This window comes from Pseudomonas sp. Irchel 3H7 (genome assembly GCF_900187605.1).
In the GTDB taxonomy this organism is placed as follows: domain Bacteria; phylum Pseudomonadota; class Gammaproteobacteria; order Pseudomonadales; family Pseudomonadaceae; genus Aquipseudomonas.
Window position 1 is genome coordinate 115,344 of the sequence record NZ_FYEA01000011.1, and the last position, 114,150, is coordinate 229,493.

Annotated in this window: 107 protein-coding genes, 2 tRNA genes and 1 riboswitch (2 of these 110 running past the window's edge); of the genes, 52 read left to right on the forward strand and 57 right to left on the reverse strand. The window is 59.0% G+C overall.

Annotated elements, in window-relative coordinates; genetic code table 11:
- Window positions 1-639 carry the 3' portion of a hypothetical protein gene (locus CKW38_RS21190; RefSeq protein WP_095113786.1) on the forward strand. Its footprint begins 78 nt before the window's first position, so 639 of the gene's 717 nt are visible here — the last part of the coding sequence; the start codon falls outside the window, past its left edge; it ends in the stop codon at window positions 637-639.
- A gap of 241 nt (window positions 640-880) precedes the next feature.
- On the opposite strand, the gene CKW38_RS21195 is transcribed toward CKW38_RS21190, so the two are convergent.
- The 5 genes from CKW38_RS21195 to dapA all read right to left on the reverse strand — a co-directional run bounded on the left by CKW38_RS21195 (window position 881) and on the right by dapA (window position 4,575).
- Window positions 881-970 (reverse strand) — tRNA-Ser (locus CKW38_RS21195).
- Between the two features lie 83 nt (window positions 971-1,053).
- Entirely contained in the window at window positions 1,054-1,767 is a 714-nt protein-coding gene (purC, locus tag CKW38_RS21200) for a phosphoribosylaminoimidazolesuccinocarboxamide synthase (protein ID WP_007911389.1), read from the reverse strand.
- Window positions 1,768-1,795: 28 nt separating this feature from the next.
- A complete protein-coding gene (locus CKW38_RS21205; RefSeq protein ID WP_007911390.1) occupies window positions 1,796-2,557 on the reverse strand; it encodes an MBL fold metallo-hydrolase in 762 nt (253 codons plus the stop codon).
- A gap of 6 nt (window positions 2,558-2,563) precedes the next feature.
- Window positions 2,564-3,679, reverse strand: a complete 1,116-nt coding sequence (gene bamC, locus CKW38_RS21210; RefSeq protein ID WP_095113787.1) for an outer membrane protein assembly factor BamC — start codon at window positions 3,677-3,679, stop codon at window positions 2,564-2,566.
- Window positions 3,680-3,696: 17 nt separating this feature from the next.
- Window positions 3,697-4,575 (reverse strand): 4-hydroxy-tetrahydrodipicolinate synthase, encoded by an 879-nt coding sequence (gene dapA, locus CKW38_RS21215; RefSeq protein ID WP_007911392.1) that lies wholly within the window; start codon window positions 4,573-4,575, stop codon window positions 3,697-3,699.
- Between the two features lie 328 nt (window positions 4,576-4,903).
- Here dapA and CKW38_RS21225 point away from each other — a divergent pair, with 328 nt between their 5' ends.
- Together CKW38_RS21225 and CKW38_RS21230 are read left to right on the forward strand one after the other, a co-directional pair.
- The gene (locus CKW38_RS21225; RefSeq protein ID WP_007911394.1) at window positions 4,904-5,464 is read left to right on the forward strand and encodes a glycine cleavage system protein R; all 561 of its coding nucleotides are present in this window, start codon (window positions 4,904-4,906) and stop codon (window positions 5,462-5,464) included.
- A 10-nt stretch (window positions 5,465-5,474) separates the two neighbouring features.
- On the forward strand, window positions 5,475-5,948 hold the full coding sequence (locus CKW38_RS21230; protein ID WP_007911395.1) for a peroxiredoxin: 474 nt from the start codon (window positions 5,475-5,477) through the stop codon (window positions 5,946-5,948).
- A gap of 138 nt (window positions 5,949-6,086) precedes the next feature.
- Here CKW38_RS21230 and CKW38_RS21235 read toward each other — a convergent pair whose 3' ends face one another.
- Entirely contained in the window at window positions 6,087-7,157 is a 1,071-nt protein-coding gene (locus CKW38_RS21235) for an AI-2E family transporter (protein ID WP_034153151.1), read from the reverse strand.
- 30 nt (window positions 7,158-7,187) lie between these two features.
- Window positions 7,188-7,427 (reverse strand): sulfurtransferase TusA family protein, encoded by a 240-nt coding sequence (locus CKW38_RS21240; protein ID WP_007911399.1) that lies wholly within the window; start codon window positions 7,425-7,427, stop codon window positions 7,188-7,190.
- 98 nt (window positions 7,428-7,525) lie between these two features.
- Between CKW38_RS21240 and CKW38_RS21245 the strand changes: the two genes are divergently transcribed.
- A complete protein-coding gene (locus tag CKW38_RS21245; RefSeq protein WP_016984698.1) occupies window positions 7,526-8,959 on the forward strand; it encodes a M48 family metalloprotease in 1,434 nt (477 codons plus the stop codon).
- A gap of 81 nt (window positions 8,960-9,040) precedes the next feature.
- Here CKW38_RS21245 and CKW38_RS21250 read toward each other — a convergent pair whose 3' ends face one another.
- From CKW38_RS21250 to rpoE, 4 genes are all read right to left on the reverse strand, one after another.
- Window positions 9,041-10,474: a DegQ family serine endoprotease gene (locus CKW38_RS21250; protein WP_007911403.1), complete on the reverse strand. Its 1,434-nt coding sequence runs from the start codon at window positions 10,472-10,474 to the stop codon at window positions 9,041-9,043.
- Window positions 10,475-10,684: 210 nt separating this feature from the next.
- A complete protein-coding gene (locus CKW38_RS21255) occupies window positions 10,685-11,650 on the reverse strand; it encodes a MucB/RseB C-terminal domain-containing protein (RefSeq protein ID WP_007911407.1) in 966 nt (321 codons plus the stop codon).
- Window positions 11,651-11,658: 8 nt separating this feature from the next.
- Window positions 11,659-12,246 carry a sigma-E factor negative regulatory protein gene (locus CKW38_RS21260; protein ID WP_007911408.1) on the reverse strand — a complete coding sequence of 196 codons (588 nt, stop codon included), beginning with the start codon at window positions 12,244-12,246 and terminating at the stop codon, window positions 11,659-11,661.
- Window positions 12,247-12,276: 30 nt separating this feature from the next.
- Entirely contained in the window at window positions 12,277-12,858 is a 582-nt protein-coding gene (rpoE, locus tag CKW38_RS21265) for an RNA polymerase sigma factor RpoE (protein ID WP_003172477.1), read from the reverse strand.
- Between the two features lie 557 nt (window positions 12,859-13,415).
- Between rpoE and nadB the strand changes: the two genes are divergently transcribed.
- Window positions 13,416-15,032, forward strand: a complete 1,617-nt coding sequence (nadB, locus tag CKW38_RS21270; protein ID WP_095113788.1) for an L-aspartate oxidase — start codon at window positions 13,416-13,418, stop codon at window positions 15,030-15,032.
- On the opposite strand, the gene CKW38_RS21275 is transcribed toward nadB, so the two are convergent.
- Entirely contained in the window at window positions 15,001-15,453 is a 453-nt protein-coding gene (locus CKW38_RS21275; protein WP_095113789.1) for a protein YgfX, read from the reverse strand. The two genes, nadB and CKW38_RS21275, sit on opposite strands and share 32 nt — an antisense overlap.
- Window positions 15,437-15,691: a succinate dehydrogenase assembly factor 2 gene (locus CKW38_RS21280; protein ID WP_007911418.1), complete on the reverse strand. Its 255-nt coding sequence runs from the start codon at window positions 15,689-15,691 to the stop codon at window positions 15,437-15,439. Before CKW38_RS21280 ends, CKW38_RS21275 begins: the two co-directional genes overlap by 17 nt.
- A gap of 150 nt (window positions 15,692-15,841) precedes the next feature.
- On the opposite strand from CKW38_RS21280, the gene CKW38_RS21285 reads away from it, so the two are divergent.
- Complete coding sequence (locus CKW38_RS21285; RefSeq protein ID WP_095113790.1) at window positions 15,842-16,783, forward strand: folate-binding protein YgfZ; 942 nt, start codon at window positions 15,842-15,844, stop codon at window positions 16,781-16,783.
- 35 nt (window positions 16,784-16,818) lie between these two features.
- A complete protein-coding gene (locus CKW38_RS21290; RefSeq protein ID WP_007911420.1) occupies window positions 16,819-17,640 on the forward strand; it encodes an HDOD domain-containing protein in 822 nt (273 codons plus the stop codon).
- A gap of 106 nt (window positions 17,641-17,746) precedes the next feature.
- On the opposite strand, the gene CKW38_RS21295 is transcribed toward CKW38_RS21290, so the two are convergent.
- The gene (locus tag CKW38_RS21295; protein ID WP_007911421.1) at window positions 17,747-19,132 is read right to left on the reverse strand and encodes a sensor histidine kinase; all 1,386 of its coding nucleotides are present in this window, start codon (window positions 19,130-19,132) and stop codon (window positions 17,747-17,749) included.
- Entirely contained in the window at window positions 19,125-19,796 is a 672-nt protein-coding gene (locus CKW38_RS21300) for a response regulator (RefSeq protein WP_007911422.1), read from the reverse strand. The genes CKW38_RS21295 and CKW38_RS21300 overlap by 8 nt, the downstream gene beginning before the upstream one ends.
- Window positions 19,797-20,032: 236 nt before the next feature.
- Between CKW38_RS21300 and CKW38_RS21305 the strand changes: the two genes are divergently transcribed.
- The 5 genes from CKW38_RS21305 to CKW38_RS21325 are packed head-to-tail and all read left to right on the forward strand — an operon-like array spanning window position 20,033 to window position 25,414.
- Window positions 20,033-21,325, forward strand: a complete 1,293-nt coding sequence (locus CKW38_RS21305; protein WP_007911430.1) for an OprD family porin — start codon at window positions 20,033-20,035, stop codon at window positions 21,323-21,325.
- Between the two features lie 53 nt (window positions 21,326-21,378).
- On the forward strand, window positions 21,379-22,356 hold the full coding sequence (locus tag CKW38_RS21310; RefSeq protein ID WP_007911432.1) for a tripartite tricarboxylate transporter substrate binding protein: 978 nt from the start codon (window positions 21,379-21,381) through the stop codon (window positions 22,354-22,356).
- 56 nt (window positions 22,357-22,412) lie between these two features.
- Window positions 22,413-22,871 (forward strand): tripartite tricarboxylate transporter TctB family protein, encoded by a 459-nt coding sequence (locus CKW38_RS21315; protein WP_007911434.1) that lies wholly within the window; start codon window positions 22,413-22,415, stop codon window positions 22,869-22,871.
- A gap of 1 nt (window position 22,872) precedes the next feature.
- Window positions 22,873-24,387 carry a tripartite tricarboxylate transporter permease gene (locus CKW38_RS21320; protein WP_007911435.1) on the forward strand — a complete coding sequence of 505 codons (1,515 nt, stop codon included), beginning with the start codon at window positions 22,873-22,875 and terminating at the stop codon, window positions 24,385-24,387.
- Complete coding sequence (locus CKW38_RS21325) at window positions 24,380-25,414, forward strand: AbrB family transcriptional regulator (RefSeq protein ID WP_095113791.1); 1,035 nt, start codon at window positions 24,380-24,382, stop codon at window positions 25,412-25,414. Before CKW38_RS21320 ends, CKW38_RS21325 begins: the two co-directional genes overlap by 8 nt.
- Window positions 25,415-25,539: 125 nt before the next feature.
- Here the strand turns inward: CKW38_RS21325 and ung are convergent, their stop codons facing one another.
- Complete coding sequence (gene ung / locus CKW38_RS21330) at window positions 25,540-26,232, reverse strand: uracil-DNA glycosylase (RefSeq protein WP_007911441.1); 693 nt, start codon at window positions 26,230-26,232, stop codon at window positions 25,540-25,542.
- Window positions 26,233-26,364: 132 nt separating this feature from the next.
- On the opposite strand from ung, the gene CKW38_RS21335 reads away from it, so the two are divergent.
- A complete protein-coding gene (locus CKW38_RS21335; RefSeq protein ID WP_095113792.1) occupies window positions 26,365-27,477 on the forward strand; it encodes an enoyl-CoA hydratase/isomerase family protein in 1,113 nt (370 codons plus the stop codon).
- Between the two features lie 68 nt (window positions 27,478-27,545).
- Here the strand turns inward: CKW38_RS21335 and CKW38_RS30540 are convergent, their stop codons facing one another.
- The 3 genes from CKW38_RS30540 to CKW38_RS21350 are packed head-to-tail and all read right to left on the reverse strand — an operon-like array spanning window position 27,546 to window position 35,192.
- Entirely contained in the window at window positions 27,546-33,089 is a 5,544-nt protein-coding gene (locus tag CKW38_RS30540) for a calcium-binding protein (RefSeq protein ID WP_095113793.1), read from the reverse strand.
- 2 nt (window positions 33,090-33,091) lie between these two features.
- Complete coding sequence (locus CKW38_RS21345) at window positions 33,092-33,946, reverse strand: hypothetical protein (protein WP_095113794.1); 855 nt, start codon at window positions 33,944-33,946, stop codon at window positions 33,092-33,094.
- A 1-nt stretch (window position 33,947) separates the two neighbouring features.
- Window positions 33,948-35,192, reverse strand: coding sequence for a glycosyltransferase family 4 protein (locus CKW38_RS21350; RefSeq protein ID WP_095113795.1), 1,245 nt, complete (start codon window positions 35,190-35,192; stop codon window positions 33,948-33,950).
- Between the two features lie 389 nt (window positions 35,193-35,581).
- Between CKW38_RS21350 and CKW38_RS21355 the strand changes: the two genes are divergently transcribed.
- Entirely contained in the window at window positions 35,582-40,873 is a 5,292-nt protein-coding gene (locus CKW38_RS21355) for an SET domain-containing protein-lysine N-methyltransferase (protein WP_095113868.1), read from the forward strand.
- 132 nt (window positions 40,874-41,005) lie between these two features.
- Here CKW38_RS21355 and CKW38_RS21360 read toward each other — a convergent pair whose 3' ends face one another.
- Window positions 41,006-41,413: a hypothetical protein gene (locus tag CKW38_RS21360; protein WP_007911452.1), complete on the reverse strand. Its 408-nt coding sequence runs from the start codon at window positions 41,411-41,413 to the stop codon at window positions 41,006-41,008.
- A gap of 180 nt (window positions 41,414-41,593) precedes the next feature.
- On the reverse strand, window positions 41,594-41,857 hold the full coding sequence (locus CKW38_RS21365) for a hypothetical protein (protein WP_007911455.1): 264 nt from the start codon (window positions 41,855-41,857) through the stop codon (window positions 41,594-41,596).
- Window positions 41,858-42,140: 283 nt separating this feature from the next.
- A riboswitch (guanidine-I (ykkC/yxkD leader) is annotated at window positions 42,141-42,241 on the forward strand.
- A 63-nt stretch (window positions 42,242-42,304) separates the two neighbouring features.
- On the opposite strand from CKW38_RS21365, the gene CKW38_RS21370 reads away from it, so the two are divergent.
- The 13 genes from CKW38_RS21370 to CKW38_RS21430 all read left to right on the forward strand — a co-directional run bounded on the left by CKW38_RS21370 (window position 42,305) and on the right by CKW38_RS21430 (window position 56,959).
- The gene (locus CKW38_RS21370; RefSeq protein WP_007911457.1) at window positions 42,305-43,372 is read left to right on the forward strand and encodes a putative urea ABC transporter substrate-binding protein; all 1,068 of its coding nucleotides are present in this window, start codon (window positions 42,305-42,307) and stop codon (window positions 43,370-43,372) included.
- 18 nt (window positions 43,373-43,390) lie between these two features.
- Window positions 43,391-44,206 carry an ABC transporter permease gene (locus tag CKW38_RS21375; RefSeq protein ID WP_095113796.1) on the forward strand — a complete coding sequence of 272 codons (816 nt, stop codon included), beginning with the start codon at window positions 43,391-43,393 and terminating at the stop codon, window positions 44,204-44,206.
- Window positions 44,203-44,991: an ABC transporter ATP-binding protein gene (locus tag CKW38_RS21380; protein WP_007911461.1), complete on the forward strand. Its 789-nt coding sequence runs from the start codon at window positions 44,203-44,205 to the stop codon at window positions 44,989-44,991. Before CKW38_RS21375 ends, CKW38_RS21380 begins: the two co-directional genes overlap by 4 nt.
- Window positions 44,992-45,016: 25 nt before the next feature.
- Window positions 45,017-45,742: an urea amidolyase associated protein UAAP1 gene (locus tag CKW38_RS21385; protein WP_095113797.1), complete on the forward strand. Its 726-nt coding sequence runs from the start codon at window positions 45,017-45,019 to the stop codon at window positions 45,740-45,742.
- 11 nt (window positions 45,743-45,753) lie between these two features.
- Complete coding sequence (locus CKW38_RS21390) at window positions 45,754-46,395, forward strand: urea amidolyase associated protein UAAP2 (protein WP_095113798.1); 642 nt, start codon at window positions 45,754-45,756, stop codon at window positions 46,393-46,395.
- Window positions 46,396-46,673: 278 nt separating this feature from the next.
- A complete protein-coding gene (uca, locus tag CKW38_RS21395; protein WP_095113799.1) occupies window positions 46,674-50,306 on the forward strand; it encodes an urea carboxylase in 3,633 nt (1,210 codons plus the stop codon).
- Between the two features lie 24 nt (window positions 50,307-50,330).
- Window positions 50,331-52,103: an allophanate hydrolase gene (atzF, locus tag CKW38_RS21400; protein WP_095113800.1), complete on the forward strand. Its 1,773-nt coding sequence runs from the start codon at window positions 50,331-50,333 to the stop codon at window positions 52,101-52,103.
- A gap of 486 nt (window positions 52,104-52,589) precedes the next feature.
- Window positions 52,590-54,077: a sensor domain-containing diguanylate cyclase gene (locus tag CKW38_RS21405; RefSeq protein ID WP_095113801.1), complete on the forward strand. Its 1,488-nt coding sequence runs from the start codon at window positions 52,590-52,592 to the stop codon at window positions 54,075-54,077.
- Window positions 54,070-54,300 (forward strand): cysteine-rich CWC family protein, encoded by a 231-nt coding sequence (locus CKW38_RS21410; RefSeq protein WP_007911468.1) that lies wholly within the window; start codon window positions 54,070-54,072, stop codon window positions 54,298-54,300. The genes CKW38_RS21405 and CKW38_RS21410 overlap by 8 nt, the downstream gene beginning before the upstream one ends.
- Before the next feature lie 33 nt (window positions 54,301-54,333).
- Window positions 54,334-55,026 (forward strand): pseudouridine synthase, encoded by a 693-nt coding sequence (locus CKW38_RS21415; protein WP_095113802.1) that lies wholly within the window; start codon window positions 54,334-54,336, stop codon window positions 55,024-55,026.
- Between the two features lie 316 nt (window positions 55,027-55,342).
- The gene (locus CKW38_RS21420) at window positions 55,343-56,227 is read left to right on the forward strand and encodes an alpha/beta fold hydrolase (protein ID WP_007911470.1); all 885 of its coding nucleotides are present in this window, start codon (window positions 55,343-55,345) and stop codon (window positions 56,225-56,227) included.
- A gap of 158 nt (window positions 56,228-56,385) precedes the next feature.
- Window positions 56,386-56,459, forward strand: a tRNA-Gly gene (locus CKW38_RS21425).
- A gap of 254 nt (window positions 56,460-56,713) precedes the next feature.
- Window positions 56,714-56,959, forward strand: a complete 246-nt coding sequence (locus CKW38_RS21430; protein ID WP_007911471.1) for a hypothetical protein — start codon at window positions 56,714-56,716, stop codon at window positions 56,957-56,959.
- Here the strand turns inward: CKW38_RS21430 and CKW38_RS21435 are convergent.
- Window positions 56,915-57,433, reverse strand: coding sequence for a BRCT domain-containing protein (locus tag CKW38_RS21435; RefSeq protein ID WP_095113803.1), 519 nt, complete (start codon window positions 57,431-57,433; stop codon window positions 56,915-56,917). The two genes, CKW38_RS21430 and CKW38_RS21435, sit on opposite strands and share 45 nt — an antisense overlap.
- A gap of 366 nt (window positions 57,434-57,799) precedes the next feature.
- Between CKW38_RS21435 and CKW38_RS21440 the strand changes: the two genes are divergently transcribed.
- The 4 genes from CKW38_RS21440 (at window position 57,800) to CKW38_RS21455 (ending at window position 60,154) form a co-directional block, all read left to right on the forward strand.
- Window positions 57,800-57,979 carry a type II toxin-antitoxin system HicA family toxin gene (locus tag CKW38_RS21440; protein WP_007911472.1) on the forward strand — a complete coding sequence of 60 codons (180 nt, stop codon included), beginning with the start codon at window positions 57,800-57,802 and terminating at the stop codon, window positions 57,977-57,979.
- Window positions 57,980-58,015: 36 nt separating this feature from the next.
- Window positions 58,016-58,423 carry a type II toxin-antitoxin system HicB family antitoxin gene (locus CKW38_RS21445; RefSeq protein WP_007911473.1) on the forward strand — a complete coding sequence of 136 codons (408 nt, stop codon included), beginning with the start codon at window positions 58,016-58,018 and terminating at the stop codon, window positions 58,421-58,423.
- Window positions 58,424-58,566: 143 nt separating this feature from the next.
- Window positions 58,567-58,884, forward strand: coding sequence for a helix-turn-helix domain-containing protein (locus CKW38_RS21450; RefSeq protein WP_007911474.1), 318 nt, complete (start codon window positions 58,567-58,569; stop codon window positions 58,882-58,884).
- A complete protein-coding gene (locus tag CKW38_RS21455) occupies window positions 58,877-60,154 on the forward strand; it encodes a type II toxin-antitoxin system HipA family toxin (RefSeq protein ID WP_095113804.1) in 1,278 nt (425 codons plus the stop codon). The genes CKW38_RS21450 and CKW38_RS21455 overlap by 8 nt, the downstream gene beginning before the upstream one ends.
- A 58-nt stretch (window positions 60,155-60,212) precedes the next feature.
- Here the strand turns inward: CKW38_RS21455 and CKW38_RS21460 are convergent, their stop codons facing one another.
- Window positions 60,213-60,575, reverse strand: coding sequence for a DUF6124 family protein (locus CKW38_RS21460; protein WP_038358298.1), 363 nt, complete (start codon window positions 60,573-60,575; stop codon window positions 60,213-60,215).
- Window positions 60,576-61,147: 572 nt separating this feature from the next.
- On the opposite strand from CKW38_RS21460, the gene CKW38_RS21465 reads away from it, so the two are divergent.
- Entirely contained in the window at window positions 61,148-61,876 is a 729-nt protein-coding gene (locus tag CKW38_RS21465; protein ID WP_095113805.1) for a bifunctional 2-polyprenyl-6-hydroxyphenol methylase/3-demethylubiquinol 3-O-methyltransferase UbiG, read from the forward strand.
- Between the two features lie 160 nt (window positions 61,877-62,036).
- Here CKW38_RS21465 and tam read toward each other — a convergent pair whose 3' ends face one another.
- Window positions 62,037-62,807, reverse strand: a complete 771-nt coding sequence (tam, locus tag CKW38_RS21470) for a trans-aconitate 2-methyltransferase (RefSeq protein ID WP_095113806.1) — start codon at window positions 62,805-62,807, stop codon at window positions 62,037-62,039.
- 377 nt (window positions 62,808-63,184) lie between these two features.
- Here tam and CKW38_RS21475 point away from each other — a divergent pair, with 377 nt between their 5' ends.
- The 3 genes from CKW38_RS21475 to CKW38_RS21485 all read left to right on the forward strand — a co-directional run bounded on the left by CKW38_RS21475 (window position 63,185) and on the right by CKW38_RS21485 (window position 64,885).
- A complete protein-coding gene (locus tag CKW38_RS21475) occupies window positions 63,185-63,688 on the forward strand; it encodes an inclusion body family protein (protein WP_007911481.1) in 504 nt (167 codons plus the stop codon).
- Window positions 63,689-63,813: 125 nt separating this feature from the next.
- Complete coding sequence (locus tag CKW38_RS21480) at window positions 63,814-64,353, forward strand: AidA/PixA family protein (protein WP_095113807.1); 540 nt, start codon at window positions 63,814-63,816, stop codon at window positions 64,351-64,353.
- Between the two features lie 121 nt (window positions 64,354-64,474).
- Entirely contained in the window at window positions 64,475-64,885 is a 411-nt protein-coding gene (locus CKW38_RS21485; protein WP_095113808.1) for a low affinity iron permease family protein, read from the forward strand.
- Window positions 64,886-64,971: 86 nt separating this feature from the next.
- On the opposite strand, the gene CKW38_RS21490 is transcribed toward CKW38_RS21485, so the two are convergent.
- From CKW38_RS21490 to CKW38_RS21525, 8 genes are all read right to left on the reverse strand, one after another.
- A complete protein-coding gene (locus CKW38_RS21490) occupies window positions 64,972-65,475 on the reverse strand; it encodes a DUF4142 domain-containing protein (RefSeq protein WP_007911484.1) in 504 nt (167 codons plus the stop codon).
- 76 nt (window positions 65,476-65,551) lie between these two features.
- Window positions 65,552-65,707 carry a KGG domain-containing protein gene (locus CKW38_RS21495; RefSeq protein WP_007911485.1) on the reverse strand — a complete coding sequence of 52 codons (156 nt, stop codon included), beginning with the start codon at window positions 65,705-65,707 and terminating at the stop codon, window positions 65,552-65,554.
- Between the two features lie 116 nt (window positions 65,708-65,823).
- The gene (locus tag CKW38_RS21500) at window positions 65,824-67,173 is read right to left on the reverse strand and encodes a bifunctional diguanylate cyclase/phosphodiesterase (protein WP_095113809.1); all 1,350 of its coding nucleotides are present in this window, start codon (window positions 67,171-67,173) and stop codon (window positions 65,824-65,826) included.
- Window positions 67,174-67,252: 79 nt separating this feature from the next.
- The gene (locus CKW38_RS21505) at window positions 67,253-67,891 is read right to left on the reverse strand and encodes a LysE family translocator (RefSeq protein ID WP_095113810.1); all 639 of its coding nucleotides are present in this window, start codon (window positions 67,889-67,891) and stop codon (window positions 67,253-67,255) included.
- 60 nt (window positions 67,892-67,951) lie between these two features.
- Complete coding sequence (fos, locus tag CKW38_RS21510; protein WP_095113811.1) at window positions 67,952-68,368, reverse strand: fosfomycin resistance glutathione transferase; 417 nt, start codon at window positions 68,366-68,368, stop codon at window positions 67,952-67,954.
- A gap of 4 nt (window positions 68,369-68,372) precedes the next feature.
- Entirely contained in the window at window positions 68,373-69,101 is a 729-nt protein-coding gene (locus tag CKW38_RS21515; protein WP_095113812.1) for a hypothetical protein, read from the reverse strand.
- Window positions 69,102-69,130: 29 nt separating this feature from the next.
- Window positions 69,131-69,859 carry a hypothetical protein gene (locus CKW38_RS21520; RefSeq protein WP_095113813.1) on the reverse strand — a complete coding sequence of 243 codons (729 nt, stop codon included), beginning with the start codon at window positions 69,857-69,859 and terminating at the stop codon, window positions 69,131-69,133.
- Between the two features lie 26 nt (window positions 69,860-69,885).
- Window positions 69,886-70,797, reverse strand: coding sequence for a LysR substrate-binding domain-containing protein (locus tag CKW38_RS21525; protein ID WP_176472357.1), 912 nt, complete (start codon window positions 70,795-70,797; stop codon window positions 69,886-69,888).
- A gap of 78 nt (window positions 70,798-70,875) precedes the next feature.
- Between CKW38_RS21525 and CKW38_RS21530 the strand changes: the two genes are divergently transcribed.
- The gene (locus tag CKW38_RS21530; RefSeq protein ID WP_095113814.1) at window positions 70,876-71,364 is read left to right on the forward strand and encodes a DMT family transporter; all 489 of its coding nucleotides are present in this window, start codon (window positions 70,876-70,878) and stop codon (window positions 71,362-71,364) included.
- A 167-nt stretch (window positions 71,365-71,531) separates the two neighbouring features.
- Here CKW38_RS21530 and CKW38_RS21535 read toward each other — a convergent pair whose 3' ends face one another.
- A complete protein-coding gene (locus tag CKW38_RS21535; protein WP_095113815.1) occupies window positions 71,532-72,860 on the reverse strand; it encodes a hypothetical protein in 1,329 nt (442 codons plus the stop codon).
- Window positions 72,861-73,079: 219 nt separating this feature from the next.
- On the opposite strand from CKW38_RS21535, the gene CKW38_RS21540 reads away from it, so the two are divergent.
- A complete protein-coding gene (locus tag CKW38_RS21540) occupies window positions 73,080-73,685 on the forward strand; it encodes a hypothetical protein (protein ID WP_007911502.1) in 606 nt (201 codons plus the stop codon).
- Window positions 73,686-73,700: 15 nt separating this feature from the next.
- On the opposite strand, the gene yiaY is transcribed toward CKW38_RS21540, so the two are convergent.
- Window positions 73,701-74,849 (reverse strand): L-threonine dehydrogenase, encoded by a 1,149-nt coding sequence (yiaY, locus tag CKW38_RS21545; protein ID WP_095113816.1) that lies wholly within the window; start codon window positions 74,847-74,849, stop codon window positions 73,701-73,703.
- Between the two features lie 156 nt (window positions 74,850-75,005).
- On the opposite strand from yiaY, the gene CKW38_RS21550 reads away from it, so the two are divergent.
- A complete protein-coding gene (locus CKW38_RS21550; RefSeq protein WP_095113817.1) occupies window positions 75,006-76,025 on the forward strand; it encodes a DUF4917 family protein in 1,020 nt (339 codons plus the stop codon).
- Window positions 76,026-76,126: 101 nt separating this feature from the next.
- On the opposite strand, the gene CKW38_RS21555 is transcribed toward CKW38_RS21550, so the two are convergent.
- On the reverse strand, window positions 76,127-76,669 hold the full coding sequence (locus tag CKW38_RS21555) for a helix-turn-helix domain-containing protein (RefSeq protein ID WP_007911509.1): 543 nt from the start codon (window positions 76,667-76,669) through the stop codon (window positions 76,127-76,129).
- 106 nt (window positions 76,670-76,775) lie between these two features.
- Here CKW38_RS21555 and CKW38_RS21560 point away from each other — a divergent pair, with 106 nt between their 5' ends.
- Window positions 76,776-77,558: an aldolase gene (locus tag CKW38_RS21560; protein WP_007911518.1), complete on the forward strand. Its 783-nt coding sequence runs from the start codon at window positions 76,776-76,778 to the stop codon at window positions 77,556-77,558.
- Window positions 77,559-77,580: 22 nt separating this feature from the next.
- Window positions 77,581-78,462 carry a dihydrodipicolinate synthase family protein gene (locus CKW38_RS21565; protein WP_095113818.1) on the forward strand — a complete coding sequence of 294 codons (882 nt, stop codon included), beginning with the start codon at window positions 77,581-77,583 and terminating at the stop codon, window positions 78,460-78,462.
- 129 nt (window positions 78,463-78,591) lie between these two features.
- Here the strand turns inward: CKW38_RS21565 and CKW38_RS21570 are convergent, their stop codons facing one another.
- The 3 genes from CKW38_RS21570 to CKW38_RS21580 form a co-directional block, all read right to left on the reverse strand.
- Window positions 78,592-78,936, reverse strand: a complete 345-nt coding sequence (locus CKW38_RS21570) for a YegP family protein (RefSeq protein WP_095113819.1) — start codon at window positions 78,934-78,936, stop codon at window positions 78,592-78,594.
- A gap of 192 nt (window positions 78,937-79,128) precedes the next feature.
- Complete coding sequence (locus tag CKW38_RS21575) at window positions 79,129-79,434, reverse strand: ribbon-helix-helix domain-containing protein (RefSeq protein ID WP_007916314.1); 306 nt, start codon at window positions 79,432-79,434, stop codon at window positions 79,129-79,131.
- Between the two features lie 13 nt (window positions 79,435-79,447).
- The gene (locus CKW38_RS21580; protein ID WP_007916312.1) at window positions 79,448-80,029 is read right to left on the reverse strand and encodes a DJ-1/PfpI family protein; all 582 of its coding nucleotides are present in this window, start codon (window positions 80,027-80,029) and stop codon (window positions 79,448-79,450) included.
- A 269-nt stretch (window positions 80,030-80,298) separates the two neighbouring features.
- On the opposite strand from CKW38_RS21580, the gene CKW38_RS21585 reads away from it, so the two are divergent.
- Window positions 80,299-81,189, forward strand: a complete 891-nt coding sequence (locus CKW38_RS21585; RefSeq protein WP_095113820.1) for a DMT family transporter — start codon at window positions 80,299-80,301, stop codon at window positions 81,187-81,189.
- A gap of 24 nt (window positions 81,190-81,213) precedes the next feature.
- Here CKW38_RS21585 and CKW38_RS21590 read toward each other — a convergent pair whose 3' ends face one another.
- The 4 genes from CKW38_RS21590 to CKW38_RS21605 all read right to left on the reverse strand — a co-directional run bounded on the left by CKW38_RS21590 (window position 81,214) and on the right by CKW38_RS21605 (window position 84,789).
- The gene (locus CKW38_RS21590; RefSeq protein ID WP_095113821.1) at window positions 81,214-82,431 is read right to left on the reverse strand and encodes an SAM-dependent methyltransferase; all 1,218 of its coding nucleotides are present in this window, start codon (window positions 82,429-82,431) and stop codon (window positions 81,214-81,216) included.
- Between the two features lie 329 nt (window positions 82,432-82,760).
- The gene (locus CKW38_RS21595) at window positions 82,761-83,378 is read right to left on the reverse strand and encodes a TPM domain-containing protein (protein ID WP_095113822.1); all 618 of its coding nucleotides are present in this window, start codon (window positions 83,376-83,378) and stop codon (window positions 82,761-82,763) included.
- A 33-nt stretch (window positions 83,379-83,411) separates the two neighbouring features.
- Window positions 83,412-84,167, reverse strand: coding sequence for a YgcG family protein (locus CKW38_RS21600; protein WP_095113823.1), 756 nt, complete (start codon window positions 84,165-84,167; stop codon window positions 83,412-83,414).
- Window positions 84,168-84,180: 13 nt separating this feature from the next.
- Window positions 84,181-84,789 carry a LemA family protein gene (locus tag CKW38_RS21605; RefSeq protein ID WP_007916301.1) on the reverse strand — a complete coding sequence of 203 codons (609 nt, stop codon included), beginning with the start codon at window positions 84,787-84,789 and terminating at the stop codon, window positions 84,181-84,183.
- A 261-nt stretch (window positions 84,790-85,050) separates the two neighbouring features.
- Here CKW38_RS21605 and bglX point away from each other — a divergent pair, with 261 nt between their 5' ends.
- Window positions 85,051-87,342, forward strand: a complete 2,292-nt coding sequence (gene bglX / locus CKW38_RS21610; protein ID WP_095113824.1) for a beta-glucosidase BglX — start codon at window positions 85,051-85,053, stop codon at window positions 87,340-87,342.
- 132 nt (window positions 87,343-87,474) lie between these two features.
- Here the strand turns inward: bglX and CKW38_RS21620 are convergent, their stop codons facing one another.
- From CKW38_RS21620 to CKW38_RS21640, 5 genes are all read right to left on the reverse strand, one after another.
- The gene (locus CKW38_RS21620; RefSeq protein WP_095113825.1) at window positions 87,475-88,632 is read right to left on the reverse strand and encodes a phosphatidylserine/phosphatidylglycerophosphate/cardiolipin synthase family protein; all 1,158 of its coding nucleotides are present in this window, start codon (window positions 88,630-88,632) and stop codon (window positions 87,475-87,477) included.
- A gap of 1 nt (window position 88,633) precedes the next feature.
- Window positions 88,634-89,224, reverse strand: a complete 591-nt coding sequence (locus CKW38_RS21625; RefSeq protein WP_095113826.1) for a YceI family protein — start codon at window positions 89,222-89,224, stop codon at window positions 88,634-88,636.
- Window positions 89,225-89,443: 219 nt separating this feature from the next.
- Complete coding sequence (locus CKW38_RS21630) at window positions 89,444-89,740, reverse strand: amidase (protein WP_095113827.1); 297 nt, start codon at window positions 89,738-89,740, stop codon at window positions 89,444-89,446.
- A complete protein-coding gene (locus CKW38_RS21635; protein ID WP_095113828.1) occupies window positions 89,737-90,810 on the reverse strand; it encodes a serine hydrolase in 1,074 nt (357 codons plus the stop codon). The genes CKW38_RS21630 and CKW38_RS21635 overlap by 4 nt, the downstream gene beginning before the upstream one ends.
- 166 nt (window positions 90,811-90,976) lie before the next feature.
- Window positions 90,977-91,855, reverse strand: a complete 879-nt coding sequence (locus tag CKW38_RS21640; RefSeq protein ID WP_095113829.1) for an acyl-CoA dehydrogenase family protein — start codon at window positions 91,853-91,855, stop codon at window positions 90,977-90,979.
- Between the two features lie 153 nt (window positions 91,856-92,008).
- On the opposite strand from CKW38_RS21640, the gene olsB reads away from it, so the two are divergent.
- Both olsB and CKW38_RS21650 read left to right on the forward strand, forming a co-directional pair.
- On the forward strand, window positions 92,009-92,764 hold the full coding sequence (gene olsB / locus CKW38_RS21645) for an L-ornithine N(alpha)-acyltransferase (RefSeq protein WP_007916280.1): 756 nt from the start codon (window positions 92,009-92,011) through the stop codon (window positions 92,762-92,764).
- Window positions 92,764-93,555: a 1-acyl-sn-glycerol-3-phosphate acyltransferase gene (locus CKW38_RS21650; protein WP_095113830.1), complete on the forward strand. Its 792-nt coding sequence runs from the start codon at window positions 92,764-92,766 to the stop codon at window positions 93,553-93,555. The genes olsB and CKW38_RS21650 overlap by 1 nt, the downstream gene beginning before the upstream one ends.
- Before the next feature lie 124 nt (window positions 93,556-93,679).
- Here CKW38_RS21650 and CKW38_RS21655 read toward each other — a convergent pair whose 3' ends face one another.
- Window positions 93,680-94,258 carry an ACP phosphodiesterase gene (locus CKW38_RS21655; protein ID WP_007917067.1) on the reverse strand — a complete coding sequence of 193 codons (579 nt, stop codon included), beginning with the start codon at window positions 94,256-94,258 and terminating at the stop codon, window positions 93,680-93,682.
- Between the two features lie 170 nt (window positions 94,259-94,428).
- On the opposite strand from CKW38_RS21655, the gene CKW38_RS21660 reads away from it, so the two are divergent.
- From CKW38_RS21660 to CKW38_RS21670, 3 genes are read left to right on the forward strand one after another with little or no spacing between them, the layout of a single operon-like run.
- Window positions 94,429-94,731 carry a helix-turn-helix transcriptional regulator gene (locus tag CKW38_RS21660; protein ID WP_007917068.1) on the forward strand — a complete coding sequence of 101 codons (303 nt, stop codon included), beginning with the start codon at window positions 94,429-94,431 and terminating at the stop codon, window positions 94,729-94,731.
- Between the two features lie 34 nt (window positions 94,732-94,765).
- Window positions 94,766-95,932, forward strand: coding sequence for an MFS transporter (locus tag CKW38_RS21665; RefSeq protein WP_007917078.1), 1,167 nt, complete (start codon window positions 94,766-94,768; stop codon window positions 95,930-95,932).
- 28 nt (window positions 95,933-95,960) lie between these two features.
- Entirely contained in the window at window positions 95,961-97,010 is a 1,050-nt protein-coding gene (locus CKW38_RS21670; protein WP_007917079.1) for an alkene reductase, read from the forward strand.
- Between the two features lie 392 nt (window positions 97,011-97,402).
- Here CKW38_RS21670 and emhR read toward each other — a convergent pair whose 3' ends face one another.
- Entirely contained in the window at window positions 97,403-98,035 is a 633-nt protein-coding gene (gene emhR, locus CKW38_RS21675) for an efflux system transcriptional repressor EmhR (protein ID WP_007917080.1), read from the reverse strand.
- Window positions 98,036-98,301: 266 nt separating this feature from the next.
- Here emhR and CKW38_RS21680 point away from each other — a divergent pair, with 266 nt between their 5' ends.
- The 5 genes from CKW38_RS21680 (at window position 98,302) to CKW38_RS21700 (ending at window position 106,842) form a co-directional block, all read left to right on the forward strand.
- Complete coding sequence (locus tag CKW38_RS21680; RefSeq protein ID WP_007917081.1) at window positions 98,302-99,459, forward strand: efflux RND transporter periplasmic adaptor subunit; 1,158 nt, start codon at window positions 98,302-98,304, stop codon at window positions 99,457-99,459.
- 3 nt (window positions 99,460-99,462) lie between these two features.
- A complete protein-coding gene (gene emhB, locus CKW38_RS21685) occupies window positions 99,463-102,612 on the forward strand; it encodes an efflux RND transporter permease subunit EmhB (protein ID WP_007917083.1) in 3,150 nt (1,049 codons plus the stop codon).
- Window positions 102,609-104,069, forward strand: a complete 1,461-nt coding sequence (gene emhC / locus CKW38_RS21690; protein WP_095113831.1) for an efflux RND transporter outer membrane subunit EmhC — start codon at window positions 102,609-102,611, stop codon at window positions 104,067-104,069. The genes emhB and emhC overlap by 4 nt, the downstream gene beginning before the upstream one ends.
- A gap of 442 nt (window positions 104,070-104,511) precedes the next feature.
- Window positions 104,512-105,771, forward strand: a complete 1,260-nt coding sequence (locus CKW38_RS21695; protein WP_095113832.1) for an OprD family porin — start codon at window positions 104,512-104,514, stop codon at window positions 105,769-105,771.
- Window positions 105,772-106,038: 267 nt separating this feature from the next.
- Entirely contained in the window at window positions 106,039-106,842 is an 804-nt protein-coding gene (locus CKW38_RS21700) for a methyltransferase domain-containing protein (protein WP_007917091.1), read from the forward strand.
- Window positions 106,843-106,973: 131 nt separating this feature from the next.
- Here CKW38_RS21700 and pcaC read toward each other — a convergent pair whose 3' ends face one another.
- The 8 genes from pcaC to CKW38_RS21740 form a co-directional block, all read right to left on the reverse strand.
- Window positions 106,974-107,366 carry a 4-carboxymuconolactone decarboxylase gene (gene pcaC / locus CKW38_RS21705; RefSeq protein ID WP_095113833.1) on the reverse strand — a complete coding sequence of 131 codons (393 nt, stop codon included), beginning with the start codon at window positions 107,364-107,366 and terminating at the stop codon, window positions 106,974-106,976.
- A gap of 13 nt (window positions 107,367-107,379) precedes the next feature.
- The gene (gene pcaD / locus CKW38_RS21710; RefSeq protein ID WP_095113834.1) at window positions 107,380-108,168 is read right to left on the reverse strand and encodes a 3-oxoadipate enol-lactonase; all 789 of its coding nucleotides are present in this window, start codon (window positions 108,166-108,168) and stop codon (window positions 107,380-107,382) included.
- Between the two features lie 12 nt (window positions 108,169-108,180).
- Window positions 108,181-109,545: a 3-carboxy-cis,cis-muconate cycloisomerase gene (locus CKW38_RS21715; protein WP_007917095.1), complete on the reverse strand. Its 1,365-nt coding sequence runs from the start codon at window positions 109,543-109,545 to the stop codon at window positions 108,181-108,183.
- Window positions 109,546-109,591: 46 nt separating this feature from the next.
- Entirely contained in the window at window positions 109,592-110,887 is a 1,296-nt protein-coding gene (locus CKW38_RS21720; protein WP_007917096.1) for an MFS family transporter, read from the reverse strand.
- Window positions 110,888-111,074: 187 nt separating this feature from the next.
- Entirely contained in the window at window positions 111,075-111,641 is a 567-nt protein-coding gene (pcaG, locus tag CKW38_RS21725) for a protocatechuate 3,4-dioxygenase subunit alpha (RefSeq protein ID WP_095113835.1), read from the reverse strand.
- A 1-nt stretch (window position 111,642) separates the two neighbouring features.
- Window positions 111,643-112,347 carry a protocatechuate 3,4-dioxygenase subunit beta gene (gene pcaH / locus CKW38_RS21730; RefSeq protein WP_007917099.1) on the reverse strand — a complete coding sequence of 235 codons (705 nt, stop codon included), beginning with the start codon at window positions 112,345-112,347 and terminating at the stop codon, window positions 111,643-111,645.
- A gap of 36 nt (window positions 112,348-112,383) precedes the next feature.
- Window positions 112,384-113,589 (reverse strand): 3-oxoadipyl-CoA thiolase, encoded by a 1,206-nt coding sequence (gene pcaF / locus CKW38_RS21735; protein WP_176472358.1) that lies wholly within the window; start codon window positions 113,587-113,589, stop codon window positions 112,384-112,386.
- Window positions 113,586-114,150 carry the 3' portion of a CoA-transferase subunit beta gene (locus CKW38_RS21740; RefSeq protein ID WP_176472360.1) on the reverse strand. Its footprint extends 218 nt past the window's final position, so only the last 565 of its 783 coding nucleotides appear in the window; its start codon lies beyond the right edge, outside the window; it ends in the stop codon at window positions 113,586-113,588. The genes pcaF and CKW38_RS21740 overlap by 4 nt, the downstream gene beginning before the upstream one ends.

Consider the following 114,150-nt stretch of genomic DNA (forward strand, 5'->3'; position numbering starts at 1 on the left):
GCCGATGCACTCGCTGATACCCCCGGTGGTATAGGACTAAACTCCCATCTTCCTATCAGCTTCCTGTACAGACACGCTATCGAGCTGTATTTGAAGTCAGGAATTATCCTGCTACATCGGAAGTTTGCAGTTCCCTATGGCGATACTCCATCAGATGGAGAGCCAAGTGTCATGGTTGGGCAAAAGCGAGAGCCCTTGCACAGAGTCCATAGCCTCGCCCCCCTGTACACAGAGTTTTGCGCTCTTCTTGCTGATTTAGCCGAGTCCTTATCGCAAGTTCCGGAAACGAAACCTGAGTACTGGGTGATGACTACGGAGCTAGACGAGTGGATAGAAGCAATTGAAGCCACAGATAAGTCTAGTACGTTCTTTCGCTACCCGGTTACAAAGGACGCAGAGCGTGACAGCCAGAAATCAACTATTAGGCGTGATGATATCGAAAGCATGACCCAGCGAATGCACGATGACGGCCCCGCGGTGAAGGCCATGCTGATACTTAACGATGCTGGTGAAGCTGTCGAGGCATACTCCCACGACGACACACAAAACAAGGAGGTCATCGCTACTCTCCGACAGGCAGCAGAAATGCTCTACAACATGCGCGCGATGATGTCGTATACGTTAGTCGGAGGTCGATAACCAAGGCTTGAGATGCGACTTCCCTGTGAGCTGACAGGTTGTAATTGAACCCCCATCGAGTGGCGCTTTTTCATGCGCGTCCGATATGCAGAGCGCTGTGCAATAACGGCTGGAAAGGCAGCGCTTATCCGACGATGGTGCATTTGGTACACCTGAGTGGTCAAAGCAAGTGGTCAAATGCAAAAATCAACGGATACAAAAAAGCCCCGCAAATCAACGATTTACGAGGCTTTTATTTGTATGGCGGAGAGATAGGGATTCGAACCCTAGGTACCGGTGAAGGTACAACGGATTTCGAATCCGTCCCATTCGGCCACTCTGGCATCTCTCCAACGGCGCGCATCATAACAACACTTTTACCGAAAGCAAACCCTCTTTCGAAAATTTCTTCGTGCTATCAGATGCTTGCGTCGATTAAAGCGGTACGCCCAGACGATTGGCGACTTCTTCGTAGGCTTCGATGACATCACCGAGGCCCTGGCGGAAGCGGTCTTTGTCCATCTTCTTCTTGGTGTCCTTGTCCCACAGACGGCAGCCGTCCGGGCTGAACTCGTCGCCGAGGACGATGGAGCCGTCGCTGAACACGCCGAATTCAAGCTTGAAGTCGACCAGCAGCAGGCCGGCGTCGTCGAACAGCTTGGTCAGGACTTCGTTGACCTTGAGCGACAGTTCTTTCATGCGAACCAGTTGCTCGGCGGTGCCCCAACCGAATGCCACAACGTGGGATTCGTTGATGAACGGGTCGCCCTTGGCGTCGTCCTTCAGGAACAGTTCGAAGGTGTAAGGGTTGAGCTTCAGGCCTTCTTCGACACCCAGACGCTTGACCAGGCTGCCGGCGGCGTAGTTGCGCACGACGCACTCGACCGGGATCATGTCGAGCTTCTTCACCAGGACTTCGTTGTCGGCCAGCAGTTTGTCGAATTGGGTCGGTACGCCGGCCGCTTCGAGTTTCTGCATGATGAAGGCGTTGAACTTGTTGTTGACCATGCCTTTGCGGTCGAGCTGCTCGATGCGCTTGCCGTCGAACGCCGAGGTGTCGTTGCGAAACAGCAGGATCAAGCGGTCAGCGTCGTCGGTCTTGTAAACCGATTTGGCTTTGCCGCGGTAGAGTTCTTCACGTTTTTCCATGATGGGCTCCGCTTGCTAAGTAGGTGGGCTAGGCGATGTGGCGCCAGTCGAGCCCTGAATCTTGATCGGCCAGTTGCAGCCAGTCCGGGTCGCACCCGAGGGTGTCGACAAAACATTGCCGGGCCAGCTGCGGCAGGTTGTTCTTGCTGCTCAGGTGGGCCAGGACCAGATGTTGCAAGCCCTGCCAGCCCAACTCGGACACCAGGAATGCCGCCTGATGGTTGTTCAAATGTCCCAGCTCGCCGCCCACCCGTTGCTTGAGAAAGTACGGGTAATGACCACGGGCCAGCATGTCACGACAATGGTTGGACTCGATCATCAACGCATCGAGGTCCCGATAACCGTCCAGCACCCGCTCGCAGTAGGACCCCAGGTCCGTCAGCAGGCCGAAACGCCGCTGCTCGTGATCACTGAAGACATACTGGGTCGGTTCCTGCGCATCATGGGCCACGGCAATGACCCCGATGTTCAGTGCGCCGATCTGCAGTTGCTCGCCGCCGGCCAGAAAGCCCGCGGGTTCAATCGGTTTGCGCATCCCGCGCAGTGTGCCGCGACTGAGGTAGACCGGTAGATTGTAGCGCCGAGACAGCAAACCCACGCCATGCACGTGGTCGGCATGTTCGTGGGTTACGAGTATCGCGCTCAGTTGCGCCGGGTTTACACCCAGGCGCAACAGGCGTTTTTCGGTTTCCCGCAGGGAAAAACCACAATCCACCAGCACGTACGTATCAGCACTGGCGATCAGCGTGCCGTTCCCTTGGCTACCGCTGCCGAGAACGGCAAAACGCATGGTTGATCAGCCCAGGTTGTCCTGAATCACGCTCAACACTTTGCGTGCCACTTCAGCCGGCGCGACGGTGTTGATATTTTTCTCGACGGTGACCTGAATGTTCTCGCCAACCTTGCTCAGGCGAACCTGATAACGCTCGGCACGGGCTTCAACTTCTTCCTTGCTCGGCGCGCTGCCGAACAGGCTGCTGAAGAAACCAGGCTTGTCGTCTTTCTTCTCGGCTTTTTCGGCCAGGTTGATGTAGTACAGGCCGAGGCTGCGGTTGATGTCTTCAACGCGCCATTCGCCTTGTTCCAGTGCACGGCCAACGCTCGACCAGGCACGGTCCAGATCGTTACCGACGTTCAACACCGGGTTACCGCTGCCGTCTTCGCTGAGGCTGACACGGCTCGGCGTATCGAAATCACGCGAGGCCAGCATCGACACCGAACCGCCCTTCTCGGAGATCCGGCTCATGCTTGCGAGCATGTCATCGACCAGCGCCGCGTCCAGACCCGTGTTGACCGAACGGTTGGTGAAGGCCACATCGGCAGTGCTACCGGCAGGACGCTCGGCGCTGACCACGTAGATTTCACTGGTGTTGCGCTGCACGCCCGGCTCGATACGCACACGTACGCGGGTTTCGCTGTCGCTGGCGATACCGGCTGCGCTCAGGCGCTTGGCCATGGACGCGGACAGTTCGTCGGAATGCTGCCAGGTGGTGGTGAATTCGCCGGTTTGCGGGCGCTGTTCATCCAGACGGAAACCGTTGTCCTGGAAGAACTGCACCGCCACTGGCCAGACTTCGGCCGGTGGGTGCTGGGCTACGACCCAACGCGAATCACCGCTCTTCTGCAGCGAGTAATCGCTGGCATCGGCAACGGCCGACAGCGGCTGAGGACGCGGCACAATGTATTCGCCCTTGGCGGTGTCATCAGCAACGTTGCGCGGGATCGGCAACAGCGGATCCAGACGCTTGGAAGTGCTGACATCCGGTGGCAGTTGCATCGGTGCAGTCTGTTGCGCTTCCAGGTAATCGCTACCACGGTCACGGAAATAACCTTCCGGGCCCCAGACCCATCCGCAGCCACTGGTGCTGGAGATAATCAAGGCAAGTGCGGAAAGTCCGGCCATTCGCTTCATGCGTTGTACTTCCTCAATTAAACCAGGACGCTGCACTGGCGCAGGGCCGAGCGCAGCGTTTCATGACAAGGTGTGCTCAGCCAGGTCAGTGGCAGGCGGATGCCTTCGTGCATCAGGCCCATTTCAACCAAAGCCCACTTCACCGGAATCGGGTTGGCTTCGATGAACAGGTCTTTGTGCAGCGGCATCAGTTTTTCGTTGATCGCCCGTGCGGTGTCAGCGTCGCCTTTCAGCGCGGCCTCGCACAGATCAGCCATTTCGCGCGGAGCGACGTTGGCGGTCACCGAGATGTTGCCTTTGCCGCCCAGCAGGATCAGTTCAACGGCGGTCGGATCATCGCCGGACAGCACGATGAAGTCCTTGCTCACGCCATCAATGATCGCTTTGGCACGTTTCAGGTCGCCGGTGGCCTCCTTGATACCGATGATGTTCGGCACGGTGGACAGGCGGATCACGGTCTCGGCCTGCATGTCGCAAGAGGTGCGGCCAGGAACGTTATAGAGAATCTGTGGAATGTCGACAGACTCGGCGATGTGTTTGAAGTGCTGGTACAGGCCTTCCTGAGTCGGCTTGTTGTAGTACGGAACGACCAGCAGGCAGGCATCGGCGCCGGCTTCTTTGGCGTTGCGGGTCAGCTCGACGGCTTCGCGGGTCGAGTTGGCGCCGGTGCCGGCGATGACCGGGATGCGCCCGGCAACCTGTTTGACCACGGCTTTGATGACGGCGATGTGTTCTTCTACATCAAGGGTTGCCGACTCGCCGGTAGTACCGACCGCGACAATGGCATGGGTGCCGTTCTTGAGATGGAAGTCCACGAGTTTGCTGAGGCTGTCCCAGTCAAGACGCCCTTGTGCATCCATGGGAGTGACCAGTGCCACCATACTGCCCGCAATCATGAAACCGCTCCTGCCGGAAAAAGAGAGCGGTAATGGTACTGGCGCCAAGATGCTTGCACAAGCGAAGTACTGCGCTGCCGCCATTCCCCTTGGCGCCGCTTTTCGCTACCCTTCAGACTTTGATCGGTACTGATCAGCTTGTACGCCGGGTTCCAGCCTCCCTTTTCGGCCTCCCAGACCCCGTTCCTGCGTCGCATCGGCGCGCTCCCGCTATAGTGGAGCGAGCCGCGAGCTTGCCGGGCCTCTTTGTACGGACCGCCAGAACAGGCACTCCACGGCAGCCAACGCCCGTAAACCTACCGACCGCTCATCGCTTTAGGAATGCTGCATGTCCACCCCCACAGTTCGCGAACAATTCCTTGTCATCAGTGCCCTCGGCGCCAACCCCATGGAGCTGACTAACGTCCTGTGCCGCGCCAGCCATGAAAATCGCTGCGCCGTGGTTACTTCGCGCCTGACTCGCCATGGCGAGTGCAGTGCGCTGATCCTTGAGGTCTCCGGCAGCTGGGACGCCCTTGCTCGCCTGGAAGGCAGTCTGTCGGGCCTGTCCAAGAAACATGCTTTCACCGTCAACGTGGTGCGCAGCGCGCCGCTGGAAAATCGTCCGCAGGCGCTGCCGTACGTGGCGTATGTGAGTTCGGCGTATCGCCCGGACATCATCAATGAGCTGTGCCAGTTCTTCATGGATCACAACGTCGAACTGGAAAACCTGACCTGCGACACCTATCAGGCGCCGCAGACCGGCGGCACCATGCTCAACGCCACGTTCACCGTGACCCTGCCGGCCGGCACCCAGATCAGTTGGCTGCGCGACCAGTTCCTCGATTTCTCCGATGCGATGAACCTGGATGCACTGATCGAGCCTTGGCGCCCACAAAACCCAATGTAAGGAAGCTTTCATGGCCGTTGTCATCGACCAACCGGTTGCCGATTTCGAAGCGCCTGCCACTAGCGGGCAGACCGTCAGCCTGTCTGCCCTGAAGGGCAAGCAAGTGGTGATCTACTTTTACCCGAAGGACAGCACGCCGGGCTGCACCACTGAAGGTCAGGGCTTTCGTGATCAGTACGCCGCGTTCCAGGCAGCCAATACCGAGATATTCGGTATCTCCCGCGACAGCCTGAAGTCCCACGAGAACTTCAAGTGCAAGCAGGAGTTTCCGTTTGAGCTGATCAGTGACAAGGACGAGGCTGTCTGCCAATTGTTCGACGTGATCAAGTTGAAAAAGCTGTACGGCAAGGAATACCTGGGCGTTGATCGCAGCACGTTCCTGATTGATAAGGACGGTGTGCTGCGTCAGGAATGGCGCGGTGTGAAAGTGCCGGGGCATGTGGATGCCGTATTGGCTGCTGCTCAGGATCTGAATAAAGCCTGATGGTTTTGCGTTGCCCTCACTGACGCCTTCGCGAGCAAGCTCGCTCCCAGATTGGATCTGTGGCGCTCACAAGTCCAATGTGGGAGCGAGCTTGCTCGCGAAGGGGCCCTGAGCCCACCGAACAATCTGGATCAACCGCTACAGCAGTGGCGCCACCGCCGGCTCTTGGCGCGGCCACGCATCCAGCACCGCCTTGAACAGCGTCGCCAGCGGGATCGCAAAGAACACGCCCCAGAATCCCCACAACCCGCCAAACAACAGCACCGCGCAGATAATTGCCACCGGGTGCAGGTTGACCGCCTCCGAGAACAGCAATGGCACCAGCACGTTGCCATCCAGTGTCTGAATGATGCCGTACACCGCCATCAGATAGATGAACTGATCACTCCAGCCCCACTGGAACAATGCGATCAACAGCACCGGCACGGTCACGACCACAGCGCCGACATACGGCACCACCACCGACACACCGACCAGCAACGCCAGCAGTGCGGCATAGTTGAGCCCAAGGGCGACAAAGGCGATGTAGGTCACACCGCCACAAATCACGATTTCAATGACCTTGCCACGAATGTAGTTGGCGATCTGCCGGTTCATTTCCTGCGCAACCCGAGTGATCAGCGCGCGCTCACGTGGCAGATAACCACGCACCCACTCGCCGATCATCGCCCGGTCCTTCAGGAAGAAGAACACCAGAATCGGCACCAGCACCAGGTAGATCATGATGTTCACCAGCAGCGGCAGACTCGACAGCGAGAATGTCAGCGCCCACTGGCCGAACTTGCCGATCTCGCCGCGCGCGGCCTCGATCGCCTGCAAAACCTGCTCGTCGGACACCAGATGCGGATAGCGCTCGGGCAACAGCAACAGCAGCGATTGCCATTTGGCGAGCATCCCGGGCAGCTCGTTGAACAGCGTGATCAACTGATGCCAGAGCAACGGCAGCACCACGACGATAAACAGCATCAGCACGCCCATGAACAGCGCAAACACCAACCCTACCGCCACACCACCCGGCACACGCAGACGTTCCAGCGTGACCACCAGGCCCTGCATCAGATACGCCAGCACCATCCCCGCCAACACTGGCGCGAGCATGCCGCCAAGCGTGAGCACGGCCGTGAAGGCGAGAAACAGCAGCACCGCCAGCACCACGGCTTCTTCATCGGAGAAGTAGCGCTGAATCCAGTCGCGTAACACTTTGAACATCAATAATCCTTAGATTTAACGCTGTCGGTTTCAGGCCTTTTTCAACCAGTAACGATAGACGCCTGCTTCGTCTTCTTCGCGCAGCAGCGTATGACCGGCCAACTTGGCAAAGGTGCGAAAGTCGCGCTGTGACCCCGCATCAGTCGCGATGACTTTGAGAACAGCGCCACTCTGGAGCTTGTTGAGTTCCATTTTTGCCTTGAGCAACGGCAACGGACAATTCAGGCCACTGGCGTCCAGTTCCACGTCATGGGCTACAGCGTCAGTCATTGCGTCACTCCGGTTCGGGTCGTCGAGCTGCCTAGAATATCTGGTCGCAGCTCCGGTGTCCGGCTACAGTAAGGTCTTTGTCTTCTAAGGCTTTGTGCATGACTTTTCTGCGCCCTACCCTGCTGACGCTCGCTTGCCTGCTCGCCTCACCAGGCTTTGCCGACGATCTGCCGTCACTCGGCGACGCCAGTTCTGCCATTGTCTCGCCGCAACAGGAATACCAGCTCGGCCGCGCCTGGCTGGCGATGTTGCGCAGCCAGGTTTCACAGCTCAACGATCCGCAGCTCAAAGACTACGTCGAATCCAGCGTGTACAAGTTGGTGGAGACCAGCCAGGTCACTGACCGGCGCCTTGAATTCATTCTGATCAACAGCCCGCAGCTCAACGCTTTTGCCGCGCCGGGTGGTGTGGTCGGGGTCAACGGCGGCTTGTTCCTCAACGCACAGACCGAGGGGGAATACGCCTCGGTACTCGCGCACGAATTGGCGCACTTGTCGCAACGCCACTTTGCTCGTGGTGTAGAGGCTTCGCAACGGATGCAGGTGCCGATGATGGCCGCGCTGCTGGCCGGGATCGTCATTGCGGCAGCCGGCGGCGGTGACGCCGGTATCGCGACCATCGCCGGCACTCAGGCGGCGGCGATTCAATCGCAGCGGACCTTCTCCCGTCAGAACGAACAGGAAGCCGACCGTATCGGCATTCTCAATCTGGAAAAGGCCGGGTATGACCCGCGCTCGATGCCGACCATGTTCGAACGCTTGATGCGTCAATATCGTTTCGACGCCAAGCCACCGGAATTCCTGCTGACTCACCCGGTGACCGAATCGCGTATCGCCGACACCCGCAACCGCGCCGAACAGGCCAAACCGGGCGGCATTGAAGACTCCAAGCGCTATCAGTTGATCCGCGCGCGCGTGCAGTTGATCTACGAAGAAACCCCGGGCCTGGGCGCCAAGCGTTTCCGTGCGCAGCTGGATGAGAATCCGAAAAACGATGTGGCGCGCTACGGTCTGGCGATTGCACAGATCAAGGGCGGCCAATTGAATGAGGCGCGTGAGAACCTCAAGCAATTGCTGGCAACATCGCCTAACGAAATCATCTACAACCTTGCTCAGGTCGATCTGGACATTACCAATAATCGTTTGCCGGATGCGCAATCGCGGGTTGACCGCATGCTCACGCAATATCCGGGCAACTATCCCCTGAATCAGGTTCGGGTGGATCTGCTGCTGAAACAGAATCGCGCGCCGGATGCCGAGAAAGCACTGGAAGCATTACTCAAGTCACGTCCGGATGATCCGGACGTCTGGTATCAGGTCGCAGAGACTCGTGGCTTGTCGGGCAATATCATCGGCCTGCACCAGGCGCGCGCAGAATACTTCGCACTGGTCGGCGACTACCGCCAAGCCATCCAGCAACTGGACTTCGCCAAGCGCAAGGCTGGCAGCAACTTCCCGCTGTCCTCGCGGATTGACGCCCGTCAGCGTGAGCTGATGGAGCAGGAGCGGATGATCAAGGACATGATGGGCTGATCGTTACCCACCAAGACAAAAGCTTCAGGCATAAAAAAACCGCCTCTTTCGAGGCGGTTTCTTTTTTACCTTACCGCTGGGTTATTCAGCCAGCTTGAAGGTGATGAAGCTGGCACGGCCTTGACGCAGCACGCGCATCGACACCGAGCGGTTCTTCGGCAGCGCTTTGGCGATCTCACCGAACTCCTTGCTGGAGCCGATGGCCTGGTTGTTCAGGTGAGTAATCACGTCGCCTGGTTGCAGACCGATCAACGCTGCAGGACCGTCCTGCACTTCCTTGATCACCACACCACCTTTAAGGTCGTAGGTTTTCTTCTGCTCGGCAGTCAGTTCGCCCACGGCAACACCGAGACGGTTGCTGGTGGTTTCAGCGCCAGACTTTGGCAGTGCATCCAGTTCTTTGTCTTCGTCCGGGATCGCGCCAACCGTCAGTTCGACGTTCTTGCGCTTGCCTTCACGAATCACTTCCAGATTGGCTTTGGCGCCAGCCTTCAGCGCGCCGACCAGATGTGGCAGGTCAGCAGACATGACGATCGGCTGGCCGTTCATGCTCAGGATCACGTCACCGACTTGCAGACCGCCCTTGGCTGCCGGGCCGTCATCCTGAATCTGGGCGACCAGCGCGCCGGCCGGTTTATCCAGACCGAACGACTCGGCGAGATCCTTGTTCACTTCCTGGATGACCACGCCCAGCCAGCCACGGCTGACCTTGCCACCGCTCTTCAGTTGGTTGGACACATCCATTGCCACGTCGATAGGAATCGCGAACGATACGCCCATGAAGCCGCCCGAACGGGTGTAGATCTGCGAGTTGATGCCGACCACTTCACCGCTCAGGTTGAACAGCGGACCACCGGAGTTGCCCGGGTTGATCGGCACGTCAGTCTGAATGAACGGCACATAGTTTTCGTTCGGCAGACTACGACCGACGGCACTGACGATGCCTTGGGTCACGGTGTGGTCGAAGCCGAACGGCGAACCGATAGCGACGACCCACTGGCCGGCTTTCAGGTCCTGGGATTTGCCAAGCTTCAATACCGGCAGATCCTTACCTTCGATTTTCAGCAGCGCCACGTCGGAACGTGGGTCGGTGCCGATCAGCTTGGCTTTCATTTCGCTGCGGTCGGCGAGGCGGACGAGAATTTCGTCGGCATCGGCAATCACGTGGTTGTTGGTCAGGATGTAGCCATCCGGAGAGATAATGAAGCCCGAACCCAGCGACTGCGCTTCACGCTGACGACCACCACCGCCCGGCGAACGCTGTTGAGGCGGCATGCCACGTTCGAAGAACTCGCGCAGCATCGGCGGCAGGCCTTCCAGATCAGGCATCTGCTGGTTCACTTTGCGATCCGGCAGTTTCTGCGTGGTACTGATGTTCACCACGGCTGGCGACGCTTGTTCGACCAATTGGGTGAAGTCAGGCAGATCGGCTGCTTGCGCAGCAGGTACAGCCTGACCGAGCAACAGCACGGTGGCGAAAATGGAGAGATAAGATTTCAAACTTGGTATCGACATACAGCTCCCGTTACGACGAGCAGGGTTAAGCGATATGGAGCAAGGAACACCGGAAACCACCGACCGGCATTTTTGTTCCGGCAACAACAAACAAGGCCAGAGCCGTGAGGCTCTGACCTATAAAAAATTTTCAGGGTATTTGCAAATGAAAATGCTCAGCAAACATTTCATCTACGTCTCGACAAAGAAGTGGTAACGACTGAAATCAGCTCACTGCTTGCTGGTTGCAGTGCCATCGGTATTACGCATCGACAGAGCAATTCGTTCGGCAGTACCAATCGGGATCTCGCCGACCACGGTGACCATCATTTCGCCCTCAGGCGTGGTCAGGCGGCGGGAAACGGCAACGGTCGGGCCCAGCTGTGTCCGCGTGTCAGTGACGGTTTCGCCGTTCAATGGCTCAAGGAAAACCGAAAAACGCGCCAGACCGTCGTCATACAGCAAGCTGTTGACCTGAGTCTTGGTTTCCGGATCTTTGTGCGAAGTACTGCTGGTCAGTTCGAACCCCGGCGGCAACCATTCAGAGTGCCATACCTGAGCGGCCTTGACCGCCGAAGCCTTGTCGCTGTCCAAAGTAACTGCCTTGCAGTCAGCGTCAGCCTGCAAATCTTTGTCAGACGGGACTTCATCAGTATCAAGACTGGTGAACTGGAAGCGCTCGAGCAACTGTCCCTTGTCGTTTAGCAGTAACGACTTCAGCGGCAAGCCCGTTTTCTTGTCCAGATGCAACTCAAAACCGTAACGATGCTGATCGCGAGGCGTCAGCGAAACAATCACTGCGTCCCGCCCAGCCACACGCGACTTGCCAATGACGGCGAGGTCATACCAGTTTTTCAGCTTTTGCGGATCGAGAGGACGAGCGGCCGAGTTGGGAGAATCCCCCAGACCGGCAATCAGGGTGCCGCTGACGCATTGAGTGTGTCCATCAATGCGCACGACTTCCTGCGCCGAACCATCGAGCTGAAGTAAACGCTCGCGGACCTGGCCATTCTGGACGCGATGCCAGATGTTATGGGTAGAAAAGCTACCGTTACGCTCGTAAACGAATGTGCCGTGAAAGCTTTGCTGCTGCTCGGCCTGGCCCAGACGGGTCAACCAGTCCTGGGCCTCATCAGCGTGGGCTGGAACAATGAACCAGCCACTGAGCAGAAGCGAAAGTAGAGGTATGGCGCGCATGATCCTCCTTAACGGTTTTCCAGGCTTGCAGCACGTGCGTATGGCAACGCGCTTTCAGTACCTTTCAGTGCAGCCTGCTGAGCGTGCTGACGCAGGTAGCCTGGCAGACGCTGATCGTGCCAGCCTGGCTGACCTTGCAGTACGCCGTTGGCCATCGGGCCAGTGGCTTCCGAACTCTCACTATAGCCTGCCAGAACAGCCGGGCCTTTGACCTGTGGGGTCGCCAGAGTTGGCTGATTGGATTGCTGAGCCAGTTCGACACCAGCGATTTCGTCCTGGTTGTACAGGCGAACACCGGCCAGAACGGCAACAGTCACCGAGGCTGCAACAGCCAGACGGCCAAGGTTACGCCATGGGCTGCGCGATACTTTGGCCGGAGCCGTTTCGTCTTCCAGTGCAGCAGACACTGCCGCAGCGATGTCCAGACGTGGCAGCAGCAGATCCTTGTGCATGGCTGCCCGAGCGATCTGGTAACGAGCCCAGGTCTCACGGGTTTCTACGTCGTCCAGTGCATTGAGCACCCGACGCAATTCCAGTTCGTCCGCTTCGTTATCCATCACTGCGGACAGCGATTCCTGCAGGGCTTCACGACTCATGGCGTTCCTCTCTTGGCTGTCGCCGCTGTCTCAGTTTTCCTGCAACAACGGCTGCAGGGCTTTATCGATGGCCTCCCGGGCGCGGAAAATCCGGGAGCGCACGGTACCCACCGGACATTGCATGACGCTCGCAATGTCCTCGTAACTCAGACCATCGAATTCACGTAAAGTTAAAGCTGTACGCAAATCCTCTGGCAGTTGCTGGATGGTTCGATGGACGGTGCCTTCGATCTCATCCCGCAGCAGTGCACGTTCTGGTGATTCGAGATCCTTGAGGCCGTGATCGCCATCGTAGAACTCTGCATCCTCGGAACTTACATCGCTGTCCGGCGGCCGACGGCCGCGTGAAACCAGGTAATTCTTCGCCGTGTTAATGGCAATACGGTACAGCCACGTATAAAACGCACTGTCGCCGCGAAAGTTTCCAAGTGCTCGATATGCCTTGATAAAGGCTTCCTGAGCCACGTCCTGGGCTTCATGGGTGTCGTGCACGAAACGCACGATCAACCCGAGAATCTTGTGCTGATATTTCAGCACCAACAGATCGAAAGCTCGCTTGTCGCCGCGTTGAACGCGCTCGACCAGCTGCTGATCCTCTTCCTGGGTTAGCATGAACACTCCTCGATAAGCCCGAAGGAGACTTGCATAACTAAACGACCAGACTTGCAAACATAGACTCGGGCTTTTCGCAAAAGTTCTCCCCCTCCAGGCAAGTTTCCTGCGGGCTCTGATTTGGCACGCACGAAAAACGCAGCTCGGGATAAACCGGCTGCGCGAATAATCTTGTCATCGGTTTCGCCGGCAGGAATCCAACCGCGGATTCCGCACTGAAGCCGACACTGTCCCTTATCTCTGGCACCGACTATTGATCTTGGGCCTTTGGCAAAAGTTCCAATTATTTATAGCCGTCGCCACCCGACATTGGGCGACTCTGTGCAGAAAACGTCTGTTTCAGCGCCGATACAGTCGCCTTTCCCCCAAACAGGGAAAAAAAACTTCCGACGAAGCACACCTTTTTCCCGTCACAGTAGTTTCACAATGCCATATCGGCCCGGCTATTGTGCCGTCCCCCCCCTCTATATACTAGTGGGCTGTGTGGCTGTCTTGACTCGCCGATCCAGCGGTCTTGCACCACCCCCGACCCGGGTCGCTTTGAGCGGAATCCTGTAATGAGCCAACAATTCCAACACGATGTTCTGGTCATAGGCAGCGGTGCTGCCGGTTTGAGTCTCGCGCTGACCCTGCCAGGTCATTTGCGCATTGCCGTATTGAGCAAAGGCGATCTCGCCAACGGTTCAACTTTCTGGGCCCAGGGTGGCGTCGCCGCCGTGCTCGATGACACTGATACTGTCGAATCCCATGTAGACGACACCCTGAACGCCGGCGGCGGGCTGTGCCATGAAGACGCCGTGCGCTTCACTGTGGAGCACAGCCGCGAAGCCATCCAGTGGCTGATCGATCAAGGCGTCCCCTTCACCCGCGACGATCAGTCAGGTACTGAAGACGGCGGGTTCGAGTTCCATTTGACCCGAGAGGGCGGCCACAGCCATCGGCGCATCATCCACGCCGCTGATGCTACCGGCGCGGCCATTTTCAAAACCTTGCTGGCCCAGGCCAAAGAGCGTTCGAACATCGAGCTCCTGGAGCAGCGGGTTGCTGTCGATCTGATCACCGAACGACGTTTGGGCATGGACGGCGAGCGCTGCCTCGGCGCCTACGTACTCAATCGAAAAACCGGCGAAGTCGACACCTACGGTGCACGCTTCGTGATTCTGGCCTCCGGCGGTGCCGCCAAGGTCTACCTCTATACCAGCAACCCCGACGGCGCTTGCGGTGATGGCATCGCCATGGCCTGGCGTTCGGGTTGCCGGGTGGCGAACCTGGAATTCAACCAGTTCCACCCGACCTGCCTGTATCACCCGCAGGCCAAGAGTTTTCTGATCACCGAAGCCCTGCGTGGCGAAGGCGCGCATTTGAAGCTGCCCAATGGCGAACGCTTCATGTATCGCTTCGACAAACGCGCCGAACTGGCACCGCGCGACATCGTCGCCCGGGCCATCGACCACGAAATGAAGCGCTTGGGTGTCGACTGCGTCTATCTCGATATCAGCCACAAGCCCGAAGACTTCATCAAGACGCACTTCCCCACTGTTTATGAGCGCTGCCTCGGATTTGGCATCGACATCACCAAACAACCAATTCCCGTCGTACCGGCGGCGCACTACACCTGCGGTGGCGTGATGGTCGATCAACATGGCCGCACCGACGTGCCGGGCCTGTACGCGATCGGCGAAACGAGTTTCACCGGCCTGCACGGCGCCAACCGAATGGCCAGTAATTCGCTGCTGGAATGTTTCGTCTACGCCCGTTCGGCAGCAGCCGACATTCTCGCGCAACTGGACGATATCACCGCGCCAAACGCCCTGCCCGTCTGGGACGCCAGCCAGGTCACCGACTCGGACGAGGATGTGATCATCGCGCACAACTGGGATGAGCTGCGGCGGTTCATGTGGGACTACGTCGGTATCGTGCGCACCAACAAGCGCCTGCAACGGGCGCAACACCGTGTGCGCCTGCTGCTGGACGAGATCGACGAGTTCTATAGCAACTATAAGGTCAGCCGCGATCTGATCGAGTTGCGCAATCTGGCGCAAGTCGCCGAACTGATGATCTGCTCAGCCATGGAACGCAAGGAGAGTCGCGGCCTGCATTACACCCTCGACTATCCTGATCTGCTGCCCGAGGCACTCGACACTATTCTGGTGCCGCCCACCTACGCCGGCTGAACTTGAGCCGTACTCGCAGGCGTCGGTGCAGATCCGCCGCCTGCGAGTCCCGGGGCACACAGATCGATCTGACCCGCCACTCGCCGCGCAGGCGAAAACGCAGAACCACGATCAATGGCAGCGCGAGGCTGTCCTGGCGCAACTGCACCGACTGCCAACCATCAGCCTGATTCCACAACTGCCAGCCATCGACGTCCCGGCGCAATCCGCGAAAAGCCCGACGGTGATTCAGCAGAATCTGCCGAGGCAACACCCAGACGCCATGAAGCAGGCAGGCGAAAGCCCCGAGCAGACTGGCCCAGAGTGGAATCGATAGCAGAAACAATGCACCCAGTGCGAACGCCTGGGCCAGCAGATACGCCGCCAGCAACTGCCGTGAGGCATGCCAGCGGCATTCGAACGTGTTACTTGGGCTGGACACGGTCCAGGATCATGCGAACCATGCGCTGCAGTTCCGGATCTTCAGACTCGCTGCGCTCCATGAACCAACCGAACATGTCCTGATCCTCGCACGTCAGCAGACGGACATACAGGTCGCGATCCACCTGGTTCAACGTCGCGTAAACCTCCTGCACGAACGGCACCAGCAACACGTCAAGCTCAAGCATGCCGCGACGGCTGTGCCAAAAGAGGCGATTCAGTTCAACTTGTTCGACCATGGAGCCCTCCTCAAATTTGGCGGCAAGTATACAGCCCCGAGACAGGTCGCACAGTCGGCTTTGGTCGGGGACCACCGATCCTTTATCAACTACCCATTTCAACAACGCGCCCTTATGATGTGCCCCAGTCTATTTACCCTGCGATGACCCATGGCCGATTCTGCTTTTTTCTGCACCCTGTCTCATGAAGGCGTTCTCGCGGTTCGCGGCGCGGATGCCGGAAAATTCCTGCAAGGCCAGTTGACCTGCAACCTCAATTACCTCAGCGACACTCGCGCCAGCCTCGGCGCCCGCTGCACGCAGAAAGGCCGGATGCAGTCGAGCTTCCGCATTCTGCTCGAAGGTGACGGCGTGGTTCTGGCGATGGCCAGCGAGCTGCTGGAGCCGCAACTGGCGGACCTGAAAAAATACGCGGTGTTCTCCAAATCGAAACTGACCGACGAAAGTGCCGCTTGGGTACGTTTTGGCCTGGAGCATGGCGATAACGCCTTGACTAGCCTCGGTCTGGACCTGCCGGAGGAAACCGACAGCGTTGTGCGTAATGAGAGTCTGATCGCGATTCGCGTCTCGCCGGATCGCGCCGAACTCTGGACACCGGCCGATCAGACTGACGCGATCAAAGCCAAATTGTCCGCAGCCCTGCCTGAAGCCGAGCTGAATCAATGGCTGCTGGGCCAGATTCGTGCCGGTATCGGTCAGGTCATGCCAAGTACCCGCGAGCTGTTCATCCCGCAAATGCTCAACCTGCAAGCCGTTGGCGGCGTGAGTTTCAAGAAAGGCTGCTACACCGGCCAGGAAATCGTCGCGCGCATGCAGTACCTGGGCAAACTCAAGCGTCGTCTGTACCGCTTGAGCCTGGACGCTGCTGACCTGCCAGAACCTGGCACACAACTGTTTGCACCAAGCCACAACAGCTCCATCGGCGAAGTGGTGCTGGCCGCCAAGGCCGGGCAAAACATTGAACTCCTGGCGGTGCTGCAGGCCGAAGCTGCCGAAGCCGGTGATTTGCATCTGGGCACCCTCGAAGGTCCCGCGCTGCATCTGCTCGACCTGCCTTACGAACTGGATCGCGACCGCGAAATCCAGCGCTGATCGCAGCATTTGTTGCAACACCCTAGAGAGTTTAAATGAGCGAACTGGCGGAAAAAGTCCAACAGGATTTGGTTGAGGCCATCGATAACGATGACCTGGTTCTGCCCACGTTGCCGGAAGTGGCCCTGCAGATTCGCAAGGCCGCTGAAGACCCGGAAATCAGCGTCAGCGACCTGAGCAAAGTCATCGGCCGGGACACGGCGCTGTCAGCGCGCCTGATCAAAGTGGTCAACAGCCCGCTGCTGCGCGCCGCACAGGAAGTCACCGACCTGCACACCGCCATCACCCGGCTGGGCATCAACTACAGCAGCAACCTGGCGATCGGCCTGGTGATGGAGCAGATCTTCCACGCCCGCTCCGAAGTGGTCGAACAGAAGATGCGCGAAGTCTGGCGCAAGAGCCTGGAAATTGCCGGGGTCAGTTACGCGTTGTGCCGCCGCTACACACAACTCAAACCCGATCAGGCAGCGCTCGGCGGGCTGGTGCATCAGATCGGCGTGTTGCCGATTCTGACCTACGCCGAAGATCACTATGAGCTGCTGTCGGATCCGGTCAGCCTCAACCATGTGATCGATCACATTCATCCGTTGCTGGGCGACAAGCTCCTGCGGGTCTGGGAGTTTCCGGAACGTCTGGTGGAGTTGCCGGGGCGCTATCAGGACTTCAAGCGCGATTCGACGGCCATCGATTACGTCGATCTGGTGCAAGTGGCGAGCCTGTATTGCCACAAGGACACTGATCATCCGTTTGCGCGGATTGATCCAATGACAGTTCCGGCGTTCAGGAAGCTTGGGATCGACCAGGAGAACAAGGAACTGTGCGCGGATCTGGAAGAGTCGCGGACGATGTTTTACTGATCCGAGACCGAGGCGCGCCCTTCGCGAGCAGGCTCGCTCCCACAGGAAAATGCATTCCAGAGTGGGAGCGAGCCTGCTCGCGAAGGGGCCAGCAAAACCACCACAATCACCCGGCTATAAAACTGACCCGCACCTTCAACCCCGCCTGCTCGCCATCATGCAAGCTGATCTGGGCCAGATGCGCTCGACAGATCTCACCGACGATTGCCAGCCCCAGCCCTGAGCCCGCCACCTGCTGATTACGTCGGTAGAACCGCTCGAACACGCGATCGCGATCCTCCAGCGGAATACCCGGCCCGTCATCTTCAACCTCAAGTACCGCCGGCGCGGTCACCCGTAGAATCACGTTGCCGCCCGGTGGGGTGTGCGCCAAGGCGTTGTCCACCAGATTGCTCAGCAGCTCATTCAGCAGGGTCGGCTCACCGCGCAGCCAGACCGGTTCGTCCGCCTCCAGCGCCAGCGCCACCCCGCGTTTGTGCGCCAGCGGTGCCATGGCCATGCCAAGTTCCCGGGCCAACTGACTCAGATCGAGCAACTGCGCGCCGCCCTCGGCAATCGCTCGGGCGCCGTTTTCAACGCGTGCCAGCGACAGCAACTGATTGGCCAGATGAGTCAGGCGATCAGTGCTTTGTGCCGAAGACTCCAGCGTCGAACGCCAGACTTCCGCATCGTTGGAGCGCAGGCCCAACTCAAGCCGCGCCTTCAGCGCTGCCAAAGGCGTACGCAACTCATGGGCCGCATCGGCGATGAACTGCGCCTGCCGTTCAAACTGCCCACGCAGGCGCTCGGTGAAATGGTTAAGTCCACGCACCAGCGGCCATAGTTCATGCTGCACTTCGACCAATGGCAACGGACGCAAGTCGTCGGGCTGACGCTCTTCCACCGCCGTGCGCAACCGCTCCAGCGGTCGCAACGCAGCACTGACCGCGAACCACACCAGCAACAACGCACCGATCGCCAACATACCCAGGCGCAGCAAAGTATCAGCCGCCAGACTGCGCGCCATACTCACCCGTGCCTCATCGGTTTCGGCGACGCGGATTTCCGCCATGCCGTTCATGTTCGGCTCGGTCACTGCTTTAAGCAGGCTGACCACACGCACGTTTTGCCCTTTGTAGGTGGCGTTGTAGAAGCGCGCCAACGCGGGGTAACTGTCGGTGCGTGGTGTCCCCGGTGGCGGCCCGGGCAGGTTTTCATAGCCGGAAATCAGCTTCTGATGGATGTCATTGACCTGATAGTAAATCCGCCCGGCGCTGTCATAAGCGAAAGTGTCGAGTGCCACGTAAGGCACATCGGCGCTCAATGTGCCGTCACGTTGCGACAGGCCTGCGGCGATGGTTCGCGCCGAGGCCAGCAGCGTGCGGTCGTAGGCGGTGTCGGCGGCTTCGCGACCATTCCAGTAGGCACTCAAGCCGCTGGCGAGCATCAGCACCACCAGCAGCAATGCAAGGTTCCACAGCAAGCGCCAGCGCAGGCTGCTGGGCTTATGCATCGCGGCTTTCCAGTAGATACCCCAGACCACGGAACGTCACGATCGCCACCGGTTGGCCGTCAAGTTTCTTGCGCAAGCGGTGCACGTAGATTTCGATGGCATCGGGGCTGGCCTCTTCGTCGAGACCGAACACCTGGGAGGCCAGTTGCTCCTTGCTCATCACCCGCCCCGGCCGGGCAATCAGTGCTTCCAGCACCGCTTGCTCGCGGGACGTCAACGTCAGCAATTCTTCGCCAAGGGTGAAACGTCGGGTGTCGAGGTCGTAGGCCAGCACGCCACAGCGCTGCTGGCGTTCGCCACCGAGCACACTGCGACGCAGCAAGGCTTTGACCCGCGCTTCCAGTTCGGTCAGTTCGAACGGTTTGGCGAGGTAATCGTCGGCGCCCAGATTGAGGCCGTGGACGCGATCCTTCACATCGCTACGCGCCGTCAGCATCAACACCGGCAGATTTTTTCCACGTGCCCGCAACCGCGCGAGGACCTCGAAACCGTCCATGCGTGGCAGGCCGACATCGAGGATCGCCACGGCGTATTCCTCACTGCCCAGCGCCAGATCGGCGGCCACGCCATCGTGCAACACATCCACGGTCAGACCGGTGCTCTTGAGCGCCTGCGCAACGCTTTCGGCCAATTGCAGATGGTCTTCGACGAGCAGAACACGCATGGATCTTTACCTCATTGAGTGATGGCCAACGCCACGCTTTGCCGCGGAGTTTACAGCCGCAACCGCCGCTGTGAAGCCCGAAAACCTTGAAAGTCTGCTGAAAGGTTAGCGAAAGGTTAGCTGGTTAGAGTCGGCCCACGGACAGTTCCGACTGCCGTCGCTGATGCCACACAGCGCAACGAAAAACGCCTCGAAGCGTTTTCGACCAATAAGAACAATAAACGGAGTACACCCGCATGCCGTCCATGCAGCCTCAGGCGTCCACGCCTGTTCGCCCTTCCCGTTTCAGCCACACCGCCCTCGTCAGTGCCGCCGCTCTTGCCGGTTTTTCGCCGTTGAGTTTTGCCGACTTCATTGAAGACAGCAGCGCCACCTTCGAAACCCGCAACATGTATTTCAACCGCGACTTTCGCGATGGCACCAGTGCCCAGCAGTCCAAGCGTGACGAATGGGCTCAAGGCTTCATGCTCAATCTGCAATCGGGATACACCGATGGCACCGTCGGGTTCGGTGTCGATGCGTTAGGCATGCTTGGCGTCAAACTTGATTCGAGTCCGGACCGCACCGGCACTGGCCTGCTGCCGACCCACGATGATGGGCGCGCGGCTGACGAATACTCGAAAGTCGGCCTGACCGGCAAAGTGAAAATCTCTGCCACGGAACTTAAAATCGGCAGCCTGATTCCTGAATTGCCGATCCTCAAACCGAACGATGGGCGCATTCTGCCGCAGACCTTTGAAGGCGGTTTACTGACCTCCAAAGAGATCAAGAACCTGACGTTCACCGGTGGCCGTCTGGAGAAAGCCAAGGATCGCGACAGCACCGATTTCGAGGACATCGCCCTCAATAACAAAAACAGCCGTTTTGCTGGCACCGCTGCCGGCAAGCATTTCGATTTTGGCGGCGTGGATTACAAGTTCACCGACAAGATCACCGGCAGTTACCACTTCGCTCAACTCGACGAAGTCTATAACCAGCACTTCTTCGGCCTGGTCGCCTCACGGCCAATGGGCCCGGGCACGTTTGCCACTGACCTGCGTTTCGCCGTCAGCGATGACCAAGGCGCAGCCCGTGGCGGCGAGATCGACAACCGCTCGCTCAACGGCCTGGTCAGCTATGCGCTGAGCGGCCACAAGTTCAGCGCCGGTTATCAGCACATGTCCGGCGACAGCGCCTTCCCGTATGTCGATGGCAGCGACCCGTATCTGGTCAACTTCGTGCAGATCAACGATTTCGCCGGCGCAGAAGAACGCTCCTGGCAGGCTCGCTACGACTTTGACTTCGCAAAGCTCGGCATTCCAGGCCTGAGCTTCATGAGCCGTTACCTGAGCGGTGACAACATCAAGCTCAAGAACGGTGAAGAAGGCAAAGAGTGGGAACGCAACACCGAGATCAAATATGTAGTACAAAGCGGCGCCTTGAAGGATGTCGCCGTGCGTTTGCGTAATGCCACTTACCGCTCCAACTACTCGGCTCGCGATGCAGACGAAGTGCGTTTGCTGGTGAGCTACAGCGTTGCGTTGTGGTAATGGCCGGCTGAAGAAAAACACGTCGAATAACAACAATGCCCGTGGAGAATCGAATGAACCTGTCACTGCGTAAAGTTGCACTGGCCGCCAGTTGCATCCTGTTTGCCGGCCAACTGATGGCTGAACCGAAACGTCCGGAATGTATCGCCCCCGCCTCCCCCGGCGGTGGTTTCGACCTGACCTGCAAACTGGTGCAGAGCGCACTGGTCAACGAAAAACTGCTGACCAAACCGATGCGCGTCACCTACATGCCCGGCGGTGTCGGCGCGGTGGCGTACAACGCCGTGGTCGCTCAGCGCCCTGCCGATGCCGGCACGCTGGTGGCGTGGTCGAGCGGTTCGTTGCTGAACCTGGCCCAAGGCAAGTTCGGGCGTTTCGATGAAACCAACGTGCGCTGGCTGGCAGCGGTTGGCACCAGCTACGGCGCCATCGCGGTGAAAAGCGATTCGCCCTACAAGACCCTCGACGATCTCGTTCAGGCTCTGAAGAAAGATCCAAGCTCGGTGGTGATCGGTTCCGGCGGCACCGTCGGCAGCCAGGACTGGATGCAAACCGCCCTGATCGCCAAGGCTGCCGGGATCAACCCGCGTGACCTGCGTTACGTCGCCCTCGAAGGTGGCGGCGAAATCGCCACCGCCCTGCTCGGCGGACACATCCAGGTCGGCAGTACCGACATCTCCGACTCCATGCCGCACATCCAGAGCGGTGACATGCGTCTGCTCGCAGTGTTCGCCGACAAGCGTCTCGACGAGCCGGAAATGAAAGACATCCCGACCGCGCGCGAGCAAGGCTACGACATCGTCTGGCCGGTAGTGCGCGGCTTCTACCTGGGGCCAAAAGTCAGCGACGAAGATTACGCCTGGTGGAAAGACTCGTTCGACAAACTGCTGGCCTCGCCGGAGTTCGCCAAGCTGCGCGATCAGCGTGAACTGTTCCCGTTCGCCATGACTGGCCCGGAACTGGACACCTACGTGAAGAAGCAGGTCGCGGACTACAAAGTGCTGGCCAAAGAGTTCGGCCTGATCCAGTGATCGTCCCTGTCTAGCGGCTGCGTTCCCGCTGACGGGGACGCAGCACAGGAGCTCCCATGCTTATTCAACGCATTTTCGCCTCCGTGTTGTTGCTGGTTTGCGCCGGCCTGGCACTGATGGCGTGGCCGTACCAAGCGGCTTTTTCCTACGAACCGGTGGGCCCGCGCGCCTTCCCTCTGCTGATGCTCGGCCTGATGGGCGCGGCGCTGCTGTACATGGTGTTCCGCCCGGCGCCGATCAAACACAGTGAAGACGAGCCGCCACTGGATCGCGAAACCCTGACCAAGATCGCCATTTGCGTCGCACTGCTGCTGGTGTTCGCCGGCCTCTTCGAACCGCTGGGTTTCATCCTCAGCAGCATCCTCATCGGCATTCCGATGGCGCGCCTGTATGGCGGTCGCTGGATGCCGAGCATCGTGGTGACGACGCTGATGGCCATCGGTCTGTACCTGCTGTTCGACCGTGTGATGGACGTTCCGCTGCCCCTTGGCCTGCTCGACGTGCTGGAGAACTGATATGGATACCCTCGGTTATTTGGGTCAAGGCTTCGGCGTCGCGCTGAGCCCGTACAACCTGGTCACGGCCCTGACTGGCACACTGATCGGCACTGTCGTCGGCCTGCTGCCGGGCCTCGGTCCGATCAACGGCGTGGCACTGCTGATTCCGATTGCCTTCGCCCTCGGCCTACCGCCGGAGTCGGCGTTGATCCTGCTCGCGGCGGTATATCTGGGCTGCGAATACGGCGGGCGGATCAGCTCGATTCTGCTGAACATTCCGGGCGAAGCGTCGACCGTGATGACCACCCTCGACGGCTACCCGATGGCCCGCAAAGGTCTGGCCGGTGTAGCGCTGTCGCTGTCGGCGTGGAGTTCGTTTATCGGCGCGTTTATCGCCACCTGCGGCATGGTGTTGTTCGCGCCGCTGCTGGCGAAATGGGCGATTGCCTTTGGGCCGGCGGAATACTTCGTGCTGATGGTGTTTGCGATTGTCTGTCTCGGCGGCATGGCCGGTGATCGACCGTTGAAAACCTTTATCGCGGCGTTGATCGGCCTGTTCCTGTCGAGCGTCGGCATCGACGCCAACAGCGGCGTTTACCGCTTTACCGGTGACAACATTCACCTGACTGACGGCATTCAATTCGTCGTGCTGGTGTTGGGCCTGTTCTCGGTCAGTGAAATTCTGTTGCTGCTGGAGAAAACCCATCGCGGCCAGGAAGCAGTGAAAGCTACCGGCCGGATGATGTTCAACTTCAAGGAAGCGTCTTCGGTGTTCGTGGTGAACATCCGTTGCGGCCTGCTCGGTTTCATCATGGGCGTATTGCCGGGTGCCGGCGCGACGCTGGCCAGTGCCGTGGCCTACATGACCGAAAAACGCATCGCCGGCGCCAGCGGCAAATTCGGTCAGGGTGATGCCCGTGGCCTCGCCGCGCCGGAAACCGCCATTGGCGCGTCGGCCTGCGGTGCGCTGGTGCCAATGCTGACGCTGGGCGTGCCAGGTTCGGGCACCACGGCGGTGATGATCGGCGCGCTGTCGCTGTACAACATCACCCCGGGCCCGCTGCTGTTCCAGCAACAACCGGACATCGTCTGGGGCCTGATCGCCTCGTTGTTCATCGCCAACATCATGCTGGTGATCCTCAACATTCCGATGATCCGCATCTTCACCCGCATCCTCGCGGTGCCGAACTGGGCACTGGTGCCGGTGATCGCGATCATCACCGGGATCGGCGTCTACGCGGTGCACGCCACCACGTTCGACCTGTTCCTGATGGTCGGCATCGGTATCTTCGGCTACATCCTGCGCAAACTCGACTTCCCGTTGTCGCCAGTGCTGCTGGGCTTCATCCTCGGTGGTCTGATGGAGCAGAACCTGCGTCGTGCGCTGTCGATTTCCAACGGCGCGCTGGAAATCCTCTGGTCGAGCCCGATCACCTTCGGTGTCTGGGTGCTGACCGCGATCATGCTGCTGATGCCGCTGCTGCGCATCTGGCGCAAACGTTCGGTCGCGCGTCGCGCCATTGCCGATGTTTGATCGCGCCTCACTGAAATCCTGGTGGGGAACCCCGCTGGTCGGTCTGCTCGGCGGTTATCTCGCCAGTCAGATCGGCTGGCCACTGCCGTGGATGGTCGGCTCGTTGCTGGCGATCATCCTCGTGCGCTGCCTGACCCCGTGGCAACTCACGGAAATCCCTGGCGGCCGCAAGTGCGGCCAGTGGATTGTCGGCATTGGCATCGGCCTGCACTTCACCCCGGTGGTGATGGAACAGGTGCTCAGTCATTTCGGATTGATCTTCTTCGGCGCGCTGGTCACCAGCCTGTCGGCGGTGGTCGGTGTGTGGTTGATGCGCCGTACTGGCGAGGATCGCGCCACGGCGTTTTTTTCCAGCATGCCGGGGGGGTCCGGGGAGATGGTCAACCTCGGCGCGCGCAACGGCGCGATGCTCAGTCATGTTGCGGCGGGGCAGAGTTTGCGCGTGCTGGTGGTGGTGTTGTGCGTGCCGGCGGCGTTCAAGTATTTGCTTGGCGATGGCACACCGATTTCTCATGCCGGCAGCGTCGATTGGCGCTGGCTGGCGATTTTGTTTCCGGCAGGTGGTTTGCTTGCGTGGCTCTGGCAGCGTTTGCGTCAACCCAATCCGTGGTTGTTCGGGCCGTTGCTGGTGAGTGCGGCGGTGAGCATTGGCTGGGATCTGCACATTGGCTTGCCCAATGGCGGCAGTCAGATTGGCCAGTGGTTGATTGGCAGCGGTTTGGGTTGCCACTTCAATCGGCAGTTTTTCCGTCGCGCGCCATCCTTTATGGGGCGGACGTTGATTGGCACGGCGTTGACCATGTTGATCGCCTCACTGGCGGCGTTGGGCTTGAGCGCGCTCACTCATCTGGATCTGCGTTCACTGACGCTGGGCATGATGCCTGGCGGCATCGCCGAAATGAGCCTGACGGCGGAGACGCTGCAACTGTCTGTGCCGCTGGTGACAGCGATGCAGGTGATGCGATTGTTGTTTGTGCTGTTTCTGGCGGAGCCGTTGTTCAAGTACTGGAATCGTAATCCCGAATAAGACCGCGTCGCCCCCATCGCTGGCAAGCCAGCTCCCACAGGTTCTTGTGGCTGCCACAGATTTTGTGCACACCACAACACCCTGTGGGAGCTGGCTTGCCAGCGATGGGGCCCTTCAGACTGACATCAAATCGGCGGCAAACGCCACTCGATCGGCGTCTCGCCATTCTGCTCGAGAAACTTGTTGGTCCGGCTGAAATGCCCACAACCCAAAAACCCGCGATACGCCGACAGCGGCGACGGATGCACCGACGTCAGCACCAGATGCTTGGTCGCGTCGATCAGCTTTTGCTTGCTCTGCGCATGGGCGCCCCAAAGCATGAACACCAGATGCGGCTGGCGCTCGCTGACCAGCTCAATGATCCGATCAGTAAAGAACTGCCAGCCCTTGTCCTTGTGCGCATTGGCGTTGGCGCGCTCGACGGTCATGGTCGTGTTGATCATCAGCACGCCCTGATCGGCCCAGCTCTGCAGGTAGCCGTGATTGGGAATGTCGATGTTGAGGTCGCGCTTCAACTCTTTATAGATGTTGACCAGCGACGGCGGTGCCGGCACGCCCGGTTGCACCGAGAAGCACAAACCGTGGGCCTGCCCCGGGCCGTGATACGGGTCCTGGCCGAGGATTACCACCTTCACTTTATCCAGCGGCGTCGAGTTCAAGGCATTGAAAATCATCGGCCCCGGCGGATAGATTTCCTTGCCGGCCGCCCGCTCCTGCTGCAGAAACTGGCGCAACTCTGCCATGTAAGGCTGGTCGAATTCAGCACGCAGTGCCTCCTTCCAGCTCGGTTCGAGTTTGATACGGTCGTCAGCAGTCATGGTCATACCCGGCAAAAACAATGGGGCGAACCCTAGGAAAGCCGACCACGCTTGTCAATTGATCTGACGCAGATCCGGCACTTTCCCACACAACGATCATACTGATCGTTCAAATTCCCGATCGAGGTCACGATGAATCTGCACTTCGAAGAACTCACCGGCACCGACGGCGCCCGCATCGGTATCGCCAGCCTGGATGCTGAACAATCGCTGAACGCGCTATCGCTGTCGATGATCAACGCCCTCAGCGACAAACTGAACGCCTGGGCCAAGGATCCGCAAATCGTCTGCGTGCTGCTGCGCGGCAACGGCGCCAAGGCCTTCTGCGCCGGCGGCGAGGTGCGCAGCCTGGTCGAGGCCTGTCGTGCTCACCCCGGCGAGGTACCCCCGCTGGCCGCGCAGTTTTTCAGCGCAGAATATCGTCTGGATTACAGCCTGCACACCTATCCGAAACCGCTGATCTGCTGGGGCCATGGTTACGTGCTCGGCGGCGGCATGGGCTTGCTGCAAGGCGCGAGTACGCGGATCGTCACGCCGAGCAGTCGTTTGGCCATGCCGGAAATCACCATTGGTCTGTATCCGGACGTCGGCGCCAGTTGGTTTCTCGCCCGGCTGCCGGGCAAGCTCGGCTTGTTTCTGGGCCTGACCGGTGCGCACATGAACGGCCGTGATGCGATCGATCTGGATCTGGCCGATCGCTTCCTGCTCGACGAACAACAGCCGCAACTGATCGAAGGCCTGTTGCAACTGAATTGGCAGGAACAGACCGACATGCAACTCAACAGCCTGCTCAAGGCCCTGCAGCAGGAAGCCGTGGCGCAGTTGCCCGAGGCGCAGTGGCTGCCACGGCGGCAGCAGATCGACGAACTGCTCGACGTCAGCGATGTGGCCTGCGCCTGGAAAGCCATCAGCCTGCAGCGCGACAGCAGCGATCCGTTGCTTGCCCGGGCAGCGAAAACCATGAGCGAAGGCTCGCCGCTGACCGCGCATCTGGTCTGGGAACAGATCATCCGCGCCCGGCACATGTCGTTGGCCGAAGTCTTTCAGATGGAGTACACCCTGAGCCTCAATTGCTGCCGGCATCCGGAGTTCAGCGAAGGGGTTCGCGCGCGGTTGATCGACAAGGATCAAAAGCCGCACTGGCACTGGCCGGATATCAACAATGTGCCGGATGCGGTGGTTGACGCGCACTTTCACAAGGTTTGGGAGGGGCGGCATCCGTTGGCGGATTTGACGCAGTATTGAACTGACGCGATGCTCGCGATGACGACTGGATTCCCATCGCGAGCTGGCTCAATCAGTCGCCATACGACTCAGACATTCAGCTCGTAAAACTGAATGATCTCCGTCATCGCCCGCTGCGCTTCTTCGTCGCCCTTTATCAAAATGTCTTCGACATCCCTCAATGGCGGAAGCGGGTGCAGACGTTCAGCAATCTGCATCGCGCTGTAGTCTTGAGTCGCTGTTCCTTCGCTGGCTCTTATGAAGCCGATTGCGCTTTCGCCTGCGGCAAAATGATTGGAAACCCGGATTTTCGGTGCCATGCCGTAATCCACCACGATCACCAGATCATCGCGCTCACGGTGAAACTTCAAGCTGTCGATCGTCAGCCTGCGTTCGGAAAAGTCGATCCCGTCAAGGCCGTCTCCGCGATTGATGATCACGTCCCTGCCGAGGCCATCGTATCGGTAGATATCATTTCCGGCGCCGCCGGTCAGCGTGTCATTGCCCGGCCCACCCAACAGCAGATCATCACCGGGGCTGCCCGTGAGCACGTCATCCCCTTCCATGCCTCGGATTTCCCCCGCGCCGCTTATCGTGTCGTTGCCTCGACCACCGACTAACGGCAGCGCCCGTCCGTCTCGCAGAGACGTAAAACGCGTTGAATTGTTAACGGTTACACCCGTATGAAAAGTCTCGGGCGCAGGGCCCAGCTGACTTGACTCCAAGAGTTGTTTCAAACTCACGACCGACCCATCGGCGAAATTCAAGAGCTCAATCCCGGCCCCCTCAAGTTCACCGTTGAGGGGCAGGACGATGCGAACTTTCTGTATCCCACCCCAATTGATATCGAGTGTCGGATGGAGCATTTTCGCTCTTGGCGGATTGCGGTGTGCCCCGCGACCAGGGTTGGGTTCCAGCGCGACATGTGTGGTTTCTATCAGCGCAGCACCCCAGCTCAATTGCAGTGCATTGCGCTGCGCATCTGCTGGAAGGACGACCGTGTCCTGATCGATCAATCCGTACTTGTCTTTCCACCCCGCTGCGCCAACTTCTGCTCGGTGGAAAAAAGGGTTCGGCACATCCGCAATCGTGGTAGTTGCTCCGGCGTGCGCTTGCACGATGTAGGTGTCGGCACCGTCTTCACCGTAAAGCCAATCATCCCCTGCCCCGCTGACCAGATAGTCGGCGCCCTCGGAGCCCAGCAAGGTATCGTCACCTGCACCTGCGGATAAAAACGCGCCCGGTGTTCTGTCGCCGATAGTACCGTAGTCAAGTGGGGAGCCTGCATAAGCGACAATCAGATCGTCTCCCGCGCCGCCGTGAAAAACGTTTTCCACTTCAACGTTGACTCGCCCGCCGACATCGTCGCCAGGAACGATTTTGCGTTTGATCGTTTCAGTTGTGACATCCCAGCGAAACGCCTTGGGCACCGTTTCCCCCGAACCGAAGCTTACTGCCGGATAGATGTACCAGCCCTCAAGCGCGCCGGATTCCTTACGGTCTTCAACCAATACATCTCCGGTATTGAATGAAAAGCCATTGGCCGAGCCGGATCGATAATAGCGAGGCGCCTGACTCGAAGAGGCTATCGCCCCATCGGCTTTCACCTGCTTATGTTCGACACGGGTTGTGGTTTTCGACTGCCTTTCACTGACCACGGCATGCCCTGCATCAACCTTCATCCATGGCGGCGCGTCAGACAGTGCTCCCGTTTCGACGCCGTCATCGCTCAGCTCGGTGTGAGTGATGTAACCGGTGTCGCTAGTCGTGATATGACTGCGAACCCAGACGCCTTGATCACTCAAGGTGAAACCTGTGGCGTGTTTGCGGGCGTAGCGCTTGGATTTGATTTGCGCGAGGAATTTTTCAGTCCAGTCAACGGGGTGATCAGATGCCACAGGGCGTTGCGCCGCGATGGTTACATCGTCTGGCTGGACCGGATCTTCAACTTTGCTTTGCTGGATTCCTGAGGCGGTTACAACTTCCGGTACAGGTGACTCGGGCACCTTTATCGGCGGCAATGTTTTGCGCAGGACATCCTCATAATCAAGTACAACGCCATCGCTGAAACTGAATGTGGAATCCTTCCACTGCTCGTGACTCTTGATGAGTATCGCGTCGCCCGCGCCGTTGGCCAGCCGCAATACCGTGCCGACGGCAACTTCAATAATGTCGGCTTTCAGACTTTGTGCGGAAAAGCCTGCGCCGAACCTGATGATGTTGCAGCCGCCGGCATCGGTAACAATATCCAGACCATCGCCAGCGCCGAAATAGTAAACATCAGCGCCGTCACGGCCTTCCAGCACGTCGTTACCGGCACCGCCATCAAAAACGTTATTGCCGGAATCGCCGCGAAGGTGGTCTACGCCCTCCCCGCCCAATAACGTGTCGTTGCCACCACCGCCCAGCAAGGTATCGTTGCCTGATCCACCGTCCAGATAATCTGCGCCGTGTTCGGCCTCGGCTGTCTGCTCATAGTCGCCGGATAAAATGTCATCATCAGCGCCGCCATAAAGCGTGTCGGCGCCCAAGCCGCCCAAAAGGGTATCGTTTCCTTCATCGCCTTGAAGGTAATCATTGTTGATTCCACCTGACTGCAGGTTGGACACATCGCCATCCATCGCGTCAGCTCCTGCCCCACCGATCAGGGTATCGGAGCCACCCATTCCCTGAAGTGTGTCATCGCCCGCTCCACCATCAAGTAAATCATTGCCGTGATAACGAACCGGATGCTCAGCATAATCCCCGGCCAGCGCGTCGTTACCTTCACCTCCGAGCAGCAGATCATCCGCCCCACCGCCCCAGAGCTTGTCGTCTCCTGCACCACCGTCCAGCAGGTCATTTCCAAAAAAGTGGGCGGCGTCCCCGGCAACGCCGTTCAGTACATCGTCATCCCCCTTGAGAGTGTCATTGCCTGAGCCACCATAAATCGCATCGGCTCCACCGTTACCAGTGAGCCAATCATCGCCACTGCCACCGTCCAATACATCGTTGCCATGGTGTTTGCTTTGCAGGCCACCGCCCCAGTCGAGGTTATCGCCCATCATTGTGTCGTTACCGCTTCCTCCGGCCAGCGTGTCATTTCCACCATCCCCCGAAAGAAGATCATCTTCAGTTCCGCCATCAAGCAGGTCCTCGCCCCATCCACCATTGAGAACATCACGACCGCCCTGGCCGTAGAGAACATCGTTATCACCCTGCGTCGGACTGTTGAAGGAGGCCTTTGAAAAGACAGTTCGGTGACTGGTGACACCACCATCTATAAGAACGTCGACGCGTTTGAATCCCCATTTCTGCTCCAGCGCGCCGGTCGTTTCATCGCCTGATAAAATGTCATCCCCCGCACCTCCAATCAGCGTATCCCGATCGTTACCGCCCAGAAGCACGTCCTGGGACGCCGTACCGATGAGCAAATCGTGGCCGGCGCCTCCATCAAGCCAATCACCTCGAGCTGTTTTCCCTTTAACGTCGCCAGCGGCCATGGCTTTTTCGAGCGTCGTCTGTTTATCCCCAAACAATTGATCGTTTCCATCCTTGCCGAACAATCGATCAGAACCGCCAAGTCCGAGAATGACGTCGTCCCTGGCAGAGCCGTAAAGCACATCGGCCTTGTTTCTCTGTTTTACGTTGGCCAATAGCAAGGCGTTGCCCAGCTCATCGTATGAGAACTGATCCCCGGGCACATTGGGGTCGAAATCTTTCGCTTTCCAGTCGCCCTTAAGAACCAGATCGGGAGCAGAGACCGTATGGCCTTGGTATTCAGGAAGTCGGATGCCAAGCAGCCCGGAGCGGAAGTTCTTGATAACGACGAGGTCGTTCAGGCCATATTTGATGTTGAGCGTGGGTTCAGTGAGTTCTTCGATGAGGGTCAGGGTGATGGCCTGATCCTCGGTCGACCAGATATTGCCCAAAGGGGCGCAACGTTTGAGTGAAGGAATCGGCGAGCCGTTGATCCATAGCTGCCCATTTGGGGTGGCGTCGAAGATTTCATCGATGCCATCACCGCTGGAAAACTCATAGCGGTCGCTGCCCTCGCCACCGATCAAAGAGTCGTTACCCTTTCCTCCGACCAGAACATCATCACCGGCCATTCCGTGCAGCGCATCATTGCCGTCGCCTCCGGCAAGCAAATCGTTGCCGCGTCCCCCCTCAATGACATCGTGACCTGCCAGCCCGTTGATCGTGTCATTGCCCGCGCCACCATAAAGATGATCAGTGTTCGCACCGCCCGCGAAAGACCGCGCGCCGTCATCACCGAACATGACCAGCGAGTTCAACACACCCGTGGTCATCGGCACCTGTTTGGCTGAGGCGAGATCGGAGTAGGAAAACTTCTGCAGCGAGTGTTCTCCAAACGAGCGCTGAGTTCGGGCAATCAAACGGGCCAACATCTGCGCACGATCGGTAAGCCATTGCGCGGTAATGAAACCTTCGCCAGTCAGCGGATCGTAGAGCTCCAGTCCGCGTCCGGGGTAACCGTCAGCTCGCTCAAGGACGATTTCACTGAGTTGCTTCAGGGAATTGCGCAGCGCTAGGCCGATGGGTGTCGACTCGCCAGCCAGTTTTGCCCATGAATTCGCGTTTCCGTATTCACCTATTGATCGGGTGACGATGCTTTGGGACTGCTCTGGTGGAAATGCCGAGAAGAATGCGTAAGCGTTGGTGGCGAAGCTTTCATCGGTGGTAGGTGGCGCTGCTGAATCGCCGTCGTAGGTGCGCTTGAACATGTCCAGAAATTCGTTCTGGCCGTAACGCAACATCAGGTCGACCACGGCGGAAACCGGCGTGCCTTTCACGACATGCTGAATCAGGGGATTGAGGCTGCCACTGGCGAGCGCGATATTGATTTGCTCCGGCACGACAGAAAGCAGACTTTGCAATGGATTGATGCCGAAATTGCTGATCGCCGCTCGCAGGCCGACACTGTATGAATCGATGGCGAACAGAATATTTTTATAGTCATCGAGCCTGTTGGCTTGTGCCTGAATTGGTGGGCCGCCATCTTCCCGCTCCGCATCACCAGCGGAGATTAATCTCCAGGTTTCATAGGGTGGCATTCCACCCAGCAGGCTGAACCCGACTGTCCCGGACCAACCGGCGTTATGGCTCACGGCTGTATCTTTCTCTCCGCAAGCCTCACTAAACAGTGCCTTGCCGATCGCACTGGCATCAATCTCTGCAATCTGGCTGATGGACGGCACCGTCCAGGGTGCCAGTCGACCGGCGAGAGATCCGTCGATCAAGGTATTGATGAAATTGGCGGCGACCTGATTCGATGACAGTTGCATCAGCTCTTCACTGAAGATTTTATTCAATCTCAGTTCACCTTGCCGCGACGTATAACCGCGAATCAGGGCGGAGTAGGCACCGTTTCCACCGTTGGCATCAATGGCCACGGCAAGCCAGAGCCTGGCACTTTTCAGAATTTCTCCCGCTTCTTGATCGACAGCGGTAACCTCAGAAACTCTTTTGCCGATAATATCGAATAGCTTTTGATACAGGGGAGCGCAGTTAGCCCCCGCTATTCCCAGTGCCTCGTACTCAATTTTTTTTGAGAGAAGCCTCATACCTTTGCAAATATTGGCTGCGTTAAAGATCGCTGTTTTTTCCATATCGCTAAAAACATAACTCATCGTTACTTCCTTGTAATAACTGAGCGTGAAAGATAATCACTGAGAAACTTGAGCATCTCAGGTGCTTCGCGTAGTGACGATAGACCGAGGTCTACGCTGCCGTGCCCCCCAGAAAAGTCAAAGCTATCCAGATTGACAGTGCAGAAAAAGTTCAACTTGCCAAAATCCAGATTTTCCAATTCTGCTCTGCTGAGCCTTGCCAATTTTTCGTCAGTCAGTTGTTCCTCGGAAGCCGGGCGAATCAAACCGTCACAGTCTATCAACCGAGGGGTGCCATCACGCCGCGGCCAGCCAGTAATGACAAACGTTCTGACGGAATCCACATTCTTGAAATGCGGCGGCGGAGCATCCAGCCAAATCTCTAACCCCGGATAATTTTTCAACTTCACAATCAACTCATCCGGCCAGTTGATGTGGCGATAGCCCCGTTTATGAGGCTCGGTGGTTTCTTTTTTTGTATAAAGCCCGGCGTTCAGTTTATAAAGACGCCAACTTTCAGGAATCGACTTCAGGCTCTGATCCTGGTACCGGCGCAAGCCCGTCCCGGTCCACCAGAAATGCCCCTTGAGCGTATTGGCCAGACACGCTTTCTTATTCGCCAATTCAGGCATGCCCACATAAAACTCCGGGACCAGAGTCTTATCCACATAGCTGCCGCCCAGTATGGGCACCTGCTTCAGACTCGCCAGCTTCTTTTGACAGGCCTCCTGATCCGCGTAATAGATTGCCATCGCCTCGGCGACTTCTTCTTTACGGATATAAAAATCAACCACGCAGTAACAGACATAAATAAACAATCCGTATTTCAACAACGTCTTAAACCATTTAACCCATTGCTTACGCGACATCCCGAGCATTTCAAAGCTCCCGGTCAAACTGAGTTTCAGGCTGTTTCTTGAGATGTCCGGACATCGCGCTTTCAAATAGCTCAAAGTAGTATTTAGTGCCGTACTCCACATCAAATCTGCTCGCCGTCAACTTCGCGGCGCTGCGCAGGCTGTCGTACTCATCAACGGAATCAAGAACCTTGGTAATACGTTTGGCGATACCGTGATGATCGAAGAAATCCACCAGCATTCCATTGTGACCATCGACGATCACCTCCCTTACCGGAGCCGTATCTGACGCTACTACCACACACCCAGCCGCCATCGCCTCCAATAACGACCACGACAAAACAAACGGATACGTCAAATAAACATGAATCTTTGAGCAGTCCAGAATCGCGCGGTAAGTCCGGTAAGGAAGCTTCCCAGTGAAATGAACGGTGGAATGATCGAAACTTACCTCTGCCTGCATCCTGCTGCGCCAATTTGCATAGCCAACCGGCTTACACCCATAACTGACGTCATCACCGCCCACTACGATTATCTGCGCATCGGGACACTCAGCCTGAATATGCGGGATCGCTCGCATAAAACTGTGAAACCCGCGATAAGGCTCAAGATTCCTCGCGACATAAGTAACGATCGGCTGCCCGGCTCTCAGCTCGACGCCATTGGGCAACCTGACGGCCCCAACTTTCGCCAAGCAAGAACTTTGAATGACGCCCTCGTGAATAACCCGAATGGCCGACTGATGAGCGGCCGGAAACAGACTGCGCTGCCACCGCGTAGGCGCAATGGCAATGTCACATTGTTCGAGATTCAAAAGATGCAGCGAATTGAGCACTCGCAGCCTTGATGACTCTCTTGTGGCTCGCGGGAATTCAGGGTCGAACCCAGAGTCCGCGCCCTGCGCTCGATAGTAATATTCGCAATAGTGAATAAGCGGCGTGTCAGGATAGACATCCTTGACGAAGAGCGTTTCCCCCCATCCGGGATGAGCAAGAATCACGTCCGGCCGATAACCCGAATGTTTCAGTCGGCTCAGAATTTGAAAAACTTTCTCTCCATCATTCACCGCTTGTTCGTAACGGATCAGATAGGGGTGAATAGCGCCCGCTGCTCTGCTGGCAGCGCGATATCGATATAGGTTCACCCTTGGGATACCCGGCGCCGTATCCCGACCTATCGCCAAAACCTCGTAACGCCTTTCAATCGCCGCCAGCACCACGTGACGGAACTGGCCCGGAAAGTTTTGGTGAATCACAAGAAGCTTCATAGCGGCATCGTCCTTTTATTCGCCGCTAATGAACTGAGTTTTGCTCACCTCGATCGGCAGGAACAAACGCTAACAAATGCAAGAAAATGAAACTGTAGGAAGCGTCCGGGAATGCCCTAGGAGAAGGCTAATGGGACGACTTTTCGACGGGCATAAAAAAGCGGTGCGGCACCCGTTGGCGGATTTGAGGGTTTACTGAGCCTATCGCCGGATTGGACAGGAAGTCCGTTTACATCCTCTCCGGCCGCGCGACACTGGGCTCATCTGACCTGTACGCAAAGTCTCACACTTGGTTTATGGCGTTTGTTCACGGAGTGTTTTTACTCTCGTGAACGCTTGAAGCGCCCCCCGCGTTTCCCAAGGACGACTCTTTGACTATGGACAGTCTCATGACGGGCAATACCCTCGTAATCACACCTTCGCAGATTCACCCGCTCCCCCTTGACGATCAATCCACGCCAGAACCTGACGACATCGACTCGTCAAACGCAGGTGCCGGCAGTGCCATCCGGCAACCGCTGGGTAATCCGGGTGGGGCATTGTCCTGGCCGATTCCACTGAGTCCAGACGAACAACGGCGCTTGCGCCTGATCACGATGAATCATGCGCACCATTTGGGCGATCAGCCACTGGTGATGCAAACCAAGGGCGGTGTGCTGGAGTTTCTGCGCTATCGCTGCCCACTCCCGGATAACATCGTGAACGATCCGGCCTGGATACTTGAAACCCTGCTCGGCTGTGCGCAAGGGCAACTGATGGGCAGAGCTTTGCAACAGAAAATGCAAGGCATTGACAGCGCAAGCAGTGCGATCGATTACCTGCTGGCGGGCATCACACTGCAGCTGGACCCCGAATCGATCACAACCCCTGATCGGCACAAAACAGCCGGCTTTGATCTGGCCAGTGATCGGCATTGGGGTCGGCACGCCTCTGAAGTTGCAGGTGAACTGGCTGCTCATTTAAGCCGTGAAGGTAGAACCAGCGCTGACTTGGCGAAAGCCGGTGCGTACCTTTTGTTGGCCAGGCTGGCCCCGCAGTTTCTGATTGCAGAGACTCCTCAGAATGTGAAAGTTGGCAGTCTGGCTTGGGCCAACCTGACCATGGCAGCAATGGCCATCGAAGCTCAAACACCGGGCAAAGTCCCCGGCCTGACGTTTGCCCAGGTCATGAGCATGGCGCAAAGTGCCCGCCTGGCAGACCCTGCGTCTACCCAGCGCATTCAGACAGCTGCAGTACTCGATTGGGCCGTGGCCAACGAAATCATCCTGAAAATAAACGATGACAGCTACACCGCCGGACAACTTGAAACGATAAGAGCGACATTTAACCAGGAGCTGGATGAGCGGCTTGCTGCCGCCAGAGTACTGGACAAGGAATTACCGACACGAAAAGACATTGCCCTGGCCATATTGATGGAGCGATTTGGCGATTTGGGTCCGCTTTTCGAAGTCAAGGCACTCCACACAGATACATATCGTGGCGAGCGTGGACAGACGGGTTTTAGTGGCATTCATTCGCTACTGGATTACGCGATGATGGATTTGCCGAATCCACGGCCGCTGGCATCGAGTGACTCGCGTATTCCCTTGGAGGCATTGAACAGTAACCCGACATTTGGCGTGCGGGAGGCTTTCGAACAGCAATTCACGCGCGCCATCGAGGCTAAAAAAACCGCTGTCAATACAACGGTCAGGCACATGATCTCCCTGCTCCCACGAGAGGACCGAAAGAATTTCGAGTTTGGAAAAGTCAGCTTTTTTCAGCAAGGATCATTTTTGTCAGATGGCTTTTTCAACCATACCCCCTGCCCGAACGCGCCCGGACTGCTCATTGGAACGCAGTTGAGCGGCCACTTCCACGCGTATGAAATCAACATCAATAAAGACACGATCGAACGCATAGCCCCGCACAAGGCAAAGCATCAGGATTCCAGGGAAGCCAACAAATATTTTACGACCAGAGAGCTTGTCCCCCGTGAGGCGGCAAATGAACTGGGTCGTGAGCGCACCGTCAGCGAATCACTTTTGAACAGTTTCAACAGCGCTCGGTCCCGTGCGATTGCCGATACCTTTGTACAACATCTTGATCTGGATGACCCCACAATCAAAGAGCTGGCACGCGGGCAGACGCCTATGGACGAATATTACCGGCCCAAGGCGCTGGGGGAGTTTTTGTTGAACCTGATTCCCTTCAGGTCCGCCATCGTCAATTTTCAGAAGGGCAACTACGGCGAGGCGGTATTTGATCTCACAGTGGATGTATTCGGTTTTCTCACTGCGGGCGCCGCCACTGCCGGAAAATTGATCAGGATCGGCAGGACAGCTCTTTCCGCCGGGACCAAGGCACTGAAGACTGTTCATGTTATCGGCGTCACCACCATCGAGGTGCTCAACCCGGTGGGTGGCCTGGGTAATCTGGCCAGACTCCTCGCTACCGGCGGCGCTCATCTACTCTCCCGAGGTGCCAAAACCGTCAACCGGCTCAGGGGCGCCGCTGACAGCTACGACGTATTGAAAGCTGTCAGCACACAATATGATGCGGCGGCAACAGGCACCATAAAAGTGGCTGGCCAGACTGTGGAAGGCGCCGCCGTGTTGAAGAATGGTCACTGGTATTCATTTGATGCCAACACGATGCGACCTTATGGCAGCCCGATCGAGGAGTTCGCGGTCGCCACCCAGGCGGTCGCCGGCAGAGTGATCACTTCACACGTCGATGAGTTACTCGAGCTGAGCCATGATCTGTTCGGGCATTACGGTGTGCCCGAGTCCACAATCACCGGGCTCTCTCGCAACAGCCAAGGGGTATATGTTGCCGCCGATGGGCATCTCTCCCACATACGCCATACCGATAGCAGCGGTAAATCGGCGGTGTACGAGGTCAGACAGATCACTCGCACGGAAGACGGCATTGTGCAGGCGCGGGTCTATCACAATAACCGGCAAACCGAATTGCTGATTCAGCATCTCCGGGATGAGCAGTGGCAACGACTGGGCGCACAAGGGGCTGGGCGGGAGATTACCGCATTGCATTTGCGGATATGGGAAGGATTGTCGACGGCGCAACAGCAACAAGTTACTCGCAGCGGCTTCGCCCGACAGTATCTGCTACCTCGCAAAACATTTGAGTATTACGTCAAGCCTGATGGCCAATTGAACGCCACGGGCGTGCTGGTGCGCGACCGCCCCGTTGACACGCCATTCAATCTGCCGAGCGAAGCGCATGTCCGCGAATGGCAGAAAATGACGCAGAACGCCCGTGACGTAATGACCATGGGCGGATTTGCCGGTCTGCATCACCTGAACCCGGCAACCTTCAGAAGTTACGTCAGGGCCGACGGTCGCCTGGGGCCGGCTGGCGAAGTGCTGCTGCACAGAGCGGCCGGGGGTACCTATAACCCATTTACAGATGACTATCTGCACCAGTGGAATGCGCTCTTCAGGCAGCCGGACAACGCGATGACAGCCACGCAGTTCATGCATCAACATCAGCTCAACCCCTTCATATGGCAGAAGCACGTCAAGCAAGATGGATCGCTGACAGAGGAAGCTGTCAAACGTCTCGATAAGGCGGGACAAAACATCGATCAGCCTGTCTCGCTTCAGCAAGCAGAAGCGCAGGTGATTCGGCAGATCGAGGTGCCCGGCAAGAGTCCGAAGGGCAAGACCCAGAGGGTCACTGCCGAGCACCTGCGGCGATGGGAGGCACTGCCTCAAGCAGAACAGCAGCAGCTAACCCGAGAAGGCTTTGCACTGCAGAATAATCTGCCGCGAAAAACATTCGAGTACTACGTGAAGCCTGACGGCCGATTGAGCGAAACCGGCGTACTCGTACGCGACCGTCCGACAGACAAAACCTTCAATCGGACAAGCGAAACGCACGTCCGTGATTGGCAAAACATGACTCAGCAAGAGCGTGACACCATCACAATTCAAGGATTTTCCGGTCATCATTATCTTCAACCAGAGACCTTTGCGGGCTATGTGTACGCCAATGGAAGCTTGAGGCCAGCCGGACAATCGCTACTGCACCGCGCGGCCGGTGGCACCTATAACATTTTGACCGATGAACATTTGCGTCAGTGGTACGGGCTTTCCAGACAGCAAGACAACACCCTCACGGCAGAAGATTTTGTCCGTCGGCACTCACTCAATCCTGCTACATGGCAATCGAAAGTCAAAATCGATGGAACCCTCAGAACCGCAGCCTTACGGCGTATCGAAAGCGGAGCACAAAGCACAAGAGTGCGCAAACAAAGGATCACTACCGAACATTTGCGGAACTGGCTGGCGTTACCGCAAGCGGAGCGACAGAGCCTCACCCGCGCAGGCTTTGCCCGACAGAACAATCTGCCGCGGAAAACATTTGAGTACTACGTGAAACCTGACGGCGAGTTGAGCGCGACCGGCATATCAGTACGTGACCGTCCTGCCGACCTGGCCTTCAACCAGCCGGATGAAACACATGTCCGTGACTGGCAGAAGATGTCTCAGCAGGAGCGAGACACAATGACCGTGGAAGGTTTTGCCGGTCATCATCATCTTCATCCGAATACACTTTACAGTTATGTCCGGGCCGATGGAGGTCTGGGGCCAAGGGGGCAGGCCTTGATGCACAAGGCCGCAGGCCATACTTACAACGCAATTACCGACGAACATTTACGCCGCTGGGACGTGCTTTTCAGGCTTGCGGACAACACCCTCTCGGCGGCAGCGTTCGGGCGCCAGAACGGACTCGATCCCCGCCAATGGATGAGCTACGTCAACATTGACGGCACGTTAAAAGACACAGCCTTGCGACGTCTCGAAGGAGTGGGGCAAAGTACCCTGCCACGCCTTGAAGACCAGCCCCCTGAAACGATTGCGCCACAAAAGCGCCCGGCGCCGGTCTCGCTGGACTCACCGCAACCGAAGAAGCCCGCCGAGGCGCCAGAGCGTGTCGACGAAATTCCAGGCCCCTCTTCCGACATCTTGCCAGTCACCATCAAGATTGAACCTGGGGCTTCCTCGTCGTTGCCTCATCAAGCCGACAACACATTGCCGATCCTGCAAGACCCGCAAAACCCGACAATCAGCCGGACCTTATCCGTAGAGGGGCCGATTGATGACATCCGTATCGCCAACTGGAGTGGCCTGCTTGACGGTCTCGATAGCGCAAGCAAACAACACGTATCAACTCAGATCAAGGAATCGATCAAAGACTGGTTGCGTACCGAAGGGCAGCATCAGGCGAGGTTTGATCAGACTCTGGAAGTGCTCACGGCCCTGGATGACGGTGGACCCAATCGCGGCGCGTCGGTATGGGCGCGCCGCGATATTGCCAAATTTGAGGTGCTTGGACCGTACGCGGGCAAATTCCACGAATCAGAAGCGTCATTGTTTCGGGAGATACGCAAACAAGGTTCACGGGCTGTACTGACCTATTTGTTCGGCACACGTTCGGGCAATCGCTCAGTGAGTGCGCTGCACACGGGCAATACCCTGAGCCTGATCAATACCTCGCAACTGGGCAATGGCCCGGCATGGAGGTCGAATAACGTCATTACCATCGCCGCGGGGAAAAACCTGACCTTCTACGTGGCGCTGAATGACATTCGCAAGGGAGATGAATTACTGGTGGATTACGGCCTGTCCTACAAGCCGGTGCCTGATATAGCGATCAAACCGGACCCTAGTCGCTGATCATCAGATTCAAGCGCCAAAGCGACCGCGGCCTTAAGTCATTTAGTGCGCTTAACAGTTGGTCTTCATCCTGACGATATCCTCAGGCACAAAAAAGCGGCGCTTCAAGCGCCGCTTTTCATTTGCGGGTGATTACCAGCGGTTACCACGCCCATTGTGATCGCCGCGTCCACTGTGTCGGTCGTAGTTGCCACGACCGCGATGATCGTTATCCCAACCGCCGCGACGGTGGCCATTCCAGCGCCCGCGATCGTTGTCGTGCCAGCGGCGGCTTTCGTAGTAGCGCGGGGCCGGTTGGTAGTAACGCGGCGCCGACTGGTAATAGCGCGGTTGCTGGTAGTACCGCGGGGCTGGCTGGTAGTAACGTGGCTGCGCGTAATACGTGCTGCCACCCCGGTAATAGGTGCCGCCTGTGTTGTAGTAGGCCGGTGCGGGTGACGTGTAGACCTCTGAGCTGTAATACGAGTCCGCGTAAGAGTACGGGACGCAACCGGCAACGGAAAACATCAACGCAGCAAGCAGAAGAATTCGTCTATACATGGCGGCCTCCTGGACCGCGGGTTGGCCACACCAGCGACGCTGGCAGGCGACAGTCATTTAATCGGTGACTGTCGAAAAATCAGACAGCGTTTTCGGCATCTGGTGCGTTCCTGCAACAAGTTGAAACAAGTGATTAATGAAATCCTGTTCATTTGGAAAACGCTGTCATTCAGCCGCTGATTAATGGTGGCCACCGTGATATCCGCCGCCGTGATAACCCCGTCCGTAACCACCCCGATACCCGTAGCCACCGTGGTAATAACGCGCACCGCCGTAGTAGCGTGGCCCGTAATAACCACCGTAGTAATAAGGCGAGTAATAGCCGGGATAGTAGTAGGTGGACGGATACGCATCGTAGGGACCGGCGTAGTAATAACAACCGGACAGACCGAAACCGAGCACCGCTCCCAGCAGCGCCCTTCGCAACGTTTTTTGAATGAGCATGGCGGCCTCCTGAAAGACCCGCGACAGCAGTCGGCACAGACCGGCTGACATCTGTTTTGACTGGCGAAGCCATGCCGAGTGCCAACACCGCAAAACCATCAGATCAGCGGCAACCACGCTGCATGACGGTGCAGCCGCGCACCAACACAAAGCGCCACATCGCCCTCACCTGCAAACCGACGCCACCCGCGCGCCCGAGCCAGAGCGCCTGACGCAACTTGGCACGCGTCTCGCTTTAGCAAACCCGTGCAGGAGTCATCACAGGTTCGCGGCACCACAATTTGCAATGGCTGACTAGGGTTCCGGCTCGCAATCGCGAGTGGCTGGTCCGAGAGTTGGCGACCTCCAGTTGAGGTTACACGGCGGGACAAAAGCCCGGGAGACAAGCCACCGTTCGCGGTGCCGCGTTGCCTTCCTGTCCGCCCTTGATCAACTGGAGAATCCACCATGACCCGACTACGTTTGCCCGCCCTGCTCGCCGCCGCCTTCGCCGCGCTCATCAGCACGCAATCCCCCGCCGCCCAGAAAGACCACTTCAGCGTCTGCTGGACGATTTACGCCGGCTGGATGCCCTGGGAATACGCCGGCAGCCAGGGCATCGTCGACAAATGGGCGAAGAAGTACGGGATCAAGATCGACGTCGTGCAGCTCAACGACTACGTCGAATCGATCAACCAGTACACCGCCGGCCAGTTCGACGGCTGCACCATGACCAACATGGACGCGCTGACCATTCCGGCCGCCGGCGGCGTCGACAGCACCGCGTTGATCGTCAGCGACTTTTCCAACGGTAACGACGGCATCGTCCTCAAGGGCGCCGGCAAGAAAGTCGCCGACCTCAAGGGCATGGACGTCAACCTGGTCGAACTGTCGGTCTCGCACTACCTGCTGGCCCGCGCGCTGGACTCGGTCGACCTGACCGAGAAAGACCTGAAAGTGGTCAACACTTCCGACGCCGATATCTCCGCCGCTTTCAACACCGAACAGGTCAACGCCGTGACCACCTGGAACCCGATGCTCTCGGACATCAAGGCCAAACCGGGCGTGACCGAGGTGTTCAATTCCAGCCAGATTCCTGGCGAGATCATGGACATGATGGTGGTCAACAGCGCCACCCTCAAAGACAACCCGGCGCTGGGCAAAGCACTCACCGGTGCGTGGTTCGAAGTGGTCGAGTTGATGAACGCCAAGAACGCCGCGAGCAAAGCTGCGCTGGAGCACATGGCCAAAGCTTCGGGCACCGACCTCGCTGGATTCCAGGCACAACTCGACACCACCAAACTGTTCGCCACGCCAAGCGAAGCGCTGAACTTCGCCACCAGCAAACAACTGCCGGAAACCATGCGCAAGGTCGCCGAATTCTCCTTCCAGCACGGCTTGCTCGGTGAAGGCGCGAAAGACACCAGCGCGGTCGGCATGGCCTTCGCCAACGGCGTGACCAGTGGCGATACCGGCAACCTCAAGCTGCGTTTCGATCCGACTTACGTGCAGATGGCCGCCGACGCCAAGCTGTAAGCCACGGAGGATTTGGCCATGCGCCTGATCAATCGCCACCCGGATCGCCCCAGTCGCCTGCTGTTGGTGATCCTGCCGTTCGCCCTGGTGTTGTTCGCCTACTTCATGGGCTCGGCCGAGCGCCTGGCGGAAAACCCCAACGACAAACTGCTGCCCAGCGCCGTGCAAATGAGCGACGCGGTCAAACGCTTGGCCTTCAATGCCGACAGCCGCACCGGTGACTACCTGTTGTGGCAGGACACCGCGTCGAGTCTGCGGCGCTTGGCCATCGGCCTCGGCATCGCTGCATTGGCCGGGCTGTGCCTGGGCATCGCCGCCGGCACGCTGCCGTTGTTCGGCGCGCCGTTGTCGCCGCTGCTGACAGTGCTGTCGATGGTGCCGCCGCTGGCGATCCTGCCGATTCTGTTCATCGTCTTCGGTCTGGGCGAGTTGTCGAAAGTCATGCTGATCGTGATCGGCATCACCCCGGCCCTCGCTCGCGATCTGGAACAGCGCGCACGGGAAATTCCCGTCGAACTGCTGATCAAGGCGCAGACCCTCGGCGCCTCGACCTGGACATTGATGCTGCGGGTGGTGTTGCCGCAACTGTTGCCGCGTTTGTTGATCTCGTTGCGGCTGATGCTCGGTTCAGCGTGGCTGTTCCTGATTGCCGCCGAAGCGATCGCCTCCACCGACGGCCTCGGCTACCGGATTTTTCTGGTCCGGCGTTATCTGGCGATGGACGTGATTCTGCCGTACGTGGTGTGGATCACCCTCCTCGCCTGGCTGATGGATTGGGGCCTGAAATACCTGACCCGTCGCGCCTTCCCTTGGTATGAGGGGGCGGCCAAATGAGCTTCATCACCGTGAAAAACGTCTGGCAGCAATACGCCGATCAGGTGGTGCTGGAAGGCTTGAACCTGAGCGTCAACGAGGGCGAGTTCTGCACCCTGGTCGGCGCGTCCGGTTGCGGCAAATCGACCTTCCTGCGCCTGCTGCTCGGCCAGGAAACCGCGAGTCGCGGCGAGATTCTGCTCGACGGTCAAGCGCTGGCCAGCGAACCGGATGCCAGCCGTGGCGTGGTGTTCCAGCGCTACTCGGTGTTCCCGCATTTGAGCGTGCTCGACAACGTCGCCCTCGGCCTCGAATTGCCGCGTGCGCCGCTGATCGGTCGGTTGTTCGGCAGCGCCAAACGTGAGGCGCGCGAACAAGCGGCGGCATTGCTGAATAAAGTCGGCCTCGGCCATGCCCTCGACAAATACCCGGCGCAGTTGTCCGGCGGCATGCAGCAACGCTTGGCGATTGCCCAGGCACTGATCATGAAACCGCGGGTGTTGCTGCTCGACGAACCGTTCGGCGCACTCGATCCGGGCATCCGCAAAGACATGCACGCCTTGCTGCTGGAGCTGTGGCGCGAGACCCGGTTGACCGTGTTCATGGTCACCCACGACCTGTCCGAAGGTTTCAGCCTCGGCACTCGTCTGTTGGTGTTCGACAAGGTGCGCCTCGACCCGCACGCCCCCGGCGCCTATGGCGCACGCATCACCTACGACATCCCTTTGAACAGCGACCGCCGCGCCCAGCGCGCCGCCGTCGACGCCTTGCCGTTGCCACTGGCAGGCGCCCTTCGCACCGCTTGAGAGGACTGCTCCAATGAATAAACCGATGACTGATTCGACCCAACTGTTCCCACCGTTTGCCGAAGAAATGCTCCGCGGTGGCGGCCACCGTTCCTTCGTGTTGAAGCGCGGCCAATTGCTGCGCCTGACTGATCTGCGCGGTGGCGCCAACGTCAGCCTGACCCTGCTCAACGCCAATGAAAAAACCGAGCGGCTGAACCTGCCCGACAGCCTCAAGTGCCAACACACCGCCAAACTCACCAGCGGCCACTGCCTGTACTCGGACATGGGCCGCGTACTCGCCGCAATCACTGCCGACACCTGCGGCTGGAGCGACAGTCTCGGCGGTGTGCTCTGCGCCGAAGAGGTCGCAGAAAAGTACGGCCAGGGCCGCTATCAGGAACTGCGCAACGGCTTCTTCCGCAACGGCACCGACAACCTGTTGGTGGAGCTCGGCAAGTGGGGGCTGGGCCTCTCCGATCTGTTGATGACGCTCAATCTGTTCAGCCGCGTCAACGTCGATGAGGCCGGGCGCTTCCACTTCGTCGAGGGCAATTCCAAGGCTGGCGATTACATCGAGTTGTACGCGCCAATGGACACGCTGGTGGTGCTCACCGCGCTGCAACACCCGATGGATCCGGCGCCCGAATACGCACCCAAACCACTGAAGTTGAGCTGGATGAACGCCGACGCCAGCGTCGCCGAACACTGCCGCACCTCGCGCCCGGAAAATGAGCGCGGCTTTATCAACACCGACCGTTTGTTCGCCTGAGGATCGCTGCCATGTCAGTTGCTATCGCCACTTCGCAAAAACAACCCGACGCAGCGGTGTACCGCGCCACAATCCCGGCCGGTGAACCGTGGCTGATGGAGGTCAAGGCTGGCCAGACCCTGCGCATTCTCGACCTGGAAGGCAATCAGGCCGTCGATACCTTGTTCTACAGCCTCGCCAACCCCAAGGAACGCTACGACGTGCAGCGCACCTTGCGTCGGCAGAACAGCGTCTACCTGAGCACCGGCAGCGTGCTGTATTCCAACCTCGGCCACGCGATGCTGACCATCGTCGCCGACACCTGCGGACGTCACGACACCCTCGGCGGCGCGTGCGCGCAAGAGAGCAACACCGTGCGCTACGCCTTGGAAAAGCGCTACATGCACAGCTGCCGCGACAACTACCTGCGCGCCTGTGCCCATGATGGGCGACTGGGCAAAGGTGACATCGGGCCGAACATCAATTTCTTCATGAACGTGCCAGTGACCGCCGATGGCGGGCTGACCTTCGAGGACGGGATTTCGGCGCCGGGCAAGTACGTCGACTTGCGTGCGGAGATGGATGTGATTGTGTTGATTTCCAACTGTCCGCAGTTGAACAACCCTTGCAACGCCTACAACCCGACACCTGCGGAGCTGCTGGTATGGAACTGAAAATCAGCCGTTTGCGCCGTTGGCTTTTCGCCCTGTGCCAGGCCCGTTCCGGGCAATGCCTTAAAAAGTGAAACCACCACAAATCCCATTGTAGGAGTGAGCCTGCTCGCGATCGCGGTGTGTCAGACGCATCAGTTTTGATTGATCCGACGCTATCGCGAGCAGGCTCACTCCTACAGGGGCTCGGTGGTGATCTGAAGTGGTTTTTTCATCCGGGACGGCCCGGATGTCTGTCGAAAAACAGCGGGACGGCCCGCTTCCCCTTCAGGGGTTATGCCATGTTCGAAAAAGTCCTCATCGCCAACCGTGGCGCCATTGCCTGCCGCATCCTGCGCACCCTCGGCGCACTGCAGGTCAAAGGCGTGGCGGTGTATTCCGAAGCCGACGCCGCCAGCCTGCACATCCTGCACGCGGATGAAGCGCACAGCCTCGGTGAAGGCGCTGCCGCCGGCACCTATCTGGCGGTCGAAAAAATCCTCGCCATCGCCAAGCAAAGCGGCGCCACCGCGATCCATCCCGGCTACGGATTCCTCTCGGAAAACGCCGCGTTCGCCGAAGCCTGCGCAGCGCAGAACATCGCCTTCATCGGCCCGACGCCGGAGCAACTGCGCGTGTTCGGCCTCAAACACACCGCCCGCGCGTTGGCCAAACAACACGGCGTGCCCATGCTCGAAGGCACCGAACTGCTCGACAGCCTCGACGCCGCGCTGATTGCCGGCGAACAAGTCGGCTACCCGGTGATGCTGAAAAGCACCGCCGGCGGTGGCGGCATCGGCATGCGCGTGTGCCGCAGCGCCAGCGAACTGAGCGAGTCGTTCGAAGCGGTGAAACGCCTCGGTCAGAACAACTTCAGCGACGCCGGCGTGTTTATCGAGAAGTACATTCAGCGCGCCCGGCACCTGGAGGTGCAGATGTTCGGCGACGGACGCGGCGAGGTCATCGCCCTCGGCGTGCGCGACTGCTCGGTGCAGCGGCGCAATCAGAAAGTCCTCGAAGAAACCCCGGCGCCGAACCTGCCCGACGGCATGGCCGACGAGCTGTGCGCGGCGGCGATCAAACTGGCGAAGGCGGTGAACTACCGAAGCGCCGGCACGGTTGAATTCGTCTTCGACAGCGACGCGCAGCGCTTCTACTTTCTCGAAGTGAACACACGGTTGCAGGTGGAGCATGGCGTCACTGAGCAAGTATGGGGCGTGGATCTGGTGCGCTGGATGGTTGAGCTGGCGGCGGGAGATTTACCGCCGCTGAGCGAGTTGTATCGTCAGCTGAAACCCGAGGGCCACGCGATTCAGGCGCGCCTGTACGCGGAGGATCCCGGCCGCGATTTTCAGCCGAGCCCAGGCTTGCTGACAGCCGTGGAATTCCCGCCGGCCAACGGTATTCAACTGCGCATCGATACCTGGGTTGAGGCCGGTTGCGAGATTCCGCCGTACTTCGATCCGATGATTGCCAAGGTCATCACCTGGGCGCCGAGCCGCGAACAGGCGCGTGCCGAGTTGCATCAAGCGTTAGGCGACAGTCTGTTGTACGGCGTGGAAACCAACCGCGACTACCTGCGGCAGATTCTCCTCGACGCGCCGTTCGCCAGCGGTGAGCCGTGGACGCGTTGCCTGGAAGGTCTGATCTATCGCGCCAACACCTTCGAAGTGCTCAGCGCCGGCACGCAAACCAGCGTGCAGGACTATCCCGGTCGCCTCGGTTACTGGGCTGTCGGTGTACCTCCATCGGGGCCGATGGACAGTCGCGCGCTGCGTTTGGGCAATCGTCTGCTCGGCAACGCTGACGGCGCGGCGGCGCTGGAAATCACCATGAGCGGGCCGTTGCTGCGCTTCAATTGCACAGCAGTGGTCGCGGTGACGGGGGCGCCGATTGGCCTGACGCTTGAGGGGGAAAGCGCGCCAATGAATACCGCGTTGCTGATCCCGGCGGGCGCGACGTTGCATCTGGGCAGCATCAGCGGCGCCGGGGCACGCAGTTATCTGTGCCTGCGCGGTGGTTTGCAGGTGCCGGATTATCTGGGCAGCAAAAGCACTTTCACCCTCGGCCAGTTTGGTGGGCATGGTGGTCGGGCGTTGCGTGCCGGGGATGTGTTGCATATCCCTGCACTGACTGACCGCAGTGCTGGCCAGCAGTTGACCGAGCAGCACATCACCGCGTTACCAGCGGTGCGGCAGATCAGGGTGATTTACGGCCCGCACGGCGCACCGGAATATTTTACGGAAAACTACATCGGCAGTTTTTTTCAAACCCAGTGGGAAGTGCATTTCAACTCCAGCCGCACCGGTGTCCGCCTGATCGGGCCGAAGCCGGAATGGGTGCGTGCCGACGGTGGCGAGGCCGGGTTGCATCCATCGAACATTCACGACAATCCGTATGCCATCGGCGCGGTGGATTTTACCGGTGACATGCCCGTCATCCTCGGCCCGGACGGCCCGAGCCTTGGTGGGTTTGTTTGCCCGGTGACGGTGATCGAGGCGGATCTGTGGCAGCTTGGACAGCTCAAGGCTGGCGACAAGATCCAGTTCATTCCCGTCGACCTCAAAACCGCCCGCGATCTCGCCCTGAAATGGGATAACTGTGGGAGCTGGCTTGCCAGCGATGGGGCCCGTCCAGACACCGCATTAACTTCATCGCTGGCAAGCCAGCTCCCACAGGATCTTGTGTCGCCTGTGGTGCTGGAGTTGGGTCAGGGTGATATGCGCTTGGTTGGGCGGGTCTCTGGCGATACTCACCTATTGTTGGAAATCGGCGAGCCTGAACTCAATCTCGTCCTGCGCTTCCGCGCCCACGCCCTCATGCAAGCGCTGGAACACAAATCCCTGCACGGCGTGATCGACCTCACCCCCGGCATTCGCTCGCTGCAAATCCACTACCAGCCCGAGCAACTGCAGCTGGTCGATCTGCTCGGCATCGTCGCCGGCGAATGGGACGCAGTGTGCGCTGCCAACGACCTGCAAGTGCCGTCACGCATCGTGCATTTGCCGCTGTCCTGGGATGACCCGGCCTGCCAGTTGGCCATCGAAAAATACATGACTACTGTGCGCAAGGACGCGCCGTGGTGCCCGAGCAATCTGGAGTTCATCCGCCGCATCAACGACCTGCCCAACCTCGACGAAGTGCAGCGCACGGTGTTCGAGGCGAGCTATCTGGTGATGGGGCTTGGCGACGTTTACCTCGGCGCGCCAGTCGCCACACCACTCGATCCGCGTCATCGTCTGGTCACAACCAAATACAACCCGGCACGCACCTGGACCGCCGAGAATTCGGTGGGCATCGGCGGTGCCTATATGTGCGTGTACGGCATGGAAGGCCCCGGCGGTTATCAGTTTGTCGGGCGCACCTTGCAGATGTGGAACCGCTACCGCGAAGTCACCGCGTTCGACGGCAAACCGTGGCTGCTGCGCTTCTTCGATCAGATTCGTTTCTACCCGGTCAGCGCCGAAGAACTGCTGCGCATTCGCCGCGATTTTCCGCTGGGGCGTTTCGAGCTGAACATCGAACACAGCCAGCTCAACCTCGCCGAGTATCAGACGTTTCTCAGCCGTGAAGCCGAGAGCATCAACGCGTTTCGTGCTCAGCAACAAGGCGCATTCAACGCCGAGCGCGAACGCTGGATCGCCAGCGGTCAGGCGCATTTCGACAGCGAAGAAGCCGTGGCGGAGTCCAGCGAAGACGCTCCACTGGCCGACGGTGAGCACAGCGTCGACAGCCACATTGCCGGCAATCTCTGGCAGGTGCAGGTCGAGGCCGGCAGCCGTGTCGCGGCGGGTGACGTGCTGGTGATTCTCGAGTCGATGAAGATGGAAATCCCGGTCCTCGCGCCGATGGCCGGGGTGGTGCGCGAGATCCGCGTGCAGCCCGGTTCGGCGGTGCGCGCCGGACAACGGGTCGTGGTGCTGGAACTCGACTGAAGCCAATTGGATAAGGATCAACTCATGAATCTGCAACTCGATGTTCTGCGCCAGGCCTATCGCAATGGCGACACAACACCACGTCAACTGCTGGCGAAACTGCGCGAGAAAGCTGCCGCGCTGAACCCGGATTATCACCTGTTCATTCATCTGCTCAGCGTCGTTGAACTGGAGCCCTACCTTGCCGCCCTCGACGGCCGCGACCTCGACAGTCTGCCGCTGTATGGCGTGCCGTTTGCGATCAAGGACAACATTGATCTGGCGGGTATTGCCACCACCGCCGCGTGCCCGGACTTTGCTTATGTACCGGAGCGCTCGGCGACCATCGTCGAGCAGTTGATCGCCTTGGGGGCGATTCCGCTGGGCAAGACCAACCTCGATCAATTCGCCACGGGGCTCAACGGCAGCCGCTCGCCGTATGGCGCGTGCCCGAACAGCGTGTTGCCGGAGTATCCGTCCGGGGGTTCCAGCGCCGGTTCGTCGCTGGCGGTGGCGTTGGGCGTGGCGAGTTTTGCCTTGGGCACCGACACCGCAGGCTCCGGTCGGGTGCCGGCGGCGCTGAATAATCTGGTTGGATTGAAGGCGAGCAAAGGCCTGATTTCCACTGCTGGTGTGCTCCCCGCGTGCCGCACTTTGGATTGCGTGACCACGTTTACCGCGACGGCGCGTGAAGCCAGTCAGTTGCTCGCGTTGACGGCAAAACTTGATCCGCGCGACGAATACAGCCGCCGCAATCCATCGTGGAATGACGGCTCGGCGTTTGGTGCGCCACGCGCATTTCGATTCGGTGTGCCGCGCGCGCAGGATCTCGAGTTTTTCGGCTGCGTCGAAGGCCCGCTGCTGTTCGGCGATGCCATCGACCGGCTCAAGGCCTTGGGTGGCGAAGCGGTTGAACTGGACCTGTCGCCATTCCTTGAAGCCGCGCGCCTGCTTTACGAAGGGCCGTGGGTCGCCGAACGCTATAGCGTGGCAGGCGAGTTGATGGAGCAGAATCCCGAAGCGGTTTTGCCGGTGATTCGTGCCGTGCTGGCCAAGGCGCCGGCGGTGAGCGGCGTACAGACCTTCCGTGCGCAATATCGGCTGCAAGCCTTGAAAGCGCTGTGCGATCAGGCACTCGAAGATCTCGACTGCGTACTCACACCGACTATCGGCCGCCCGGTGACACTGGCCGAACTGCACGCCGAACCGGTTTTGCGTAACTCTGAACTGGGTTACTACACCAACTTCATGAACCTGCTCGACTACGCCGCCGTCGCCGTGCCGAGCGGGTTTATGGCCAATGGATTGCCGTGGGGCGTGACGCTGTTTGGCCGGGCGTTCACCGATCAATATCTGCTGAGCGTGGCCGATGCGCTGCAGCGTCAGCAGGACTCGGCATTGCCCACGCCCGCAAACGTTGCGCGCCATGATCGCGCACGCATCGTGGTGTGTGGCGCGCATTTGCAAGGGTTGGCGTTGAACTGGCAACTGACGCAGCGTGGCGGGAGATTGCTGGAGACGACGTTGAGTTCGCCGGACTATCAACTGCACGCGTTGGCCGGCGGCCCACCGCTGCGTCCGGGCATGGTGCGGGTCAAGGCTGGCGGTGTGGCGATTGCGGTGGAGGTGTGGGAGTTGCCGAGCAGTGAGTTGGGCTCGTTCCTGACCGGGATTCCGGCACCGCTTGGGTTGGGCAAGGTGCAACTGGCGGATGGACGTTGGGAGAGCGGGTTTATTTGTGAGCCGTATGGTCTGGAAGGGGCGCTGGACATCAGCCATTTGGGGGGCTGGCGGGCGTATCTTGAAACTCGGAGTTGATCCAGAAACCAGCCCTCACCCTAGCCCTCTCCCGGAGGGAGAGGGGACTGACCGAGGTGCCTGTGAGGGGATTGCCATTCAGTGATAATCCGTCGAACTCAGGTTTTGAAATCACCACAATTCAGCCCTCACCCCTGAGGGAGAGAGAACTGACCGGGGTGTCTTTAAGATAGTTGCCATTCGGTGATACCGAGCCGAACACAATTTTTGAAATCACCACAATCTAGCCCCTCTCCGTCCGGAAGAGGGGACTGTCCGGGGTGTCTTTAAGATAGCTGCCATTCGGTGATACCGAGCCGAACACAATTTTTGAAATCACCACAATCTAGCTCCCTCTCCCTCCGGGAGAGGGCTGGGGTGAGGGAGCGATCCTCCAGACACACCCTCAACGTCATATCCCCCGCCATTTCAGGCATAAATCCCGCAGTCTTTTCCCGGCCATCCCACTAGAATGCATGCCATCGGGCCACTGCTAACGGATCTGCCATGCCGCTTCGTTCTCCCCTGTACTCGCAACGCTCACTGGTCCTGACGCTGATCGCCCTGCTCGGCGCCGGGTTCCTTGCCACGTCGTTACTCAGCTACTACGCCTCCCGCGAGTCGATCCGCGACAACATCGTCAACACCGAACTGCCGCTGACGTCCGACACGGTCTACTCGGAAATCCAGAAAGACCTCGTCAGGCCGATCCTGATTTCCTCGATGATGTCCCGCGACACCTTCATGCGCGACTGGGTGGTCAACGGCGAGCAAAATCCCGAGCAGATGACCCGCTACCTCGACGAAGTCATGACCCATTACGGCGCCTACACGGCTTTCTTCGTCTCCAACAGCACCCTCACCTACTACCACGCCAAAGGCGTGCTCAAGCAGGTCAAGGTCGATGAGCCGCGCGACGCCTGGTACTTCCGCGTGCGCGACATGAAGGACCCGTACGAGATCAACGTCGACCCGGATCTGGCTAACAAGGACAACCTGACGTTCTTCATCAACTACAAGGTTTACGACTATCACAATCGCTTCATCGGCGCGGCCGGGGTCGGTCTGACCGTGGACGCGGTGATCAAGTTGATCGACAAGTATCAACAGCGCTATCAACGCAGCGTGTACTTCGTCGACACCTTCGGCCGACTGGTGTTGACCGGCGCCGAGGGCGGGCCTGAAGGCGCGCACATCGGTCAGAGCCTGAGTGAACTGGAGAGCATGAAAAGTCTGGTGAGCCAGTTGCCGAAACCGCACAGCGGCAGCTACGAATATTCCGCTCATGGGCAAGGGCATTTCCTCAACGTACGGTTTATTCCGGAGCTGAACTGGTACCTGTTCGTTGATAAACGCGAAGACGGCGCGCTGAGTGAGATTCGCCAGTCGCTTTACCTGAATCTGCTGATCTGCCTGCTGGTGACGCTGATCGTTCTGGCGCTGCTCAACCGCGTGATCAAACGTTATCAAAGCAAAATCCAGGCGCAGGCCATTCTCGACAGTCTCACCGAACTGCCCAACCGTCGTGGCTTCGACATTCTCGCCGCCCAGGCTCTGCACGAAGCCCAACGCGAAACCAAACCGCTGACGGCGTTGCTGCTCGACCTCGATCATTTCAAGGTGTTGAACGACACCTACGGGCACATGGCCGGCGATCAGGTATTGATCGGTTTTGCCCGCGACCTGCAAAGTTGCCTGCGCCACGCTGACATTGTCTGCCGCTGGGGCGGTGAGGAATTTATCGTTTTACTGAAGGACACCGACGGCGACACCGGTCAGAAAATTGCCGAAAAGATCCGCCAACACGTCGAACAGCACGAATATGCCTACGACGGCCACCGCCTCCATCTGACGGTAAGCATCGGCGCCACCACCCTGCAACGCGATGACACCTTGCACAGCCTGCTGTCGCGGGCCGATCATGCGATGTACCGGGCCAAACAAACCGGCCGCAATCGCACCTGCGTGGAAATGCCTCACTCGACTTATGCCTGATTCTGACGTTAAACCCGACCATTGCCCGGCCTGCGGCGCCCGCAACGACTGCAGCCTCGCCGACCCGCGCAGCGCCGACCGCGAATGCTGGTGCTATGGCGTGAGCATCGACCCGGCCGTACTTGAAGCGCTGCCGCCAGAACTGCGCAACCAATCCTGCCTGTGCCCGCGTTGCGCGCAAGTCGAGGCGCAACTGCAAGCGGCCAAGCGGCCGATCCCGTAAGATGCGCGGTCCTTCATTCACCGAACTCTGAACATGCGTGTCGACCGTTTCCTCAGCAACCTGCCCCGCTACAACCGTCAGCAGGTTCGCCTGTTGCTGGTGGAAAAGCGCGTGCGGATTGACGGAAAAGTCGTCAGCGATCCGCACAGCGAAGTGCTGGAATTCAGCTGTGTCGAAGTCGATGACGAAGTGCTACAAGTCGGCAAAGCGGCGCGCTACTTCATGCTGCACAAGCCGCCGGGCTGCGTCAGCGCCACCCGCGATCCGCAACATCCGACCGTGCTCGACCTGATCGATGAGCCGGACAAGGACGATCTGCACATCGCCGGACGCCTGGACTTCAACACCACCGGCCTGATGCTGATCACCAACGACGGCGCGTGGTCACGGCGCCTGACCCAGCCGCAGACCAAACTGCCAAAGGTCTACTACGTCGAGACCGAGCAGGAGATTGGCGCGCAATATGCGATCACCTTTGCCGAGGGCATCTACTTCGCCTTCGAAGACCTGACGACGCAACCGGCGCAGCTGGAGCTGCTTGGCCCACGGTCGGCGCGGCTGAGCATCGTCGAAGGTCGCTACCATCAGGTGAAGCGCATGTTTGGTTTCTTCAACAACAAAGTCCTGCGCCTGCACCGCGAATCCATGGGGCTTCTGCACCTCGATAACGCGCTAAAACCGGGCGAGTACCGCGCTTTGCGCACCGAAGAGATCCATTTGTTCTAAGCCGGCGACCGCTCAGCAGAAGTTGTCGAACAATTTACCAACGGCACTTGCGCGATCCCGACTCCCCTGCTTGAATCAGGACGTCGGCCAGATTGTGACCGATGAGTCACAACATACATCCAAGAAACTTTTTGCCGGTAGAGAGCCTTCAAGGCTCCGCCTCAGCCGGCAGACTGCCCGCCAATAACAACACCCGTCGACCGCAGTCATGGATCGACATGGGCCAAGCAAATTCCAGGCGTATGCCTACCTGTCACAAAGCTCGTGCAATCTCTATTTGCGCGCATACCCGCTTGCTTGCCAGGAGTCTTATGACATGAGGCCAGAAATCGCTGTGCTGGATATACAGGGTCAGTATCGGGTTTACACGGAGTTCTATCGCGCAGACGCCGCAGAAAAGACCATCATCCTGGTCAACGGCTCGATGGCCACGACTGCGTCGTTTGCACAGACTGTGAAAAACCTGCACCCGCAATTCAACGTGGTCTGCTACGACCAGCCTTACGCGGGCCGGTCAAAAGCCCACAACCGCCACGAGAAACATCTGACCAAGGACGTTGAAGGGCAGATTCTGCTCGAGCTGATCGACCACTTCGCCGCCGAACACGTGCTGTCGTTCTCCTGGGGCGGCGCTGCGACCCTGGTCGCCCTCGCCCACCAGCCACGGCGCATTGAACGAGCGGTGATCAGCTCGTTCTCGCCAGTGATCAACGCGCACATGCTCGATTACCTCGAACGTGGCGTCGACTACCTAGGCCAGCGCGACGGCGACCGCGTCGGCCATCTGGTCAACAGCACCATCGGCAAACACCTGCCGTCACTGTTCAAACGCTTCAACTATCGCCACGTCAGCAGCCTGGCCGAGCACGAATACGGGCAGATGCACTTCCACATCAGCGACGTACTGCACAGTGATCGGCAGTGCTATCTGAACGCAGCGAAAAAGATCAACGTGCCAGTGCTGTTTCTAAACGGCGAATGGGACGAATACACCGCTGCCGAAGACGCCCGCCTGTTCGGCAACCACGTGGCGCAGAGCACGTTCACCACGCTGCAAGCCACCGGGCACTTTCTCGACATGGAACACAAGGCTGCGTGCCGCGATAGCCAGAACGCCTTGCTCGGCTTTCTGAAACCGGCACAGCAGACCAGCCGAACGCGTTACTCGTTTGTTCAGGATCAACATGCATTGGCTATTTGAAAGGGTGTCGTCGCGAGCGAGGCTGTGGGGTTGGGATTTTGCTTTACGCACCGCAGTGCTCGCCCGCGATTGACCGTTTTCAGTGATTTAAAGCGTTCATGAGTAAAAGAAAAACTTCAAATCCGTGGCCGAGTCTGGTACAAAGTCAGCCGCTCTGAGCGGGTATAGTTTAATGGTAGAACAGTAGCTTCCCAAGCTTCCGACGAGGGTTCGATTCCCTCTACCCGCTCCACTCAAATTTTGTCTCACGTTGTTTTTTTTGACGGGGGATGCAGCGATAGAAAAAACCGGCCTATAGGGCCGGTTTTTTTGTGGCTGGGATTTGAGGTTGGCCAAATGGGGCAGTTCGGAACCTTTCAGAAACACTCCGCTAGTTGAAGATGCGCTCTCCCCCTGTACGCTTTTGTTCTCTCTAACGACAATCCTTGAGAAGCGTGCGAGGCACGAAATGGTGCCCATGCTCGGGATCTATGACGGGGCAATTCCATGACAATCGAATTCGAAGGGGAGTACGCAAGCCCATTCGCAGACTTCATCCGTAATGCGAAATCCCATGAAAAAAAGCGTGTTTACCGTGAAGTGCTGACCGCAGCTACCAAGAAGCAGAATGAGGTGATGCTGGCTGCATGTAACAAGCATTCGGCGGTTGGTGCAGTTTCAATGCGCAGGCTGAGCGAAGTGATGACTTCAGGGGATTTCTCCCGTTGTGATCAGATTCAAGAATTGCTCTGAGTTGATGATGAAAGCTCCAGCCTCAAGTGCCTTGGAAACTTTGGTTGGCCCCGCATTTTCACCATAACAAAGAAACGTCAGCGTCTTGCCTGCCGTACTCATGACCTTCAACCCATATTCCACTGCCTTTTGCTCAAGCTCAGCCCGTTGTGCAGCTGCGAACCCAGTGAAAAGAATTTGATTGATCCTACCCGGTGACATTTTCGGATCAGGCGTTTGCGAAGCGGCTTCTAAAGCAACGAGCGCCGGTGGCTTTCGATCGTGCTGAAGCCTCGGAGAAGGAGGAGCGGCCTCCTTTAAGAGCAGCTCAGCCCCAAGCAATACTTCGATGATGCGATCCTTGCGATAGGTTTTAGGAAAAGTATCGCTGGCCGATCGTCCTTGAATGTAAACCGAATTCTCTGACCATTGAATCAACTCCCGCTGACTTAAATCGCCCTTTGCATCTCTATAGCTGAATTTTAGAGTCGACATCCGTTTCACTCCCTTCTGACGATCACATGGGCAAATTCCATGCATAACTACGCTGGCTATATCGAGAGGTGATTTCCTTTCAACAGGCTCGTTGAGGGTCCATGACCTTCGCCCATTAGAGTTCAACGTTAGCAGCCCGAGCAGTGACGTCAGAAAAAGATGTGTTCCATTATTTTGCAGCGGAAGATCGCCACATGAACATAAGCAAAACCCGGTAACACACCCACCTCACCATCGCTTCTGCCTTATCTAGACTGCGCTAAGCGACCCCGCCCGTCAGAGGACCACTACCGACCGGTGGTTATAGTGTTGATCATATTGGTTCGATGGGTATAGTACCCACCAAGCACACCACAGGGAGGTGTTGTGAATAGCCGTTTTTTAATCGGCCAACTCGTCGCAGACGGTTGGTATCTGGTAAGGATCAAAGGAAGTCACCATCACTTCAAGCACCCGAGCAAACCAGGACTGGTCACCGTGCCACATCCAAAAAAGGATCTGCTGAAGAAAACGGCCATCAGTATTTTGCAGCAGGCGCTGCTTTGACTCTCTGAGTCAGTTGCGCCATGGAGGACAACGAATATGCTCTACCCGATTGCGATTTCAATTGGCGATGACCATCACGCCTGGGGTGTAGAAGTCCCGGACATTCCTGGATGCTTTTCCGCCGGAGAGGATCTGGACGATGCCGTCGCCATGGCTCGCGAAGCCATCGAAGGTCATTTCGAGATTCTGGCGGACGACGACGCCCCCATTCCAGCGGCCAGCAAACTGAGCCTGCACGTGGCCAACCCGAAATACGCCGGTTGTGCATGGGCCGTGGTGGATATCGATGTGCTCAAGTATTTGGGCAAAGCCCAAAAGCTCAACATCACCCTGCCGGGCCATTTGCTCAATCGCATTGATGAGTATGTGTTGCATCACCCGGAAGAGAAAAGCCGCTCGGGCTTTCTGGCGTCGGCGGCTCTGAAAGTTTTGCAGCAGGGTTGAACCTTGGCGCGTCAACCCGTGCTGGCCTATCCTACCCATTAAACCTAATTACACTTTCTTGTGAGTTAAAGGATATTTTCAGGTTTAATCCACAGTATATTGCGTACTGAGAATCAAAACTGAACGCCGACGGTACACACGACATGCTGGATTTAAGCCTCACCACCGCAAGCGAGATCGTCAAAAGGATTTGCCACCGCCTGCGCACAGAACGATTGGCTTTGGAGATGACACAGGCAGACGTGGCCGCTCGCGCGGGCATTGCGACGAATACGGTGTCAAACCTTGAAGCCGGTCGTAATGTGAGTTTCGACAACATGGTGCGAGTGGCAATGGTTCTCGGGCGCGAAAAGGAACTCGAAGGGTTGTTTCTGCCAAGGCTCGAAACTCTAGACGATATCATTCGCTACGAAAAAACGGCCAAGCGTCATCGCATCAAAAGGAAAGCCGACAATGCTTGAACAAGTGGACGTCTACTACGAGGGCTGGGGTGAACGTTGGCGGTGGGGCACACTTGCTTCGACGAAAGCCCTGAGCGGTCGCCCGCAGGTCATGTTTGAGTACAGCGATGAGGCAAAAAACAGAGGGCTGGAACTCTCCTCCTTGAGGCTTCCATTACAGGGAGCCAGGTTAAACCGGGATTTCCCGTCACATCAGTTGGGACTGCCTGGGCCGGTTTATGACTCGCTGCCAGATGGCTGGGGCATGTTGCTGATGGACCGATTGTTCAAACGTCGAGGCCTCAACCCCGCGCGCATAGGCCCCTTGGAGCGGCTAGCCTACATTGGCAACAATGCCATGGGGGCCATGTCGTTTGAACCTGTTGCACCCGAGGCGCTGGAACCGCAAATGCATGTTCCCATCGAGTTGCTCGCGTCCGAAGTGCAGGAAGTACTCAAAGGTAAAGGTGGAGAGCTTCTCCAGAAGCTGCTACTGGTCGGAGGTTCTCCACAAGGCGCCCGACCAAAAGCGCTGGTGTATCGCGATCCGCACACTGACGCCTTTACTACGGCTGCCACTCCCGGTTTCGAAGCCTGGTTGGTGAAGTTTCCGGCTCAGCAAGAACATCCCGAGGTGTGCGCCATCGAAATGGTCTATGCCGAATGTTTACGCTTGTGCGGTATCCAAACCCCTGACACTCGTTATTTCAGCCTGTCTGAAGGAATGGCCGCTTTTGCCACCAAACGCTTTGACCGACAAAACGACTTGCGGGTGCCCATGCAGAGTCTTGCAGCCTTTACCGGTGCGGACTTCAGATCCCCAGGGGCGCTGGACTACGTCAACTTCTTGCGTGCGACTCATAAGTGCAGCAATGACGTACGAGAGAAAGCCGTAGCGTTTGAGCGGGTCGTCTTCAATGTCGCATTCAATAACCGAGACGACCATCCGAAGAACTTTGCTTACATCATGTCGCCTGGCGGAGACTGGAAATTAGCGCCGGCCTATGACGTCACTTTCTGCGAGGGGCCGGGAGGCTATCACCAGATGGACGTGATGGGTGAAGCCTTGGAAATTGGAAGAGAACACCTGCTCAACCTTGCAGTGGAGGCTGAAGTAAACGCCGCTACGGCCGCCGACATCATTGACCGATTTTGCGAGGTGGCTAGCCGATTCACAGCCATGGCTGAAAGTTTGTATCCGGGTGTGATCACCCAGGAAACCTTGCGCACCATTCAACAACGCATCGACCAAAACATCGGGCTACTTGCCGGAAGTCGTGCTGCCAGGTAGCCGTCTCGAGAAACCGGCACTCATTGGCCGGTTTCTTTGGCTTCTTGAAGCGAAAGGGTTAACCCGCCGGCACAACCTTATCCAGCGCCTGATTCACCGCCAATTCCCCCAACATGACGACCTGCGCGATGCCGAGTGCAGTCTTGCGGTGCGAGGTGTCGAGTTGTGCGGCGAAGTTGTTGAGCAGGGTGGTGGCCGAGCCGAGGGTTTCGCTGGCGTTGGCCAACAGGGATTCGGTGTCGTATTTCGGGTTGGCGAGGTACATCGGTTCGGGTTCGTGGGTGGAGCCCATGATTCTGGCCGTGGGGGTGAGGTAGTGGTCGAGGGCGCGTTCGGCGGCTTCGTGGAATTTCTTGGAATTGGGTGATTCGTAGGGGGATGCCGGATCGGTTTCCGGCGGATTGGGCGTAACTTTGAACATTGGATTGAGACCTTTTAGTAAGGCCGCAACCGATCTCGCTACTAAACGGATGGGTGGCAGCTGTGCGCAAGTTAGTAGACCGGACCCCAATCCAAATCCGGCGCACCCGAGGGCGCCATGCGCACAGCCACCATCAGGTGCAGGCATTCGCCTGACTGAGTGGTACTCATGCAGCTATTTAGATTGAGGATACCGGGCTACTAAACCCGATCACTGGAAATCAGTGACGCGAACCAAGTTACCGACCGCCCCCCAAGCGCACAAGCCGGCGGATTCTGGCGTAGCGGTAGGCAACGGCGCAAGGATTTGTAGGCTTCAGGACGTAACACCGCACGCCTCTAAACACTTCAGTCGGAACATGTTTATGAAGCGATAACAAATAGCGATTTCCCCGACATTACAGATCCACAACACTCCACCGGTTTTCACCTCCCGCCCAACCGACTAGCATTTCCTCATCAACCACCACCCTCCCCCTGCGCGGCCATCGACGAATACGCGCCATCACTTTCGAGGGATTCCAATCGCGGCCACTTTGCCGCTGACGATAGAACTCAAAAGAGCCATTCACCATGACGCAAAACATTTACGACGATCCCGAATTCTTCCAGGGTTACAGCCAGATGAACCGTTCCATCGGCGGCCTCGACGCGGCGCCGGAGTGGCCAGCGCTCAAGGCGCTGTTGCCCTCCATGCATGGCCTGAACGTGGTGGATCTGGGCTGCGGTTATGGCTGGTTCAGTCGCTGGGCCATTGAGAATGGCGCGGCCAGTGTCTTGGGGCTGGATGTCTCGGAAAAGATGCTGGAGCGGGCACGGGAGACCACCACGACGGCGAATATTCGCTATGAGCGCGGCGACCTGGAACAGCTCGACCTGCCCGCCTGCAGTTTCGATCTGGCTTACAGTTCGCTAGCGCTGCATTACATCAAGGATCTGCCGGGGTTGTTTGCGCACCTGTACGCGGCGCTGAAACCGGGTTCGCATTTTGTGTTTTCCATTGAGCATCCGATCTTTATGGCGCCACGTAATCCGGGTTGGTTGATTGACGCTGAAGGCAACAAGCGTTGGCCGCTGGACAGCTATCAGTTGGAGGGTGAGCGGGTTACGAATTGGCTGGCTGAGGGCGTGATCAAGCAGCATCGTACGGTTGGGACGTTGCTCAATTCGCTGATCGATGCAGGATTCACGATTCGACATGTCAATGAATGGGGGCCGAGCGATGCTGAAGTCGCGGCGCAACCGGCTCTGGCAGAAGAGCGAGAGCGGCCGATGATGATGTTGGTGGCGGTGCAGCGCTGAGCCCTCACCCTAACCCTCTCCCAGAGGGAGAGGGGACTGACCGCAGCGCCAGTACGAGCTACGCCGACGTGCGAAATCGAGGCGAACTCAGGTTTTGGAAGCGACACCAATCGGCTCCCTCTCCCTCGAGAGAGGGCTGGGGTGAGTGGGCCAATTTATTTCAGCGCGTCGCAACGATAAACAAGCGAGGAAATGGCAACAACACCGAGCCATCCGCCAATGCCGGATAAGCCTTCTCAACCTCCGCCAGATATTGCTCCAGGTACTGCGCCTTTTCCGCCTCGCTCAACCGACTCAAAAACGGAATCAACCCGCTGCCCTTGAACCACTCCACCACTCCCGCCGCACCGCCAGACAACTGATGGTGATAGGTCGTACGCCACACATCGACCCGCGCGCAGTGTGGTCGCAGCATCGAGAAATAATCACTGGCGCTGGCCATGTCGGTACGTTGCCCCGCAGCGCCGGAAAGCTTGCTCGCCCACGGACCATTAGCAGCGACTTCACGCATCAAGCGGTGTGAGGATTCATTGAGATTGTCCGGCATCTGGATCGCCAGGCTGCCACCGGCCGACAACTTGCTGGCCAACGCCGGCAACAACGTCGCGTGATCCGGCACCCACTGCAACACGGCATTGGCGAAGATCACATCGAACGGCCCGGCATCAGCCCACTGATCAATCTCGGCCACCTCGAACTGCAAATCCGGCAAGCGCTTGCGAGCCGCGTCGATCATGTCTGCCGAGCTGTCCAGGCCGCTGACCTTCGCCCCGGGAAAACGCTGCACCAGCAACTCCGTCGAGTTGCCGGGACCGCAACCGATATCGACTACAGTTCGCGCTTCAGGCGTAGGAATCGCGGCGAGCAGATCGCGGGCCGGGCGGGTGCGTTCATCTTCGAAAGCGACGTATTGTTTGGCGGACCAACTCATTGCGTTCTCCTGTCGGGACATACCAGCGGTTCGTCACGATACAGGCCGCACAGCAAACAGTTCCAGAGCGACTGAATTGCAAAGGGTGTCGGACCAACCCATCGGCTTATCGCCAATGGGTTGGTTCTAATAAATCAGGTGACCGTCCGTCGAGCCAGACAAAAGCGATTTTGACAGCTAAAAAATCATACCTATAGTCAAGGAGCGGCAATCGGAAGGAACCCGAATCAGTCGATTTCGTGCAAGGAGCACGGCCTGTTCATTTCTCGTGATCAGTGGGTTCCCCCCAGTAGTGTGCTCGCAAAAGCCATACGGCAAGCAAGCGTCGTCGTGCCTGGATTGCAGTCCGACGTTCACTATGAAAAAGGAGCATCACCATGTCTCGAGTGACGGATATTCTGGTTTCCATCGACACCGAAACCATTCTGAAAAAGTATCCAAACATCAGCAAGGATCCGAAGAACCCAACGCTGATTGATTGGAAACATGTGTACATGGTCACCAATCAGGACAACGTCGTCAGTGGTCAGGCCGGTGGCGAACTGGATCTCAAGGCTCAGGTCGGCGATCTGATCCGCTGGCGTGAAACCAGCCTGTCGCAGAGCTTCGAACAGGCGGTAATTTTCTACAAATTCGTCCCCAACGCCGGAGAGAATCTGATCTCGCCGCCCTCGCCGCGCAAGGCCACAGCGTGCGTTGCTGTGCCCAACACGAGCAATCCATCCGTACCAAGCTGCCAGAAAGTCGACAACCACTATTGGTCATCCGAAACCCTCGACTGTGGTCGCGTGACCTATCACTTCCACTTCCTGATCGTCGATCGCAACTGCCAGATCATCGGCTGCTGTTCGTGGGATCCGTTCATCTCCATTCATAACTGATGATGTGTCGAGCCCTTTGGTGACAAGGGGCTCAACCGATCCGCTGCCGCTGCGGCCGGAACAGGAAGTGTTGCCTTGACCGAAGCGGCTGTCGTTTTGTGCCAACATCATGAAAGGAATCCATGATGACCAGCGAACCGATCCCGTCGCCCTCATCCGGCGTTTGCAGCGCACACAACGTGTTGCTGATCGTCGATGCCGAATCAGTACTGAAGCATTACCCAAATCCAAGTCTGGACGCCGCCGCGCCGACGAGCATTACCGATGGTTTTATCTTTTTCGCAACGGGTAACAACCCGAAAGAAATAGTCACAAATGACAGCTCAATAACAATCCCGGTCGAAACTGGCTGCGACCTGCACGTTCGTGGACGCTCCGTCAGCCTGATCGCCGAACACAGTGTGGTTGTGTACCGCATGACCGTGGCTGACAGCGGTGTGCTTTCCGAACCGAACCTGCAAATTCATACCAACCTGACGGTGCCCGCGCCCAACCCGGACGACCCGACCACGCCGGGCAGTCGAAAAGCTGACGACCACTATTGGACCTGCACGCCGAAGAAACCTGGCGATGTGCAATGCGAACTGAGTTTCATGCTGGTCAATCAGCAGTGTGAGGTGGTGGGTTACTTCCACTGGACCGTCGACGTCGAACTCGAGGTTTAGAGTACCAATGCCAAAACCGGTCGTGAGGCCGGTTTTTCAGGGACATCTTGCACATCAGTAGAATTTTCATAACGCCGCCTATGTCTGAATTTCAAGAATTCCCCCAATAAGGAACACGGCTATGAAATTCGCAAAAATCTCCCAGAAGCTCGCTCTATGGGCCGGTAGTCCGAAGACCTTCATGGGCGCGTTGATCCTGATCGGGTTGTGGGGTTTGAGCGGGCCGATCTTCGACTACAACGACACTTGGCAACTGATCATCAACACCTCGACCACCATCATCACCTTCCTGATGGTGTTCCTGATTCAGAACACGCAGAACCGCGACACCGACATTCTTCATTTGAAAATCGATGAATTGCTGTTGGTGACCAAAGAAGCGCAGAACGCGATGCTCGGGCTGGAGGCGCTGGATTTGAAGCAGCTGGAGGCGTTGCGCAGACACTACCGCTCGCTGGGCGAGGGTGAGGTGTTCAATCTTGAGGGATTGGGCGATAAGAGTAAGTCGAAGCAGGATTTAAATGAGTGTTGAGGATTGAAAGCAAAAGATCGCAGCCTTCGGCAGCTCCTACAGGGATTGAGTAGGAGCTGCCGAAGGCTGCGATCTTTTGCTCTTGATTAGCGGCTGGCCTGCAACTGGCGAGCCATCTCCAGATGGCTTTGCAGTTTCGGCAAGGTCTCGTCAGCAAACGCCTTGATCTCCGGCACGTCGGTGGTCTGCGCTTCCTGCTGAATCTGCTCGATGGCCTCTTCAGTGGCTTTGACCTGACTGGCGGCGTAGGCCTGATCAAAGGAGGCGCCGTCGGTCACTTGCGGCATCAATTCCTTGGCCTTGTCGGCCAGCTCTTCACGAGGCGCGACGGGCAGGTCAAGTTTCTTGGCGATTTTCGCCAGGTGCTGGTTGGCCGTCGTGCGGTCGTTGATGACGACGATGGTGTAGTCCTTGACCTCTTTCGATTCGGCCTTGCTGTGGGCCAGACGACTGGCCTCGATGTCGGCCATGCCTTTGGCCGAGGCATCGTTGATGAAATCGGCGGGCGACTGGGCAAAAGCGCTGCTGGCACAGAGGCCCAATAGCGATGCAAAACTCATGGTGCGTATACGGGTGGCCATTCGGCTCATGGTCGCGCCCTCCTTACTTGCAAAATTCAAGCGGGAGCTTACGCCCCCGCCTCTCAATCAAAACTACCTTCACCGACTACTTCGATTTCTGAGCGGGCTTGCGGCCCATGTCTGGTTTTGGCTCTTTGTCGACGGTCGTTGTGGTGGTTTTCCCACCTTTGCGACCTGCTTCAGAGGCCTTGGTTCGATCGTTGGCGAAGTTTCCCGAGTTCGAGTTTCTTGAGTTAGGCATGATTCTCTACCTCTTGGTAATGATCGTGGCGAGCAGGTGCCCGCCTAGATTGAGAATTTTCTGGCCGGCAAAGGTTTAGAAAAATTGCAGTCGCTGCGACGAACGGCGGCCCCGGATCAACTATTCAACGCGTGATGGTTCAAGCGTTTGGCGGCGTACATCGCCTGATCGGCATGGCGGAACAGTTGCTGTTCTTCACTGCCGTGCTCTGGATAGCGGGCCACGCCGATGCTTGGTTCGATGTGCAGGTTGTGGCCATCGAGACGCATCGGTTGCACCAGCACCTGTCGGATTTTTTCCGCCACGCCGTCAGCATCTTCCGAGACCTGGACACTGTGCAGCAACACGACAAATTCATCGCCGCCGATTCTGGCCACGGTATCGGTTTCCCGCACGCAGCCCTTGAGGCGATTGGCTACGGTTTGCAGGAGCATGTCGCCGACGGCGTGACCAAAGGTGTCATTGACCTGTTTGAAGCGGTCCAGATCGACATACAACAAGGCCATGTGCCCGGATTGCTCGCGCGCGCTGGCCAACGCAGCCTTCAAGCGATCGCGCAGCAATTCACGATTGGGCAGCTGCGTCAGTTGGTCGTACTGCGCCATACGTCGCAGGCGGGCGTGCAATTGCTGACGCTCGATGGCCGTGGCGACCTGGGCGCAAACGTATTGCAGCAGTTCCTTGTCTTGCTCGGTGTAGCGCTCGCCGCCGGGCAGGCTTTTGACGATCAAGGCGCCGATGGTGCCGTTTTTCGAGTTCAACGGCACGCCGAGCCAGCAAGGCGCGTTCTGCCCCGCCACCAACTCGGCGAAATCGGCTGGGGAATCCGCACTGTCCGGTGTCAGAAGAATCGGCTGGCCGCTACGGATAACTTCCGTGCACAGCCGCCCGGTGACGGTGCCCGGTTGCTCGGGCTGCAATTCGTGATCGTCGACGTGATAAGGGAAATTCAGTTGTGCGCAGTGCTCGTCGTACAGCGCCACGGAGAAATTCATCGCCGGCAGCCATTCGCCGATGATCAGATGAATACGCTTGAACAGCGCCAGCAGATCTTCCGCCGCATGGGCCGCTTCGGAAATCGCGTACAACGCTGCCTGGCGCGACTCGGCCTGCTTGCGCTCGGTGATGTCGCGCGCCACGGCGATGCGCAGTTGATCGACTTCCGACCAACGCGCCGACCAGAGGATATGCACGACGCTGCCGTCCTTGCGCAGGTAACGGTTTTCGAAGTTGAGCTTGGGTTCGCCGCCCATGATTTCGTTTGCGGCTGCGAGAGTGCGCTGCCGATCCGCCGGGTGCACCAGCTCGATCATTTGCCGGCCGATCAACTCTTCAGGCGAATATCCGAAAACACGCTCACAAGCGGCACTGACAAAAACAAAGCGACCCTGCTTGTCGACCGCGCAGACGGCGTCCAGCAACAAATCGATAAAACTCGCCAACGGCGCGGAATTTCGGCTTTCCATGGTTCAGCGTGGGTGTCCGGACAATGCAGCACTGATCAACCATCCCTGACCTTTTTATTGCGCCTCCCTGCACACATTTTCAAGCCTTGTTCGGCATCAGCCCCGGCAGTGCATGCACCAGCGCGTTGATGGCAAAACCGATAAACATCACGCCGCACAAGCGGGTGATAAGCAACTCATGACGCTGATACAGCGTGCGAACCCGTTGCGCGCCAACCACGCCAATCAGAATAGCGTAGGCCAGCAGGCCGCCGAGGAAACTCAGGGCAATCAACGCCGGCAGCATCGACCAGTTGAGCAGTTCGGCGCGGCTCGACAACAGCGCGGTGAAGGTCGCGACCGCCACCGGATAGGCCTTGGGATTGGTCAAGCCGAACAGAATGCCGTGCCAGAACGGATTGCGCGCCGCGCCCTGCGGCTCGTCACCGTTGCGACGCTGGGCGCGCACCGCGCGCCAGCCGAGCCAGAACAAGTACAAACCGCTGAGCACACCGAGCACATCAAACGCGGTGCTGCCGATTTCCCGGGCGCCGACAATCGCGATCAGCGCCGTGCTGCACCAGACCACATCACCGAGCAGGTGCCCGCAAAGAAACCCCGCCCCGGCCCGCCGCCCGTGGGCTGCACCGATGCCGAACACCGCCAGCACCCCCGGCCCGGGCGTGATGCCGTAAATGAAACCCGAGGCCAGCACGGCCATTAGCAACGATGGAGTCATGGAAAACCTGCAAGCGCCAGAACACGTGGCCGCCAGTCTATAACAGACAAATGTGTCTGATCATGACTCGTCGTAAAAACGCATGCCGGCGTACGGTTTTTGCCGACACGCCCCCAGTCGCGAAGCGAGATCGCCGACGTGAATTTCCAGCTTGTGGCCGTCGGGATCGAGAAAGTAGAACGACGCACCTTCGCTGCGGTTATCGCGCCATTCCTGCACATTCGCCGCTTTTAGCCTTGCTACGAACGTTGAGAAATCGGCTGCATTGAGGCTGAAAGCGTAATGGGTGTAATCGGCGCACGGTTCGCTTGAACGCAGCGGATCAAGCGACAGACACAACCACAGCCCCGGCAGCGACAGGTAAGCGCCGGCGTCCCACGTGGCTTCGACGCGCAGTTGCAACACATCGCGATAGAACGCCAGACTGCGCTGCAAATCGCCGACGGCGAGGGTCAAGTGGTTGAGGCCGGTGAGCATGCGGTCAGTAACCTCTGAGGTCTTCGGGGACGATGTATTGCTGGCCGTCGTAGGTCAGGACGACGCGAGTTTTCTTCATATCGATCGTTTTCGAGATGCACTCCTTGCCCGACAGGAAGGATTTGTAAACTGAACCACTCGAGCTGACGATCAGATCGGCAAAACCATGGTGGCTCGTCGCGCCGAGATCAACTGTCCTGCGGATTTGCGTGTCTTCGGTGGCACACTCATCCGTCCCTTCGCCGAACTCCTTGCGAATCACCAAGCCTTCCAGCACCGGGCGCAACTTGTTGCCTTCGCGCACATATAACGCCAAATCGGTTTTTGCGTAAGGATTGGCTCTGGAGCCGTGACTGGCGAATTTCGAACGCAATCCGAATGCACGGACATCTGCTGCCAATCGGTAGCGGGCCGTATCGATTGTCAGATCGTCGAAACTGATGGCATCGGAATTGTAGGCGCCCGGCTTTGCATAAGTAGCGAGGCTCTTGCCGCTTGTCGAACTGACGAGCGCCAGTTCCAGATCGAACACCCCCATTTCATCGTCGCCGGAATCGGAGAGAAATGAAGATTTCGCCGCAATCGACTGGTCGTTGTACGCCGGCCACGCTTTGCAGCGCGAAAGGGAATGGCCGTCGAACTTCTTCACTTCGCAGGCGGCCTGGGCTTGAGCGGCCATAGTTAAAAGGCCCATCGCGATGAAAGAGCCCAGCAATGTAGTACGCGAGAACATTATTCTTCCTTGAGTAAAAGACATCGGTCTTAGAGGCCTTTGAAATCTTCAGGCATTACGTAGTTTTTGCCGTCATAGCGAAGTGTCGTCAAGACAGGTTTTTGCGTGACGGTATTGGATACACACGCCTCGCCCTCGCCCTCGCCAACGGTCGAGCTACGGATCGTTTTGATCATCAGATCGGCAAAGCCATGGCTGCTGGTCTTGGCCAGAGCCACGGTTCGTGTAGTCTCGTAGCGCTCTCCCGCACAATTGCCATCCCACTCCCCGCCATATTCATAAACCACCAGTCGATTCATGACAGGACGCAATGCGTTGCCGTCTTTCACATAGAGCGACAACCAGGTTTCATCCACAGGATTCACGCGCGAAGAGCCTTTGAACCGTACTCGCACGCCAAAGGCCTGCAATTGCGGCGCGAGCTTATAGCGGGCGGTATCGAATTTCAGTTCGTCCAGCGCGATGGCATCAACAGAGAATGCGGAGGGCTGATAAAAGCTCGCTAACGGCTGCGAGTCTGCGCTCGCCACCAAGGCCAAACGCAAGTCGTAAAGCCCCACAGTCCCTGATGCGCCATGCACCGGATCGGGTGAGAAATTGGCGACGGCGGTAAGCGTCATTCCGGGATACGCCGGCCAGTCCTTACAGACGGAAAAATCCATCTCATGCGCCGTTGGCGCCGGTGTGCAATCGGCCAATGCCTGACCCGCCAGCAACCACCCGCACAATACCGCACACCCGATCCAGCCAGACTTCATTGTCACTTCCTTCTCCTTGTACTTTTTCAGCCGCGCACTATCCCCTCCTCAATCGTCCGATTCAACCAGTTCAACGCCTGATCCCCGCCCCGCCGCTTATGCCACGCCAGCACAAACGTGAATGGCGCAATCTCGAACGGCGGCGGCACCACGATCAGTTCGCGCTGATCAATCTCGCGCACGCTGCGTGAAGACACCGTAAGAATCAGATCCGTGCCACTGATGAACTGCGGCGCGACGTTCCAGTGCGGCAGGCTGATCGCGACGCGGCGACGCTCACGCAGAGAGGTCAATGCGCGCTCGATTTCCGGCGTGCCGCTGCCGCGCATTTCCAGCAGTACATGTGGACGTGATAGGTAGGTCGGCAAATCCAGAACACCGTTGCCCGGCAACGTCTGGCGATCCAGCAGGCAGACGTAGCGCTCTTCAAACAGTACCGAGCTGCGCAGTTCGTGGGGCATTTCCGGGAAGACGCCGGCGGCGACATCGATATCGCCATTGAGCACGCCTTCCAGCATGCCTTCGCGACTGGCATGGCTGATTTGCAGGTCGATGCCCGGCGCTTCCCGGCGCAGGGTGCGGATCAGCGTAGGCAGAATGATCGCTGCGCCGTAGTCCGACATCGCCACGCGAAACGTCCTGCGCGCACTCGCCGGATCGAAGGTGTTCGGCGCCAGCAGCGATTGCACCTGAGCCAACGCTTCGGCCAGCGGCGCGACCAGTTCCAGCGCTCGCGCGGTGGGCACCAGCGTCGAGCCGGCCCGCACCAGCAGCGGATCGCCGAGCAGATCGCGCAACCGTGCCAGTGCATGGCTGACCGCCGGTTGACTGAGGTGCAAACGCTCGGCGGCGCGGGTGACGTGCTGCTCGCTGAGCAAGGCGTCGAGGATCACCAACAGGTTGAGGTCGATACGGCGCAGATCATTCATCTGATGCATGTACTGGATGACGAAACGGAATTTAAATCTGCTCGACGAATACCCTAGAGTCCAGCAAAACCTCTTGGAGTGATGAACATGAGTACGTTGCAGTGGGCCGGTTTGCTGGTGCTGGCCGCGTTTGCCGGGGCGGTGGTGCCGTTTCAGAGTGCGATCAACAGCAATCTTGCGCGTGGGCTGGGACATCCGTTGTGGGCGACATTGGCGTCGTTGCTGGTCAGCGTGATCGTGTTGCTGCCGGTGATTCTGGCGTTGCGCTTGCCGTTGCCGTCGTTGGCGTTTATCAGCAAGGCGCCATTGTGGATGTGGGCCGGTGGTGCGTTTGGTGTGTGTTTTGTGGCGTTGGCGGTAGCGTTGTTGCCCAAGCTTGGCGCTTCAGGGTTTGTCGCGCTGGCGTTGGCAGGGCAAGTCATTGCGTCGATGGTGCTGGATCACTTCGGGTGGTTCGGGCTGGTTGAGAAACAACTGACGGTATCGCGGGTATCGGGCGCGCTGTTGTTGATTGCCGGAGTGGTGTTGATTCAGTTTGGCGGGGTGTTTGAGAAGAATACAGTGGCTGCTGGATGATCGTTTGAATCGATGTTTTTCAGTGTCTGGAAGTCAGTCTTCGCGAGCAGGCTCGCCCCCACAGGGGATCGAATTTCAATGTGGGAGCGGGTTTGTTTGCGAACGCGTCACAGCAGGCCACCGATCTCGGAGGATTGCCGTTCTGCCAATCAACCGACGGGGGGATTTCACAGATCACTGACCGATGCGGTAAGCAAGCGAATCAGTTGCACCCTGCCATTTCTGTTCCCCAAGACCAGCACCGATGAATTCTGCATACAGGCACTCTTCGCAGGCCACTCGATCTGCGCCGCACCCTCGACGTTGAATGCCGGATCCACGGCGCCATTTGCCAAAAAGCCTCCCGTCAGTAAACCTCGTGTGCCCCCCGAGGTTTGTCCAACCGTGACGATTCGATGGCCGGCGCTGTCATCCAGGGCGAACCCTTCCATCCAGCTCCTGAGATCGAGGGTCCCTGTCGCAGGGGTGATAACCGGATATTTGCCATTGAATGCTTCATCCTTTTCGCCGGTGTGGGTGATGCCGCTGATAAACGCGTGCTGGAATTTGTCCCCTGCCGACGCTTCGACCGCCGAACCGAGCAAGAGCAAGCGCTCTGACGTTTGCACAATGACCTGCTCGACCGAGCTTTCGAGCGGCTTGTCATCCTGTTCAAGGTTCAACAGCAATGTCCCCTTGTTGCCAAACGCCTCTGCGACGTTTCCGCTGCTGTCGAACGCCATGACCAATCCCTGATTGGTTATTTCCGTTTTGCCATGCACCAGAATAAGCCCATCGTCGAGTTGGATGATCCCTCGCAATGAAATTGCCACCTCCTTAAGCGTCAGGACAATCCAGCCGTTGGCAGCGAACGATGAGTCGTCGGAGCCATCCAGTAGGAAGCGCGTCAGCAAGCCACTGCCCTTTTGCGAGGTCACGAAAAGCAGCCTGTCCGGCTCCGCCGCCAGGGGCGTGGACTTCGCCAGAATCAGACCGCCACCCGTGGCGCCTGTCAGCAGAGGAATACGCGTGGGCACAATCCGATAACCGCTTTTATGGTCATCGTCATCGTCATCGTCGCCGAACCCGGTATCAGGCGAGCCGTCGGGCATGAATCGAGCGATGACCTGTTGGTATTCGATGGCTGTGTCTTTGCTCTCGCCAATCACGCCGCACAGGTAGATCCGGCCGGTTGCATCCACGATCAACTGTCCGGCTTGCGAGAGCAGACCATTGCCAAATCGGCCGCGAAGATAGCCGCCATTACCAAAGTCCGGATCTGGATTGCCATTGGCATCCAGACGCGCCAGGCCGTAGTACGAAAGGTCTGATACCTCAACGGTTGCGCTGACCATGATCTGCCCTGACGGCGTTATCGCCACCCCATGACCAATGGTCTTGCTCGCTCCGGGAAAATTCAGCGTGCGCAGGCCAAAGCGATCATCCAGCTCTCCTGCTGATTGTGCTTTTGCTGTTTTGGGGGCTTTCGATACTGTGGGTGCTGTGGCTTTCGGCATGTTCGCGTGCTCCTTGAGAGATCGACGTCGACCCCCGTTGTCAGAGCATTCGATCCGAAGTAGCCACGCCGGACAACTGACAGAAATGACAGTTTTTTAGAAGAAAATGAAATTGCGTATCAAGCAAAAAAAGCTAAAAAACTGGTAGTTCTTACAGGTTCTAAACGGGACACGCCGTGCCAGTGTTTCGTTTCAAATCAGCCTGAAACGAGAAACACAATGAGCACTCCCGACAAGCCCAACACGCAACCTGTCCCGCCCCCAACCATCACGTACCCCGAAAAGGACAAGAACACGGGGGTAGCAACACTGTTTCTCGGCAGCGGTATACCGGGTGCTCTGGTGCAGGTTTGGGACATTGAAGAGACGCATTCGCTGGGTGGAGGACAGGTCAGCAAAAATGGACGATGGGCGTTCAGCTTCAGCGGAGCCCAGTCCTCGGGGGAGCATGGGATTAAAGCCCGCCAGGAGGTGGAAGGCGTCGAGTCAGGTTGGAGTGAGGAGCGCAAATACAAGGTGCACTTGCGGCCCCCCATCAACATTCCGGTCGTTATGGAACCGGAGGAAGAAGCCGAGGTAGATGCCGTTCCGGACTTTTATGGCGATGTCACGCAGCCCACTGGCATCGTTAGCATTATCGATTTGGACAACGACCTGGAGATTGCCAGAGCCGACGTCGACAGCGAAAAGCAATGGCATACTCAACCTACCCTCCCCCTGAAGGAAGGCAGGTATCGAATATCCGCCATTCACAATATCAATGGAAAATTGTCAGATTGGGGCCGTGTTCGAACGTTTACGGTGACCTCTGAGGGCAAGGGCTGACCCCGTCGTAACCGCTCAAAACGCGTTACGAAAAATCTCCTCGATCTGGCGCTGATCCGCCGCCCGAGGATTGGTCAGACCGCAGGCGTCTTTCAGCGCATTGCTGGCGAGCAGCGGAATGTCACTGAGTCTGGCGCCCAATTCGCGCAGGCCATCGGGAATCTCGACATCTTTGGCCAGGCAGCGGATCGCATTGATCGCCGCCTGCGCCCCCTCTTCGGCGCTGAAACCGCGAATATCGGCGCCCATGGCGTGGGCAACATCGGTCAGCCGATCGGCACACACCAGCGCGTTGAACGTCTGCACATGAGGCAGCAGCACCGCGTTGCACACGCCATGGGCCAAGTCGTAGAACCCGCCCAATTGATGCGCCATCGCATGCACGTAGCCGAGCGAGGCATTGTTGAAGGCCATGCCGGCGAGGAACTGCGCGTAAGCCATATTTTCCCGCGCGGCGAGGTCGCTGCCGTCACGCACAGCCAGGCGCAAATTGTTGCTGATCAGGGTCATGGCTTTCAGCGCACAGGCGTCGGTGATCGGATTGGCGGCAGTCGAGACATACGCCTCGATGGCGTGGGTCAGCGCATCCATGCCGGTGGCGGCCGTCAGACCTTTGGGCATGGCGACCATCAGCTCGGGGTCATTGACCGACAGCAGCGGTGTGACGTTGCGGTCGACGATGGCCATTTTCACGTGCCGTGATTCGTCGGTGATGATGCAGAACCGGGTCATCTCGCTGGCGGTGCCGGCGGTGGTGTTGATCGCGATCAGCGGCAGTTGCGGCTTGCTCGATTGATCGACGCCTTCGTAATCACGGATCTGCCCGCCATTGGTCGCGCACAGGGCAATGCCTTTGGCGCAGTCGTGCGGCGAACCGCCGCCCAGCGAGACGACGAAATCGCAGCGACTTTCCTTTAGCAGCCCCAGACCCGACTCGACATTGGCAATGCTCGGGTTCGGTTTGGCGCCGTCGAAAATCACCGAATCGATGTCCTGCATCGCCAGTTTCTCGGCGACCATCGTGGCCACGCCAGCCTTGGCCAGCCCCACGTCAGTGACGATCAACGCTTTGCGAAAACCGTAGTTGCGAATGGCGACCATAGCTTCATCGAGGCAGCCGTTGCCCATGATGTTTACCGCCGGAATGAAAAAAGTGCTGGTCATGCGCGCATCTCCTGACAGGGGCCGAATCGACTGCTCCGGTTCGGCGGATAGACACAGCATCGACCGATCGGTCACGAGCGATGTTGATCTGGCTCAATGCCCGCTCGTGATAAAGTCGCCGTCCATCAGCCCCTTTGTTTTGAGACCGCCTACGCAATGACCGATTTTCTCGATGTCGACGCCAGCCTCGAAGACTGGAACACCCTGCGCGCCGCGACCGACTTCAACGGTCTGTTGGTAGGCAATGGCGCCAGCCGTGCGGTGTGGGACGACTTCGGCTACGACTCGCTGTTTGAAAACGCCCGCACCGTCGAAGAAAAACCGCTGAGCCCGTCGGAACTGGCGGTGTTCGACGCGATGCAGACGCGCAGTTTCGAGCAGGTACTCGGCGCACTGAAAACCACCAGCCGGGTCAACAAGGCGTTGGCTGTCAGCTCGGCGGCGCCGCGCAATCGTTACTACGCGATCAAGGAAGCGCTGATCAACACCGTGCACGCCGTGCACATTCCGTGGCGACTGGTGAAGCCTTCGACGCTGGCGACGTTGAACGAAGAACTGGCGCGCTATCGCACCGTGTTCACCACCAACTACGACTTGCTCAATTACTGGGCGCTGCAACATCAAAGCGACGCCATCGACGATCTGTTCAACGGCGCCAATGCGAGTTTTGATCTGAGCGAAACTGCCACCGAAAAACCGCGCCTGTTGTACCTGCACGGCGGTCTGCATCTGGTGCGCAATCAGGACGGCACGGCGCGCAAACTGACTTCAACCGAAGGCACGTTGCTCGGTAGTTTTGCGATCAACAACACGATCAAGACACTGGATGACGTGCCGCTGTTCGTCACCGAAGGACCGAGTGCGGACAAGCTCAAGACTATTCGCAGTTCGGATTACCTGTCGTTCTGTTATGAGCAGTTGCTCGGGCATGGCGGCAGTCTGTGCATCTTTGGCCATGCCTTGGGCGAGCAGGATGCGCACATCGTTCGGGCGCTGCGCTTGGCGAAACCTGCAACGGTGGCGATCTCGATTTATCCGCGCAGTGCGGCGTTCGTTCAGCATCAGAAGCGGCATTACGCGCAGGTGTTCGAAGGCACGGGCGTTGAGTTGCGGTTTTTTGATGCCAAGAGCCATGCGCTCGGCAGCCCTAAGTTGTCGGTGCCGGTCGAGGTTTGATGTAAACCGGTCTGACGCCTTCGCGAGCAGGCTCGCTCCCACATTTGGAATGCATTCAACCTGTGGGAGCGAGCCTGCTCGCGAAGCTTTTGGGGCGCACCTCATTCTTCGCTGCTGTGTACCACCACCAGCAACTGCGCCTGCACCTCGCCAACCGAGCGGATCCGGTGTGGTTTCTGCGCATTGAAGTGCAGCGCGTCACCGCGCTCCAGCAGCACCTTCTCGTTCATGAAATCCACTTCAACCTGCCCTTCGTGGACGAACAGAAACTCCTCGCCCAAATGCTCCTTGAAGGTTTTGTCAGTGAACTCGCTCGGCGGGTAGATGATGAACGGCAGCAGGTTGCGCTCGCTGACCTGATGCGCGAGCACGGCATATCCCGGACTCTGGTCATTGGCCGCCAATGACTGGCGCTCATGGCTGCGCACCAGGCTGTAGCTGTCGAGGCTGACGTTGTCTTCGGAGAACAATTCCTCGACTTTCACGTTCAACGCCTTCGCCAGTTTCAACGCGGCAGCAATCGACGGGGTGTTCAGCCCGCGCTCGACTTTCGACAGATAACTCTTGGTCATGCCGGACTTTTCGGCCAGTGCCTCAAGGGTTACCCCAAGTTTTTTTCTTAACAATTTCAAACGGATAGACATGCGCGGCAGTTATTCCAGCAAGGAAGCGACGATTTGTGCTTGCCAATGACACTTTGTGTCATATAGCCTCTTTCGTGTCATTTGCAATCACCCAAAGGACACAGACATGGCCAAGACATTAGCACTACCCAAAGACCAACTGGTCAAGCAAGCACTGACCCAGATGCAAAAAAGCCTGGCGGATAATACGTGGACAGACCGGCAAAAGCTGGCCCTGACTTGTCGGATTCTCTTCGAGAACGGCCACGACTCCGGCCTCGCCGGCCAAATCACCGCCCGTGGCCCGCAGCCCGGCACCTATTACACTCAGCAATTGGGCCTGGGTTTCGACGAAATCACCGCGAGCAATCTGTTGCTGGTCAACGAGGATCTGGAAGTCCTCGAAGGTCACGGCATGGCCAACCCTGCCAACCGTTTCCACAGCTGGGTGTACCGCGCACGCCCGGATGTGAATTGCATCATCCACACCCACCCGACGCACGTCGCGGCGTTGTCGATGCTGGAAGTACCGCTGCAGATTTCCCACATGGACCTGTGCCCGCTGTACGACGACTGCGCATTTCTCGAAGGCTGGCCGGGTGTGCCGGTGGGCAACGAAGAAGGCGAGCTGATTGCCGGTGCGCTGGGCGACAAACGCGCGATCCTGCTTTCGCACCACGGTCAGCTGTCGACCGGTACGACGATTGAAGAAGCCTGCGTCATCGCTCAATTGATCGAACGCGCGGCCAAACTGCAACTGCTGGCGATGGCCGCCGGCACGATCAAACCGATCATCCCAGAGCTGGGCCGTGAGGCGCACGACTGGATCGCCAAGCCGAAGCGCCACGCCGCTGCGTTCAACTACTACGCCCGGCAGAACCTGCGCCAACACGCCGATTGCCTGAACTGAAACCTGTTACGGAGAGATTCCCATGTCCACTATTCACGGCATCATCGGCTACACCATCACCCCGTTCGGCGCCAATGGCGAAGGGCTGGATTTGCCAGCGCTCGGACAATCTATCGATCGCCTGATCGACAGCGGCGTCCACGCCATCGCCCCACTGGGCAGCACCGGCGAAGGCGCTTACCTGAGCGACGCGGAGTGGGATCAGGTCGCCGAGTTCAGCATCAAGCATGTGGCCAAACGCGTGCCGACCATTGTCAGCGTGTCCGACCTGACCACCGCCAAAGCCGTACGCCGCGCGCGTTTCGCTGAAGCCCATGGCGCCGATGTGGTGATGGTGCTGCCAGCTTCGTACTGGAAACTCAGCGAAGCGGAAATCCTCGCCCACTACCACGCCATCGGCGAGCGCATCGGCGTGCCGATCATGCTCTACAACAACCCGGCCACCAGCGGCACCGATATGTCCGTTGATTTGATTCTGCGCATCTTCAATGCCGTGGACAACGTGACCATGGTCAAAGAGAGCACCGGCGATATTCAGCGCATGCACAAGCTGCAATTGCTCGGTGAAGGTCAGGTGCCGTTCTACAACGGCTGCAATCCGCTGGCGCTGGAGGCGTTTGCGGCCGGGGCGAAAGGCTGGTGCACGGCGGCGCCGAACCTGATCGCGAAGTTGAATCTGGATCTTTATGACGCGGCCATGGCCGGCGATCTGGATCGCGCGCGGGATTTGTTTTACCGCCAGTTGCCGCTGCTGGATTTCATCCTCAAGGGTGGGTTGCCGGCGACGATCAAGGCCGGATTGCGTCAGACCGGGCTGGAGGTGGGTGATCCGCGCTTGCCGGTATTCCCGTTGAGTGAGGCGGGCCAGACGCAGCTGCAAGCAATCCTGAAAACCCTGCGCTGATCTCACTGGCACCACAAAAACCAATGTAGGAGTGAGCCTGCTCGCGATAGCGGTGGGTCAGTTGAGCATGTGTCGACTGACCCACCGCTATCGCGAGCAGGCTCACTCCTACAGGGGGATGTGCTGAGGTCAAAGGACGGGCAAAGTCTTGTCCTTGATCACTTTGCTCGGCCCGTTCACCTTGACGCTGGCAATGCCTTTATCGCACGCCGCATCCGATGAATACGCTTCGCTGCTGCCGATGACCTGATGATTGGCCGCTTTCAGGTTGAAGTACGGGTGGCCGTCCTTCGTCGATTTCTTCTCGTAGCGCTCATCCAGCGGGCTGTTGGTTTGCACCGCCGTGATGCCGCCGTCGGCCGCTGCGCGAGTGGTGTACAGCTCGCTGGTCAGAATCGTTTCGGCATTCGCCGCTTTCAACACGAACCTGAACTGGCCGTTGCTGCTTTTACTGAGTTCGTACCATCCGGACATGTTCGTTGCTCCTTGGCGATTGAGAGATTTCGCGCAAATGAGTAAAGACCAGCCCCAGCCTTCTGTCGCCTGTACCGGCCCAATCGCTGGCAAGCCAGCTCCCACAGGGGTCTGTTGTGTGCCCTATAACTGTGCCGCATCACAATACCTGTGGGAGCTGGCTTGCCAGCGATGGGGTCAACCCGGTCTGGCCTATTTCACCACCGCCCGCACCACCGACAACTCCGGCGCACTCACCCGCCGCTGACTCAGATAGCGCATACAACTCACCCGCAGGAACGAGGCAAAATTCACCACCTCACCGCGATAATCCATCACCTCTTCATACAGCTTGGCGATCAGTTGGTTGGTGGTCATGCCGTCGACCTCGGCGATTTCGCTGAGGATGTCCCAGAACTGATTCTCCAGACGCAGCGTCGTCACCACGCCGCAGATGCGCAGCGAACGCGAGCGTGACTCATAAAGAATCGGGTCAGCCTTGACGTAGAGCTCGCACATCAGCGGATCCTCGTTACAGGGTGATTTTAGTGCCGAGCAAGCCGAGGAAACCGGCCAGCCAGTTCGGATGCGCCGGCCATGCCGGCGCCGTGGCCAGATTGCCTTGAACGTGGCCGTCCGTCACCGGAATATCGATGTACGTCCCGCCCGCCAGTCGCACTTCCGGCGCGCAGGCTGGATAGGCGCTGCATTCGCGACCTTCCAGAATGCCCGCTGCTGCCAGCAGTTGCGCGCCGTGGCAAACGGCAGCAATCGGTTTACCGGCCTTGTCGAAGGCACGCACCAGGTCGAGGACTTTTTCGTTCAGGCGCAGGTATTCCGGGGCACGACCGCCGGGGATCAACAGCGCGTCGTAATCGGCTTCGCTGACCTTGGCGAAGTCGAAGTTGAGGGCGAACAGGTGACCGGGCTTTTCGCTGTAGGTCTGATCGCCTTCGAAATCATGGATCGCGGTGCGCACGGTTTTGCCGGCAGCCTTGTCCGGGCATACGGCGTGAACGGTATGACCAACCATTTGCAGGGCCTGGAATGGCACCATCACTTCGTAGTCTTCGACGTAATCGCCGACCAGCATCAGGATCTTTTTCGCGGCCATGGGGAGGTCTCCTCTGGGGGAATGCTTGGGAGTATTCAAGGTAGACCTATTCGACAGTGACGGGTAACAACGGGCTACTACCGAGTTGACGCCATCGCGAGCAGGCTCACTCCTACAGGGGTACGCATTTCAACTGTAGGAGTGAGCCTGCTCGCGATGGCGTCAGCAAACTGTACGGATAAGTCTGTGCCTAGCTGTAACAGCTCGCAACGCCCGGTTTATGGCTTGATGAAGGTCATTCCCAACCACCTTCAATTTCGGTCCCCATCATGTCCTCGCGCGAAAACACCGGCATGGCCCTCGGCCTGCTCGGCGTGGTGATTTTCAGCCTTACCCTGCCCTTCACCCGCATCGTGGTGCAGGAACTGCACCCGCTGCTCAACGGTTTGGGCCGGGCACTGTTCGCGGCGATTCCAGCAGCGTTGCTGTTGTTGTGGCGTCGCGAGAAGTGGCCAACCTGGCAGCAAATCAAAGGCCTGAGCATGGTGATCGCCGGGGTGATTCTGGGTTTTCCAGTGTTGTCGGCGTGGGCCATGCAAACCTTGCCCGCGTCCCACGGTGCACTGGTCAACGGCTTGCAACCATTGTGCGTGGCGCTGTATGCCGCATGGCTGTCCCACGAACGTCCATCGAAAGCCTTCTGGGCCTGTGCGGCGTTGGGCAGTGCATTGGTGCTCGGTTATGCGTTGTACACCGGGGCCGGCAGTATTCAGGCCGGTGATCTGTTGATGCTCGGCGCGATTGCGGTGGGTGGGCTGGGTTACGCCGAAGGCGGACGGTTGGCCAAGGAGATGGGTGGCTGGCAGGTGATCTGCTGGGCGCTGGTGCTGTCGACGCCGCTGTTGATCGGGCCGGTGCTGTATCTGGCGCTTCAGCATCAGGGCGCGGTATCGGCCAAGACCTGGTGGGCGTTTGGGTATGTGGCGCTGTTTTCGCAGTTTCTTGGGTTCTTTGCGTGGTACGCCGGGCTGGCCATGGGTGGGATTGCCCGGGTCAGTCAGATCCAGTTGTTGCAGATCTTCTTCACCATTGCATTCTCAGCGCTGTTCTTTGGTGAACATGTCGAGCCGATTACCTGGCTGTTTGCCTGTGGCGTGATTGCAACGGTCATGCTCGGTCGTAAAACCGCGGTGCGCCCGGCGCAACCTGCCACAGCTTGAACACATAACCTTGTAGGGACCGAGTCAGGCGAGATAGCCATCCGCGCGCAGCAAGGTTTCCAGGCAGTGTTCGCTGATGTTGTAGAACGCTTTCAACTCTTCGATCTTCACCAACAACTGCGCTGGGTCGACCGGCTCGGCGCGTTTCACCGCCAGAATCATTTTGTTCTTGTTGGTGTGTTCCAGCGAGATGAACTCGAACACCTTGGTCTCGTAACCACAGGCTTCAAGGAACAACGCACGCAGGCTGTCGGTGACCATTTCCGCCTGCTGGCCCAGGTGCAAACCATATTGCAACATCGGTTTGAGCAGCGCCGGGCTCTGGATCTGCAGGCGAATCTGTTTGTGGCAGCACGGCGAGCACATGATGATCGACGCGCCTGAGCGGATGCCGGTGTGGATCGCGTAGTCGGTGGCGATATCGCAGGCATGCAGGGCGATCATCACATCCAGCTCGCTCGGCGCCACGCTGCGCACGTCACCGCACTTGAACACCAGCCCCGGATGATCGAGTTTCGCGGCGGCAGCGTTGCACAGGTTGACCATCTCTTCGCGCAACTCGACGCCGGTGACTTCGCCTTCCGCCTTAAGCGTGTTGCGCAGGTAATCGTGAATCGCGAACGTCAAATAGCCCTTGCCCGAACCGAAATCCGCCACGCGTACCGGTTGGTCCAGCGCCAGCGGTGACGAGGTCAGGGCATGGCTGAATACTTCGATGAACTTGTTGATCTGCTTCCACTTGCGCGACATCGCCGGAATCAGCTCATGTTGCGCGTTGGTCACGCCCAAGTCTTTGAGGAACGGTCGGCTCAACTCAAGAAAACGGTTTTTCTCACGGTTGTGCTCGGCGGACGGCGCCTCGCGCAATTGCTGAGGTTTGCTCTTGAACAGCGAAGGCTTGCCCTTTTTGCTGTATTCCAGCTGAGCTTCGTCAGTTACCGCGAGTAAATGCGCATTCTTGAACGAGGCCGGCAACAGCGCGGCAATCGCCGCCACGCCGTCGACCAGGGTCAGGTTTTTGGTGATGTCGCGGGTTTTGTAGCGATAGACGAACGACAGATTCGGCTGCGCTTTGACCGTCACCGGTTTGATGATGACTCGCTGCAAATCCACTTCTTCGCCGACGTACTTGGCCAGCACCAGTTTGATGAAGCCGTTCTGGTCGAGGCTGGTTTGCAGCAGCTCGATGAACTGGGCGTGGTGATCGGGCGCGGGCTTGGTGGCAGGTGCAGTAACGGACATGGAAAAGCGGCCTCGGACGGGCGAAATCGGGAATGGCGGGTATTTTAGGGGGGATGGGGGTTGGGGACACGCTCTTATTTACCCAACGGTTGTCAGAAGCACCCTCACCCTAGCCCTCTCCCGGAGGGAGAGGGGACTGACCGAGGTATTTTCACGAGTTACGCCGACCTGAAATACCGAGCCGAACTCAGGTCAGAACGAGTTGCTTTGAATCCATGATCGACTCGTTCTTTCAGGTCGATGTCGAGCACCAGACACCTCGGTCGGCCCCCTCTCCCTCTGGGAGAGGGCTGGGGTGAGGGTTTGGATCTAAAACAGGAAGAAAGTATTCAGCCCAACACCACCAACCGATTCGGCAACTCATTCCTCACCTGCGTCACCGGCACATGAACCTTCAGCAATTCCCCACACGCCTCGATACACGTCACAAACCCCTCCAGCGTGCGCCCGTGCCTGACCTGCTCGGTAAACGCCGCGACAATCGCATCCCAGGATTTATTATCGAGCCGTTTGGAAATCCCCTCATCCACCAGAATCTCCACATACCGCTCCGCCTCACACACAAAAATCAGCATTCCCGTGCTGCCCACAGTGTGGTGCAGGTTCTGCTCGAGAAACTGCCGCCGCGCCAGGTTCGACGCGCGCCAGTGCCGTACGCGGCGGGGAATCAGATGGGTGGTGATTTTCGGCAAACGAAACAGCAGGCACAGCACGATAAACGCGCCCCATTGCACCAGCAGCAGACTGCGCAGGGTCAGCCAGCCGGTCAGGTAGTGCACGACGCCCGGCACCACCAGCGCCAACAGGCTCGCCCACAGCAGCGGGATGTACGCGTAGTCATCAGCGCGCGCCGCGAGCACCGTTACCAGTTCGGCGTCGGTGTCGCGCTCGACCCGGGCAATCGCCTCGGCGACTTTGCGTTGTTCGTGTTCGGTCAGTAATGCCATGTTGAAAAGTGCCTGCTCATTATTCTTCTGATTTCACCAGCCGCCGGACGAACCACCGCCGCCGAAACTGCCCCCGCCGCCGCTGAAGCCCCCGCCTCCACCGCCGCCGCCAAAACCGCCACCACCGCCGAAGCCGCCCCCTCCTCCGGAGCCACCCCGGCCGGCAGGCAGGATACCGAGCATCTGGCAGACAAACACCGTCAGGATGAACAACATCACCAAAAACACGAACAATCCCGGGTGCCGCGAGATGAAATCATCGGACGGATCACCACTGGACTCATAAACCGTCGATGGCTCATCCAGCGGATTACCACCGAGCACCACCAGCATCGCCGCGACGCCGTCGCTGATGCCTTTGCTGAAGTTGCCGCTTTTGAATGCAGGAGTGATGACTTGATGAATGATCACTGAAGTCTGCGCGTCGGTCAGCCGGTCTTCGAGGCCATAACCGACTTCGATGCGCAGTTTGCGCTCGTCACGGGCAACGATCAGCAGCGCGCCGTTGTTCTTGTCCTTTTGACCAATCGCCCAATGACGCCCGAGCTGAACGCCGAAGTCCTCAATGGTCGTGCCTTGCAGATCCGGCAGCGTGACCACGACTAACTGCTCGCCGGTCGCCTGCTCGTGGGCCTGCAACTGCTGGCTCAGTTGCGCGCGCACCGACGGCTCGAGCATCTGCGCTTCGTCCACTACCCGCCCGCTCAGCGCCGGGAACGTCAACTCGGCGTGGGCGCTGAAGGCTAATACCCACAGCACCAACACCAGGCCCATTTTCAACACGCGCATGGACAACCTCGAATCAGAATTTCACTTCCGGGGCCTTTTCCGCGCCGGGCGTGGTGGCTTCGAAGGTTTCGCGGATCGGCAGATCGCTGTACATCACGCTGTGCCAGAGGCGACCGGGAAAGGTGCGGATCTCGGTGTTGTATTTCTGCACCGCCAGAATGAAATCGCGGCGTGCCACGGCAATGCGGTTTTCCGTGCCTTCCAGTTGCGATTGCAGGGCGAGGAAGTTCTGGTTGGCTTTCAGGTCCGGATAACGCTCGGAGACCACCATCAAACGGCTCAATGCGCCGCTCAGTTGATCCTGCGCCTGCTGGAACTGCTTGAGCTTCTCGGGATTGTCGAGAGTGCTGGCGTCGACCTGAATCGACGTGGCTTTCGCCCGCGCCTCAATCACTGCCGTGAGAGTTTCCTCTTCATGCTTGGCGTAACCCTTGACCGTCTCCACCAGATTGGGGATCAGGTCGGCACGGCGCTGGTACTGGTTCTGCACCTGGCCCCATGCGGCTTTGGCCTGTTCGTCGAGGGTCGGGATATTGTTGATGCCGCACGCGGTCAACAGCGTGGCCAGCACCAGCAGTGTGGCGACCTGCAAACGTGAGCGATTGGTTGGGCTTACATTCATCGCGGTGATGCTCCTTGGCACATATCATTATAAAAACCGAGCGCGAAACATTCTCAGCGGGCTCTTGGGGCATAATCGGCCGCGTCGCTGGATTACGACGGGGCAATGGGCTAAAAAGTGCCCTGCGTGATCATGCGGCCAAGTGTCGGCTGCCGTTTTTGGCTCTGTTTCTTTGAGCCTGTACCCGAACAACAATAGTCGCTCCCTAAATTTTGGCTGGCCGGCGTTGCATCGCCGCTTGGGCCCTTGAGAAAACTATTCATGAAGAAGCTGTGTTTGCTGGGTCTGTTCGTCAGCCTGGCCAGTCATCAAGTATTGGCCGCCACGACCCCGGTACCCCTGGAAAACAAGGATGCGTTCATCAGCAACCTGATGAACCAGATGACCCTCGATGAAAAGATCGGCCAGTTGCGCCTGATCAGCATCGGCCCGGAAATGCCCCGCGAGCTGATCCGCAAAGAGATCGCTGCCGGCAATATCGGCGGTACGTTCAACTCGATCACCCGCCCGGAAAACCGACCGATGCAGGACGCTGCGATGCGCAGCCGCCTGAAGATTCCGATGTTTTTTGCGTACGACGTGATCCACGGTCACCGTACGATTTTCCCGATTCCGCTGGCCCTCGCCTCGAGCTGGGACATGGACGCCATCGGCCAGTCCGGACGTGTTGCCGCTAAAGAAGCCGCTGCCGACAGCCTCGACATTACCTTCGCGCCGATGGTCGACATCTCCCGCGACCCGCGCTGGGGCCGTAGCTCCGAAGGTTTCGGTGAAGATACCTACCTGACCTCGCGCATTGCCGGCGTCATGGTGCGCGCCTATCAGGGCGCCACCCCGAGTGCGGCCGACAGCATCATGGCCAGCGTCAAGCACTTCGCCCTGTACGGCGCGGTCGAGGGCGGTCGCGACTACAACACCGTCGACATGAGTCCGGTGAAGATGTACCAGGATTACCTGCCGCCGTACCGCGCCGCGATCGATGCCGGCGCCGGCGGCGTGATGGTTGCGTTGAACTCGATCAACGGTATTCCGGCCACCGCCAACACCTGGCTGATGAATGATCTGCTGCGCAAGGACTGGGGCTTTAAAGGCCTGGCGGTCAGCGACCACGGCGCGATCTTCGAACTGATCAAGCACGGCGTGGCCCGCGACGGTCGTGAAGCGGCGAAGCTGGCAATCAAGGCCGGCATCGACATGAGCATGAACGACACCCTGTACGGCAAAGAGCTGCCGGGGCTGCTCAAGTCCGGTGAGATCGAGCAGAAAGACATCGACAACGCCGTGCGTGAAGTGCTCGCGGCCAAGTACGACATGGGCCTGTTCAAGGACCCGTACCTGCGCATCGGCAAAGCTGAAGATGATCCGGCCGACACCTACGCCGAGAGCCGTCTGCACCGCGCCGAGGCCCGTGAAGTGGCGCGTCGCAGCATGGTGCTGCTGAAGAACCAGAACGAAACGCTGCCACTGAAGAAAGACGCGAAAGTCGCGCTGGTCGGCCCGTTGGCCAAAGCCCCGATCGACATGATGGGCAGTTGGGCGGCCGCCGGGCGCCCTGCGCAATCGGTGACGCTGTTCGATGGCATGAGTTCGGTGATCGGCAACAAGTCGAACCTGATCTACGCCCGTGGCGCCAACATCACCAGCGACAAGAAGGTGCTCGACTACCTGAACTTCCTCAACTTCGATGCCCCGGAAGTGGTCGACGATCCGCGCCCGGCCAACGTGCTGATCGACGAAGCAGTGAAAGCTGCCAAGGACGCTGACGTGATCGTTGCAGCGGTAGGTGAATCCCGTGGCATGTCCCACGAGTCCTCCAGCCGCACCGACCTGAACATCCCGGAAACCCAGCGCGAGCTGATCCGCGCACTGAAAGCCACCGGCAAACCGCTGGTGCTGGTGCTGATGAACGGCCGCCCACTGACCATTCTCGAAGAGAACCAGTCGGCTGACGCGATTCTGGAAACCTGGTTCAGCGGCACCGAGGGCGGCAACGCCATCGCCGACGTGCTGTTCGGCGACTACAACCCGTCGGGCAAACTGCCGGTGACCTTCCCGCGCTCCGTGGGCCAGATCCCGACTTACTACAACCACCTGAGCATTGGCCGGCCGTTCACGCCGGGCAAACCGGGCAACTACACCTCGCAGTATTTCGATGACACGACTGGCCCGCTGTTCCCGTTCGGGTATGGCCTGAGCTACACGCAATTCGCCCTGAGCGACATGGCGCTGTCGTCGACCACCCTGAACGCCACCGGCAAGCTCGACGCCAGCGTCATGGTGAAAAACACCGGCAAGCGCGACGGCGAAACCGTGGTGCAGTTGTACATCCAGGATGTCACCGGCTCGATGATCCGCCCGGTGAAAGAACTGAAGAACTTCCAGAAAATCATGCTCAAGGCCGGTGAACAGAAAGTCGTGCACTTCACCATCAGCGAGGATGACCTGAAGTTCTATAACGCCCAGCTCAAATATGCGGCAGAGCCTGGCAAGTTCAACGTGCAGATCGGCCTGGATTCCCAAGACGTGACGCAGCAGAGCTTTGAACTGCTGTAATTTTTCAGGCAACACATAAACCTGTGGGAGCTGGCTTGCCAGCGATGAGGCCGGCACATTCAACATCTCTGTTGACTGATACTCCGCCATCGCTGGCAAGCCAGCTCCCACAGTGTTTTTTTGGTGTAGCAACTATCCCCGGCGATCCAGCAGATTGACCACCACCCGATCCACCCAGCCCCACACCCGCTGCTTGACCCGCCGCCACAACGGCCGGCGCCGCCACTCTTCCAGACTCACTTGCTGACTCAGCCCGAAGTCCTTGACGAAACTCGCCTCTACCGCTGCTGTCAACGACGGATCCAGCGCCTCCAGATTTGCCTCCAGATTGAAGCGCAGGTTCCAGTGATCGAAGTTGCACGAACCGATGCTCACCCAATCGTCGACCAGCACCATTTTCAAATGCAGAAAGCACGGCTGGTATTCGAAGATCCGCACCCCGGCTTTGAGCAGTCGTGGGTAGTAGCGATGCCCGGCGTAACGCACTGACGGGTGATCGGTGCGCGGCCCGGTCAGCAGCAGCCGCACGTCGACACCGCGTGCGGCAGCCTTGCGCAGGGAGCGGCGGATTTTCCACGTTGGCAGGAAGTACGGTGTGGCCATCCAAATGCGTTTTTGCCCACTGTTCAAAGCGCGGAACAGCGACTGCAGAATGTCACGATGCTGGCGGGCATCGGCATACGCCACACGGCCCATGCCCTCGCCCTTGTCCGGCACCCGAGGCAGGCGCGGCAGACCGAAATGCGCGGCCGGGCGCCAGGCGCGGCGATAGCGGTTGGCGATCCACTGACGGTCGAAGAGCAATTGCCAGTCGATCACCAGCGGGCCGCGGATCTCGACCATCACTTCGTGCCATTCGCTGCTGTCATGGCCCGGCGTCCAGAACTCATCGGTGACACCGGTGCCACCGACCACCGCGAGACATTGATCGACCAGCAGCAATTTGCGGTGATCGCGATAGAAGTTGCCGACCCAGCGCCGCCAGTTCAGCCGATTGTAGAAACGCAGTTCGACCCCGGCATGAGTCAGACGCTGACGCAGATTGAGGGTGAAAGCGAGGCTGCCGTAATCATCGAACAAGCAACGCACACGCACGCCACGTTCGGCCGCCAAAACCAGCGCCTGCACAATGGTTTCGGCACAAGCACCAGCCTCGACCAGATACAACTCCAGCTCGATCTGCTCCTGCGCGCCAGCGATCTGCTCGAGCATGCGCGGAAAGAAATGCGGGCCGTCGATCAACAGTTCGAACCGGTTGCCATCCCGCCACGGGAACACCGCGCCGCGCATGTCAGCGCGCCGTGAAGATCAGCACCGCACCCACCGGCACCGACAGACTGATCGCCGACAGATCGGCGAGTTTGCGCAGGCTTTCCAGCCCCGGCACGAGGTCGAAATCCTCGGCGTTGATCACCAGCGGCTCGAGGGTGACCACTTGAAAACGACGATCATCGAGACGCGTCGCCAGCAGTTCGGCGGGATATTCGTGTTGTTTGCCGTGCAGGTTGACGGTCAGCGGCAGACGTAATTCCAGCTGCGCACCGGGGGCCAGATCGTTGATCGGGCGCAAATCAATCTGCGTGGTGATGGTCGCTTCGGGGAATTGCTCGATCTGGAACAGCTCCTTGCGCATGCGTTCGTCGCGCAGCGGGATGCCGCTGTTGATCGAATCCAGCTCGACTTCGACTTCGGCGCGCCCATTGGGGTCGACCTTGCCATGCAGCACCAGAAAGCGCTGCACTTCGGAAATGTGGGCGTTTTTCGTGCTGACGAACGACAGCCGCGACGACTCGCCGTCCAGATACCAATTGGCCTGCGCCGGCAGCGCGACGGCGGCGAGCAGCAGGCTGGACAGGGTTGCACTGAGGGAGCGGTTGAACATTGAACACTCGTGGGGCCGATAAACCTGCACGAACCTTAACCGCCTATGCCGTTATTGCAAACTCGGTCGCCGCAAATCTATCAATTGATGAAAATCCCTGTGGGAGCTGGCTTGCCAGCGATGGCGGTGTATCAGTCACACAAATATTGCCTGTGCCGACGCAATCGCTGGCAAGCCAGCTCCCACAGGGGCCTCTGTTCACAGGAGGATTGCGGGTTTTCAGGGGTTCAGGCGGCAGCCCAAGCGTTCGCTCAACCACTGGGCGCGGTGGCTGCGGCCCATGCCGCTGACCGTGATGGTTTTGCTGGCAGGGTCATCGGTGAACTGGCTGGTCGGCAACCATTGTTTGACATAGCCACGGCAATATTCGGCGTCGTTGTTCATCACATAACGGCACGAACAATATTCCTTGGCGGTGTACGCGCTGATGATGTCGGGGAAGGCCCACAGATTTTCGCGCTCGTAGACGACCCAGCCGAGCAGCAAAACCAGCAGCAACAGCAAAAAGCGCTTCATGGCCGCACCGCCTTCAGCACGCGTTTGAGCAATTCGTTGTGGCGATAACTGCCGTCGCGGTCATCGGCGTAGCGCACGATCACCAGGTTGGCGCTGGGGATTACGTACAGCGCCTGGCCCCAATGGCCAAGCGCGGCGAAGGTGTCGGGCGGTGCATCGGGCCACGGTGACAAGGCGCCATCGGCCGGACGATTGAGCCACCATTGGCCGCCAGGCACCGCTTCGTCCTGATGAGCCTTGTAACCGGCGAAGGGCTGCCGATTGAAGTCGACCCAGTCCTTGGGCAGCAGTTGCCGATCGTTCCAGCGCCCGTCACGGCCCATCAACAGCCCGACGCGCGCCAGATCCCTTGCCGTCAGGTAAGCGTAAGACGACGCGACAAACGTGCCGCTGGCATCGGTCTCCCAAACAGCGTGGCGAATGCCCAACGGCCCGAACAACGCCTCCCACGGATAATCCGCATAACGCTGCGGGCCGACGATCGTTTTCAACGCTGCCGCCAAGAGATTGCTGTCGCCACTGGAATAGCGGAAGGCCTGCCCCGGTTCGGCGTAGGCATCGTGATCGGCGGTAAACGCAGCCATGTCGCGATGACCACGGGTATAGAGCATCGCCACCACCGAGGATTTCAGCGGGGCGTATTCGTAGTCTTCCTGCCAATCGATACCAGAGGCCCAGTGCAGCAGATCGGCGATTTTTATCGCCGGGTGTTTGGTCAGTGACGGGTAAAACTTCGCGGCCGGATCGTCGAGTTTGAACAGGCCCTCGCCGTAGGCCACACCGAGCACGCTGGCCATCAGGCTTTTGCTGATCGACCAGGTCAGGTGCGGGGTTTGTGCTGTGGTCGGGCCGGCGTAGCGTTCGTAGATGATCTGGCCGTCGCGGATGATCAGCAGCGCGTCGGTGCGGATGCCTTGGCGGGTGCTGTCATCGCGGGGCGGGAAGGCGTAATGATCCAGCGCCTCTGTATCGGTGACCTTCGGGCCGGTTGGCCATTCTTCACCCGGCCATTGTTCGGCGTGAACGGTGAAGGTGATCAGCAGCAGAAACAGCGACAGGCCTTTGCACATGGTGGGGGCTCATGGAAAGAACCTGCTGAGACTAGTCGGGGTTTATGACAAGTATGCGGTGTTATTTAGATTGCTATCGCGAGCAGGCGAAGGCCTACAGGGGATCGCATTTCAACTGACGAAACTCGATCAACTGTAGGCCTTCGCCTGCTCGCGATGAGGCCCTTCAGCCCGCCACCAAAGCCTTGGCCAAGCGCTTGGCCCTGGCACCTGCGGCCAACTGCATCACCCCTTGATCGCGCTGCCACATCTGCGCCCATTCTGCCGGCCCGTCAGCCAAGGCCTGACTCACCTCCCCCTCCAGCGCCGCAAACTGCGCAAACAACCCACCCAGCAACACATGTCCGGCGGGATTGTTCGGCGGTTGCCGGCTCGCCTCGGCACACCCGGCCAACAGCGCCAGCAAACGCAATTGCAGCGCTTGCGGCCAGTCACTGTCCTGCCCGACGCCATACAGCCACGCGGTCATCGCGCTCAGCACATAAACGTCCTCCAGGGTGCGGAACGGTTTGACGTAAGCGTCCCAACCATCGCCGGCCAACAACTCGCACAACGCGTTATCAAGCTGCAGCCGACCATGGCTGATGTCCGGCATCAATGGCAGCGCCGGCAGTTTCTCTACCGTCACACCGGGCTCGCCGGGATACACCACCGCCAGACTCAAGCGCGGCGTTTCACCGGGTGCTTCACTGCGCGCAGCGATCAGCAACCAGTCCGCCGCATCGCCGGCCGTGACGAAATCCTTGCGCCCACTCAGGCGCAAATCGCTCAGCCGCGTGTGCATGTCAGACGGACGCAGACTGCGCTGTTCGGTCGCACACAACGCACCGAGGCTCAGCGGCGCACTCGGCCACAACATGCGCAAGGCCGCCTGATATCCGACTAAAAACGCCAGCCCCGGCGTCGCCATCCGCCGCCCGCCCGCGACCGCCAATTCGAACGGCGTGACGTTGCCCAGTTGCTGCAACAACGTCGCAAAACCCTCGGCCAGGTCAGCAACGGCGGGCAATCGGTCAGGGCTGTGCAGCAGATCTGGCCAGGGCATAAGAGGCTCCTCGTGGGCTGTCATATAAGCATCACCAAAGGTTCATGGCGATGACACCGGGGCTACATAGCCTGACTTTGCACAACACGGCTGCATAAAGAAAGTCGATCGGCTGCAACCCACGACGGGTTAAAGGCCCGTACGGAGATTCACATGACTCAGATCGCCCGCATCAGCGACACCGGCAATGAACGCCGCCTGCAAGCCGAACGCCTGATCGGCGCCGAGGCCTTGCAGCAAGCCCAGGCCCTGCGCTTCAACGTCTTCAGCGGCGAGTTCAACGCCAAATTGAAAGGCGCGGAGCTGGGTCTGGACATGGATGATTATGATGTTCACTGCAGCCACATCGGCGTGCGTGATCTGAACACCGGCCGTTTGGTCGCGACCACGCGTTTGCTTGATCACACCGCCGCCAGCAGCCTCGGCAAGTTCTACAGCGAAGAAGAATTCAGCCTGCACGGCCTCGCCCATCTGCAAGGCCCGATCCTCGAAATCGGCCGCACCTGCGTCGACCCGGCGTACCGCAACGGCGGCACCATTGCGGTGTTGTGGGGCGAGTTGGCCGAAGTGCTGAATCAGGGCGGCTACAGCTATCTGATGGGTTGCGCGAGCATCCCCATGCAGGACGGCGGCATCCAGGCCCACGCGATCATGCAGCGCCTGCGCGAACGTTATCTGTGCACCGAACACCTGCGCGCCGAGCCGAAAAATCCGCTGCCGACGCTGGATATTCCATCGAACGTGATCGCGGAAATGCCGCCACTGCTCAAGGCTTATATGCGTCTGGGCGCGAAGATCTGCGGCGAGCCGTGCTGGGACGAAGATTTCCAGGTCGCCGACGTGTTTATCCTGCTCAAACGCGACGAACTCTGCCCGCGCTACGCCAAGCACTTCAAGGCGGCCGTGTGATGAGCCGGTTGCGCGTATACGCGCGGATCGCGCGGGTGCTGCTGGTGGTAGCTCTGGGGTTGACCATGGCCAGCGTCTTTGGCGTGTTTGAACGCATTGGCCTGGCGCATTCGATGGAGCGGCGTCAGCGCTGGTCGCGCTTCTTCATGGCGCGCCTGAGCAACGCCCTGCCCTTTCGGGTGACGGTGCACGGTGAGCTGCCGAAGCAGCCGATGCTGTGGGTCAGCAATCATGTGTCGTGGACCGACATTCCGCTGCTCGGCATGCTCACGCCGCTGTCGTTTCTGTCCAAGGCCGAAGTGCGCACCTGGCCGGTGGCCGGTTGGCTCGCGGCGAAGGCTGGCAGCCTGTTCATCCGTCGCGGTTCGGGCGACAGCCAGTTGATCCGCAAGCAGATGACCCGTCATCTGCAAACCGAGCATGCGTTGCTGATGTTTCCGGAAGGCACCACCACCGATGGCCGTTCGCTGCGCACCTTTCACGGCCGTTTGCTGGCGGCGGCGATTGATTCCGACGTGATGCTGCAACCGGTGGCGATTCGTTATCTGCGTGACGGCGAAATCGATGCGCTGGCGCCGTTCATTGGCGACGATGATCTGCTCTCGCACCTGATGCGCCTGTTCAGCAATGATTGCGGCGATGTTGAAGTGCACTTGCTCAAGCCGATGGCCTGTCAGGGACGAGAGCGTGCTGCGCTGGCGTTTGAAGCGCAGCAGGCGGTGCAGAAGGCGTTGTTTGGCGCAATTCCGGAAACCCTACAATCCCCAATGCGTCCGGCAATCGCTGCCTGAAATACAAATCCTGAAATCGCCTTGGCCCCTGTGGGAGCTGGCTTGCCAGCGATAGCGGTAGACCAGCCGACACGAATGTTGAATGTGCTGACGCCATCGCTGGCAAGCCAGCTCTCACAGGGATTCAGGGTGTTGGTGGGGATTGGGCGAAGTCCTGGAGTTGCGGGTAGAAGAGCCGGAAGTCTTCACTGAGCGGCTCATACAACCGCCGCAATTCCTGCATCGCACCCGCCAGTTCCTCCGGCCGGCTCAAGCGCCGCGAGATCCCGCGCAACACCTGCTCCAGCACTTCAAATTCCTGATACGAACCCAGCCAGTCATTGGCGACCATGTGCGGGGCAATCTTCGCCAGTCGCTCGGGCAGTTGCCGCTCGCGGGTCAGAACCCGATAAACGTCAGCGGTGAAAACCTCCAGCGGCTGATCGGCATACAGCCGCCAGTCCCGCGCCAGGCAATGATCGAAAAACACATCGAGCACAATCCCGGCATAACGCCGGCGCGTGTCGGAAAACCGCCCCAGGGCGATATCCACCAGCGGATGGCGATCGGTGAATACATCGATCCGTCGATGCAATTGAATGGCCGCCTCGACCTCGGGCGCAAACTGCCCTTGCAGCCGGCCTTTGACGAAGTCGCCATACAGACTGCCGAGCAGTTGCCCGGGGCGCTGGCCACCGAGGTGTAAATGTGCGAGATAGTTCATGGGCGCAGCTTAGCACTGCGGCCCATAAGCCATACACCCATGTATCGTTATAACGCGATATACCAATTTATGCTGGCGTCAGATCAAAATCATATTGGTGTATCGCGATCTAACGATTTATATTTCGCCACATCGCGATATAGCGTTGTACACATTGTGAGCACCCTGCCATGAACCTCGACCTCGACGAAATAATAAAAGCCCTGGCGCACCCAGTACGGCGAGACATCCTCAACTGGCTGAAAGACCCGAAGAACGAATTTCCGGAACAGTTGCACAACCACGAGTACGGCATCTGCGCCGGGCAGATCGATCAGCGCTGCGGTTTGTCGCAGTCGACCGTTTCTGCACACCTCGCGACGTTGCAACGCGCCGGTCTGATCAGCAGCCAGAAGGCCGGTCAATGGCACTTTTTCAAACGAAACGAGGACGTGATCCAGGCGTTCCTCAGCACCCTCAGTAAAGAGCTCTGACCCTTAACGTCAGCCAGCCGACAAGGAAACCTGCATGCCCCTCTCGCTCCTCATCCTCGCCTTGAGCGCCTTCGCCATCGGCACCACCGAATTCGTCATCATGGGCCTGCTGCCCAATGTGGCGGCTGACCTCGGTGTGTCGATCCCCGGCGCCGGCTGGCTGGTGACCGGATACGCCCTCGGCGTGGCCATCGGTGCGCCGTTCATGGCGATGGCCACGGCCAAACTGCCGCGTAAAGCAGCACTGGTGGCGTTGATGGGCATTTTTATTGTCGGCAACCTGCTCTGTGCGATTGCCAGCGATTACAACGTGCTGATGTTCGCCCGGGTGATCACTGCGCTGTGCCACGGTGCGTTCTTCGGCATCGGTTCTGTCGTCGCGGCCAATCTGGTGCCAGCGAATAAACGCGCTTCGGCAGTGGCCTTGATGTTCACCGGCCTGACCCTGGCCAACGTCCTCGGTGTGCCGCTGGGCACTGCGCTGGGTCAGCAATACGGCTGGCGCTCGACCTTCTGGGCGGTGACCGTCATTGGTGTGATTGCGCTGATCGGCCTGATCCGTTTCCTGCCGGCCAAACGTGACGAAGAGAAGCTCGACATGCGCGCCGAGCTCGCCGCCCTCAAAGGTGCCGGAATCTGGCTGTCGCTGAGCATGACCGCGCTGTTCGCCGCGTCCGTCTTCACCCTGTTCACCTACGTTGCCCCGCTGCTCGGCGAAGTCACCGGTGTGTCGCCGCGTGGCGTGACCTGGACGCTGATGCTGATCGGCCTGGGCCTGACTGTCGGCAACATCATCGGCGGCAAACTCGCCGACAAGGGCATGGCCGCGACGCTGATCGGCGTGTTCATCGCCATGGCCGTGGTCTCGACCGTACTGACCTGGACCAGCGTCGCGCTGATCCCCACCGAAATCACCCTGTTCCTCTGGGCCACCGCGTGTTTTGCCGCCGTACCGGCCCTGCAAGTCAACGTGGTGACCTTCGGCAAAGCCGCACCGAATCTGGTCTCGACCCTGAACATCGGCGCCTTCAACGTCGGCAACGCCCTCGGCGCCTGGGTCGGCGGCAGTGTCATCGCTCACGGCTACGGCCTGACCAGCGTGCCACTCGCAGCCGCCGCGCTGGCCGTGCTCGCTCTGCTGGTGACCCTGATTACTTTCCGTCAGAACGGCAATGCCGATCTGGCCCCTGCTACCAACTGATTAACTTTCACCTACGAGGGTTGTAGACATGGCAACTATTTTTGATCCGATCAAACTGGGCGACATCGAACTGGCCAACCGCATCATCATGGCCCCGTTGACTCGCTGCCGCGCCGACGAAGGCCGTGTGCCGAACGCGCTGATGGCTGAATACTATGTACAGCGTGCTTCCGCTGGCCTGATCCTCAGCGAAGCCACGTCGGTGACGCCGATGGGCGTTGGCTACCCGGACACCCCGGGCATCTGGTCCAACGATCAAGTGCGCGGCTGGGCCAACGTGACCAAAGCCATTCACGGCGCTGGCGGCAAAATCTTCCTGCAACTGTGGCACGTCGGTCGCGTCTCGCACCCGTCGTACCTCAACGGTGAAGCACCGGTGGCACCGAGCGCGATCCAGCCGAAAGGTCACGTCAGCCTGGTGCGCCCACTGGCCGACTACCCAACCCCGCGTGCCCTGGAAACCGCTGAAATCGCCGACATTGTCGACGCCTACCGCACCGGTGCCGAGAACGCCAAGGCCGCCGGTTTCGACGGCGTGGAAATCCACGGCGCCAACGGTTACCTGCTCGACCAATTCCTGCAAAGCAGCACCAACCAGCGCACCGACAACTACGGCGGCTCGCTGGAAAACCGTGCACGCCTGCTGCTGGAAGTGACTGACGCCGCGATCGAAGTCTGGGGCGCCGGCCGTGTCGGCGTGCACCTGGCACCGCGCGCCGACTCCCATGACATGGGCGACGACAACCTGGCAGAAACCTTCACTTACGTGGCTCGTGAGCTGGGCAAACGCGGCATCGCGTTCATCTGCTCCCGTGAGAAAGAAGGCGCCGACAGCCTCGGCCCGCAACTGAAAGAAGCCTTTGGCGGCCCGTACATCGCCAACGAACGCTTCACCAAGGACAGCGCTAATGAGTGGCTGGCCAGCGGCAAGGCTGATGCCGTGGCGTTTGGTGTGCCGTTCATTGCCAACCCGGATCTGCCGGCGCGCTTGAAGGCGGATGCGCCGTTGAATGATGCGCGTCCAGAGTTGTTCTATGCCAAGGGTCCGGTCGGCTACATCGACTATCCGACGCTGTAAGGCATACCGCAGAAACGCGAAAGCCCCCGACTTGTAAGAGTCGGGGGCTTTTTTGTTCGCCTGGAGAGCGATTGCGCGGCTGAGTACGTAGCCCCTCATCGGAACGCCGCCCGCCCAGCCCTCTCCCGAGGGAGAGGGAGCCGATCTGTGTGCTTTTCAAATCTGGAGTTCGACCTGATATCTCAGGTCGGCGTATCTCGAAAGAACACCTCGCTCAGTCCCCTCTACCTCTGGGAGAGGGCTAGGGTGAGGGCAAGCGGCTCACACTCATTCACACAGAAGACACAAATTCCCTACAAAATGCGTAGCTCGCTACGTTTAAACTCCCCCCGCTGCGAAGCTATATAAAGGCAGGCCAATTGACATAGGCTGTGCCAATTACGCATTTTGTTTCATTTGCGCAGGCTGGGGCTCAGGCGCAGCATATCCAACCCTGTATCGACCCAACGTTCGGCCTCGGCATGCAGCTCAAAGCTGTCCGGCGCCAGAAGCCATCCATATAGAAGGCCATCGATATAGCTGTGAATGCTGATGGCCGCTCGGGCAGTGTCGAGATCTTCCGGCAATTGGCCGCGATTTACCGCATTACGCAACGTCAGAGCGATGCGCTCATTGCAATCGAGACTGACGTCCCTGCGCTGCTGGCGCAAATCGCACATTTCATCGGTGAACTCGCACTTATGAAACAGAATTTCGTTGATACGCCGGGTTTTCGGGTCCAGCGCAACTTGATGAAACAAATGAATCAGCAGTTGGCGCATGCAGCCCAGTGGATCGAGTTCATCTTCGCTTTCGCTGGCCCTGGCCAACTCATCCAGCGGCTCACGCAGCGAATCCAGCATGGCCTGGACCAGGTCGGCCTTGTTGCTGAAATGCCAGTAAATGGCCCCGCGCGTGACCCCGGCCAAGGCCGCGATGTCGGCCAACGTCGTACGAGCGACGCCCCTTTCATAAAAGGCTTTCTCCGCCGCTTCCAGAATCTGGCTACGGGTTTCTTGAGCTTCCTCTTTGGTACGACGGACCATGACAGTAAAACCTCAAACAGGATGTTTCAGGGATGGCTGAATATCCGCTGAATAAAGAGGGGGCGATCTCTCACGGATCAGCTCCCCGGCCTACAATTTCAAACCTTGCGACGAGTTTTGTAACAGGGTGGATACGACGCCAAGGTATTTACAAACAACCATGAACGTAAGTATATTCCTTAGCAAGCTACTTATCCACCCGGTATCCTTTTTTTACCCTTACACACTTCTTGTGCGCTTTTTGCGCGCCTGACCCGAGGATTTTCATGCAATTCAAGCCAGCTGTTACCGCTCTGGTCACTGCCGTCGCCCTGGCATCGCTGCTCAGCGGATGTAAAAAGGAAGAAGCGGCACCGGCCGCTCCTCCGCCTCAGGTCGGCGTCGTCACCCTGCAACCACAAGCCTTTACCCTCACCTCCGAGCTGCCGGGTCGCACCAGTGCGTTCCGTATTGCGGAAGTTCGACCGCAGGTCAACGGCATCATTCTCAAGCGTCTGTTCAAGGAAGGCGGCGATGTCAAAGCCGGCCAACAGCTGTATCAGATCGATCCGGCGGTCTATGAAGCGACCCTGAAAAGCGCCGAAGCCAGCCTGCGTTCGACCAAGTCGATCTCCGACCGCTACAAGCAACTGGTCGACGAGCAGGCCGTGAGCCGTCAGGAATACGACACGGCCGTGTCCAACCGCATGGAATCGGAAGCGTCGCTGCAGAGCGCGCAGATCAACGTGAAATACACCAAGGTCTATGCGCCGATCTCCGGCCGCATCGGTCGTTCTTCGGTCACCGAAGGCGCACTGGTCAGCAATGGTCAGGCCGACGCAATGGCGACGATCCAGCAACTGGACCCGATCTACGTTGACGTTACCCAGTCTTCGGTTGAACTGCTGGAACTGCGCCGTGAGCTGGAAAGCGGTCGTCTGCAAAAATCCGGCGAAAACTCGGCAGCAGTCAAACTGACCCTGGAAGACGGCAGCCAGTACAAGCTCGACGGTAAGCTGGAATTCTCCGAAGTCACGGTCGACCCGACTACCGGTTCGGTGACCCTGCGTGCAGTGTTCCCGAACCCGGATCACACCCTGCTGCCAGGTATGTTCGTCCGCGCCCAGTTGCAGGCCGGTGTCAACGCCGCCGCCATTCTGGCACCGCAACAAGGCGTGACCCGCGACCTCAAAGGCACCCCGACCGCACTGGTCGTCGGCCCCGACAACAAGGTTGAACTGCGTCAGCTCAAGGCCAGCCGCACTGTCGGCAGCCAGTGGCTGATCGAAGACGGCCTGAAGGCCGGCGATCGCTTGATCACCGAAGGCCTGCAGTACGTGCGCCCAGGTGTTCAGGTCAACCCGTCCGAAGCCACTAACGTAGGCAACAAGAACCCGGCCCCCGCTCAGGCAGCTGACAAAGCCGCCGGCGGCAAAGGGGAGTAATCCATGTCAAAATTCTTCATCGACCGTCCGATTTTCGCTTGGGTAATTGCCCTGGTGATCATGCTGGTCGGGGCACTTTCGATCCTGAAACTGCCGATCAACCAGTACCCGAGCATTGCGCCGCCGGCCATTGCGATCTCCGTGACCTACCCAGGTGCTTCGGCGCAAACCGTGCAGGACACCGTGGTCCAGGTGATCGAGCAGCAGCTCAACGGTATCGACAACCTGCGTTATGTGTCCTCGGAAAGTAACTCCGACGGCAGCATGACCATCACCGCGACCTTCGAGCAAGGCACCAACTCCGACACCGCGCAGGTACAGGTTCAGAACAAGCTGAACCTGGCCACCCCGCTGTTGCCGCAGGAAGTGCAGCAACAAGGTATCCGCGTGACCAAGGCAGTGAAAAACTTCCTCTTGGTCATCGGCGTGGTATCGCGTGACGGCAGCATGACCAAGGACGACCTGTCCAACTACATCGTGTCGAACATGCAGGATCCGATTTCGCGGACCGCCGGTGTCGGTGACTTCCAGGTCTTCGGTGCCCAGTACGCGATGCGCATCTGGCTCGATCCGGCCAAGTTGAACAAGTACAACCTGACCCCGGCTGACGTCAGCTCCGCCATCTCGGCGCAGAACGTTCAGGTGTCGTCCGGTCAGCTCGGCGGTTTGCCGGCGCTGCCAGGCCAGCAACTGAACGCGACGATCATCGGCAAGACCCGTCTGCAGACCGCCGAGCAGTTCAAGGCGATTCTGCTCAAGGTCAATCAGGACGGCTCGCAAGTGCGCGTCGGCGACGTCGCCGATGTCGGTCTGGGCGGTGAGAACTCGACCATCTCGGCACAGTTCAACGGCAAGCCATCGTCCGGTCTGGCGGTGAAACTGGCCAACGGTGCCAACGCCCTCGACACCGCCAAAGCCCTGCGCAAGACGATTGACGAACTCAAGCCGTTCTTCCCGCAAGGCATGGAAGTGGTGTTCCCGTACGACACCACCCCGGTGGTAACCGAATCGATCAAAGGTGTGGTTGAAACCCTGGTCGAAGCGATCGTGCTGGTGTTCCTGGTGATGTTCCTGTTCCTGCAGAACTTCCGCGCCACCGTCATCACCACGATGACCGTGCCGGTGGTATTGCTCGGTACGTTCGGCATCCTCGCGGCGTTCGGTTTCAGCATCAACACCCTGACCATGTTCGGTATGGTGCTGGCCATCGGCTTGCTGGTGGACGACGCCATCGTCGTGGTGGAAAACGTCGAGCGGGTGATGAGCGAAGAAGGCTTGTCACCGAAGGAAGCGACCAAGAAGTCCATGGGCCAGATCCAGGGCGCACTGGTCGGTATTGCTCTGGTTCTGTCGGCGGTACTGTTGCCGATGGCGTTCTTCAGCGGTTCCACCGGTGTGATCTACAAGCAGTTCTCGATCACCATCGTCTCGGCCATGGCCCTGTCGGTACTGGTCGCGCTGATCTTCACCCCGGCGCTGTGCGCAACCATGCTCAAGGCGATTCCGAAAGGCGAGCACGGCACACCGAAAAAAGGCTTCTTCGGCTGGTTCAACCGTAACTTCGACCGTGGCGTTCGCAGCTACGAGCGCGGCGTTGGCAACATGCTGTCGCGCAAAGCCCCGTATCTGCTGGCGTATCTGCTGATCGTTGTTGGCATGATCTGGCTGTTCACCCGTATTCCGACCGCGTTCCTGCCGGAAGAAGACCAGGGCGTACTGTTCGCCCAGGTGCAAACCCCGGCCGGTTCCAGTGCCGAACGTACGCAAGTCGTGATCGACGAAATGCGTTCCTACCTGCTGGAGAAAGAATCCGGCGCGGTCGCCTCGGTGTTTACCGTGAACGGCTTCAACTTCGCCGGTCGCGGTCAGAGTTCGGGTCTGGCGTTCATCATGCTCAAACCGTGGGACGAGCGTGACGCGAGCAACAGCGTGTTCGCCCTCGCCCAGCGTGCGCAGCAACACTTCTTCAGCTTCCGCGACGCGATGGTGTTTGCTTTCGCCCCGCCAGCGGTACTGGAATTGGGTAACGCCACCGGTTTCGACGTGTTCCTGCAGGACCGCGCCGGTATCGGTCACGAAAAACTGATGGAAGCGCGCAACCAGTTCCTCGGTCTGGCAGCGCAGAGCAAGGTGCTCTATCAGGTGCGTCCGAACGGCCTGAACGACGAGCCGCAATACCACCTGGAAATCGACGATCAGAAGGCCCAGGCCCTCGGCGTGAGCATTGCCGACATCAATAGCACGCTGTCGATCTCCTTCGGTAGTAGCTACGTCAACGACTTCATCGACCGTGGTCGGGTGAAGAAGGTGTACGTGCAAGGTCAGGCCGGTGCTCGCATGAGCCCTGAAGACTTGAAGAAGTGGTACGTGCGCAACAGCGCCGGGACCATGGTGCCGTTCTCCGCGTTCGCCAAGGGCGAGTGGATCTACGGATCGCCGAAACTGGCGCGTTACAACGGTGTAGAAGCGATGGAGATCCTCGGTTCTCCGGCGCCGGGTTACTCCACCGGTGATGCGATGGCCGAAGTCGAAGCGATTGCCAAGAAGCTGCCGGCGGGTGTCGGTATCTCCTGGACCGGTCTGTCTTATGAGGAACGTCTGTCCGGCTCGCAAGCGCCGGCGCTGTACGCCCTGTCGCTGCTGATGGTGTTCCTGTGTCTGGCGGCGCTGTACGAGAGCTGGTCGATTCCGATCGCGGTTATGCTCGTGGTGCCGCTGGGGATCATCGGTGCGCTGCTGGCCACCAGCCTGCGCGGTCTGTCCAACGACGTGTACTTCCAGGTGGGGCTGTTGACGACCATCGGTCTGGCAGCTAAAAACGCCATTCTGATCGTCGAGTTCGCCAAGGAACTGCATGAACAGGGACGCAGCTTGCGGGATGCGGCGATTGAAGCCTGCCGCATGCGTCTGCGACCGATCATCATGACCTCGCTGGCCTTCGTCCTCGGTGTTGTACCGTTGGCGATCTCCACCGGCGCCGGTTCAGGCAGTCAACATGCGATCGGTACGGGCGTGATTGGCGGTATGCTCACGGCCACGATCCTGGCGATCTTCTGGGTCCCACTGTTCTTCGTTACGGTTTCGTCCCTGGGCCAGCGTAAAATCGCTGACGAGGATGAGGCTACTGAAACTCCTAAAGAGGCTGGCCAATGAGCAAGTCGCTACTCTCCATCGCAGTCGCCGCCTTCGTGCTGAGCGGTTGCTCGCTGATACCTGATTATCAGCAGCCTGAGGCTCCGGTCGCAGGTCAGTACCCGCAGGGGCCGGCGTATTCGCCGGCCCAGGCTCCGGCGCAGGCCGCTGCCGAGCAAGGCTGGAAGCAGTTTTTCCACGACCCGGCGCTGCAACAGCTGATCCAGGTGTCGCTGGAAAACAACCGCGACCTGCGTGTCGCGGCGCTGAACATCGACGCCTATGCGGCTCAATACCGCATCCAGCGCGCCGACCTGTTCCCGGCGGTTTCGGCCAATGCCAGCGGCAGCCGTCAACGTCTGCCGGCTCGCGCGTCGACGACTGGCGACTCGATGATCAGCAGTTCGTATTCCGCCACCGTCGGCATCAGCGCTTATGAACTCGACCTGTTCGGTCGCGTTCGTAGCCTGAGCGAGCAAGCGCTGCAACAATACTTCGCCACTGAAGAAGCACGCCGCAGCACCCAGATCAGTCTGGTCGCCAGCGTCGCCAACGCTTACCTGACCTGGCAAGCGGACAAGGAACTGCTCAAGCTGACCCAAGACACCCTCGGTGCCTTCGAAGAAAGCTACAAGCTGACCAGCCGCAGCAACGAAGTCGGTGTCGCTTCGGCGCTGGATCTGGCGCAGTCGCGCACCTCGGTCGAGAACGCCCGGGCACAACTGGCGCGTTACACCCGCCAAGTGGCCCAGGACGAAAACAGCCTGACCCTGCTGCTCGGCACCGGTATTCCGGCCAATCTGCAAACGGCCAAGCCGCTGTCCGATGACCTGCTCAGCGACGTGCCGCCGGGTCTGCCTTCTGACTTGCTGCAACGTCGTCCGGACATTCTGCAGGCCGAGTACAACCTGAAAGCGGCCAACGCCAACATCGGCGCGGCCCGTGCAGCGTTCTTCCCGAGCATCAGCCTGACCGCCAACGCGGGTAGCCTGAGCCCGGATCTGTCCGGTTTGTTCAAGGGTGGTTCGGGGACGTGGCTGTTCCAGCCGCAGATCAACCTGCCGATCTTCAACGCCGGCAGCCTGCGCGCCAGCCTCGACTACGCCAAGATCCAGAAGGACATTGGCGTGGCGAACTACGAGAAGTCCATTCAAACGGCCTTCCAGGAAGTCGCCGACGGCCTCGCCGCCCGCCAGACCTACACCGAACAGCTGCAAGCGCAGCGTGACTTCGTGCAGGCCAACCAGGATTACTACCGCTTGGCCGAACGTCGTTACCGCATCGGTGTCGACAGCAACCTGACCTTCCTCGATGCCCAGCGTCAGCTGTTCAGCGCGCAACAAGCGCTGATCACCGACCGCCTCGCGCAGCTGACCAGTGCGGTCAACCTGTACAAGGCCCTGGGTGGCGGCTGGAATGCGCAAACCGCGCAGAACGAACCACTGAAAGAAGAAGCGCCGAAGATGAAGTTGTTCTGATCATCATCAGGTGAACACAAGGAGCCCACCGATTGGTGGGCTTTTTGTTGCCTGCCTGAAAGTTGTGGTGTCTGGGCTGGCCCCATCGCTGGCAAGCCAGCTCCCACAATGTTCTGTGGTGTACCCAACATTGTGAACGACACAAAAACCTGTGGGAGCTGGCTTGCCAGCGATGAGGCCCTCCCATTCACCCAAAACCCCGAGCAAATCTTGCGTTCGATAATCGCCCAAAAACCGCTTCCGCCGATTGAATCCCCACCACCGCCCCCCGCACCATTCGATCAACAAAACCAATAACAACAGGTTCGACACCATGCTCCCGCGCCCTGCTCCGACCGGCTGATCGCCGTCGCCTCACCCCCTGAATTCATCGCATTTCTGCACCGTAAAAAACGGCCGCAGCGCACCCGTTCGCCCTAAAAAAACAAGAGAGACCCCAACTATGACAACCTCCCCTGCGCCTTACGCATTTCCCGGTCTGATCGTCCTGGCCTTGGCCGGCGCTACGCTGCCCGCTGCGGCTGAAGAGGCCGGTTTCATCGAAGGGGCCAAGGTCAACCTGAACCTGCGCAACTTCTACATCAACCGCAACTTCACCAATCCGACCAAAGCTCAGGGCAAGGCCGAAGAGTGGACGCAGAGCTTCATCCTCGACGCCAAATCCGGCTTCACCCAAGGCACCGTCGGTTTCGGCCTGGACGTGCTCGGCTTGTATTCGGTGAAGCTCGATGGCGGCAAAGGCACCGGCGGCACCCAATTGCTGCCACTGGATCGCGATGGACGCCCAGCGGACAACTTCGGCCGCACCAACGTCGCCTTCAAAGCCAAGCTTTCGCAGACCGAAGTGAAGGTCGGCGAGTGGATGCCGGTGCTGCCAATCCTGCGTTCGGACGACGGCCGATCGCTGCCGCAGACCTTTCGTGGCGGGCAAATTACCTCGAAAGAAATCGACGGCCTGACCCTCTACGGCGGTCAGTTCCGCGCCAACAGCCCGCGCGACGACAGCAGCATGAGCGACATGTCGATGACCGGCAAAGCGGCGTTCACCTCTGATCGCTTCAACTTTCAGGGCGGTGAATACGTTTTCAACGAAAAACGCACACAGATCGGCCTGTGGAATGCCGAACTCAAGGACATCTACAGCCAGCAATACGTCAACCTGATCCACAGCCAGCCACTCGGCGACTGGACCCTCGGCGCTAACCTCGGCTTCTTCTATGGCAAGGACGATGGTAGCGCCCGCGCCGGCGATCTCGACAACAAGACCTGGTCGGGCATGTTCTCGGCGAAGTACGGCGGCAACACCTTCTACGTCGGCCTGCAGAAACTCACTGGCGACAGCGCCTGGATGCGGGTCAACGGCACCAGCGGCGGCACGCTGGCCAACGACAGCTACAACGCCAGTTATGACAATGCGCAGGAACGCTCCTGGCAAGTGCGCCATGACTACAACTTCGTGGCGATGGGCATCCCCGGCCTGACCCTGATGAACCGCTATATCAGCGGCGACAACGTGCACACCGGGACGATCACCGACGGTAAGGAATGGGGCCGCGAATCGGAACTGGGCTACACCGTGCAGAGCGGTGCGCTGAAGGATCTCAACGTCCGGTGGCGCAACTCGACCATGCGCCGGGACTTCAGCAACAACGAGTTCGACGAGAACCGCTTGATCGTCAGCTACCCGATCAGCCTCCTCTAAACACCGATCCACCCCTGTAGGAGCTGCCGCAGGCTGCGATCTTTTGATCTTAAAAACAAGATCAAAAGATCGCAGCCTGCGGCAGCTCTACATTGGAACTCTCGCCACTGGTCAGGAGAAGTGGCACTTTGCCGGTCGGCAGGTAAAGTGACAAAACCTGAAGGACTCAGGTGCTTCACCTTTCCGCTTCCGTCGTCGTAGTCGGTCCTCAAGCTGGGAGCCAGGTTGTCATCGGAAGACACCAACGATCACCGGAGGACCTCCTCAATGATCTCTCGTCTCGCAACACCCGACTGGGACGCCAAGGCGTATCAGCAGTTTTCCCGTCTCAGGCAACGACCGGTCAATGAATTGCTCGACCGTGTCGACTTGCAAAACCCGCAACGTATTTACGATCTGGGCTGTGGCACCGGCATTGCCACGCAGCTGTTGGCCGAACGCTGGCCGCGCGCGCAGTTGCAGGGCGTCGACAGCTCCACGCAGATGCTCGATGAAGCGCGCTGTCTGCCGATCCGGGCGCAGTGGAAGTGTTGCGATCTGCTCGACTGGCGGCCGGAGCAGCCAGCGGATCTGCTGCTCGCTGCCGCCGTACTGCACTTTATCGGGGGCCATGAAACGCTGCTGCCGCACCTGCTCGGTTATCTGAATCCCGGCGGTTGTCTGGCGGCGCACATGCCGGACTGGCGCGATGCGCTGTGGTATCGGCTGATGCTCGACACCCTCGAAGACGGCGGCCCCGGCGGCACGCCAATAGGCACACCAGAACTGCGTCAGCGCATGGCCGCACGGCCGTTGTTGGCACTGGAGGATTACTACCGTTTGCTCGCGCCGCTGACCTCGTCGCTGGATATCTGGGAGACCGAGCAGTTGCAGGTAGTCGACGGTAAATCGCCGGTGTATGACTGGGTGAAGGTCTCGGCGCTACGGCCGGTGATGCAGGCGCTGAATTCAGCGGAACAGACGCGGTTTATTTATCACTACCTGATGCGGGTGCATGAGCATTATCCGCAGGAAGCGGACGGGCATACGTTGTTTGCGTTCAAGCGGATATTTATTGTTGCCACGGTTTGATTGGTCGCGGCCACTATTGCTATCGCTGGCAAGCCAGCTCCCACAGGGATTTTCAGCGAACACAGATTTTGTGCACACCTGAAAAACCTGTGGGAGCTGGCTTGCCAGCGATGGCGTCAGCTCAGGCAACATCACTCCCGGGATTCGACTCCTAGCTCATCCCAAACCGATTCAGCCAGATGAAACGTCGCATTCGCCGCCGGAATCCCGCAGTAGATCGCGCTCTGCATGATCACTTCCTTGATCTCGCTCCGGCTCACACCATTATTGGCCGCCGCACGCAGGTGAAGTTTCAGCTCACCTTCGCGGTTCATGCCGATCAGCATGGCGATGGTGATCAGGCTGCGCGTGTGCCGAGGCAAACCCGGACGCGTCCAGATATCGCCCCAGGCATGCCGGGTGATCATCTCCTGAAACTCCGAGTTGAACTCGGTCAGCGTGGTCAGGCTGCGATCGACATGCGCATCACCGAGCACCGCGCGGCGCACTTGCATGCCTTCGTCGTAACGTTGTTTCTCGTCCACGAAAATCCCCTTATCAGGCGTTTAGAAACGCCAACACACGATCACTGAAATCCGCGCCAGCCTGCACGTTGGACAGGTGCGCCGCGTAGAACTCGGCGTACTGGGCACCGCGTACATGCTCCTGAATGAAATGCCCACCGGCCGGCGGCGTCACCGCGTCTTCAGTGCCGGCAATCACCAGCAACGGCACGTTGATCGACGCCAGTTGCTCGCGGAAATCAGCATCACGCACCGCCGCACAGTTGGCCGCATAACCTTCAGGCGAAGTGGCCGCGAGCATGTCGGTAATCTGCTTGGCTGCGGCCGGATGTGCAGCGGAAAAATCCGGGGTAAACCAGCGAGCAATCGATGCATCACGCAAGGCAACCATCGCCGCCGCGCCGTCACGCAACACGGTTTCGATGCGTGGATTCCACACCGACGGATCGCCGATTTTTGCCGCCGTGTTGCAGACGATCAGCTTGTGCAGACGATGACCAGCGTTGATCCCCAGCCACTGCCCGATCAGACCGCCCATCGACAGCCCGCAGAAATGCGCGCGCTCGATGTGCAGTGCATCCAGCAGACCGAGCACGTCATAACCCAGTTGTTCGATGCTGTAAGGCCCCGGCGTCACCAGCGATTGGCCATGGCCACGGGTATCGAAACGCAGCACGCGAAAATGCTCGGTAAATGCCGGCATCTGCGCGTCCCACATGTGCAGATCAGTGCCCAGCGAGTTGGACAACACCAGCACCGGTGCATCGACCGGGCCCTCGATTTGATAGTGCAGTTCGCCATCGGCGAGTTGAACGAAAGCCACAGCCCTCTCCTTTCAGACAGACAATGCGTTGTGTTCGGCCACCGCACGCTCGACCCAGACTTGCGCCTGACCGAGGTAATGGGCGGGGTTCAAAAGTTGATCGAGTTCAGCGCTGCTCAACTCGGCGGTGACTTGCGGTTCGTCACCGAGCACGGCGCGCAAATGGCGTTGTTCGGCCACCGCGCGTTTGCAGCATTGCTCAAGCAGATGATGCGCGGTGTCGCGGCCAACACGCTGGGCAAGGACGATGCTCACGGCTTCGGCCAGCACCAGCCCCTGCGTCAATTCAAGGTTTCGGCCCATGCGCTCGGCATCGACTTCCAATCCATCGGCGAGTAACCGAGCCTGTTGCAGCGACCCCGAAACGAGGCAGCAAATCTCCGGCAAGGTTTCCCATTCGGCATGCCACAGGCCGAGGCTGCGTTCGTGCTCCTGCGGCATCGCGCTGAACAGCGTCGAGACCAGACCGGGCACGCGCGTCGCTGCGCCAATCAACACCGCTGCACCCACTGGATTGCGCTTGTGCGGCATGGTCGACGAGCCACCCTTGCCCGGTGCCGATGGCTCGAACACTTCTGCTGCTTCGGTCTGCATCAACAGGCTGATGTCGCGGCCGAATTTGCCGAGGCTGCCGGCGATCAAACCGAGCACTGCGCCGAACTCGACCACGCGATCACGCTGGGTGTGCCACGGTTGTTCGGGCAAGGTCAGTTGCAGTTCTTCGGCCAACGCTTGGGCAATCGGCAAGGCCTGTTCGCCCAACGCGGCGAGGGTCCCGGATGCACCACCGAATTGCAGCACTAGCAAACGCGGTTTGAGTTCGCGCAGACGCTGACGACTGCGAGTGACAGCGCCCAACCATCCGGCGATTTTCATGCCGAGGGTTACCGGCGTCGCGTGTTGCAGCCAGGTGCGTCCGGCCAGCGGCGTCGAGGCATGACGTTGCGCCTGAACCGCGAGGGAATCGGCCAATTGCGCCAGATCGCTTTCAATCAGTGCCAGCGCCTGCCGCAATTGCAGCACCAGCCCGGAATCCATCACGTCCTGACTGGTCGCACCCAAATGCACATAACGCTCGGCTTGTGCATCGGTCGCGGCAATCTGTTTACCCAACGCCTTGACCAGCGGAATCGCCGAATTGCCGGCCGTGGCAATCGCCTCGCCCAGTGCCGCGAAATCATACAGACCGGCACTGCAAGCCGTCGCAATCGGTGCCACCGCAGAGGAAGGAATCAAACCAACCCGCGCCTCGGCCCGGGCCAGCGCCGCTTCAAAGTCGAGCATCGCCTGCACGCGGCCCTGATCGCAGAACACTTCACGCATATCGCGGGCAGTGAAGTAGGCATCGAACAATTGATTGCCCGGTCGCTGAGTCATAAACAGTCCTTGCCGGCGCGGGCCATGACAGCCCGCGCACTTCGGGTTAGAGATCGTGGTGCAAATACGCCGCCTGTTTCGGCAAGCGAAGACTGAACAGGAAGGCGATCGCCATCATCGCTGTCACGTACCAGTAGAAGGAGTTTTCCATGCCGATGTTCTTCAGGCTCAGGGCGACGAATTCCGCCGAACCGCCGAAGATCGCATTCGCCACCGCGTAAGCCAGACCGACGCCGAGGGCGCGGACTTCCGGCGGAAACATTTCGGCTTTCACCAGGCCGCTGATCGAGGTGTAGAAACTGACAATCGCCAGCGCTACGGTGATCAACACAAACGCGAGGAACGGGCTGCTGACGCTTTTCAGGCTCAACAGAATCGGCACAGTAAACAGCGTACCGAGCGCGCCGAACCAGAGCATCGAATTACGTCGACCGATCTTGTCGGCGAGCATGCCGAACAGCGGCTGCATGCACATATACAGGAACAGCGCGCCGGTCATGATGTAACTGGCGGTCTTGGCGTGCATGCCGGCGGTGTTCACCAGATATTTCTGCATGTAGGTGGTGAAGGTGTAGAAAATCAGCGAGCCACCGGCGGTGTAGCCGAGCACGGTGATGAACGCAGCTTTGTGATCGCGGAACAGCGCGGCGATGCTGCCGGCATCCTTGTGTTCGCGGGTTTCCTTGTTGGTGGTTTCTTTCAGACTGCGACGCAGAAACAGCGAAATCAATGCCGCCACCGCACCGACCACAAACGGAATCCGCCAGCCGTAGGCACGCAGGTCTTCTTCGGTGAGGAATTGCTGCAGAACCACCACCAGCGACACCGCCAGCAGTTGCCCGCCGATCAGCGTCACATACTGAAACGAGGCGAAAAATCCGCGCTGGCCCTTGAGGGCGACTTCGCTCATGTAGGTCGCAGTGGTGCCGTACTCACCGCCGACCGACAGGCCTTGCAGCAAACGTGCGAACAAAAGCAGCACCGGTGCCCAGACGCCGATGTCTTTATAGGTTGGCAGGCAGGCGATCAGCAACGAGCCGAAGCACATCATCAGAATCGAGATGAGCATCGAATTCTTGCGCCCGTGCTTGTCGGCGACCCGGCCAAAAATCCAGCCACCAATCGGGCGCATCAGGAAGCCGGCAGCGAACACGCCAGCGGTGTTGACCAGTTGCACCGTCGGGTTGTCGGAGGGGAAAAACGCCGGGGCGAAATAGATCGCGCAGAAGGCGTAGACGTAGAAGTCGAACCATTCGACGAGGTTGCCGGACGAGGCGCCGACAATGGCAAAGATGCGCTTGCTGCGCTCTTCACCAGTGTAATGGGAGGTAGTGGTTGTCATTGTTTTTCACTCGATAGGGACAGTGAGAGTCTAGACATACTTTGCAACAGTCCCGTTCCACATCCTATATCGATCGTTCCCACGCTCCGCGTGGTAACGCATTCGGTGACGCTCCGCGTCACAGTGGACGCGGAGCGTCCATGGCGGCATTCCCACGCAGAGCGTGGGAACGATCAGTTGTCAGCGATCAATAATCGAAGAACACGGTTTCGGCATCAGTGCCCTGCAGAATCACATTCCACTGGTAAACGCCCGACGCATCCTTTTTCGCCAGCAAGGTCGTGCGACGTTCAGCCGGCACACATTCGAGCAACGGATCATCAACGTTGGCCGGCTCGCCCTCAAAGTAGATCCGCGTCAGCAAGTGCTTCACCAGGCCACGGGCAAACACCAGCACCACCAGATGCGGCGCCTGGGTCGAACCCTTCAGCCCTTCAACCGTGCCCGGCTTGATCGTGGTGAAGCGGAAGCGCCCTTCTGCATCCACCGGCACCCGGCCAAAGCCTTCGAAATGCGGATCGAGCGGTTTGTCCTGCTCGTCTTCCGGGTGGTCGTACTTGCCGGCGGCGTTGGCCTGCCAGACTTCGAGCATGGCGTCGTTGACGACATCGCCGTTGCCATCCACCACTTGCCCGGTGATCGCCACGCGTTCGCCCAGAGTCTGTTCGACGGTGAGGTTTTCGCGGTTCAGCCAGGTCAGGCCGATGTGGTAGTACGGCCCGACGGTGTGGGACGTGGTCGCAGTCAGCGTCATCTTATTTCTCCATCGGCGTGGCTTCACGCCCGCGCAGCACGATGTCCCAGCGATAACCGAGGGCGTAGGACGGAATGGTTTTTTCCAGATCGAAACTGGCGATCAGGCGTTCCTTGGCCGAAGTGTCCGGCACGCAGTTGTAGATCGGGTCGTAGGCCAGCAGCGGATCGCCCGGGAAATACATTTGCGTGACCAGACGGGTGAGGATGCTCGGCCCGAACAGCGAAAAGTGGATGTGCGCCGGGCGCCAGGCGTTGTGGTGGTTGCCCCACGGGTAGGCGCCGGGTTTGATGGTCTGGAATTGATACCAGCCGTCGGCGTCGGTGACGGTGCGGCCGGTGCCGGTGAAATTCGGGTCCAGCGGCGCGTCGTGCAGGTCGCGTTTGTGGTTGTAGCGGCCGGCGGCGTTGGCCTGCCAGATCTCCACCAGAATCCCCGGCACCGGCAGACCATTTTCGTCGAGCACGCGGCCGTGAATGATGATGCGTTCGCCCTGCGGCTCGCCTTCGTGCTGCGCGGTCAGGTCATTATCGGTGTCGCCCACGTGCTCGGCGCCGATGGTCGGGCCGGTGATTTCCGACAGCGAGTGCGGCAGAAACACCAACGGCTTCGACGGCGAGCGCAGGTTGGTGGATTGATACGTCGGGTGCAGGTACTCAGGCTGAGTGCCTTCCTGCGGACGACGGTAACCAGGCTTGTCAGACATGTCGCTTTCCTCTGTTCTTTTTCGTCACGGCTTGCGTCAGACGCGTTCGATGGCCAGGGCCAGACCTTGGCCGACACCGACGCACATGGTCGCCAGACCTTTCTTGCCTTGAATCTTTTCAAGCTGATGCAGCGCGGTCAGCACCAGACGCACACCGCTCATGCCCAACGGATGACCGAGGGCAATCGCGCCGCCATTCGGATTGACCTGCGCGGCGTCATCCGCCAGACCCAGTTCACGCAGTACCGCCAAACCTTGGCTGGCAAACGCTTCGTTGAGTTCGATCACGTCGAAATCGCTGACCGCGACGCCGAGGCGCTCGATCAATTTGCGCACCGCTGGCACCGGGCCGATGCCCATCACCCGAGGGGCGACACCAGCACTAGCCATGCCGAGCACTTTGGCGCGGGCGGTCAGGCCATGTTTTTTTACGGCTTCGGCGGAAGCCAGAATCAGCGCGGCGGCACCGTCGTTAACGCCGGAGGCATTGCCGGCGGTGACGGTTTTGTCCGGGCCGTTGACCGGTTTCAGCTTGGTCAGCGCTTCGAGGGTCGTGTCGGCGCGAGGATGTTCATCCTGGCTAACCACGGTTTCGCCCTTTTTGTGGGCAATCCGCACTTCGACGATTTCTTCAGCGAAGTAGCCAGCAGCCTGCGCAGCGGCGGTACGTTGCTGGCTGCGCAGGGCAAAAGCGTCTTGATCGGCGCGCGAGACTTTATAGTCGTCGGCGACGTTATCGGCGGTCTGTGGCATCGCGTCGACGCCGTACTGCGCCTTCATCAACGGGTTGATGAAACGCCAGCCGATGGTGGTGTCTTCCAGCTTCATGTTGCGCGAAAACGCTGCGTCAGCCTTGCCCATCACAAACGGCGCGCGGGACATCGACTCGACACCGCCGGCAATCGCCAGCTCCATCTCGCCGCTGGCGATGGCACGGAATGCCGTGCCGATCGCATCCATGCCCGAAGCGCAAAGACGATTGAGGGTCACGCCCGGCACGCTGTCCGGCAGGCCTGCCAACAGCAGCGCCATGCGCGCGACGTTGCGGTTGTCTTCGCCGGCCTGGTTGGCGCAACCGAGGAACACTTCGTCGATGGCGCTCCAGTCCACCGACGGATTGCGTTCCATCAGGGCCTTGATCGGCACAGCGGCCAGGTCGTCGGCGCGAACGGCAGACAAACCGCCGCCGAACCGGCCAATCGGGGTGCGAATCGCATCGCAGATATAAACCTCACGCATCATGCTTCTCCCGGTGCCTGGCCGTGGGCGGCGGCCGTGCGCGCTTCGAGATCGCGCAGCGCCGTCAGTTCGACGTCGGTCGGTTCAGCGGTGGTTTCGACGTTGTCAGCAAAACGAACCGCCCAACCGGTGGCCGCGACCACTTGCTCGCGGGTTACGCCCGGATGCAGTGCGGTGACCACAAATTCGTGGGTGCCCTCTTCCGGCTCCATGATGCACAGGTCGGTGATGATCCCGACCGGACCGGCGCCCGGCAGGCCCAGACGTTTGCGCGAATCACCGCCCTCGCCGTGACCGACCGAGGTGATGAAATCGAGTTTGTCGACGAACGAACGCGCCGACTGTTTAAGGATGATCAACACGCTTTTCGCCGAACCGGCAATTTCCGGCGCGCCACCGGCACCTGGCAGACGCACTTTCGGCGAGAAGTAATCGCCGACCACGGTGGTGTTGATGTTGCCGAAACGGTCGACCTGCGCGGCGCCGAGAAAACCGACGTCGATGCGCCCGCCCTGCAACCAGTAGCGAAAAATCTCACCGGTCGGTACGACGGTGTCAGCGGTT

Bases quoted from the DNA above. Each gene is read 5' to 3' on its own strand.
- CKW38_RS21230 (WP_007911395.1), top strand. From the start codon at position 5,475: ATGGCCGTTGTCATCGACCAACCGGTTGCCGATTTCGAAGCGCCTGCC.
- CKW38_RS21385 (WP_095113797.1), top strand. From the start codon at position 45,017: ATGACTGATTCGACCCAACTGTTCCCACCGTTTGCCGAAGAAATGCTC.
- CKW38_RS21570 (WP_095113819.1), bottom strand. From the start codon at position 78,936: ATGTCCGGATGGTACGAACTCAGTAAAAGCAGCAACGGCCAGTTCAGG.
- CKW38_RS21595 (WP_095113822.1), bottom strand. From the start codon at position 83,378: ATGGCATTACTGACCGAACACGAACAACGCAAAGTCGCCGAGGCGATT.
- bamC (WP_095113787.1), bottom strand. From the start codon at position 3,679: ATGAAGCGAATGGCCGGACTTTCCGCACTTGCCTTGATTATCTCCAGC.
- CKW38_RS21650 (WP_095113830.1), top strand. From the start codon at position 92,764: ATGAGCCGGTTGCGCGTATACGCGCGGATCGCGCGGGTGCTGCTGGTG.
- CKW38_RS21410 (WP_007911468.1), top strand. From the start codon at position 54,070: ATGCCTGATTCTGACGTTAAACCCGACCATTGCCCGGCCTGCGGCGCC.
- pcaH (WP_007917099.1), bottom strand. From the start codon at position 112,347: ATGTCTGACAAGCCTGGTTACCGTCGTCCGCAGGAAGGCACTCAGCCT.
- CKW38_RS21515 (WP_095113812.1), bottom strand. From the start codon at position 69,101: ATGTTCTCGCGTACTACATTGCTGGGCTCTTTCATCGCGATGGGCCTT.
- CKW38_RS21505 (WP_095113810.1), bottom strand. From the start codon at position 67,891: ATGACTCCATCGTTGCTAATGGCCGTGCTGGCCTCGGGTTTCATTTAC.
- CKW38_RS21495 (WP_007911485.1), bottom strand. From the start codon at position 65,707: ATGCCTAACTCAAGAAACTCGAACTCGGGAAACTTCGCCAACGATCGA.
- CKW38_RS21520 (WP_095113813.1), bottom strand. From the start codon at position 69,859: ATGAAGTCTGGCTGGATCGGGTGTGCGGTATTGTGCGGGTGGTTGCTG.
- CKW38_RS21500 (WP_095113809.1), bottom strand. From the start codon at position 67,173: ATGGAAAGCCGAAATTCCGCGCCGTTGGCGAGTTTTATCGATTTGTTG.
- CKW38_RS21715 (WP_007917095.1), bottom strand. From the start codon at position 109,545: ATGACTCAGCGACCGGGCAATCAATTGTTCGATGCCTACTTCACTGCC.
- pcaF (WP_176472358.1), bottom strand. From the start codon at position 113,589: ATGATGCGTGAGGTTTATATCTGCGATGCGATTCGCACCCCGATTGGC.
- CKW38_RS21540 (WP_007911502.1), top strand. From the start codon at position 73,080: ATGAGCACTCCCGACAAGCCCAACACGCAACCTGTCCCGCCCCCAACC.
- CKW38_RS21355 (WP_095113868.1), top strand. From the start codon at position 35,582: ATGACGGGCAATACCCTCGTAATCACACCTTCGCAGATTCACCCGCTC.
- CKW38_RS21605 (WP_007916301.1), bottom strand. From the start codon at position 84,789: ATGAATGTAAGCCCAACCAATCGCTCACGTTTGCAGGTCGCCACACTG.
- CKW38_RS21455 (WP_095113804.1), top strand. From the start codon at position 58,877: ATGCTTGAACAAGTGGACGTCTACTACGAGGGCTGGGGTGAACGTTGG.
- CKW38_RS21670 (WP_007917079.1), top strand. From the start codon at position 95,961: ATGGCAACTATTTTTGATCCGATCAAACTGGGCGACATCGAACTGGCC.
- CKW38_RS21250 (WP_007911403.1), bottom strand. From the start codon at position 10,474: ATGTCGATACCAAGTTTGAAATCTTATCTCTCCATTTTCGCCACCGTG.
- CKW38_RS21285 (WP_095113790.1), top strand. From the start codon at position 15,842: ATGGCCGATTCTGCTTTTTTCTGCACCCTGTCTCATGAAGGCGTTCTC.
- CKW38_RS21305 (WP_007911430.1), top strand. From the start codon at position 20,033: ATGCCGTCCATGCAGCCTCAGGCGTCCACGCCTGTTCGCCCTTCCCGT.
- CKW38_RS21375 (WP_095113796.1), top strand. From the start codon at position 43,391: ATGCGCCTGATCAATCGCCACCCGGATCGCCCCAGTCGCCTGCTGTTG.
- tam (WP_095113806.1), bottom strand. From the start codon at position 62,807: ATGAGTTGGTCCGCCAAACAATACGTCGCTTTCGAAGATGAACGCACC.
- CKW38_RS21525 (WP_176472357.1), bottom strand. From the start codon at position 70,797: ATGCATCAGATGAATGATCTGCGCCGTATCGACCTCAACCTGTTGGTG.
- CKW38_RS21320 (WP_007911435.1), top strand. From the start codon at position 22,873: ATGGATACCCTCGGTTATTTGGGTCAAGGCTTCGGCGTCGCGCTGAGC.
- CKW38_RS21420 (WP_007911470.1), top strand. From the start codon at position 55,343: ATGAGGCCAGAAATCGCTGTGCTGGATATACAGGGTCAGTATCGGGTT.
- CKW38_RS21295 (WP_007911421.1), bottom strand. From the start codon at position 19,132: ATGCATAAGCCCAGCAGCCTGCGCTGGCGCTTGCTGTGGAACCTTGCA.
- uca (WP_095113799.1), top strand. From the start codon at position 46,674: ATGTTCGAAAAAGTCCTCATCGCCAACCGTGGCGCCATTGCCTGCCGC.
- CKW38_RS21655 (WP_007917067.1), bottom strand. From the start codon at position 94,258: ATGAACTATCTCGCACATTTACACCTCGGTGGCCAGCGCCCCGGGCAA.
- CKW38_RS21315 (WP_007911434.1), top strand. From the start codon at position 22,413: ATGCTTATTCAACGCATTTTCGCCTCCGTGTTGTTGCTGGTTTGCGCC.
- CKW38_RS21490 (WP_007911484.1), bottom strand. From the start codon at position 65,475: ATGAGCCGAATGGCCACCCGTATACGCACCATGAGTTTTGCATCGCTA.
- CKW38_RS21345 (WP_095113794.1), bottom strand. From the start codon at position 33,946: ATGCTCGGGATGTCGCGTAAGCAATGGGTTAAATGGTTTAAGACGTTG.
- CKW38_RS21560 (WP_007911518.1), top strand. From the start codon at position 76,776: ATGGCCAAGACATTAGCACTACCCAAAGACCAACTGGTCAAGCAAGCA.
- CKW38_RS21695 (WP_095113832.1), top strand. From the start codon at position 104,512: ATGACAACCTCCCCTGCGCCTTACGCATTTCCCGGTCTGATCGTCCTG.
- CKW38_RS21600 (WP_095113823.1), bottom strand. From the start codon at position 84,167: ATGCGCGTGTTGAAAATGGGCCTGGTGTTGGTGCTGTGGGTATTAGCC.
- CKW38_RS21225 (WP_007911394.1), top strand. From the start codon at position 4,904: ATGTCCACCCCCACAGTTCGCGAACAATTCCTTGTCATCAGTGCCCTC.
- CKW38_RS21585 (WP_095113820.1), top strand. From the start codon at position 80,299: ATGTCCTCGCGCGAAAACACCGGCATGGCCCTCGGCCTGCTCGGCGTG.
- CKW38_RS21300 (WP_007911422.1), bottom strand. From the start codon at position 19,796: ATGCGTGTTCTGCTCGTCGAAGACCATCTGCAATTGGCCGAAAGCGTT.
- dapA (WP_007911392.1), bottom strand. From the start codon at position 4,575: ATGATTGCGGGCAGTATGGTGGCACTGGTCACTCCCATGGATGCACAA.
- CKW38_RS21290 (WP_007911420.1), top strand. From the start codon at position 16,819: ATGAGCGAACTGGCGGAAAAAGTCCAACAGGATTTGGTTGAGGCCATC.
- atzF (WP_095113800.1), top strand. From the start codon at position 50,331: ATGAATCTGCAACTCGATGTTCTGCGCCAGGCCTATCGCAATGGCGAC.
- CKW38_RS21325 (WP_095113791.1), top strand. From the start codon at position 24,380: ATGTTTGATCGCGCCTCACTGAAATCCTGGTGGGGAACCCCGCTGGTC.
- CKW38_RS21310 (WP_007911432.1), top strand. From the start codon at position 21,379: ATGAACCTGTCACTGCGTAAAGTTGCACTGGCCGCCAGTTGCATCCTG.
- CKW38_RS21430 (WP_007911471.1), top strand. From the start codon at position 56,714: ATGACAATCGAATTCGAAGGGGAGTACGCAAGCCCATTCGCAGACTTC.
- CKW38_RS21590 (WP_095113821.1), bottom strand. From the start codon at position 82,431: ATGTCCGTTACTGCACCTGCCACCAAGCCCGCGCCCGATCACCACGCC.
- CKW38_RS21480 (WP_095113807.1), top strand. From the start codon at position 63,814: ATGACCAGCGAACCGATCCCGTCGCCCTCATCCGGCGTTTGCAGCGCA.
- CKW38_RS21390 (WP_095113798.1), top strand. From the start codon at position 45,754: ATGTCAGTTGCTATCGCCACTTCGCAAAAACAACCCGACGCAGCGGTG.
- CKW38_RS21235 (WP_034153151.1), bottom strand. From the start codon at position 7,157: ATGTTCAAAGTGTTACGCGACTGGATTCAGCGCTACTTCTCCGATGAA.
- CKW38_RS21415 (WP_095113802.1), top strand. From the start codon at position 54,334: ATGCGTGTCGACCGTTTCCTCAGCAACCTGCCCCGCTACAACCGTCAG.
- CKW38_RS21370 (WP_007911457.1), top strand. From the start codon at position 42,305: ATGACCCGACTACGTTTGCCCGCCCTGCTCGCCGCCGCCTTCGCCGCG.
- emhC (WP_095113831.1), top strand. From the start codon at position 102,609: ATGAGCAAGTCGCTACTCTCCATCGCAGTCGCCGCCTTCGTGCTGAGC.
- CKW38_RS21575 (WP_007916314.1), bottom strand. From the start codon at position 79,434: ATGTGCGAGCTCTACGTCAAGGCTGACCCGATTCTTTATGAGTCACGC.
- CKW38_RS21720 (WP_007917096.1), bottom strand. From the start codon at position 110,887: ATGACAACCACTACCTCCCATTACACTGGTGAAGAGCGCAGCAAGCGC.
- CKW38_RS21530 (WP_095113814.1), top strand. From the start codon at position 70,876: ATGAGTACGTTGCAGTGGGCCGGTTTGCTGGTGCTGGCCGCGTTTGCC.
- CKW38_RS21535 (WP_095113815.1), bottom strand. From the start codon at position 72,860: ATGCCGAAAGCCACAGCACCCACAGTATCGAAAGCCCCCAAAACAGCA.
- CKW38_RS21260 (WP_007911408.1), bottom strand. From the start codon at position 12,246: ATGAGTCGTGAAGCCCTGCAGGAATCGCTGTCCGCAGTGATGGATAAC.
- CKW38_RS21360 (WP_007911452.1), bottom strand. From the start codon at position 41,413: ATGTATAGACGAATTCTTCTGCTTGCTGCGTTGATGTTTTCCGTTGCC.
- CKW38_RS21620 (WP_095113825.1), bottom strand. From the start codon at position 88,632: ATGCGCGGCGCGGTGTTCCCGTGGCGGGATGGCAACCGGTTCGAACTG.
- CKW38_RS21255 (WP_007911407.1), bottom strand. From the start codon at position 11,650: ATGCGCGCCATACCTCTACTTTCGCTTCTGCTCAGTGGCTGGTTCATT.
- emhB (WP_007917083.1), top strand. From the start codon at position 99,463: ATGTCAAAATTCTTCATCGACCGTCCGATTTTCGCTTGGGTAATTGCC.
- purC (WP_007911389.1), bottom strand. From the start codon at position 1,767: ATGGAAAAACGTGAAGAACTCTACCGCGGCAAAGCCAAATCGGTTTAC.
- CKW38_RS21245 (WP_016984698.1), top strand. From the start codon at position 7,526: ATGACTTTTCTGCGCCCTACCCTGCTGACGCTCGCTTGCCTGCTCGCC.
- CKW38_RS21335 (WP_095113792.1), top strand. From the start codon at position 26,365: ATGAATCTGCACTTCGAAGAACTCACCGGCACCGACGGCGCCCGCATC.
- CKW38_RS21450 (WP_007911474.1), top strand. From the start codon at position 58,567: ATGCTGGATTTAAGCCTCACCACCGCAAGCGAGATCGTCAAAAGGATT.
- CKW38_RS21240 (WP_007911399.1), bottom strand. From the start codon at position 7,427: ATGACTGACGCTGTAGCCCATGACGTGGAACTGGACGCCAGTGGCCTG.
- CKW38_RS21700 (WP_007917091.1), top strand. From the start codon at position 106,039: ATGATCTCTCGTCTCGCAACACCCGACTGGGACGCCAAGGCGTATCAG.
- CKW38_RS21465 (WP_095113805.1), top strand. From the start codon at position 61,148: ATGACGCAAAACATTTACGACGATCCCGAATTCTTCCAGGGTTACAGC.
- CKW38_RS21565 (WP_095113818.1), top strand. From the start codon at position 77,581: ATGTCCACTATTCACGGCATCATCGGCTACACCATCACCCCGTTCGGC.
- yiaY (WP_095113816.1), bottom strand. From the start codon at position 74,849: ATGACCAGCACTTTTTTCATTCCGGCGGTAAACATCATGGGCAACGGC.
- fos (WP_095113811.1), bottom strand. From the start codon at position 68,368: ATGCTCACCGGCCTCAACCACTTGACCCTCGCCGTCGGCGATTTGCAG.
- CKW38_RS21475 (WP_007911481.1), top strand. From the start codon at position 63,185: ATGTCTCGAGTGACGGATATTCTGGTTTCCATCGACACCGAAACCATT.
- CKW38_RS21680 (WP_007917081.1), top strand. From the start codon at position 98,302: ATGCAATTCAAGCCAGCTGTTACCGCTCTGGTCACTGCCGTCGCCCTG.
- CKW38_RS21365 (WP_007911455.1), bottom strand. From the start codon at position 41,857: ATGCTCATTCAAAAAACGTTGCGAAGGGCGCTGCTGGGAGCGGTGCTC.
- CKW38_RS21350 (WP_095113795.1), bottom strand. From the start codon at position 35,192: ATGAAGCTTCTTGTGATTCACCAAAACTTTCCGGGCCAGTTCCGTCAC.
- CKW38_RS21205 (WP_007911390.1), bottom strand. From the start codon at position 2,557: ATGCGTTTTGCCGTTCTCGGCAGCGGTAGCCAAGGGAACGGCACGCTG.
- CKW38_RS21550 (WP_095113817.1), top strand. From the start codon at position 75,006: ATGACCGATTTTCTCGATGTCGACGCCAGCCTCGAAGACTGGAACACC.
- CKW38_RS21640 (WP_095113829.1), bottom strand. From the start codon at position 91,855: ATGCCCTGGCCAGATCTGCTGCACAGCCCTGACCGATTGCCCGCCGTT.
- CKW38_RS21555 (WP_007911509.1), bottom strand. From the start codon at position 76,669: ATGTCTATCCGTTTGAAATTGTTAAGAAAAAAACTTGGGGTAACCCTT.
- CKW38_RS21630 (WP_095113827.1), bottom strand. From the start codon at position 89,740: ATGAAGCGCTTTTTGCTGTTGCTGCTGGTTTTGCTGCTCGGCTGGGTC.
- CKW38_RS21435 (WP_095113803.1), bottom strand. From the start codon at position 57,433: ATGTCGACTCTAAAATTCAGCTATAGAGATGCAAAGGGCGATTTAAGT.
- CKW38_RS21405 (WP_095113801.1), top strand. From the start codon at position 52,590: ATGCCGCTTCGTTCTCCCCTGTACTCGCAACGCTCACTGGTCCTGACG.
- CKW38_RS21485 (WP_095113808.1), top strand. From the start codon at position 64,475: ATGAAATTCGCAAAAATCTCCCAGAAGCTCGCTCTATGGGCCGGTAGT.
- CKW38_RS21280 (WP_007911418.1), bottom strand. From the start codon at position 15,691: ATGGTCGAACAAGTTGAACTGAATCGCCTCTTTTGGCACAGCCGTCGC.
- CKW38_RS21625 (WP_095113826.1), bottom strand. From the start codon at position 89,224: ATGTTCAACCGCTCCCTCAGTGCAACCCTGTCCAGCCTGCTGCTCGCC.
- CKW38_RS21580 (WP_007916312.1), bottom strand. From the start codon at position 80,029: ATGGCCGCGAAAAAGATCCTGATGCTGGTCGGCGATTACGTCGAAGAC.
- olsB (WP_007916280.1), top strand. From the start codon at position 92,009: ATGACTCAGATCGCCCGCATCAGCGACACCGGCAATGAACGCCGCCTG.
- ung (WP_007911441.1), bottom strand. From the start codon at position 26,232: ATGACTGCTGACGACCGTATCAAACTCGAACCGAGCTGGAAGGAGGCA.
- CKW38_RS21445 (WP_007911473.1), top strand. From the start codon at position 58,016: ATGCTCTACCCGATTGCGATTTCAATTGGCGATGACCATCACGCCTGG.
- pcaG (WP_095113835.1), bottom strand. From the start codon at position 111,641: ATGACGCTGACTGCGACCACGTCCCACACCGTCGGGCCGTACTACCAC.
- nadB (WP_095113788.1), top strand. From the start codon at position 13,416: ATGAGCCAACAATTCCAACACGATGTTCTGGTCATAGGCAGCGGTGCT.
- bglX (WP_095113824.1), top strand. From the start codon at position 85,051: ATGAAGAAGCTGTGTTTGCTGGGTCTGTTCGTCAGCCTGGCCAGTCAT.
- emhR (WP_007917080.1), bottom strand. From the start codon at position 98,035: ATGGTCCGTCGTACCAAAGAGGAAGCTCAAGAAACCCGTAGCCAGATT.
- rpoE (WP_003172477.1), bottom strand. From the start codon at position 12,858: ATGCTAACCCAGGAAGAGGATCAGCAGCTGGTCGAGCGCGTTCAACGC.
- CKW38_RS21660 (WP_007917068.1), top strand. From the start codon at position 94,429: ATGAACCTCGACCTCGACGAAATAATAAAAGCCCTGGCGCACCCAGTA.
- CKW38_RS21635 (WP_095113828.1), bottom strand. From the start codon at position 90,810: ATGTGCAAAGGCCTGTCGCTGTTTCTGCTGCTGATCACCTTCACCGTT.
- CKW38_RS21380 (WP_007911461.1), top strand. From the start codon at position 44,203: ATGAGCTTCATCACCGTGAAAAACGTCTGGCAGCAATACGCCGATCAG.
- CKW38_RS21665 (WP_007917078.1), top strand. From the start codon at position 94,766: ATGCCCCTCTCGCTCCTCATCCTCGCCTTGAGCGCCTTCGCCATCGGC.
- CKW38_RS30540 (WP_095113793.1), bottom strand. From the start codon at position 33,089: ATGAGTTATGTTTTTAGCGATATGGAAAAAACAGCGATCTTTAACGCA.
- CKW38_RS21460 (WP_038358298.1), bottom strand. From the start codon at position 60,575: ATGTTCAAAGTTACGCCCAATCCGCCGGAAACCGATCCGGCATCCCCC.